Here is a 115,343-nt window from a genome sequence, read left to right on the forward strand (position 1 = left end):
GAGAATATAGGGGTAAGCCTGACCACCGCTTCCAACGCAGCACTGATTGTCGCCTCCTATCCCGCGATTACATCGCTGCTTGAACTCATGATATATAAAGTGAAACTGTCCAAATATAAAATTATCGGCATTGCACTGGCTATGATCGGGGTATATTTTTTGACTTCGGTAGGCGGAAGCTCGAATGGAAAGAATGAACTGATCGGAAATTTAATATTGATTGGAACTGGTTTTGCGTGGGCATTTTATACTTTCATGACGCGCAAGGTCGTGGACAAATACCCGCCCGTGACTTTATCTTTTTATCAAACTATTGCAGGCAGCATCTTCTTTATACCTCTGGCACTCATTGAAAAAGATAGCTGGCAAGCTCCGACAACGGGATCGTTTATGTTGTTAATATATCTGGGCGTGTTCTGTTCCGTTATCGCATTTTTGCTTTACAATTACGGATTAATCAAGCTGTCACCGAGCAGCTCCGTTTCCTTAATGAACCTGGTACCCATATTCGGGGTATTATTCTCTGTTTTATTGTTGCAGGAAACCATTTCATGGCGACAAATCATTGGCGGTTTGGTCGTTATCCTAGGTGTCCTACTCAGTGCACAGCAACCAAGCAGCAAATAGCACAATAGTATTCATGCTCTTTGTTCATCTTCCGCTAGGGTTAAGAACATATATCCTTAAAACAAAAAGACGCGATTTACGCGCCTCTTATGAATATATCTTGTTGTCCTCTGACTCTTACAAGAGTCATAATATGCCCTTCCTTATGATTTTCAAGTTTCATGGTCTGTATTCAGCAGAAAACCTTTACTAAGATTACAGTAACCGATATTATCAATGAGGCGAAAATTAATCGTTCAACTTTTTACAAATATTATAAGGATAAATACGATTTGAGAGAGTTATTAGTAAAATCCACTTTAGAGGAGCTTTCTAATAACATAAAGCTAAATTTTTTCAAATTACAGTACAATAAAATTAATACCTATAGAAGTTCATTTGTCCAATATAATGGATAATATTACGAACGGTATGTATCGTGCTTTTTTGTGATTTTTGCAGGGGGGATCGTAAAGGAGGTAAAGGTAACGCTATTTCCGAATACTAAGACTTCAACTAAAATATATAACGATGTGCCACAATAAAAGGGCGAGCGACCTTACCATGTTTCTCGCCCAGGTCGGTTGCATTCATGCAGTCGGCTTTTTTCTTTCACATAGAAATGGCGGTTATATTGATTAATGAGCTTGTCCAGAATCATAGATTGTCTGAGCACGCTGGAGTGACTGAAGCCATGTTTTGCTTGCAAAACATAAAGCTTTTGTCGAGCTTTCTCCAACCGTTGTCGCAAAATGTCGTCCCTTATCATTATATAACCTCCTTTGTCGTATTCTTAGTTTAGAGGGTTATGAATAAGTTTACTAAAAGTAAAGGTTTGGGATAATTATCTATTATCAAACAAAAAGAGACCCGCTGAAAGAGCAGGTCTGCAATTAAATATGTTCATGCACATCGAACCGTTGTCTACAATACACCTATCCGGCAGGACGAACATCCCGATCCGTTGCGTTATTTGGGGCAGAGGCGTGGAAAACTCCCCTTCCCTTCACCCATAGCAACAACGCCGCAACCAGCAACATTCCACCGTTAAACACAAAGATCCAGCGGATCGGTATCCAGCTCCCAAGTAAGCCGCCAATGAGCGGCCCTGCCATCATCGCCAGTTGTGTCGCTGACTGATTCAAGCTAAAGGCTCGTCCGCGAAACTCCGGTTTGGTAACCTCCACAGTCATCGCATTAATAGCCGGAACGACAGACGCATAAAACAATCCGTAACCGAACCGAAGCGCACCAAAGCCGATAAAATTCGATACAAAAAATTGCAAAATATTGCCGATTCCCGAACCAATCAGCCCGATCAGCAGCACTTGTGCAAATCCAATCCTGCCACCAATCCGTCCCCAGCGGGGGGCCATCAGCACAGCCGCAATACCTACAGCTGAGAATACAATTCCGGAGCTTAAAGACGCTCGGCTACGGTCAATTCCCATTTCCAGAACATATACCGTAATCAGCGGCTCCAGGATCATGATGGAAAAGGTACTCAATCCAGCCAGTATGAGCAAAAAATACAACGGCCGATTAGCAATAGCTTCCTTGAGATCATCACGGACATGCGAGCGGGTACTGGTTCCCTTGAAGTTGTCCTCTCTAGCGGCAAAGGTCGCAATTAGCGCAGAGACCAGCACAAGCCCCGCAGAAAATAGAAAGGTATTTCGATTGCCGTAATAATGGCTTACCACTCCGCCAATCAACGGACCTATAATGCTGCCCGTCGCCCCGGAGGTTGCCATAATGCCGAGTGCATAACCCGTTTTATCCTCAGGCGAACCCGTTCCGACCAATGCGATGGCGGCAGGAATAAACCCGGAGAGCAGGCCCTGAAACAGCCGTACCCCTACGAACACATACGGATCAGTCACAAAGGCACATATCAAATACAATACCGCCAGACTAAAGCCTGAACGAATCAGCATCGGCTTCCGTCCATACTTATCTGCGAGCGAACCCCAAAACGGGGCAATCAGCGCACTGGCTAAAAAGGTAACCCCAAAGGCGATCCCAGCCCACAGCTCCAGATGATCGGTCACACCCATTTCCGTATTTAGAAAAATAGGTAAAAACGGAATAGATACGGAATAGGCCATGCTGCAAAAAAATACACCGATCCACAAAACGACCAGGTTTCGCTTCCAATATAGATGCATGATGCTACACGCCCCTTCTCCTCATTCCATTATTAACCTCTAAATTTGAAAAGTCCACAGCAAACCTCACTCTTCAGCCGTGGAACAACCATGCAGAAGCTGATATAATCGAATGGAATGGAGTTGATGACATGGCTAAAAAAAGAAATTCGTCTTCCCCTGCTCCTGCGGCTCAGGACAAACCTGCAACGTTAAAGGATCTGTTGAGTCAGGACGTGCTGAATAAGCTCAAGGCTCAGGCCAATGAAGCTCAGGCAGAGCAGGATAAACGTAAGGAAGACGAACGGCAGCGTGCCCTCGAAGCAAAAAAAGCAGAACAGAAGAAGCTGGACAACAACTTCGAGCATCTGCTGAATAACAGCAATCTGGACTGGCACAAATATAAATAAACCAAAACCATCCCGGTTTTGGCCTATCTCCACGCTTGATTATATTATAGCCAGTCACGGATGTGTTGTACCGAATATAGCACCCCTACCCAAACCGGCAGACTGAACGCCATACCCCATATGAGACCTTTAGCCAGCTTTTTGTCTACCTCCACCATGATTCTGCCCCTTTCCTTGGGAATAGCAGCAGTATGGGCCAAGAATACGGAATTCAAACCCGTATTTCCTTATCCCCACAAAAAAAGGTATGATAGAAAACGGAAAAGTGCTCTGCGCTGTCCCAAACTATAATTTAGGATTTTACACATCTAACCTTTCAGGAGGAATACAAATGATCCGAAAAACGATACGTCCCTGGTATATGCTGTGCCTGCTGGCTACCATGCTCGTGCTGGTTGCTGGATGCGGCACAAAAGCGACAGATGTTGAAGCCGCAAGCCGGACAAGCAGTACAACCCCTGCCGCGACTAAAGAAAAAAGCAAACCTGTTTCCCATCCTGTCGTCACGATTGTCATGAACGACGGTAAAAAGATTAAACTTGAGCTGTACCCGGAAGTAGCACCGAACACGGTTAACAATTTCATTTCCCTGGTGCAAAAGGGCGCTTACAACGGTACGATCTTCCATCGTGTCATCCCCGGCTTCATGATTCAGGGCGGTGACCCGCAGGGTAACGGTACAGGTGGCCCCGGTTACAGCATCAAAGGCGAGTTCAAGAGCAACGGTGTCAATAATACGCTCAAGCACACGCGCGGCGTACTATCCATGGCCCGCTCAGCGGATCTGGATTCAGCCGGATCGCAATTTTTCATCATGGTTGCCGATGCGGATTACCTTGACGGTCAATACGCTGCTTTCGGCAAAGTAACGTCTGGATTGGACGTGGTGGATGCCATCGTGAACTCCAAGCGTGACAGCAATGATAAACCGATCAAACCAGCTACGATGAAAAAAGTAACTGTGGACACGCTGGGTAAGAAATATCCTGCTCCAGTCAAAGTAAAGTAAGATCTTATCGGCCCTGTGCATATGCATGGGGTCGTTTTTCATGTTATACCATGTTATACAAAGATATTTATCTTGCTCCACAGTAATGTTTACTTGGTGCTGCCTCTGTGATGTAGTAAGAGTATATACACAAAAGGAAGCGTTTTCAATCATTATTTTTAAAGCTTTTTTACTGTTTCAAGGACCCGTCAACGTTCGACAAAAGAGGCACTGAAAGACATACTGTATGAACAGTACAGCCGTCTAATTGGATTTGGTCTCTACCGAACGAATACCCTCCATCTCTTGAAGCAACGACAACAGCTCCTCCGCTCCCTCTGACCGGGACAGCTTTAAAACCATATGAATAATCAACTGCTCGCCGTTATTGATGCGCTCGGCGTGAAAGCTGTGAATAGTCAGCTTCTTGTGCTCCAGCAGTTCTTTAATCCGATTCAGTACGCCCGGCTCATTTTCGACCTGGACAATCACTTGCCGCGTAGACGGAGTAGCAAGCTGATAAAAACGGCTATGGAGCAAGGACTGTGCTGTCAAAATAAAAAGGGTTACCCCTGCGCCAAGCCCGTACATACCAGCACCCACGGCAATACCAATCCCGGCGGTAGTCCAATTACCTGCGGCAGTGGTCAGACCTTTGATTCTATTTTTTTGTGTGAAAATCATCCCTGCGCCGATAAATCCGACTCCACTAATGACCTGTGCCGCTATTCTGGAAGGGTCCAGCGACAGGTTCGACCAAGCTGTTTGATCCTGAAAACCGTATTTGGATACTACCATCATGAGCGACGCGCCATACCGACAATGAAATGCGTGCGAATGCCCGCCTCCTTCATCCGACTTTTACGTTCATAGCCGATTAACGCGCCGCACAAGCCAGCGAACATAACGCGAATCAAATAATCCCAATCCCACATACTCTTGTTCACTCCACTACATTTTATTTCTTGAACAGATGTTATTACCCAAATTTTAAAGAACTTGCACTTCATGCTCCGGCAGATTGTGATGTGCCTTCCTTCCCTTGAGCAGCCATAGCTCCGGTGTATCCTGTACCCCTTCAAGTCTCAGGCTGAACGCCCTCGGCGGCAAATTACATATACGTAGCAGTAGACGGTTACCGTCTGCCGCTGCATCCACAAGCTCTAATGGCCTCAATGAATCGTTCCCGCCTGTGCGAATCAGATCACCCGTTGCACCAGTCGAACTCTCCCGGCTCCAGACACGCAGCTCATTCACAGACGGCGTGGCAATCCGCTTGCTGAAAGAAACGACCACCTCATCTGCAGTCGACCTATCCGCACGGAGCGGGATGGGCGGCTCATCGTACATATAGCCGCCCAGATGGTATTCGTAGGCGGTCCAGGTGTTATAACCGCCCTCCAGGGCGGTAGCCCCAAACCGCCGGGTCCATTCGCGGTCCCGAACCATACTCGCGAGTGAACCGATATCCGCCTGCACCCCGAGGGGCAGATTCGGATAAATGGCACGTACCGCCTGCGCTATGCGGGCGTAGCCGCCAATATAATGCGGCGGCAGGCGGCGGCGCATCCAGTCCGGCCAATGGGTCTGGAGCACATGCATATCCGGGGCTACGCACCCGATCATCGCTACCGCGTCCAGACCCTGCCATTCCCGTAGCTGGCCGGGGACATCACCGCGTCCGTTCACGGCCAGCGACCACGTCGCCACGCAGATGTCCGGCCGGACATCACGCACGCCGCCTACGCCATTCACCAGCTCGCCGATCAGCGCGTTCACGGCGTCCACGCGCAGATCGACCCACTGCGCGTACAGCTTCGGGACCTTCCGGTAGTAATTTCGCGCATGCTTGTCGCGGAATTCCGGAATGTCCTCGCCGCTGCGCTCGCGGAAGGCCCGCCGGGCATGCGGCCCGATATCCCCGTACACTCCACTGCGCAGCCCGTTCCATTCGGGGAAATAAGGCTCCGCCACCTCGAACCCGTCGAACGGAATGTCGGTGACCAGCCGGGCAGCGGCTTTCTTTTTCCACTCCACATACTCCTGTGCAAAATGCGAAAGCCGCTGAAACCCGTCATTCGGTTCGCGCAGCAGTTCCATGCGCCATCCCTTCCACTCTGGCGGCAACTGTGACACGCCAAAGGAACCATTGCCAAGCACCATCGCCCATACGGCGATTTCCCTGCGTTGAAAGGCGGCAACGAGCGCCCCATCTACTTCATTTTCACGCACAACAAAATAATGAACGGTCCGGTAGCCTGCAAGGGCGATTTCATCGGCTATACTGTCCCGCGAACGGTTCGCGTAATAGGAAAACAACGGATCTATTTGAATACTGGGGCCGCTCAACGCCCACGGCTTTATTTTTCCAGTCAGTGCTATAGATTCTGTTGGTTGTGTCCCGTCATTTCTGTTATAGCTCAATTGAATCCACCTCCGCACCCATCTTCTTCGCTATATACTCCTGCTGGTTCGCCTATGTTACCATACTTCGCAAATTCCGTGAAATGCAGACTTACAGACGGAAATGCAGCACATACTGTTTCACCATCATCAATCAGAGGTATTGGAATAACGAGTCAGGTTAGCTTATGAGCGGAGGAGGAGAATAGTCAATGGCAGAGCAGATGCAAGGAAAGATAGCGGTGGTCAGTGGTGGAGGTTCAGGCATCGGCAAGGCAGCCGCGATTCGGTTTGCAGAGCAAGGTGCCAAAGTGGTTATGCTGGATCGCACGCCCAAGCACGCAGAGGAAACGAAAGCAGCCATTGAACAGGCTGGCGGTGAAGCCCTTGTGCTGGAATGTGATATTCCCAAGCCGGAAATGATTCGGCAAGGCTTCGCTAAAGTCGTGGAAACATACGGAAAGCTGGATGTCGTGTTCGCCAACGCAGGGATTAACGGCACTATGGCTCCCATCGAAACGCTGGAGCCGGAGGATTGGGACCGCACGATGAACATCAATTTACGGGGCACCTTTGCCACTGTTAAATATGCCGTTCCTTACCTGAAAGAACGCGGCGGCAGCATTATCATTACCAGCTCTATCAACGGTAACCGGACCTTCTCGGGTATTGGGTTCTCCGCCTACGCCTCGTCCAAGGCGGCTCAGGTTGCTTTTATGAAAATGGCGGCGCTGGAGCTGGCACGTTACAAAATTCGGGTCAACGCCATCTGTCCGGGTGCCATCGACACTGAAATTGATGACAATACGTATCCATCAGAAGACTTGAAGAAGGTACAAATTCCAGTCGAATTTCCGAAGGGTGGAGAGCATCCGCTGGAGGGTGCTCCTGGTGAGCCAGACCTGGTCGCCAATCTGGTACTGTTTCTCGCTTCGGACGAATCGTCTCATGTATCAGGTACGGAAATTTATGTAGACGGGGCAGAATCTCTGCTGCGTTAAATATTTACACACTCGAAGCGGCCTTATCCCTGGTTATCATACTTGCGGAAAAGGCTGCTTTGGCTTTTTGATGCCTTCTCAGCGCGGTGTTTTCTCCGTGCTATGATCTTCCCCAAGACGTTCAGCTCTGTGCACAGCTCCTCTGCGTAAGCGGGCATACAGCCTGCCTCCAGGCAGCACCTCGAACAGCAACATCATAAGAGAAAAGAATAACAGCGCAATGACCTCTTCTGCCAAAATATACAGCGGATATGGTCCCAAAACATCCAATATCGACGGTGTTGACGGCTTTCCGGCAAGAAACATATAGTTTGCTCCGAGTACATCATCTACGGGCCAAACGATCAGCGCCAAGCCATTGAGGAAAAGCATTGCTCCCCCAACGCCCTTCCACGTCGGTTTCAGCCCTTCGATCCATGTCATGTACAAGGCAGCCAATATAATGGCACTATGAGCCACAAAAAAATGAATAAAACGATAGTGCGGAAAAGCGTATGCCAAATTAGGCGTGAGTACCGCTTGAAGCGCTCCTCCAATTCCGGCAAAAAGTATGATCGGATACAGCCAGCGGCTACGGAAAATCAGCAGCAGAATCGACAGCAGCAGCGTCACACTGCACAGCTCCAGCGGCAATGATGTCTGAGCATCCCAAATGTGCTGGGTCACATACCATATATTCAGAGTTACCTCGGACAGTATGAGTATGGTAACCAGGAGCCAGCGAATCCCCTCACTTAACAGCTTATGCGACTGAATCAGGCCCCGAGTCAGCCAAAGCAGTAAAGCACATAAAATAAGCCCTAGTACAGCCACCCAATGTGACGAAGTAAAAGCCTCGAATCCTTCCGGTGCAGCAGCATCGAACCAGAACCATGACCATGACCACGGCTTGTCCATCAAAAGCCTCCTTCAATCTTTTTTCTCTTTCTTGCTTGTTCGACACCTTAGCCTTTATGATAAAAGATATCATATTCAAAGGAGACCCCTCATGCCCATTAATCGCCGTTTGATCACAGATCAGGACTTCACCGAGGCGTTGGAACGACATCTTCGTGTCCGCATTTTTCAGGATGACCAGTTGATTGGTTCGGGCGGAGTCATTATCCGTTTTGACGATCAAACTATAGTCGTGCAATCCAGTGTCAGTGATCTGGCCTACCATCCCAGGAAACAATGTGAGTTTTTCGAGATTAAAAAATAACCGTAAACACACCGGAGAACCAATTTGCTTCGTTTTCCGGTATATAGCGGCTACATTTGCTTTTTCTGACACGTTACGTTCTACAACTGCATTCCACGAGTTTTCATCATGAGCTTGTTCGTAAGCACTTTCAAGTCCTCGGAAGAAGACGAAATTTCCTGCATAATAGCCGTTTCCTCATGAGCGGCTGTATAAATCTTGTGCGCACCTTCCGAGAAGGCCCCTGACATTTGCTGAATACGATTGATCTGCTCGAAGGTTTGATCTACTCGATTCGTCTGCTCTGTCACAGCTTCTTCCATTAAGCGAATACCTTCAACAAATTCACGCACAATCGAGTTCAAACGACTCAGCGTCTGATCCACCGAGCTTGTCCGTTCCGCCTCAGCGCTGACCAGTGATGTTTGCTGGTGCATTAATTGTACCGTTTCCACAATTTGCGACTGCACACGGCTAACGATGGCATTGATTTGCTGCACCGATTCCGTGCTTTGTGAAGCCAATGCGCGAATCTGGTGAGCGACTACGGCAAATCCGTTACCTTCTTCTCCGGCACGTGCGGCTTCAATGGAGGCGTTCAGCGCCAGCAAATGAGTTTGTTCGGCGATATCCTTGACGGTGCTTGTAATCGCTTCAATTTGGGAAGCTTCTTTTTCCAGTCGTGCAATGACCTGCTGCGAACGACTATGCGAAGCCGTCAGCTCCCCCATTCCCTCCATCAGGGATGAAAATACCGTCTGCGTCGATTCGACCGAATGCTCCATGTGGCCTGACAGTTCCAGCATATGGCCCGATTTGCTGCGCATCATTTTAAAATCGCCCAACATTCGATCCGCTGTTTCAATAGATTGGACAGACGCATCCCTTTGCTGCTCTACGCCTTCCAAAATATCCTCCACCACCGAAGTCATGGACTCAATCTGTGTCGTAGCCTGTACAATAGCCGAACTAAGGTTTTCCGCGTTTTGCGAAGTCGCTCTTGAGCTATACGATATCTCGTTAAACATATCCTTGATGTTTAGCATCATACTCCGGAATGCATCATACAGCACCTTGATTTCGTCATCTGAACGACGATCAGGAATGACTACGGACAGATTCCCTGCCGAGGCTTCCTCTGCCGCCTTTGCCAGTCTAACAATCGGACGTGTGAGAAATTTGGAGATCAACCACCCCAAAATGCCACTCCACAGAACGCCCATTAGCAGAATGATTGAGATATATAGCCATTCCTGTGTACCTTGAGCAAGCCAATCCTTGAGTACAAAAATAAAAAAAGCGCTTGTTCCATAGGTTATTGCAGAAATAGCGACAAATGCAGCAACCATTTTCGTACCTAGTGACATTTTCATGTAATGTAGCCCACCCCAAAAAACTCAAATTTGATTCCATTTTACCATATAATTGCTACAATTCTAGTAGTACTTTTCACAGACAACCTTATTTATGAGTATAAAGATAGAGAGACTTTAGGCCCTCTACCTTAACAGCCAAAATAACATGTATTGGGCATCAGCGTACATCAAAAAGATGGACGAACCGCACTGCTGCTTGCTTTACAGGCCATTCGTCACATATTAAACCATTGATTTGCAGTCACTCAACCATTCCATCATTCGGAATTATTGTCATTTTCCTGTTCACTAGCTGTTTTTTTGACTGCTTCAATTGTGTCTATTTGGTGACTGTTTTTTTCCAGTACGGTAAACTCCCATAAACCTACAGTCATACTCTCTCCCTGTCGGATATCAAAATGCTCTGAAAGCATCCAGCCGCCAATCGTATATACGTCCCCGGCCTCAATATCCGTCTCCAAACGCCGATTGACTTCATGAATGAGCGCTTGCGATTTGAGTATGTAACGATGATCATCTGTTTTTGTAATGAGAGGGGTTAGCGCCGCAGGAGTTTCGGTATCGGTATAGGAAGGAATGTCCCCTACAATCTCCTCCATAATATCCTCCAGTGTGACCAGTCCGGATGTGCCGCCATATTCGTCCACCAGCACTGCCACGGGAATACGCCGCTTTTGCATCTGAATCAGCAGGTCCCGGGCCTGAATGGTTTCAATCACCTGAAGCACCGGATGAATATAGGAAGCCATCGTGGTATTCCCTGTGCTGTGCCCTCGGGCCAAATCATGCAGCGCTTCCTTCACACGGATCATCCCGATGATCCGATCCCGATCCCCGTTTTCCGCTATAGGCAGAAAATTATAGACCTTGTCCTCGATCAGCTCCATAAACTCTGCCACCGTTGCCAGATGAGAAATAGAGCGGATATGGATACGCGGTACCATAATCTCTTGCGCCGCACGGTCGTCAAAATCAAATACATTGTTCAGGTAGCGATATTCTGTCGGTGTAATTTCACCACTGCGGTATCCTTCGGATAATGCCAAACGCAGCTCCGCCTCACTGAGAGCGGCATCTTCCTCGGAAACCTTTTTCAGTCCGAAAAGTCCCGTAATGACACGCGAGGAACGGCTGAGTACCCAGTTCAGCGGATACGTCATTTTATAGAAGACCGTAATGGGACGCGCAAAAAACAAAGCCATCGGCTCCGCAATCTGTATAGCGAATGTTTTGGGAACCAGCTCCCCGATAACCACCTCGAAATACGTCAAAATTAGAAAAGCCAGCAAAAAGGATAATACTCCCGTGAGTCCGGCCGGAATATGCGCCAGCACAAACAGCGGATGCAGCAGCTTTTCAACCGTAGACTCCCCGAGCCAGCCTAACGCCATCGAGGTTAACGTGGTCCCTAGCTGACAAGCGGATAAATACTCATCCAGGCGGGACAAAATATTTTTGACAGCTTTGGCATTTTTATTCCCTTCGGATGCAAGCTGATTGATACGGGATATCCGCACGCGAATAATGGAATACTCGGATGCAACGAAAAACGCAGTTAACGCAATCAGTAAAATGACCAGTATGATATTCACAGTTTCCACAGCCCTCTCTTGCCCCGCCATACGAAGCAAGAAGCACCCCCTTATGACGTTCATTTTTGGATGGACAGATCCTATAAGTAATTATGTCCATAATCGTGTATTACCCAAAAATGACAAGGAGTAGACTATGGTTGACCCTATTAGCGAATCGCCAGCGGACTCTTTTGCACGATATCTATCCATTGATCCGCTATCAACTGGTGCCCAACCGCTGTGGGATGTACCCCGTCATGCAGCCAATAGGAGGCGTCCGCCTTGGTAGCAGCCTCGTTCAGCAGGCTTTGGAGCGGCACAAATACGGCCCCAAATTCGTCTGCAAGCTGACGCACCAGACGCTGATAGCCCGTTATTTTTTCCTGCCAAATGTCCCATCGTGCCTCGGTAGCTCCCGTTTTCAAAATAAACGGCTCACACAGCACCAGCCCGGTATCGGGCAGCACTTCACACGTTTCCTCCAAAATGTGGCGATAGGCTCGTTCAAATCGGTCTGTCACCCCGGACGGCTCCTGCTCCACGATCCGCCAGGCATCGTTCACTCCGATCAGAATACTGAGCAGGTTCGGCTTCAGGCTAAACGTGTCCTCATTCCAGCGCGCATACAAATCCGAAACCCGATCCCCCGAAATCCCCCGGTTCACAAATTCTGGCTGCGTAGCAGTCAAACGGCTCCCCAGTGCACCTGCGATCAGATACACATAGCTCTGACCCAGCCAATGGTTCGCGTCCTCATTCCGTCCTCTTCCTCCATCTGTTATGGAATCCCCCTGAAAAAGAATACGTGCGTGCTCTGTACTCGTCATATTCCTAAACTTCCTCCTTCGACTTTTCCAATAATACCCTTATCATACCTTGTATTCTCCAAATTAGAAAGCGATTTCAATAAATAGAAGAATGTCAGATTTGCATTATGATATGAAATTCTGTTCACCTTGTTATCTGTAGTCGCAAGTAAAAAGCCCGTTGTCAGACGGGCTAATCACTAAGCATCCTAAGGATTCACTCCTACTGCGAATGGACGAGCGCCCACCGGAACGGTAGCAATTGTAGTTTGGGTTACTCCATCAATTATGGAAACATTATTATCATCCTGATTTGTTACGTAGATACAATTAGTTATTGGATTAACACCTACTCCATTCGGATTATTCCCGACGGGGATCGTTGCAATCACTGTATTCGTTAACCCACTAATAATGGAAACATTATCAGTGTCACGATTGGGTACATAAATAGTATTCGTAGAAGTATTGACACCCACTTCCCCTGGAGTAGTCCCGACTAGAACGGTAGCAATCACCGTATTCGTTATTCCATCAATGACAGAAACACTGTTACTCGTGAAATTTGACACATAAATTCGATTAGTTAATGGATTGACACCTATTCTAAATGGATTAACCCCCACTGGAATCTGGGTAATCACAGTATTTGTTGCTCCATCAATGACCGTAACGACATCAAAATTAAAATTCGCTACATAAATTCGGTTGGTTAATGAATTGACACCTATTCCTGTTGGAAGAGACAAACCTCCGACAGGAATAATGGTGGCGATCACCGTATTGGTCAAACCGTTAATTACGGAAACTGTACTATCATTAAAATTTGCTATATATATGGCATTGGTTGCGGTATTAACCCCAACTGAACTTGCTCCATCTCCAGCAGGAATAGTAGTAATCACCGTATCGGTTATTCCATCAATGACGGAAACGTCGTCACTGTTCAAATTCCCCACATAAATTCGGTTGGTGAATGGATTAACTCCTACTCCGGCTGGATTAACACCAACAGGAATGGTCGCGATCACTGTATTGGTCGCCCCATCAATCACAGAAACATCATTACTATTAAAATTAGCTACAAAAATGCGATTGATTGATAGGGGTACAGACTCTGAAACAGCTCCTAAGAGCTCAGAGGATACAAGCCGATGGGCTGTAACTAACTGTCCGGCTGCATTTTTTCCCCAAACGGAAATTTCAGTCTGACTTAGGGCAACACCTCCCGTTGTAAAAACAAATTCAAATGCATCAAAATTGGCAAAATAATTTTTTGTAACTACTTGATTCGGAGCGACAGAGAAAGATTCAAGTACATATAACGTTCTCGATCCGTTTAGTAGATAGCCTTCTATTAATACAGTCGAAAAATTGACCGAATCCCGGTTATCGATTTTAACCGTCACCTGTTGAGTGGGCCTAACACCACTGACAGCACTATTATCAATAGGTCCAGTTGACAAAATGGCCATTTAAATGAAACCTCCTAAATTCAGATATTATGGCTAAATTCCAGTTAAACCTTAAAGTACTTCACGAACTCTATTTGTAATATATGCAGAATTTTTAATAAGAATTGGACATTTACTTTAATAGGGCAAAAGAAAGACACTCCTTTTAATTAATGGAGTGTCTTTCTTTTGTTCTATTCCACCTTACACCGCGCGGTACTTGCATACCTCCCGAAAATTACAGCCGCCGCACGCTCTGCGTGAAGGCATGGGCGTGAAGAAGGACTCGGGTTTCGGCCGATTATAATAATCATCATCGAGACAGGATTTCATTTCCTCGATATATCGCCCGACATTGGCAACGACCTTGTCGATATCCTCCTGCGTGGGACGGTACACCTCATGTTCTCCCGTCATTAGATACTCCACACGCACCTCGATCTTATCCAGCGGAAGCTGATAATGCTCCTGCACATAGGAAGCGTACAAAAATAGTTGGTCGGAGAAGTCGCCTTCCTTGCCTGTTTTCCAATCTACGATAACCATGTCTCCGTTACCTCTGCGGTAGAGCAAATCCATTTTGACATAGACCTTCGTCTCATGAAGCAGCATCGTATCCCACTTCTCGACCTCGACAATTCGGGCCTCAGCCTGCTGTAGCTCACGCCAAACCGCAGTACGGTACAGATTATGTACAACTGCATGCTGTCGCTCTTTAATCCGGGTAATTCGTTCCGGCAGCACTTCGTCATCATAATAAATTTCAGCGAGCATGATGCGATTTTTGGGGTCTTGCTGCCATAGCTCACGTTGTTGCAGCGATTCCTTGTAGCTGTCATTCAGCATGTTCTTCATCGCTGTCTCCAGGTACGCCGGACGTGGAACAGCGCCTTTTTCCATCCAACCACGTATGACCGATTCACACATTTGATGCGTAATATTCCCAAATAAAATATATAAGTTGCTCAACTGCTTGAGCCGATACAACGTAACCTGCTCTTCACTGCCCTGTGTAGGGTTCCAGCCGTTATGCGAGCCGTAATAATGATAATAGTATTTGCGTAGGCATTCATCGAACGTTTGGGCCCTAGATTGTGAATAGGACCAGGACGGGTACATAGCCATGAATAGGCCCTCCTTCGTTAGAACTTCCATGCTCTATTATACCGCAAGCCTGGACTGCAGCGTCCAAAAAGAACGAAGACTTTAACCCAGAGGTTAAAGCCTTCAACGGTCTAGTATAGTCTATTCGCAATAACTCCTAAGATCCGTCCAACTCTGGCTTCATTTTCAATCCTTCGTTGTCGCATGAATCAAATCACTTACATTAACAGCACCCTGCTCACGGACGTTGACAACGAGTACCGGAGTTCCCAGCATTCCGCTGATCCACGTCTTATAATCGTCAACACGATCATTGGGAAGAATCGTCAAGATAACTCCAGCAAAGCCACCACCATGTACCCTGCATGCGCTGTCATCTATTGATTTCAAATACATTTCCGTTAATGCAAGCGCGACAGATACGTCCTGTTCCCGGTCAACTCCACTTCTATATACGTTTTGAAGCCATTTCCATGAAGAATTACCGGATTCGGTGACGAGCCTCAAGAAATCAGAAAAACGTCCCTCCTCCAGCGACTTCACCTGTTCATCTACACGCCTATTTTCTTCAAAAAAATGCAACGCACGCAGCACTGCACGATCTCCTGCTTTTTCCCTGACCATTTTGAGGTTGGCATACAGATCCTCCGGCGATAAGTCATGGCAAACAGAAGCACCTAAGGACTGAGCCACTGCACGCATTTCGTTGGGCACCGCCGCGTAATCGTCCGTTAAATCAGCATGATCTCCACCTGTATTGACGATAACCAGGGAATATCCGTTTTCTTGAAAATCCCAGTGAACTGGATTAATGATCGGTTCCTTGGGGTTTACAAAATCAATGGCAACCAATCCCCCATATGCACAAGCCATTTGGTCAAGCAGACCCGACGGCTTGTTCCAGTAGCCATTTTCGGCGTACTGGCCGATTTTGGATTTGGCGACAGCATCCAACGCTCCCTCATTATAAAAATGACTGATGATAGTACAAATCAACATTTCAAATGAAGCAGAAGAGCTTAATCCTGAAGCAGAGAACACATTGCTTGATATATAAGCCTGGAATCCTCCGATGCGATAGCCGTGTTCAAGCAAGCCAGCCGCAATACCGCGAACCAGAAGCATCGTACCGTCATCCTCCGGTCGTGATGACAAGTCATTTAAATCAATGACGTATTTCGTTTTGTAGCCTTCGGAAAAGAACGTAATTACAGGCTCCTCCACTTTAGCAGCTACAGCGATGGTATCCAGTGTAATACTGCCTGCCAGCACCTTCCCGTGATTGTGGTCTGTATGATTCCCCCCAATTTCGCATCTTCCCGGAGCACTAAACCATTCAATATCCCCGACGCCGAAGTGCTCCCGGTACGCCTGTAGAAGTGATTGATATCGCGTCGTTTGCTCTGCAACCTGCTGTTGACCGTACATTCGAGCAAGTACAATTTGTCCCTCACTAGAGTTCAACAATTCCATATCTTTCATCGTTATATCCCCCTGTTGTAGGTAATTTCCACCGTGGCGCCTGGCCGCAAATATATATATAGCGCAACAACAATATAATTATCTCAATTTTCCCTGTGCAAAAATAGGGTACTATTTTAATCTGTAATCGCTTATTTAAATCGTTTCTGTGAGAATGCTTCCTTATTTTACGATAGATTAGATTCATAAGGATATGCAAAAAAAGAACCGACCCTTGAACGGGCCGGTTCCTGTGTCTATACCTGCATGTTCCATGCACCAGCGGTGCAGTTGGACACAGATATGTGGAATGTCTTTTTAGTCACGTTTCAATACGTACTCACCATTACTGTTACGGGTTACTGTGGCACCAAGCGCTTCGGCAACCGATTTGAAAGGAACATACAACGTACCATATTCATCCGTATATGGAGCTTGTGGCAGCGTTAATGTGCTTCCTTCCAGTACAGCCTGTTTGGAACCGCTTTTCAGCTTGATGGTCTTACCTGTAATATCATCCACAACTGTAATTTGCTTGGCTGCTGCATCCCATTTTAATTCGGAACCCAGTTCATACGTCAGCTCACGCAGTGGAATGAAGGCCGTACCTTTACGATTCACCAGCACATAATAATCGTCTTTAGGATCGAAAGTGGTTTCTACTTTTGTAATTTTCAAATCATTTTTTAAAATATTGTAGATCGGAGAGTTTGCTTCAAAATTGCGAAGTGTCGCTCCTGGCGTAAGTTCCGCTTGTTTATTCAGGTCGATAACACCATTGGAGATATCTACCTTGTCGGCTGTTACACTACCGTTTACGTTCCAGGATTGAACTTCCGTAACAATCGAGAAGGACTTCACTGGAAGACTATCTACTTCTGGCAAAGCAACCGTCAGGTCTGACACTGATTTGCGAACATTTCCTTTTTCATCAAAATACATATCGGTTTTCAGAACCGTATTGGAACTCAGAACCGTTTTGATTTCAGGAGATTGTGCATATAAAGTGCTTACGCCTGTATCATATTGAGCAACGGCCAGATCCAAATACTTTTTAACTTCGGTATAAGCCTCATTGACCAGTTTTTCCTTGTTCGTGTTCAGTTCGCTTGTGACTTGATCAGCACCATCAACATTCATGCTGGAAGCGATATTTTTAGTGAAATCAATCGCTTGCCCGATCAGTTCCTTCAAGCCAGCCTCGTCCTTCGCCAGATTGGTCAGGAACGGTTTCACCAATGTGACCAGCTCATCGCCACGAAGTTCAGCATGCAAACGAGTCAGCTTCACTTTGTCCTTCTCACCATAAACTTCCTCGGTTACAGACGTTGCAGAGATGGTCGAAGGGTTAGGAGCATGCTTGAGTACAAGTGCTGCGGCTGTTTTCGTCAGATCTCTTACATCCTTGGAGTATACATAAGGATCAAATCCGGCAGGCAGACCACTCAAACTCTCCTGCGAGTTCAAAGATATGTAATAAGGTTTTTTGGCACCTTCCAGTTGAATAGCCACACCTTGGCGGTCCAAAGCAATTTCAAACGGCAAATTATACTTGTCGATGTGTAATGTACCCTTGGCGGAAGCGAGTTCCTCCGATTGTACCTTGGCCTCATCCACTGTTACGGAAATAGAATTGATTAGATCAACAATTTCCTGATCTCCTTGCGTAATGCCTTCTTTTGGAGTCAATTTAAGAGATATCTTCTCCGTTGACTGCTGGGATTTCACATCAAGTGTGCCCAAAAGATTTTTACTTACATCAAATCCGCCTACTGCCTCGCAACCCGTCAAAGCTACCATTAGCAGAATAAGAGGGACGGCAATCCATTTTTTTATATTCATATTAATCCCCTTTCAAAGATATTACCGTTATCTCTTCTATTATCTCAGTGTTAGCACGCATTGTAAATGAGTAGATTGGAAAATAGAAGTAGTCATTTAGGATCATTTTTCGGCCTGTAGCATCCGGTGAGCCAGCAATGCCATCTCCAGACAACGACGTTTATCCGGGTCTGCCAGATTTCCTCCTATGATCTCGTTAATTTTGTCCAGCCGATTGTAGAGAGTTTGCCTGTGAATGTACAGGATTCCAGCAGTGTCGCGTTTGGAGCCATGGCATCGAAAATAAGCATCCAGCGTATCCAGAAGCTGCATATGGTGCTCACGATCATGCGCAAGCAGCCCGCCCAAATGGTCCTGTACAAACTCTTGTAAAAAGGGAGTGAGGGGTACGGCTTTCAACAACTGATAGATTCCGATACTGTCGTAAAAAAGTCGATCTCTCATGGCCGAAACGCTTCGCGCCACTTCAATAACCTGATAAGCCTCTTCAAAACTACGGCCTGCTCCGGTCATCCGGTATCTCACTTTGCCGAAACCTGCATGAATGCGCACCTTGTCAAGCTGCCCTGCGGCATAGTTCTGAATATATTGTACGGTATGGGCAAGCACTTTCTTCATTTGCGCCGCGGAACGCAGGGTCAATTCCTCCTTGGCACAAAGAATGTAGCACTGGTTCCCCTTCATCATGAGCAGGTTGTGCAGCGTCTCCTTTTTCAGCAAAGAACGGAGTAGTACCAATATATCCTGGTTAATGGACTCCTTGCGCACCTGACTGGCTTCCTTATCCTGATGCTCCACCTCAATAACCCCGGCCCAAAATAAATACTGTCCCTTGGACAGCAGACGTAGCCCCATCCGGGTCTGAGCCTGTTCTTCGCTGGGAAGCTGTCCGTTCAGCATATCCTGAATCAGTTCATTCTGGTTGCGTAACAACCGGTCTTCGAGGAACTGAGTTCTCAGCACCAGCGTAGCGGCTGCCTTGGCTGTGTAGTCAAGCAGCAGTGACAGTTCTTCCGTCGGGGTTTCGCCATGCAGCACCAGACCTACTGCGGAAAACACCTGCCCGAAGCAGACAACCGGTTGAAACAAGACGGCGGTGGATTCATTAAGATGGAACAGCAAGTGACCCTCCCGATCAGACGTCATGCTGGATTCCACCTCATTGGCATAGAAATTCGCAATGCGGTCAGCCACATCAGGCTGGATGGAAGGCACGAACCGATTGGTATCAATGGAAGACATGTAGATGACCTGTCGGGCGGTATAATCATGAAGTGCCCGTAAAAGGGCACTCATATCCGTGCTGCGCAGCGTCTCCTGCTGAAGCTGGCGCGAGAAACGCTCCAGATCTTTCAGTAGTTCGTGGTGGCGGTTAATAAGCAGGGAATGAATATCTTGCGTGATTTCAACAAAGCGTACCGGCTTTTCAAATACGATGACCGGAAAATGATGAGATTCCGCCAGCTCCAGAATTTCCGGCGGAATCTCATGGATGCTCGTACCTAGCTCCACGCATAGTCCTGCGGCTTCGGAACGGATCAACTGCTCCATATACTCAGCGCGTTCCTCCCCCTCTCGGGTTAGCCACAGGCCGGTCGTCAAAATCAGGTCATGACGACTCACAAAGGGGGTTACGTTTGTGATTTCCAGCACATGGACCCAGCCGACCCGGTGACTCGTGCCCTGCTCCCCGGCCGCCAGCTTAGCCCGCCGGAATACCGGACGTTCCAGCACATCGGCAATGGTAAAGGTTTTTTTACCGTTCATCGGAATTCTCCTTATGTATATGTCTTAATGTCATTTTATATGACACCTATTCATCAAAAAGTCGAGCCTTGAAGGCAGATAATCCGACAAAATGTATGATGTCAAGGAGCTTTTCCACTTGTAAACTGTACCTAATCTAACATGAATTGCATTTGTCGGCTTGAGTCCATTTAACTAATTGGCAGGCTGCACAAAAATGATAATGCAATTTTTGAATCCGTTTGGTGCAGCAACATTGCAACACAGAAACACAGAAACACAGCAGCGTAGCTGCCCTGAAGAACAATTATTTGCCGGTGGATAACAATTATTTTCAGGAGAGGTGAACAGAATGAAAATTGGAATTCCGAAAGAGATTAAAAACAATGAGAATCGCGTCTCCTTGACCCCTGCCGGTGCAGCTCAGGTGATCCAGCACGGACATCACGTATTTGTGGAAAGTCATGCAGGGGTTGAAAGTGGCTTCACGGATGGAGATTATGCCACGGCGGGTGCAACGATTGTGCAGCATGCAGCGGATGTGTGGTCTCAGGCGGATCTGATTATCAAGGTGAAGGAGCCGTTATCCGCAGAATACGGATATTTTCGGCAAGGATTGATTTTGTTCACCTATCTCCATCTGGCTGCCGAGCCGGTACTGGCACGAGCGCTGATGGACAACGGCGTAACTGCCATCTCCTATGAAACCATAGATGTCGGGGGAAGCCTTCCGTTGCTTACCCCGATGAGCGAGGTCGCAGGTCGAATGGCTGTGCAAATCGGGGCACAGCTGCTGGAAAAACCGAAGGGCGGTAAAGGCATTCTGCTGGCAGGCGTGCCGGGAGTCAAGCGCGGCAAAGTGACCATTATTGGCGGCGGGGTCGTCGGCACGAACGCTGCGAAGGTCGCCATCGGCCTCGGCGCGGACGTGACGCTGATCGACCTGAGCCTGCATCGGCTGCGCCAGCTGGACGATATTTTCGGCAATCAGCTCCATACGCTGGTGTCTACACCGTCCAACATTGCCGAAGCCGTAGCGCAGAGCGATTTGCTGATCGGTGCTGTCCTGATCACTGGAGCCAAAGCCCCTCGTCTCGTAACGGAGGCTATGGTGCAGACGATGCAGCCCGGTTCTGTGATTGTGGATGTCGCTATCGACCAGGGAGGTATTGTCGAGACGATTGACCACATCACGACACATGATCAGCCAACCTATGTGAAGCATGGCGTCATTCACTATGCCGTAGCGAACATGCCGGGCGCAGTGCCGCAAACCTCGACGCTTGCTTTGACAAATGCGACGCTTCCCTTTGCCCTCCAGCTTGCGGATCAGGGCGTGCAGGAAGCCCTTCGCAAAAGCAAGCCGCTAAGTAGCGGCACAAATGTCCTGAACGGTCATATCACCTACGAGGCGGTAGCCCGTGATCTGGGATATCCTTACGTTCCGGTAGATCAGGCGTGGCAGGCAAAAACCTTAAAATAGAGTCTGCGTTAGTTCAAAGAACCACACGTTCTTCCCCTCAGGGCATGAACTGTGTGGTTCTTTTTCTTCTAGCTGAATCCATTGTTCTCGCTGCATATCAGACGATTTCTGCCGTCAGAAACGTCTGGAGACGGCGGTAAATGTCTGTGATCTCGTCCAGCGACATGCGAACCAATCCGCTGGACGAAGGGGCTACAAATTCATGCATCTCGGGGATCAGCGATTCGGGCTGGAATCCCCAATCTACTTTGGATTTTTTACTGTATTCGGTATATACACCTTTGCCTACAAAGCAGGCTACCTTGGGTCGGTATTCCTTTAGCTTGGCATGTAGCTCCAGACGTCCTTCGGCGTATTCCTCGCGGGCAATGTCCTCCACTCCCCTCGTGGGCCGGGAAACAATGTTCGTAAAACCATAGCCAAGCTTGAGCAGTTCCCCATCCTCCGATGGATCGTATAAGCGAGGGGTCAAACCCGCTCCCTCCAGTATGCGCCAAAAGCGGTTGCGCGGGTTCGCATAATGATGCCCCACTTCGCCTGATTTCAAGCTGGGATTGAAGCCAATAAATACGACAGATAATCCGTAATCCAGATGATCATCTACCTTATGCAGCTCTGCCTTGGTTCCTGTTCCTTTTTCTCTCTCTGCCATGGCACGCCCCTCCCTCAAACGATATCCAGCGGCTGCTTCCACGTAGGCGGCGGAAAAGCTTCCTGCACCGCCCTCAGCATACATTTCAGCCGTATCGACCAACGTCATGCCCAGATCCAAGCCAAGTTGAAGCGCGCGCACTTCCTCTTGCCGAAGCGAACCTTTTTCCCCCATATGCCATGTGCCCTGTCCGATCAGAGGCACTTCACGGCCGTCAGCCCATGTGATTGCACTTTTCTTCTGTTGGCTCATTTGTTCTCCCTCCTTACTATATCTGCTCAGGACTTATCTTCTAAGGACTACATCTGCTCAGGAACCTGATGCCGCAGGCTTGTCAAAGACATGGCTCTGCGTCCAATGCTGTCCACCATCCGAGGTGGTATACATTACCGGAGCCTTCTCTGAATCGGAGAAAATAGCCCAGCCTTCCTTGGCATTGGCCATCCCGATTTGCTGGCTGCCATAGCCGTCAAAGCTTTGCTTGCCGTTGTTCCACGTCTTGCCTCCATCATTCGTCCAGCCAATGGTATTAGGCTTGTCGCACGGTGCGCAATAGCCGCCCATCAACGCGGTACTGCTGTTTACTGCATAGAGCATACCCGGTGCCGTCCCTTCATTCTTGGGAACCTGATGGTCTTGCTGGCTAATGCCGGGAGCCGGACCTGCGCCAGCGGTGGCATTGGCCAACACAGCACGCCAGCTTTGGCCGCTATCGGCGGTATGCCAGAGCGAATATGAGGTCTGATTCATGCCCGTATCCCCGACCAGCTCAATCCATGCGTTTCCGCGTTCTACCGAGCGAATGATTACACCGTTCAGAGGGGCTTGGGTTTTCCGGGACAAAGCGGTGGTCCACTTCTGGCCGCCATTCGTTGTGTGTAAGATACCGAACGAGCCCTCTTTGCTTTGCGTTACCGCCCAACCGTTGTGCTGATCATGATAGTAAGGTTGTCCAACGGTGTGATCAGGTACGGGAAGCGCGGACCAGGTTTGACCGCCGTCCTTCGTATATTGGTTTCCGGTGAATCCTTCCTTGGACGATACAAAGTGTAGAAAGCCCGCTTGTCCTTGCTTCGGTACTGTCCCGATACTTTCCCAGCGCTTGCCTCCATCCTGAGTCGCCAGCAGCGAGCCGCTGTCTGCCATGACGGCCCATGCCTGCTGCCCATTCAAGGCAAAAATTTGCTGCACTGTTCCTTGACCCTGATATTGCACATCCCATGCCGCTCCGGCTGAACCGGATGTGCCTGCGTCTGTCCGGGCAATCCATCCCTTCCCGCCGATCCATCCGGATTTGCCGTCGATCAGGCGCAGCGCGGTAACATCGTCCATGCGAACCTTCGCCGCATTCGCATCTGTGGATGCTTGTCCACCAGCCCCTGATGCAACGCCTGTACCGCCAGTTGTGCCATTTTTCCCGTCAGAAGCGGTCTGCTGTCCAGGTGTATTTACAGCGGCTCCCGAAGCACCCGGTTGCGCGGAAGCAGAACCCTTTTGTCCATCCTGAACGGTTTGTCCGTTCTGCTCTTTCTGTCCGGTCTGTCCTGCTTGTGTTGTATCTGCTCCACAACCTGCTGTCATGATGGATACGGCGAGCAAAAGCGCCCATGCCGATAATTTTTTCTTCATTTTCGTTCATCCCCTTACTGTGTTAGTACAATGCTGCGCGGGTATGTAACCGCAGCAAGGTATATCCTATGTATTACCCTGCTGTCTTCGTTTCACTCTTGACGGATGGAAACCCAAAATCGACTGTATGGAAAACCTCGTCTACGGATTTACAGGAACAAAGCCGCCTTTTTCAATGATCCGTTTTCCTTCTTCGCTTTGCAGCCACTGGAGTAGCCGCTGAACCGAAGGGCTGTACTTCTCTCCTTCCCGTGTGACCACGAACAATTGAGCGGTGAACGGATACTGTTGCGAACGGATATGTTCCTTGTTCGGCACCACTCCGTCAATGGACAAGAATTTAACTTCTTGCCGCTTATGCATCACATTGGCAAAATAATAAAACGAATACCCGAGCGCATTGTGATCCTTGTTAAAATCAGCGACTGCATTAATCATACCACCCATGATGCCAATTGTGCGCTCCCGGGGCGGCTCGGCCATCTCATGGTTTGCCATCACTTTCTTTTGCATATACGTCTGACTTCCCGAATTTTCTTCCCGCTGATAGGCTACAATCGGCTGATCCTTGCCTCCCACTTCACTCCAATTATGAATGGAGCCTTCATAAATACGACGAATCTGCTGTGAAGACAGATTATGAACCGGATTATCACTGTGAACAAGGAAAATAAACGCATCCCGCCCAATTGGAGTCAGCTTCAATTTCACTCCCCGATCTTTCGCAAGTTGCAGCTCCCCGTCGGATGGTCCGGCCACCAGAATGAGATCCGCCTTCTTGTCGATCAGATTTACATACGCCAGATGCGTTGTGTTGAATTTCAATTCGTGCGCCGCACGTGCTTTGCTCATTCCGGTCAGCTCATGCAGCATATCCTGTGCGAACGGAATCGCCGCTGTAGCCCCATCGACCACTGGAAAATCCCTTTCTGCAATCAACGGGCGATGAGGCAGCATCAGCGTAATGGTCAGCACAATGACGAGTGCGGCAGACATAGCGGCCACGATCCATTGCCATCTACGATCCACCTTTCCGTTCTTTCCTATCACCGCCGGATAACGATCCACCCCAACTCCTATTACCATTCCGGCGATCGGTAGCAGTACAGTCAGCAGAAACCAGATTTCACCATGCTGTGTGTACGGCTCCAATACCTCCAGCACAGGCTCCGCCCACGCGTGATAGATTGAAAACAATTGCCACGAACTCCCGCCCACCTCGGACGGTTGGCCGCCAGAGCCTTGTAACCCCACAATCCATAAACCCAGGCCGCTTAATAATGATAGCAGCCCGGTCAGCATGAGCGGAAGCTTGCGCAGACTGGAAATACGCGCACTCCAGGCACCGTAAGCTGCAAAAATCAGGCCCACGATCCAGGCGTACAAAATCATCATCACAATGACCGCAGTATCCGTCACACCCTCACGCCTCAACAGAAGCTGTACATTAGATGCCACAGCCATACTCCAAAATACATTAAACATGACTGAAAACAATCCAAACATAAATGTACCGCCCAACCACGACCAAAACCATGCTGACCGCATGGAAGGGCCTTTTTCCGGCTCAGTTATAACTCCCTTTGGATCTGACATGTACATCCCCCTATATCATTTAAATGAAATGAGCCTTTAAGCCACTGCTTTTTCATTGTACAATTATGGTAAAGATTAGTATACGAGGAGATGGTAAAAATGTCCTTATCCGATCACCGGGATAACACATCCGATATGGCCTTGCTCCGAAAAACGCATGATGACCTCTGGAAATCCTTACAACATATTCCGACCGAGGACACTCTCAAGCTGCTTCACAGTTTTTCAACACAAATCGAGATTTATCATGAAAAAAAGCATAAGGCTGCGGATTGGAAAAGCAACTTGAAAAGCTACCTGAAAACTCCCTTGCCCTATATTGCCATCGCCGTCGGTATTTCACTGCCAACCGCCGTATGGCTTTTGATTTTGTTTTTACCATAAAGAAGTATGCTAAAAAAAGGCCTTCCCTAGAGGAAGACCTTCTTGGTATTGAATTCAACAATTCTATATCGCTCTTGCTTGGATCAAAAAACGGTGCTGTTTCACGTCCCAATACCCATCACGTTGAATGTCCAGATGTAGACCATACAGCTGTTCTATATATCTCTCTGGCTGAAAATCAGCAATCTGCCATTCAATCGCCTTTAAGTAGTAGACAAGCGCTCCGATATCGTAAAACCGCTGTATCGGAAACTGTTCCCGCTGCTCCACGATTTCGAAGCCGTTGCTTTTCAGACCGGTAATCGCTTGAGAAAGGGACCAGTCCGCATACTCGCTATAAGGCGCTTCCAAACGGTCGTTATGCCCACACAATCCAGCCCCCCACCTGTTGGGTCAAAAACATCCCGCCCGTATGCAAAATACGCCGCACTTCCGCTGGAGAAAATGCCTCATGCTTGTTCAGCACGAGATCGAACCCATTATCATCAAATGGAAGTGAATGTGCTCCAACAACTGTATAAACTCACGATCTTCTGTATATTTCATATCGTGCTGCTCCTTCCTGAATTGGGCTGACATCATTTACCGAACGCTATACTCTTTATGTTCTACCGTTCTATCTCTATACGCCTCTACATCTGCCCAAACCAGGAGGAATTTCTTATCTGCCGTTCGGTGCCGTTTTAAGGAGTGGCGGGTAGAGCCTTTACAAGCTCAGGTGTCATGTCTTTTGGAGTTAATAAATAATAGCCTGTGTGAGCATTTAAGCCATATAAAGGTTTGATTTTGATCTGTATCAGGTAAGTGCCTTTCTCCATATCTGGAGTATAGTTATAGGATCTGCGGTTTTCCAAAATAGCTTTCCAGAGCTTCATATCTTCAATGACGATTGCTTTATGCTTCTGCTGTATATCTCTGAATAAATTGACGTCTTCGATATACTGACCAGATTGATAAGGTTTCATCTCCTGAGAAATAATTGGAACAGCACGCACAGAAAGTATATCCTTCGAGGTGACCATTACCTTGTCGGCATATTCCTTCTGTTTCAGCCAACCTTCCAGTTTGTGAAAGGATAAACGCCAGTTAAATGCAACATTACGAGCCCATTCCGGCTCATATTTGGAGATAGAGGAAGCTTTATTCAGAATCTCGATATTCCCCAGCTGATAACTTCCAGACTGCATTTCGCTATAGCTCATATCCAAAATTTCTTCTTTCAGCACAGCTTCAAATTCGCGAATTTCTTTCGGATCGGTCAGTATCACCCTCCGTTCCTCATCATCCCCTGATTTAATGCTGATCGTTTCGGCTGCACCATATAGCTTATCCAACGAGTATGCTACTTTTTTGTACGGCTCAGACACCATGACCTTTGCCAGCTCTGCCCGGAAAGGCTGCTCGGGAAATGTATAGCTTCGGGTCATAATTGAACCATCGTCAAGGTGATAGGCAATGGCTATCATTTGAAGAGGTTCACCTTTGGTCATGGACGTCTGTCCTGATGAATGGGTCCGCACGAGTTCACGCTGTAAATTTAGCACAGAAGCGATATAAGCTTTATCTTGCGAAAAATAAAGATCTTTTCGTGTAATGCCCCCATCCAAATACAAACTTGGTCCGGCATAAACTTGCTCCACGGAATGCGCAGTTGGAATTCGATCTTCGTAACCTACCCAACTTGAAGTCGGAATGTACATTGCCAGACCTAACACTGCGGTGTAAGCGACCAATTCCAGCAAAGCACGTACACGTACAATTTGCCACGTCTTGCGAACCACCATCTCCACAGCGATATAGCCCAAAATAGCTCCAAGTATATAGCCGAAGATAGACCAGTCTTTACCTTGTCCGCCTACGCCATTAAAATAGTCCCCTACTAGCAGCATAGCGCACAGCATCACACCTGCTTTGAATAAGGGCTGGAAGAAGGTAAATGCCATTGCTTGCGTTGCTTTCTCTACCAGCCGTTTGCGATACAACACATAGCTCAAGATCACAAACAGCAGAGAAACACCAATATAAACAAGCAGTTCAATATATGAAAATGGAGTTCTTAGCAATTCCGTAAAGCGAATAAACGGCGATAAAGAATGCCAAATATTATTGTTACTACGTAACTCCATGCCATCACTATAACGAACTATTGTTCCACTGACCTGATAGTAACCGTACAAATGATGCCCCAGAAAGCGACTAATCATGGATGACAGAAAGAAGGGGAGCACCATCAAAACGTACACTACAGCAATTTGCAGCAGCGATTGCCCTACGCAAATACCTACAAACACAGTAAAGGCGAAAAGAAAAATGCTAATGACCGAGACGACCAATGCCCATGATCCAACATCATTCATGTGAAAAATATAAGGCAGATCATTCGTCGCGTTAACCCAAGCCGTCACTCCCGCCGTGAGCCACACGGGTACGAGCAAGAGGATAAGACCACTGATCAAATGTGCCGTTAGCAGATGTTCCCTGCGTAATGGCAGACTGTGATACAAATCAGATGGCCCCTGCCGCTGAATAAAACGAAGCATCATCACACCTGCCAGCACCGGTACGGTCAATAAAATCATATTTTGCAAATCATTACCTGAGTTTGCACTATCGAACAAGCTTCTCAAAACCTCGTGCACCCGTTCGTCTCCGATGCTCATAATTAACGGCAGCGGCACTGTAAACAATAATCCCGCCAAGTACAACAGACCGATCCAGCCATGCTGTCTCAGGCTTTGGCGAATCACGCCGCCGCTACAGAAGAATCGGTTGGATGTCATAACCTGCGTCCTCCATTTCATAAATGAAAATTTCCTCCAGCGTCAACGGCAGCAAATCGAATACATGCGGCTCATACGCCTGAATCGTTTCTGTAATCTGCTCTCGTTCACCCCGGATAATAAGCAGCAGAACACTGCCTCTGCGCTCCTTATGTACAACCGGAAGTTGTCCACAGACGGCTTCCTCATGCGTGCTGTCACGAAAGGCAACCTGCACCTTATGCGTATCGGACTTGAGGTCGTCAACCTCTTTCTCCAATAGCATACGTCCCTGATGCATAATGCCGACATGATCACACATGTCTTCAATTTCACGCAAATTATGGGATGAAATCACGACAGTCATCTCACGTGCGGCGATTTCCTGGAACAGCAAATTTTTGATCATTCGTCGCATTACCGGGTCCAGTCCGTCAATCGGTTCATCCAAAATCAGCAGCTCAGGCATGCAGCTCAAGGCAAGCAAAAAAGCGGCCTGACGCTTCATCCCCTTGGAAAAACGGTGAAGTTTACGCTTCGGGTCAAGCTTGAAAATGTCGGTAAGCTGTATGTAGCGTTCCTCACTCCAGCTCGGATAAATGGAGCGGTAAAACCGGGCCATCTGGCGAATCGTCGCTTGCGGGAAAAAATAAGGGGTATCCGGCATAAACAGAATGCGCTGCTTGACTTCTGGCTGCTCATACACCGGCTGTCCACCGATTAGCACCTTGCCAGTATCCGGTCTGTAAATCCCGGCGATGATTTTGAGCAGCGTCGTTTTACCTGCTCCGTTGGAGCCCAAAAGTCCAAAAATAGAGCCTTTCTTCACCTTAAGGGCGAGCTGATCGACAGCCTTTTCTTCTGTAAATGTTTTTGTGACTTCCCTTAATTCAATCAAGGGACATCCCCCTTTCCTTCAATTGCGTAGCTTCCACGTATAAGGCGTCCACTTCCTGCTGCGTAAAACCGAAATGGACAGCTTCGATCATCTGCTTCAACAGCGCCGCCCGAATCTCATCCCGCTTCATTTGCTGCGGCTGATGCTCGGCAGGGGTGACAAAGCTGCCCTTGCCCTGGACGGAATAGATGTATCCTTCGCGTTCCAGCTCTCGATACGCCTTCTGAATCGTATTGGGATTCACCGTAAGCTGAGCGGATAAAACCCGTACAGAAGGCAATTGCTCATCCGGCTGAAGCGATCCGTATACGATCATTTCCTTTACCTTCTCTATTAACTGTTCGTAGATCGGCTTACGACTGCGGATATCCAGCTCGAACATGGACTTCCTCCTTTCAAGACTTGATCAGATTCATCTGCATCCTTTCAACTGTTCTAACTGTACTATTATTAATAATACAGTTAGAACAGTTTGTCAATCATTTCTTTAGTTATTTATTACAGAAAAAAAGACCAACTCAGAAAGCTGGTCTTGAAATCAACGTTAACCTGTAATGATTTCGGCAAAAGTTTGTTACATATTTTTTGACTTCGTATGTATCCCAAAAAACATAGATTTCACGATAATACATACAAGAGACAATACAACAAAAAGTAGGCCACTCCAAACAACATCTCCTGTTCCTAATTGAGAAATAAACCAGCCTCCCATCGCTGTCCCTATGGTGACACCCAAATTTGAAAAAGAAACATACAGACTATTCGCAAATTCCGGGGCTTCTGGAGCCTCCGAGGTAAGCCAAATTTGACTTACAATCAATCCACTCGTATGAACAGCTCCCCAGACAATAATAATCCCACTTGTGAGAAGAAGAGTTGCACCCACATATTGAAGCAGTAAATAACAAACCCCTAAAGCAACAGGATAAAGCAACACCGTTTTCAACATATGATGGTTTAACATTTTTCCCGAGTACCAGTTACCAGCCACACCACTAATCCCGAAAAGCACAAGCATCGTACTAATCCATTCTCCACTCATATGCGTTTTCTCTCCTAGATACTCCGCAAAATAACTATATACAGAAAACATCGCAGCAAATATGAAGCATGCACTACCGATATTCAACCACAATGTGGGTTTCCTCAATATTTTAAGCTGGTTCCTGACAGGTACTTCCTTCTGCTCCAATCTGGAAGGAACCATGAGCCCTATTCCAACACACGCAATAATATTCACAACAGCAGAGAACAGAAATGAAGTGCCAAGAGAGAATTGATCAGCAATATAAGAAGTAAGCGGAACTCCCAATACCATCCCCACACTAACTCCAAGAAATACCTTTGCACTTGCTTTAGCAGCCTCTTCTTTCTTCGATAGCGCAACAGCTAGTACGAAGGCAATGGAGAAGTACACTGGGTGAAAAAAGGCGGGGAATATTCGGAATACGACAAGTGTATAAAAGTTCGGTGCAAAAGCTGATATCACATTCGAGATGGAAAAAATAATCATGATGCTCATCAGTAACCATTTACGATTCCATTTTGAAAATAGCAGAGTTACCCATGGCCCAAAAATGGCAATAGTGAGTGCAAAAAGACTGACCAGTATTCCAGCTTGTGGTGCAGTAACGTTATACTTATCCATCACCATTGGCAAAATCCCAACGACTCCAAGCTCCGTATTTATAATGCCAAATATACCTAATGCAATAAAAAATAATGGACTGTTTTTGTTCACGATTTCCATCTCCTTGACCTCATAATTCATATATTCGAAAATCTATATTTATAGATATAATATACACAAAAAAGTAGGTAACCTTGTTCATTATTTTGTGGCTACCTACATTTCATTCTTGATATATTCAGCGAATTTGCAAATATTCTCTTCATTTCTTCGGTAATAGGTCCACTGTCCAAATCGCCTGGATTCCAAAAGCCCAGCCTTCTTCATGAGCGTTAAGTAACTGGAAATAACAGATTGTGCTAATCCTGTTTTTTCCTGAATGCTACCTACACAAATCCCTCCTTTAAAGTTAGCATCCGTTGGTAAAAACAATTGCGGTCCGAAATTTTCATCTGAATTTTTAACCAATCCAAAATTTGCAGGCGTGTATCATTCGACAAAGCTTTAAAAATCATTAGAGTATCCATAAACCTCATTATATCTCTTGTTTTAGATATGTAAATATCTATTTCAATAATATAGCATCGACTGTTGTGTGTTGTGCCATTCTTTCATACACTTCACTTGAACATAAAAATAGCCGTGATGCGTTAAGCACCACGGCTGGCTATTTCTTTTAGCATTCCGTCGATTCGTGAGGCTCGTCACGACTTATATTCGCAAGTGCTTCCCCTTCCGGTAGCATAAGATCTAGCTGAAACCGGAACGTGGCTCCTCTGGCCTCGTCACTATCCACACCAATGGAGCCGCCCATCAGACTGACCAGGTTTTTGCAGATGGAAAGCCCCAGACCTGTGCCTCCATATTTTCGATTCAGTGCCGGATGGAGCTGGGAAAAAGGCTGAAACAATAAATGCTGGCGATCTGCGGGAATACCGATGCCGGTATCGGTTACACTGAACTCAATCAAGCATTTCTTTTTACGGCTGCTGTAAGCCTTGCTCTCGGCAAAGATGTTTACACGCCCTCGCTCTGTAAATTTGATTGCATTGCTCACCAAATTCACCAGCACCTGCCGGATACGCACATGGTCACCGGCAAGGACCCCCGGCAATTCCTGATCCACGTGCCACTCCAGCTCAATGTCTTTTTCCATAGCCTGCTTGAGAAATAGGTCCGCCACATTGCCCATCATATCCTCAAGTTCAAAAGGCTCGTGTAGCAACGCCATTTTTCCAGCCTCAATTTTGCTTAAATCCAGTATTTCATTCAATATCTGCATTAAAGCACTGCTGCTATTGGTAATAATATCGATATAACTCCGCTGTTCCTCATCCAATTCAGTGTCCGCGAGCAGCCCGGCCATTCCGATAATTCCGTTCATCGGTGTACGAAGCTCATGACTCATCACAGAAAGAAATTCTGACTTGGCCTTGTCGGCCCGCTCGGCGGATTCCTTGGCCCGGATGATTTCCTTCTCATTCGTCATATCCACAAAAACCATTACGGCCCCTTTACGCTCCCCATTATCCATCAGGGGACTGATCCGGTAAGAGACGAGGAAGCTGGACCCGTCTTTTTTCCAAAATACGGCTTCCTCAGCCTGATAAGAAGCACCACTGCGGATCGCCTGAAGAATGGATGGCTGCTCATCCGGGTAATGGCTGCTTATCTCATCGACATGGCGGATCATGTCCGTACGTGTCCCGCTCAGCGGATTTTCCGATCCCACTCCAAACATTTCGACCGCCGCCGGATTCATAAAACGGACATGCCCCTCGGTGCTCAAGCCCACAATGCCTTCAGATACCGCGTTCAGAATGAGTGAATGCTCGTTGCTGAGCTTTTCGATTTGGGCGATGTAGCTTTTGAGCGGGGTGACATTTTCGACGATGCCATAGCAGCCGACAATTTGCTCATGCACAAAAATCGGGATATTGGTTACCTTGATAAACAGGCGCTCCCCATCCTTATGTATGAACTCTGATTCATAGGTTTGCGTTTCTCCCTGTTTGGCCAGCTCCATATGATGCCTAATCTTGTCCTGTTCCTCGGAAGAAGCCATCGCAATAACTCCAGCCCCGAGCAGTTCCTTCCTCGTATAACCGGTAAGCTCCTCCAGACTGGGATTTACACTCAGGATTTGACCTTCCATATTCATGGCGCATATGCCGAGCGGGTTATGCTGGAACAGGGATTTATAACGGTTCTCGCTTTCACGAAGACGCTGCTCCATCTTTTGGTGTTCCGTGACATCCTGTATCATACCGACAATTTGAATCGGCTGTCCTCGCTCGTCCATTTCCGCTTCCCAGGTCGAACGCAGCACTTTCTGTTCACCATTAGGCAGTACAATCCGATAAAAGGTTTCTTGATGAATCCCTTTTAAAATGACGTTCGTAATGATTTCGATCATTCGCTCTTTATCCTCTGGATGAATAGCATCCAGAAAAGAATCAATACTTGTCTCGACCGGCTTTACGCTAAAGCCGAAAATGCTGCGGAATTCCTTGGAAAAATGCAAAACGTCGTTAACCAAATCCCAGTCCCATGAGCCAAACATCGCCAGTCGCTGGGCTTTTGCAAGATTATCCTCACTCTTCTGGCGCTCCGTGATGTTGCGACCAATAGACAGAACCCGCTTGATCTGACCTTCCTCATCCCGAATAATGCGGTATGACACTTCCAGCCACAAATAATGTCCGTCCTTGTGACGCACACGCCGCTTCATAATACCTGTTTCCTGGAAGATTCCATGTACGCGCATATAATCGACATCTTCTGCATGATAAAATTCGAGCCGTTTTTTGCCGAGCATTTCCTGCCTGGTGTAACCAAGAAGCTTCTCTACCGAAGGAGAAACATATTGAAGGTTGCCGTCCGGCGTGCTGAACGAGATCACATCTGGCGTATTTTCTGTAATCAGCATGTACAAGTCCTCATTGTCCGAGAGTACCTGCTGCATGTCTTTTTTCTCTGTGATGTCCATCGCGTAGGCAATCAGATACGTTTGACCCGTAGCCGGGTCATCAAATATCGTTAATTCCAGCGATAACCAGACGGATGTCCCCCGCTGATGTCTTAAACGAAGCTCTGCCTTGTACACTTGATCCGTAGCTTTCAGCCAGCCCGTATAGGCGTCCCGCAACGCTTGTCGATCTTTGTCTCCTTTATACAACAAATGATAATATCGGGTTTTCAGCAGTTCCTCCTGCTTGTATCCGACCATGAGGCAAAGGGCGGGATTGACGTACAGACATTTTCCGTCCCTCGAAAAAATGGCTATCCCTGTCGGGGCATGATTGTACATGTGTTCCAGCAAAGGCAGTCGTTGAGCAGCAGAAAACACAATAAATCTCCTCCTTTGTGGTTTATGAGGGCGCAGTCTAACATGCACAAAAGATTGCCGATGCAGATCCATCGGCAATCTTTAGAATTATTTTTTATACCACCCGACTCAGAAAATGACGCAAAAACCGCTCCGCATCCACCTCAAGTGCCACGTCAATACTAGTCTGTGAATGAGCTTGATCCTTGTCCGTTACTTCACGGGTACGACCAACCTCGACGGAATTCCCCACCTCGACGGCAATGTGCATCGGGCGCGTCTCCACAAAGCTGGAATCAATCGCTAGCCCTACGGCCAACGGATCATGCAAAGCACAGCCCGCGATACCGGGTCTGAAATTACGATAGGCTTCCATATAGAAGTCCGTCATATCTGCCATAAACCTCCCCAGTTCGGTCCCTTGCTCACGCCATTTGTCCACCTCATGCTGAGGAAGCAGCGTCTGCATAGTCACGTCCAGCCCAACCAGCGTAAGCGGGAAACCCGCTCCCAACACATTAGCTGCGGCTTCAGGATCGGCATATATATTCGCTTCAGCGGTCGGGGTTACGTTGCCTTTTACCGTGACTGCGCCGCCCATAATGATCAGACGGTCAAGTAATTGCGGCAGTTCGGGACAGCGATCCAGTGCAATCGCAAGGTTCGTCAGTGGTCCCACCGCAACAAGGGTAAGCTTGCCTTCATAGTGACGAGCCTGTTCGATGATAAAATCAGCAGCATCACCAGATGCAGCCTGTCGGGAAGGCGAGCCCTGCAACTGGTTGCCAATCCCGTCCTCGCCGTGGATATGCCGGGAATACGGTTTGAACAGTTCACGGGCATACGGCTTTTGTGCGCCGGATACGACCGGAGCTTCTGCACCGAGCTTTTCCAACAAGATCAGCGAGTTGCGTGTCGCTTCTTCAACCGCGATGTTGCCAAAGGTAGTTGTGATGCCAAGTAGCTCCAATTCCGGCGAATGGACCGCGTACGCAATGGCAAGCGCATCGTCAATGCCAGTATCTACATCTAAAATTAACTTTTTGCTCATGATGATCCTCCACAGTAGAACAGCATTCTTTTTTTTCATTATACTCAATTTAAATGAATATTCCCTCCCTTTTCTCAGTAGAGGGAAACATAGAGCTTCTGTAATCTTCCATAAAATGAAGAAAGCTACGGCAGATTTTGCCGTAGCTTATCATTCAACGTTGCTAAATTATTCAAGCGCATTCTATCCTGTTTAAGGCTCGATTCCCCACACCAGCTTATCGTTATGGAACAACGTTACTTTATTCCATTCTGTATAAGAGGTTTTGGTAGGATCAAAGGAGTAATCATTGGATTCGTCCAGGTTAGACCAGTCGCTGTTGTTGATGCGGATCTGAATATCACCTGTTTGCGCTCCAGCAGCAAGCGTGCCGGCAGCAGCATTGAAACCAATTTCAATATACTTATCTGTGAATGTACGCGACACGTTATCATTGCCTACTTGCGCATAGTCTACTGCGGATTGCAGCTCCTGGCTGCCATCTTTCGTGAAATAATACCGGACTTTCAGCTCACTCAGCTTCACGGGTGTTGTACCTTTATTTTTCAGATTTAAGAAAGGCTTGACTGCGTTATTAGCTGGATCGGTGTCCCCGGCCCGATACATTACAACCAGATCACCCGCTGGATCTGTAGGGTCCGTTGGATCTGTCGGTGTACCTTTTGGCTCAGCGCTTACCGCAGTGGAATCCTTGCTTGTTCCTTTCGTATTCGTAGCACTTACAACATAGAAATAAGTGGTTCCGTTGGCCAGCCCCTTATCTGTGTACTCTTTCTCAGTAACAAGAGGCGCAACGGCTGTAAAAGGACCTGCTTCGCTGGTTGCACGTTTTACCGTGTAGCTGTCGGCCCCAGTGGACGCATTCCAGGTCAGCTTCACTTCCGCATTACCCGCTGTCGCCTTTAAGCCCGCTGGTACTGCTGGAGCGGCTGGTGTAGGAGTTGTTCCGCCACCAGATGAAGGGACAATCGCTGGATATGCATTTTGCACAAGCATAACAAACTGATCATGGAACCAAGCTCCTGAAATAGGTGCATTCGGTAAAGCATCTGTTAATGTGCCATCCTTGGTTGTATAGGTAGGATCACAGTATCGGTCAAAGCCTTTACCCTCATCGTTCGGAATGAGCGAGCTGGAACCATCGGAATCACCCGGAGGTTTCGCCCATACATAAGCATCGACATGGGAAGCTGGAGCTGTTTGCGGCGGCGTACCCATACCTGCTCCGCTGTTATTACACCAGTTGCCGCGATGCGAGCGTTTGTCTACACGGCCTGAGTTCACATAGGAGTTAATATCACTGCCGACAGCGGCAGTCGGACGGTTAGGTCCTCCCCATCCGTTACGACCCGTATCAATTAACATACCGAGTGAGCTCGGCCAGCCTGCACTCACAAAGTCTCTATGCAATGCCTCTGCGAAATCAGATTCATCGAAATTAGGATTCCATTCGTAGTATTTGGAAGATTTGATCGGCTGTCCGCCGATATTCAGGTTTGGATCAGGCAGATTAGGTTCTGTCAGCGGTGAAGTATTGGCTGTATTCGTGATAAAGCCATCCACACTGGACAGTCCTTTGCTCGTGTCTCTGAAAACATTCGTGAACAACGATACGGTTGCTGAGCGGTTGTTATCCCAACCCAGCCAGCCGGAGTGACCGATATCTACATATTTGTAGACATTAGGAATCTCGTTCAGCTTATTAATTGTATACTTGATGCCGGCTTCATAAATTCCTGTAGATTTAGCTTCCGCGCATTTGGGGTCATTCAGATTGGTCACGAGGTTTGGCAAACTATCTGGTTCAATGATCGCTACGATGCGAATATCCTTATATTTGGGATTGGCAAAAATAGCAGCAATTTTATCGACATAATCCTTTTTGTACGTTTCCAGACCCGCTTGGGTCAGCGGCAGCTCACCGTTGGAGGCCAAGGCATGGCAATCCCGTCCGGGCAGATCATAAACAATGAACTCAGCAGTAATCGGTGTGCTGCCTTTCTTTTGCGCCAATACTTGATCCAAATGCGCCTCCAGGCCAAGCTTGCCTCCACCGCCGTTAATGGCAGCGATGCGATCAAGCCATACGGCTGTCGGGAATGTTTTGACAGTTTGCATTTTAGCTTTCAGATTGGCATCAGTAATCTTGGCAATCGATGTGTCGACACTAGCCGCATAATCAGGACTAACGTATTTTGTCGCCCCTTGATAAGGATTGTCCACATGGGACTCTGCATGTATTTTATCCGTAAATCCTGCACCTGGTAGAAAGCTGCTTGCGACGAGTGATAGCGCAAAAGCATACTTCATGCCTTTACGAAGCACTTGCTTGGTTTTCAATTGCTTCACCTATCTTTCCGTAAATTTTGTTGAATCTTCCTATGTCGGCACCTGATCGTTACATCATTAAATGTGTGATACGCTCTTTTTTTCCAAAAATCGGCGTTCATAGATGCAAAAAAGGTAAGCGCTTTCTATTTTATCCTGCGCTTCTATCTTGCTCTTTAATTCACCTCCTATGTTAGATTATAGAGAGCTGGAAATCCGCTGTAAATTGAATAAATCAAGAATTAAATTATTAGTTAGGCTATAAATTGCCACTCTGCCGGTCTTTTTTACTGCTATATTTCCCAGGAACCGGTTCCCTTGTTTAAAGGAATATCCGCCCTGTGGCAAGCCCTTTGGGCGAATTGGGGCATCGACATGGGAGAAGAGATTTGTAATAACAAGGCTGTATTCTTTAATTTCCGTCGACCCGAATCGACAACCATAAACCTGAAGGTATGAAATGTGAGGGGCGGCTATGCCTAGCGCTCATATCAAAAAAGGGCATTTCCAGGCCATCACGGCACTGAAAATACCCTTTCTACCACTACGACTATTGAAAAATGCTCTGGGCGTTTAGGCTTCGCTAGTTTGCACCTTTTCACGGTCCTTGCCTTTGTCCGACTCACCAGCATTTTTGTTCGCGGCATCCCGGTCCAACTGCATTTCCTCGACCGTCTTGACCTTGATCCGCGCCGCTCCCTCGTAATCGCGAGTCGGGATCAGGTTGCCAGCAGACAGACGTTCGCGCGCCTCGACAATCGCTGCTCCATATTGCGGCAACCATGCCTCCTGCGCTACCAGCATTTCATCGACCATTTGCCAGATTTCCTTCGGATTACATACTGCACCCACCAGCGGATCCATCATGAACGCCTGCCGCAACAGCTTGTCGTCCCCATGCACGGCAGCTTCAACTGCCAAACGCTGCACGGAAATGCTGACATTGCAGACAGCCGCAGGGCCGAGCGGCAGTTCACCCACATGAGGCATGGAAATACCGTTACGATCTACATATCCGGGCGCCTCAATAATCGCGTCATCCGGCAGATTGGAAATCACTCCGTTGTTGACGACATTAAAATGCCCCCGGTATACACGTCCTGTTTCCAGTCCTTCAATAATGTAAGAGCCATGCTCTTCACCGCGTTTCTCTGCCTTGTACTCCAGTGGATCTTCCTTCATCCAGTTTGGAAAATCTGTTTCAAACCAGTTACGTCCTTCCGTACATACACGCAGATAGCCTCCCGTTTCTCCATTGATCCAGCTTCCCAGATCAATCCAGTCGAGAATTTCATCCGGACGCTTCCGATACCAGGGAACATACTCGCTTAGATGGCCGTTCGATTCAGTGCTGTAATAGCCAAAACGGCGAAGCATGTCGATGCGTACCTTTTCGGTGCGGCTAAATTCAGGGTGTTTTTCAAAAGCCTCCAGCAGTCCGGCTGTCAGATCCTTGCCTTCATGTGAAGCCTGAATGTACCACGTCTGGTGATTGATTCCGGCACACACAATGTCCACATCCTGCTTCTCCAAGCCGTATACTTCGGCAATTTGGTGATGTCCATGCTGTACACCGTGACACAGCCCAATCGTACGTACGCCGCTGTACTTGTTGCAAGCCCAAGTGATCATCGCCATCGGATTCGAGTAGTTCAGCAGCAGCACATCCGGTGCGCTTAGCTCGCGGATATCCTTGCAGATGTCCAGCATTTCAGCAATACCACGCTGCCCATACATAATACCTCCTGCACACAGTGTATCGCCCACGCATTGATCCACGCCATATTTCAGCGGAATGTCTACATCGGTCGCAAACCCTTCCAGCCCACCAACCCGGATCGTACAAATCACATATTTGGCATCCTTTAGAGCTTTCTTTCGATCCGTAGAGGACTGTATTTGTATGGATAAACTATTCTCACGAATATCCCGCTGGCACAGCTCAGTAACCATATCCAGATTGTGCTGACTGATATCCGTAAAAGCCACTTCAATATCATTAAATTCCGGCACCGATAACAGATCACGCAAAATTCCACGGGTAAAACCGATGCTTCCTGCTCCAATAAAAGCTACTTTAAATGACACGGCATTCAACCTCCGGTAATTAGAATTGGTATATACCGTCATTGTAGCAATAGGCCTGTGGAAAGCGTTATCAAAATCATGACCAGTTTCGTATTTAGGTGTCAAAAATCCTAACTTTCGTGTTAATAGAGGGTTGCTCATTTCCATTTCGCTCCATCCCGTTTCTCTCTTTCTATCTAGTGTTTTTTCAGCTCAATATGTACTTTAAGTGCGGTAAATGTAGTAACATAAAAGAAAACATTGGAGAGCAAGGAGCAGCCTAAGATGAACAAAAAGATTATCTTTTTAGATATAGATGGAACGCTAGTGGATGATGATGGTATGATTCCCGAATCTGCAAAAACAGCATGTATCGAAGCGAGAAAGAACGGACATCTGATTTATTTATGCACTGGCCGATCCAAAGCGGAGATTTATGATTTTATCATGGAGGTCGGTTTTGACGGGATCATTGGAGCTGGCGGGGGCTTTGTAGAAATCGAAGGCGAGATGTTATATCACCACAAAGTATCGGATGAAGATGTTAGACATATGGTCGATTACTTTGATGAACATGATTTGGACTTTTATTTGGAGTCGAACGGGGGACTGTTTGCGAGTAAAAACTTTTTGCCCCATGTGGAACGGCTTATCTATGGAGATGTGGACAATGATCCCGTAGCCAGAGAAAAAAAAGAACAACGCCCGCATCCTTTTATCACTGGCCTAACTATAGGAGAGGACAACCTGTACCGTAGTGACGTGAACAAAGCATGCTTTTTGGAAAACAAAAATGTTCCTTTCGAACAGATCAAAAAGGAATTCGCAGGGAAATTTGAGGTTATTCAATGTACTGTATCTGCTTTCGGGCAAGACAGTGGTGAGCTAATGGTTCCCGGTATTCACAAAGCCGTAGCTATTGAAAAGCTTATTGAGCATTTGGGAAGATCCCAAGAAGACACCATTGCTATCGGAGACGGGATGAACGATGCTGAAATGATTGATTATTGTGCGCTAGGAATTGCCATGGGAAATGCCAAACCGGGCCTCAAAGCCATTGCAGATGACATTACGGATGCTGTGGATGAAGATGGACTGTTTCACAGCTTTAAAAAGCATGGTCTGATTTAGTGAGGTTATTTTTTTTATACTTAAGCCCCTGCAGCAGTTTCTGGACTTAAAAATGTCCTAATCCTACTGGTAGGGGCCTATCTCCAATGCTATCTTTCCACGGAATTCACTTAGTGCTTGCCCAGCTTCCATCTCCTCACTACTTGTAAGATGGGCAAACCATTCTTCAAATGTCTGTTGTTGCTTACCCTTCAAGACTTCTACTTTGGCATGTACCTTGATTACAATATGGAATTCCTCCTCAATAACCGCGCTTACGCTGACGATAGCTGCCTACACTTCTTTTGTTGCTGTATAATGAGTTAAGTCTCTAAATATTCCCAAAGGAGCAAGACATGTCAAACCGTAAATGGACATTTATCCTTATCCCCGTCTTCCTGCTATTTGCCTGGCTGCTCCTTCAATTCACTCTGTCTTCTTTTCAAATTCACCAATTTGCAGAGTTATTGAAGACGGTTTCTCCAAAAGACGGGGTTTCCGATACAAAAGTCGTACTGATATCACAGGAGTTGGATAATTATTACTGGCGGTCAATCGAACAAGGAGCCCGAAAGGAAGCGGAACAGTACGGTATGCGGCTCGATTATATCGGGCCGGACCGCATTAATCCGTCCGAGCAGGTCAAACTGCTGGATAAAGCGATCGCCAGTAAGGCGGATGCAATTCTGGTTCAAGGGATAAATGATCCAGAGTATCGCCGATTAATCGATAAAGCAGCCGGACTTGGCATACCCGTCATCACGATCGATACGGATGAACCAGACTCCCGTAGACTAGCTTACGTGGGAACGGATAACGAAGGAGCAGGAAAACGGATGGGCGCGCTGTTAGCGAAAGCCTCTGGAGAGCGTGGCGACATTGGAGTTATGATCAGTAGCGAGCGCGTCGAGAATCAGCGACTCAGGCTTGCTGGATTTCGTTCCGTGATCGGTCGCTATCCCAAGCTCCGCATTGTGGAGATTCGCTCCTCAAATATTTCACGGCTTCAGGCAGCACAGCAAGCTCAGAACATGCTCGCCCGGTATCCGCAGATCCGCTACATGGTCGGATTCAGTGCGCTGGACGGCCTTGGCATTCTGGAAGCCTCGGAGCGGCGCGGCGCGCGGAGTTTGCAGGTTTTCGCTTTTGACGATATGGCCGAGACGTTGGAAGCCATTAGAGATTGCAAAATCGAACTGACCCTTGTTCAACAGCCAGAGGAAATGGGGGCTAAGGCCATAAAACTGCTGAATGATTATTTAAAGGGGAATGATCCCCAGAAATTAACATACACCAGGGTATATGAAGTGCATGCGGACACTCCCAACAACATGCCCGGAGTTGACGGACGATGACGATCAGAACGAAGCTGCTTCTGTTCATCCCCCTCCTAGTTGTGTTCGCCAATATCATCGCTTATTTTGTATTCCAAAGCGGAAAGGTCGTACAACAGAGCTACGATGAAATGCTTGGCCGAATTCTGCTCATCGAGCAAACCTCCGAATCGGCGGAGAGCAACTTAAAGCTCCTATACGCCTATCTGCTTAATCCGAGAGACGATAAGGCTGTGCAGGGCCCGACAGAACGCCAATTGAAGCTGTTGAAAGGCAGAATTCAGGAAGTTTCCGACTCGACCGACCCTTCTTTCGCCGAGGAGGACTACGTGAATCTGTTGTCCACATTTCTTGAACAGAAACAAGCCGCAGTTCTGGACGCAAATGCACAAGATCCTCAATCGGCTTTTGAACATTATATTGAAGCTGAGAAAACCGTCAGCTATATCCACGAGGAGGGACAGCGACTGATCGATGCAGAACTGGTTTATTACCGGCCGATCATCGAGAACATCCGGAACAAGAATGAGCAAATGAACGGATGGGGAGTGGCGTTGTTCAGCATGAACGCGCTGATGGGGGTTTTGCTTGCAGTCTGGGTCTCGCGCAGCATTACTGGCCCTGTCGGCAGACTTGTCGGACTGGCGAAGCGAATCGCCACAGGCGATCTGAATATCGAGCCCCAACCGCGACGGGATGACGAGCTAGGCGTACTGTCGGACGCCATTTCGCAAATGTCCGCCGATTTGAGCATCCTCATCGAGAAGGATAAACAGAGTCTGGAAATGCGGCGGCTTGTGAAGGAACTGGAGCTTCTGGCTCTGCAAAATCAAATTAACCCGCACTTTTTATTCAATACCTTAAATGTGCTCTCCAAGCTGGCGATCCTGGAAGGGGCGGAGAAAACCAGCGACCTGATCGTTTCGCTGTCCAATCTGCTACGGTACAGCCTGCAGAAGCTGGACAAACCCGTAACTCTCCAGGAGGAACTGGATCATATCCGCGAATACGTAACCATCCAGCAGGCGCGCTTCAGGGACAGAATTCGCTTTGAGCTTCACATTGACGCTTCCGTTCTTCAGCAGCAAATTCCGGCCCTGACGATCCAGCCATTTATTGAAAACGCTTTTCTTCATGGTGTGGCAGATATGGAAGACGGAGCCATTATCGCGTTGACACTGTCGCGAGCGAACGAGGATGTGCAAATTGAAATCTCGGACAACGGAAAGGGTATGACGGAGGAAACCCGACTGTCCGTGCTCCGTCTTGAAGGCGAAGTCGAAAGCGGCAGTTCAACAGGACTTGGAATGCAAAACGTGTTTAGGCGGCTGCAGTTGTTCTACGGAAAAGAAGGAATGGTTGAAATCAGTAGCAGTACCGGACGAGGTACTACTATAACAATACGAATTCCAGTCAAGAAGGAGAGTGAGCAGACTGATGTATCGGTTGTTGATCGCGGATGACGAGGCTTTGGAGAGGGAAGGACTGGAATTGACAGTGGAACGGGCGATGCCGGGGATATTTCGGTTTATTCATGCCGGCAACGGCCGCATGGCAATTGAATGTGCGGAAGAGCACCGTCCCCATATTGCCATTCTGGATATCAATATGCCCGGAATCGACGGGCTTGCAGCGCTTCGTGAATTAAAGGAGCGGCTTCCCGATACCCGATTCGTGCTCGTCACTGCCTATGATTATTTTGCCTATGCCCGAGAGGCGCTCTCTTTAGGCGTAAAAGAATATATTTTGAAACCGGCGAAGCGAGAACTGATCATCGGTACACTGAAACGACTGATTGAAGAAATTGAGTGCGAAAAGCGAGCACGTACAGAAGAATTGGAGCTTAGGCACAAAATCTCACAGCTGATGCCGCTCGCAGAAAATGAGCTGGCTTTAATGCTTATGGTCGACCAGACCGTGGATTCGAGCGCTTCTCAGCTATCAGAATGGCTGGACTTTCCTCTTGATCAGGGAAGCGCCATCATTGCCGCTTTTGACGGATATACGGACGAGCAGGATAAAAAGAAAATTTACGACCATTTCCGAAGCTATATAAAAACGCATGGCCCGAATTCGATTGTAAGCTCCTTAATCGACCATCATGTAGCCACTTTTTTATGCAAGCCGCCTGCCACCGGCGAAAACGATTGGCGGCAGCTGGTTAAACACCTTGTTCAGCAGCTCTCCGATCTTGTCCAGCAGCAACTTGGCATTAAGACGGCTATTGGAATCGGCTCGCTGCATAGCGGCGAGGAAGGACTTCGCAAGTCCTATTTCGAAGCCGTTTTTGCCTCCACCCTACGCAAGCGGGATGGAGGTTACTGCCACTTTGACGAACTGAAGTCGTCAGAGGCTGGAAACGCCTCTGTGCTTGCCGTCAAAGCGGAGAATGGAATGCTTCAGCAGACGTACGTCATGTCAGCACTGCAACGGATACGAGAACAGCGGGAGGTCCAAACACTGACTATGCTGGGTAGGGCGAAAATGTATATCGAGGAACGATTCAACGATGAGCTTTCGTTGGAAGAAGTGGCTGATTTCGTCCATTTGAATCCCCACTACTTCAGTAAAATTTTCAAACAGGAATACGGAGAGACGTTCATCGACTTCGTAACCCGGCTACGGATTGATAAAGCTATTTCTCTGATCAAGGAGGGCAACCTTGCTCTTAAGGAAATCAGCTTTGAAGTGGGTTATAAGGACCCGAACTATTTTAGCCGCGTCTTTAAGAAGATAACGGGCGTTCCTCCCACTGAGTTCAAAGGCCAAAAATAGTAGAGATTCATCCATGCCGACCATCGGCATGGATTTTTTTAAGCTTGAATGACAAGGTAATGCTAGGTTCAGCCCCTCCATCTCCGATTCGGGAATGGAAGCCAAAATCGTGCATGAAAAGGTCCGTTTATTGAAGACGATAACCGACCTTTCTTTTATAAGCGCATGTTATACTTCTCCTCGAAGAACGGAATGAGGTTCCAGAGATCTGGAGGGGAGATGATCATATGGCAGTAATCATCAATAATGAAAGCGCTCAACAGAAAGCGCTTCAATCAGAAAAACCTAATATGCTTTTTGTGACATTGGTATCCATCGTAGCTGCGCTCGGAGGCATCCTGTTCGGTTTTGATATCGCGGTTGTTTCGGGAGCAGTCGAATTCCTGCAGCAGCGTTTTTCGCTGAACGAATTTCAGGTTGGTTGGGCGGTGTCAAGTCTGATTGTCGGGAGTGTCACTGGAGCGGCTCTTTCCGGCTACATGAGTGAAAAGATCGGCAGAAAAAAGGTATTACTGGCCGCCGGATTCTTATTCGTCGTCGGCTCGATCTGCTCTGCGCTTCAAGACACGTTCACCGGGTATGTTATCTTTCGCATGATCGGCGGCATTGGCATAGGAATCACTTCCACCGTTTGTCCGGTGTACAACGCGGAGATCGCTCCCGCCAAATACCGAGGTCGTTTGGTTGCTTTAAATCAGTTGGCGATCGTAACAGGGATTTTCCTGGTTTATTTTCAGAATTCGTGGATCGTCAGCATGGGGGATGAAGCCTGGGGTGTCTCAACAGCCTGGCGCTGGATGTTCGGAGTGGGAGCCGTTCCGGGACTGATCTTTATGCTCTTGATGCTCTTCATACCCGAAAGTCCGCGATGGCTTATAAAACAGAATCGGCCTTATGAAGCGCTGCCGATTTTGCTGAAAATTCACGGTGAAGAAGCCGCTAAGCAGGAAGTGCTTGATATCAAGGAATCATTCAAAAATGAGAACAACTCATTGAAACAATTGTTCGCTCCCGGTATTCGGGTCGCTCTCTTTATCGGTGTCATGCTCGCCATTATGCAGCATATTACCGGCATCAATGCCATTTTGTATTACGCGCCGGTTATCTTTAAAGGAATGGGACTCGGTACGGACGCCTCTTTGACCCAGACCATTTGGATCGGGTTGATCAATGTGTTGTTCACCATCGTATCCGTATGGCTGATCGACAAAGCGGGACGAAAAGTCCTGCTGATAATCGGCACCTCGTTGATGACCCTCTCTTTGGTCATTATCGGAGCCGCATTCAAAATGGGTTTGACCACCGGACCGCTCGTGCTCATCATGATTTTGATCTACGTGGCCTCCTACGCTATATCGCTTGGGCCGATCGTATGGGTTATGATCTCGGAGATCTTTCCGAACCGCATTCGCGGCAAAGCGGTCGCCATCGCTTCGATGGCATTGTGGGCCGGCGATTATCTGGTATCGCAGGCATTCCCTCCTCTGCTGAGTTCAGCCGGTCCGTCCAATACCTTCTGGTTATTCGGAGCCATCTCGTTGTTCGTCGTAGTCTTTATATGGCGCAAGGTTCCCGAAACCAAGGGGAGATCACTTGAACAGATGGAAAATATGTGGCTCGGGAAATGACCTGACTTTAGCTCTCAAGAAGCCCGGACACATGTTATAATGCTTCAAAACACACGCCCTCTGAGTCATACCGACCTAAATCGGCAATGGTTCAGAGGCTTCTTATTATCAGTTCCCATCCTCCTCCGCATAGTTCCACACATGGCGCTCCACAGCAGAGCGGTATTCAACAGGCGTCTTGCCTGTGTGCTTTTTGAACAACATATGAAAATACTGCCTGCTGGCCACGCCTACATAATCGGCAATTTCTTGAATGGGAATGTCCGTTTGCTGAAGAAGCATACGGGCCTTGTCCATTCGCAGCATCGTTAAATACGCGGTAAGCGTTAGTCCAGTATGTTTTTTGAAAATACGGTGCAAATAACCTGGGTGCAGATTCACGGCTGCTGCCATGTCCTTGACCACAATATCTCGGTCATAGTTCAGATGGAGAAATTCAATGCATCGTTTAATGTACATATCCGTTTGCTGCGTGTTGCTGCGCTCTGCCTCTTCCCGTAGACGTGCAATTCGTACTAGCAATTGCATAAAAAGCATCTCTGCCATTGCACCCGGCTGTTCTTTTCGTTGATCCAGTTCCAGCACGAGACTTTTCAGCGCATAATATACTTCTTCCGGGTCCGATAGTACCAGATACGGGAATGGACGCGACATGAGAGTCGTGACCTCCTGCTCCTCCGCTGCCATTTGTCGGATAGACGGCCCTACCCTCACCCCCTCCGTAAAACCAAACTCTACATTTAGCATCCGGCAGGGTTGTTCTCCTTCCACCACCAGTCGATGCGGTACGCCTGCGTCCAGCATAATAAACTCGCCTTTACGCAGCGTGATGCTTTCTCCCGCATTCCCTCCCGTTTGTACATCCACTCTGCACAAGCCTGAGATCATATACATGATTTCGGTGGAATGATGTTCGTGGTAAGACATGGTATAGTCATGCCATTGCTTGTAATAGTAAGCAAAAAAACGGGGAATATAATCCCCGTCACGTAGCCGTGGCTCAAACAGACTTCCGTTCATCCCCGCAGCACCTCCACTATTTTCACAGTTTAACAGACTGAGCCGTGTTATTCTATTTCACTCCATCGGACGATCTGAAATCCTTTGGACGGCAGCGACTCCTACCTAAAAGGTAGGGGATTCATCACTTTCTGGACTTAAATACTGAATCAACATTCCCACAAATCGGTTAGCAATTTCTATATCATCAAGTTCGTTATTCCAATCGTCCTTGGACGTCAGACTCATTTTCTGGAGTATACCCATCATAGACGTGAAGATAAAATGAGCGGTCTTTAAGGGTTCCGTGTCGGACTTTAATGATCCATCTTGAAATCCAACTTCCAGAGCATCCATCAGGAAATGTCGTTCCTTTTCCCGGCTAACAAAATTTTTGTACTGTTCTTTGAGTTCTTGATTTGAATCATAAGCTTCGTAATGCAGATCGAATAAAAGAATAAACTTGATGTATTCCGGATGTTGCCAAGCGTAATCAATCCACGCATCAAGCATCGAAGTAAGCATCTTCTTACCACTCATTTCGGCTGAAGGTGCCCTTCTAACAAATTCGGTCATGCTCTCAAGGATTTCCATCTGGACCTCAAAGATCAGTTCGTTCATGGACTGAAAGTGCTTATAGAATGTGACTCGACTTACACCAGCCACGTTGCATACATCCTTAATATTAACTTTGAGAAAGCTTTGCTTCATAAAAAGTTCCCTGGCAGCCGCAATGAGTTCTTCCCTATTTTTGTTTTTCAAATTCTGGTGCCAGTTCTCAGTCATTAACAACCATCCGTTTCTCATTTTTCGATTTTTGTAAGGTTAAGAAAAGGGCAGATGCAAGGATAAGTGCACCAAAAATATAAGGAATATGAATGTGTTTGTCAAACAACAAACCTGCTAGAATGGGTCCTAATATATTGCCTAGGCTGGTATACGTCGTATTCAATCCGGCGGCATATCCTTGGCGATCACCAGCTGAGTTCGCGATCATTGTACTTACGGTTGGCCTTAGGAAGGCATTAAAAGCAAAAAACAGAGCCGATACCGCCAGCAGATAACCTAAATTGATCTTAATTATCATTAACAGTAAAGCGATGGCTGTCATGATCAAAGAGAGACGTATAAGCTTCATTTCACCAAGTCTCTTGATGAGATAATCAAGTAGCCATATCTGCACAACGATGCCTATAATTGCACCAACCGTAATGATCATTGAGATTTTAGTGGCATCAAAACCATATTTTCGTTCCACAAAAAGAGCATACACTGTTTCGTAATTCATCAAACCTAATGTCATTATCAGAATGAGGAGAAGATAACGAAAATAGGATGTCCGAAATGAATTTAGGATTTGGTTGCGAATTGGCTCTCGGCGAACCCATTGGCTAGCGGATTTTCGTTTTTCCTTGGGTAGTGTCTCTGGCATATATAAGCTAAGCAGCGTAGCTACAAGTCCAAGTCCACCAGCAAAAAAATAGGGCACCCTTATGCCAAACTCAGCAATCATACCACCTAACCCCGGACCAAGCACCATACCCAAATTCATGGAGGCACCCAAGTATCCCATTCCTTTAGCTCGGGTTTCAGAAGTGGTAATATCAGCGACGTAGGCCATATTGGAAGGAACCATTAATCCAATACCTATCCCCCCGATAAATCGGGCAATATATAGAAGAGGCAGTGTCGTAGATACAGCAAACATTAGATCCGAGATAACGGTTAAAAACAGACCGGTGATGATCATGGATTTTCGACCCCATCTATCCGAAAGCTGCCCACCTAGGGGCGAAAAAATAAACTGTGCTGCTCCAAAAGCGGCAATAAGATACCCCGCAGCAGCTCCTGCCGCATTAAATTGTTTCAGATATTCAGGCAGAATGGGAATCACCATACCTTGACCCAATAAAGCAATAAACAAATTCAGCATCAGAATGAAAAGTGGAAATGTAGCAGACTTAGGTAAGCTGCTCATGTTTGTAACCCCCTCCAACCATTTACACTATGTAATCCTTTACTATGTGTAAACTATATTAGTTGAAATAGGGACCCTTGTAAATAAAATTACAAACCTATTTAGCCAAGCTAATACCGGAAAGAGATCTTGTTATTCTTGAGTTACACATTGGGCTCTTGTTTTGCAAACTCTTGTAACATCCCTCTTATTTGTTCTACCAATATAGCAGGTGCTTTCTTTGGTGAACCCGTGTCAAACGGAGGCTGAGGATCGTATTCCAAAATCAGTTGGACTCCTTTACTCATATCTTCTCCCAATTCCCATGCCATTAGCTGGAGTGCCATATCAATACCAGAGGAGACACCGGCTGCTGTAACGATTTTGCCCTGACGAACCACTCTCTCATCTGTTGGAATGGCTCCAAGAGATTGGAGCAGGTCTAAGGAACCCCAATGACTGGTGGCTACGGTTCCATTTAACAAGCCTGCGGCGCTCAAAATCAGAGAGCCGTTGCAAACCGACGTGGTCCATTTCGTAGTTTCATGTATTTGGCGAATCCAATTTAACGTTTCTTCGTCATTCATTGGAGTTTTATAATTTGGCGGACTGCAACCTGGAACAACAAGAATATCAGCTGAAGTAACTTCAGAAAAACTGTAATCGGCATGCAAATAACCCATATTTGAGTCCAGCTTGATTAACCCTTTTTCTTAGCGACAAACTTCACTTCACATTTCAGTGTAGCAGCAAATACATCGTATGGACCAATTGCATCTAATGCTGTGATTCCATCGAAAAGCATGATTGCGATTTTCATGATGATCTCTCCTTTGATGTGGGATTTTTTTCTTACACACCAATACTAACATACCCATAGGGGGTATGGGTATATAAAATATTGCGAAAACTTACCAGTGTAAAATCCTCTGTCCTCGACCGAGGTATCTTAATTTCAAACATCTGCCCCTGTAAACCTTTAATAGTACGTACCTGTAAAAAAGGCTTACTTAAAAAGGACTGCCCCAGGGTAGTCCTTTTTAGCATCATAAAGCTTCTACATCATGCCTACAAATCTGCTTATCCAGAGCCGGCTTAAGAGCTTTGCTTTCTCAACTGACCATAATATAAATCACTGTAAAATCCTTTGTGGGCCAGCAGTTCATCATGTGAGCCTTGCTCATCCAGACGTCCATCCTTTAAAACGAGAATCCGGTCAGCCTGACGAATGGTATTCAGTCGATGCGCAATGACGAAGCTTGTTCGCCCCTGCATAAGCCGCTCCAGTCCTTCTTGTATTTTTATCTCAGTAATCGTGTCGATGCTGCTGGTTGCCTCGTCGAGTACGAGGATTGAAGGGTTGGCCAAAATAGCGCGTGCAATAGCCAGCAGCTGTTTTTGCCCTTGGCTGATGCCGCTGCCGTTAGCCTCCAGCACCTTGTCGTATCCGTCCTTCATCCGCATGATAAAGGAGTGGGCATTCGCCAGCTTCGATGCTTCCTCTATCTCTTCATCGGTGGCATCCAGTCTGCCGAAGCGGATATTTTCGCGGATTGTCCCTTGGAACAGAAAAGAATCCTGTAGCACAAACGCCATGCGGGAGCGCAAGCTTTCACGCTGTATGGTGGTAATGTCTCGTCCATCTAACGTGATCATTCCCTTGTCGGGACTGTAAAAACGGGATATCAACTGGATCAGCGTCGTTTTTCCGGCCCCGGTCGGACCGACCAGCGCGATCATCTCACCCGGCTTGGCTTCAAAAGAGATACCTTTCAGCGTAGCGCTTCCCTCATCATAACCGAAGGAAACATCCGTAAACCGCACAGCCCCCTCTACATGCTCTACCTCCACTGCGCCGCGTTCATCCTTGGACTCTTCATCCTCATCCAATATTTCAAATACACGCTCAGCGCCGGCAATGGCGGACAGCAGGGTGTTCCACTGGTTAGCCAGATCGTTCAGCGGTCTGGTGAACTGACGAGCATACTCCACAAAGATGATGATTGTCCCGATGGTAATAGAGCCGTGAATGGCCAAAATCCCGCCGATCCCCGCTACAATGGCAAAACTGAGATTATTCAGCCCGTTCATCAGCTTCGGAATAAAACCGGAAATCGTTTGTGCCCAGAAGCCCGACAGACGGATACGATCATTACGTTCGCCAAAGCCGCGAATAACTCTCTTTTCCTGCGAAAATGCTTTGATAATCTGCTGCCCGGACAGCGTTTCTTCAATATAACCGTTCAGTTCCCCCAGGTTCTTCTGGCGTTCCTTGTATAAAGGCCCGGTACGGCGTGTAATCCAGCGCATCCCGGCTGCCATTAACGGCACCACAATAAAGGTGAGCAGGGTCATCAGCGGGCTTAACCACAGCATCACCGTGAGTGTACCAATTAGCGTCAATATGCTCGAAAAAATCTGAATGGCCGAGCTGTTCAGCGTAGAGCTGACATTTTCGATATCATTGGTCAGACGGCTCATGATCTCTCCCTGCTGACGTTTGCCGTAGAAAGGAATCGGTAGCCGATGCAAATGTGAAAACAGATCGAAACGCATACGATACACCGTCTCTTGGGCGATTTCGATCATCCAGATATTTTGCAGCCAGGAGGTCAGCGAATTAAGCAAATACACAGCCCCCAGCCCAATGAGAAAATAAATCCACGTGCGTCCGCCCGGACCTTCCAGAAAATCGTCCACTGCGACGCCGACCAAATACGGACCCAGCAGAGCCAGCCCGGAGCTGAGCAGTACCATGAACAGTACCAGCATCAGTTTGGCCTTACGGCGGGCCAGATAAGCCCATATCCGTCCTAACGTGCCAGACCAGTTCTTCGCTTTGGCCTTGCGGCGTCCTTCAGCTCCCGCCGGATTTCGCAGCACACCGGACGGCGGTGTAGGCTGACGGAACGGTTCAATGAGTTCCTTGAACATGCGACTCCTCCTTTCCGTATTGTGACTCATAGATACGCCGATACAGATCCGAGCTATCCATGAGATGCTCATGACTTCCACTTGCCATCAGGCGACCCTCATCCAGCAGTAAAATCTGATCTGCTGAGGCCGTCGAGCTGATTTTTTGCGTAATGAGAAATGTCGTGCATGACAGGCCATCGAGTGCATTCAGTAGTGCTGCTTCTGTCCCTACATCCAATGCACTTGTGCTGTCGTCCAAAATCAGCACTGTCGGCTGGCGCACCAGTGCGCGGGCAATAGATAGCCGCTGCTTCTGTCCACCGGACAGATTGACGCCACGCTGCCCGAGCATCGTGTCATAGCCTTGCGGCAAGCGTTCAATCATATTATGGATTTGCGCCATACGTGCGGCTTCCTTAATTTGCTCCAGGCTGGCATTCTCCAGCCCCCAAGCAATATTATCCCGAATTGAGCCGGTGAATAGCAGTACCTCCTGAGGGACATAGCCAATAGCCTCTCGTAATATGGACGCATCCAGTTCACGAGCGTCCTTTCCGTTAAAACGCACATGACCTTCATCTTCTTCATACAGACGCGTAATCAGCTGCACAAGTGAGGATTTGCCCGAGCCAGTGGCCCCCATAATAGCTATTCGCTCACCCGGTCGAGCCATAAAGGAAATATCCTTTAGCACCGCGAGATCGCTGCCCGGATAATGAAAGCTCACCCGATCCAGTTCCACCTGTCCCTCTATTCGCGTGTTATGTGTTGGAATAGGCTCCCGTTCCCCATAGTCTTCATGATGTGTCTCCAGTACCTCAAGAATCCGTCCGGTAGATGCAGTAGCCCGGGAAAATACAACAACAATCCCCGACAAGGCAGATAAGGCTCCAATCGTCCGCAATGAATAATTGACGACAGCGACCACCTGTCCTACACTGGCATCCCCAGTGGAAATTTGGCCGCGTCCGAACCAAAGTACGGCAATAATTCCAACATTCATCGTAAACAAAATGAACGGCATCGTCGTTTCTGTCCAGCGCAGAGCGGAAACCGTCCCTTTCATCAGTTCACCCCCGTAGTGGGCAAAACGCTCGATTTCATGCCGCATCCGCACAAAAACCCGAATGAGCCGGATACCTGTCAGGTTCTCCTGAATCACCCCGTTAACATCATCCAGACGACGCTGGACACCCTTAAACAAAGTGACCGTCCGTCGCATCATCACCAGCACAAACACGAACAGCACCGGGGCCATGACCGCCAGCAACAGTCCAAGTCTGAAATGCACGACCAGCGCCATCACGATGCTGCCAATCACCACTAGCGGCACCCGTGTCATAAACCGCAGGCTCATAAACACCGTATCCTGTACTTGCGTGACATCCCCGGTCAGGCGCGTAATCAGCGACGAAGTGGCAAAACGTTTAAACACAGGATACGAAAAGGATTGCACTTTACGATACAGCTTTTCACGCAAATCATAGCCGAAGCCCTGACTGGCATGGGAAGCAAAAAAGGAACTGGATATACCCGCTATAAAAGCGATAACTGCACTCCCTACCAGTACACTGCCCCATAACCAGACGACGGACAAATCCTGCTGCCGGATGCCCTCATCAATGATTTTAGAGATCAAATATGGCTGCGATAGCTCTACCGTCAATTCCAGCAGCATCATCACGAGCGCTGCGATGGCTGGAACCCGATATTTTTTTAGAAAAGAAAACATCATTACCACAAGCATTCCTCCAATTGCCCATAGCCGTCCTTCCAGATCAGCGTGTAATGGTTATATGAATCAAGCCTGCTGTAAAACCATATATACGCACTTTATACAGCACTATATTTTATTATACCCTTCTGAACGACTTCGTTTAACCAGCAAATTGGAGACTCCGGTTGCAGGAATTAAAATTATGCAAAAAAGAGAGCACGTAAATACGGCTCTCCTTGCGATTTCATTGTAATCAACTTACTTGTCGTCCCCAAAGTTCATTATTCCTCTGCTGATACTGCTGACTCTACCTCATCCACCTCATCGCCGCTCTCTTCCTGAATTACGGCTCTTGGCGTGTAGAGCTTGGGAATCGGCACGTTCGCCCAATCCATATCAGATGCGAAGTAATAGCTGGTATAAGATGGCTGGTTATAGCCCGTATTTTGACGCGCCACGTCCGCCCGGTACTGTGGATCATGCATCAGTGTGTACAATTTATGCGTCGTAGGCTCAGTGCTCAAATAGATACGGATCGCCGAGCTATCCGCTGTGCGGACGAGCATTTCCTCCCGCCAGTCTCCGAAAATGTCGGCTACCAGCGATGGCGTTCCTTTGGTATAGTTGTTCGTTTTAGTGCCTGTTGCGGTCAGCAATGTGCCTCGTTTCCAGTCCTCAATAGTTGGGGTCACGTCAATCGCCCCATTTACGATTTGAGTGGTCATGTCCGCCGCCCATTTGATACTCATATTGGTGCCTGGCATCTTGGTATCGAGTTGCTTGCCCGCAGCGGTCCATAAGCCCATAGCCCAGGTTTCCAGTCCTCGCTGTTCAGGGTCTACGTCACCGATCATCCCCCGGCCCGTATCCTTGCCAGAGTATCCGCCGTAAATGACCTTGCCCGTTTTGGCATCCCGAAGCGAATAACCATAAGGGGCATAGGTGCCGCCCTCATGCACCATAAAGATTTCTTTTCCCGGCCGATCAGGGTCAATATCCGTCACATGCAGCGCATCGCCGTGTCCCAGTCTGGCTGTTTGGCCCGGAATCGCGCTTTCTGGAGGCATGACATCAAACGAGCTGTACAGCAGGCTGCCATCATGGTCGATGGTGGCAGAGCCGTATACGATTTCGTCCTTGCCGTCACCATCCACATCCGCCACGCTCAGCGAATGGGCTCCCTGTGTGGTCAAGGTGCCGAAATTCGGGTCTGTTCCACCGCGCCCGTGCGGACTATCGTTAAACGGATTCGTCATCGGCGCCCAGCCGCTGTCCACCATCCAATGCTTTTCGAGATGGCGACCGTTCCATGTGTAGGTGACCAGCGTGGAACGCGTATAATAGCCGCGTGCAAACACGGCGTACGGTTTGCGGCCGTCCAAGTAAGCCACGCCTGCCAGGAAACGATCCACCCGGTTGGCGGGTTCAATCCGGGCCATGGCGTAATCGCCCCACATGAGGCCATCGTCATGACGCTCCGGCTCATAGCGGACGGTGTCCAGCTCGGCACCCGTTTTTCCTTTGAAAATGGTCAAATATTCCGGCCCATCCACAATGAAGCCTTCGAACTCTCTCAGCTTGTTTTTGTCACTCCGCGCAGGGGCGTATACATCCATAAAGTAGTCCGTCAAACTTTCCGCATCCTTACGGGATAACGGATAGCTATACTTTGGAGCGATGCCGAAGCATTCCTCCAGCGTAGCAGGCCATTGCCCTTTGACCACTTCTTCATACTTCGTCCAGTTCATGAACATGTTCACCACATGCTCGTAATAATCCGTGCGGCTTAAACGATAATCGTCCTTATGCGTAATTCCTGCTTTGCGATCCTCACGGGGCAGGGTAATATAGGTTTCTTTTTTCGGCTTGCCCTTCTTGTCAAAAGAAATCGTTTTGGTACCTGGAGCCGTTTTGAACATCAGCTCGGCTTGGCCGTCACCATCAAAATCGTACACCATCATCTGTGTATAATGCGCACCTGACCGAATATTCACACCCAGGTCGATCCGGTATAACAGCCTGCCCTCAACCGTATATGCATCAACATACGTATTTCCGGTATAGCCCTTCTGAGAAACGTCCTTGGAGTTCGACGGGTCCCATTTTACAAAAAATTCATATTGTCCATCTCCATCCACATCCCCCACACTCATATCATTGGCCGAATACGTATAGGATTCTCCTGCGGGCGTTACTCCATCGGCGGGCTTTTGAAGAGGCAGTTCATAGTAACCCTGCTGCCACGGCGTCACTTTGGCGCTGCGATCCTTTTCCCGTCCATTCACAACCGAAGCTACTCTGTACACCGCTTTTCCGCTTCCTTCTTTATCCACATAGTTGGTGCTGTCGGTCACCGTCGAGATCTTTTTACCGTCACGGTATACATTAAAATTCGCGCCTGTCAGCCCCGTTGGGCTGTAACCATTCACTTCCTGCGCCAGCAGTCGCCAGCTTAAAAATACACCCTCCTGTGTCACCGCAGCCACCAGTCCCCGATCCAGCTTTTCCAGTTGGATGCTGCCACTCCGGTTCTGGTCGACAGCAACAGCCGATGCTGCCTGAAGCTCCGGTTCAGATGGAGCTTCTGCCGCCATCCCCACAGTTGTACCCGTCATCGCCAGCATCGTTGCCAACGCGGCGGTCAAGGTTCCCTTTCGCCATGCGCCTTTCCTTTGAGCCATCCAAGTCGTCCTCCTCAATTGTGTTGTGATGACAAGCAAATACCCAAAATGATTGCGCTTACATAATTTAAATTCCTTATTATTATAGTTTTGCCGTTCTCCCAAAAGCGTTTAAATATCCGGGGATTTCTCTTCACAAATCCGTGTTGTTTGCCGTTTCACATAAAACAGCCCCCACCAAGCCTGTACGAACACGGCAAGATGAGGGCTGAAAAATATTGCTGATGAATTAGCCATGAAACTTTAAACCATATAAAGACCGATCATACTTTATAGTTTAGTGATATCCGATAATTTGAGCGACAACCACGAATACTGCACCCAGTACGAACCACACAGCCAGTAGCGGCCAAAAGAAACGAACCCATTTCTGATACGGAATACCCGATACGGCCAAGCTCCCCATTAAGGCTGAGGAAGTAGGCAAAATCATGTTCGAAAATCCATCTCCAAGCTGGAAGGCAAGCACCGTCGTTTGGCGAGTAATGCCGAGCAGATCGGACAGTGGCACCATAATCGGCATCGTCGTTGCGGCCATTCCCGAACCGGAGGTGATGAATACGTTCATAATGTTTTGGAACACATACATGCCCAGCACTTGTACCGATTCAGGCAAATGTCCCACCATGATAGCAAGGCTGTTAACGATGGAATCAATCACATTGCCGTGATCCAGTACAACCACGATGGAACGTGCAAAACCGATAATCAGCGCACCATAGGTGATATCTTTGGCCCCTTTGGCAAACTCTGTCGCAATGCGACTTGGCCCGTAGCCTGCACAAAAGCCGGAAATGACTCCCATCGAAAGAAACAGGGCAGCCAGTTCCTCCATCCACCAATCCTTTTTGGACACTCCCCAGATCAACATCGCGAAGCTTACTACAACGGTCAAAATGATCAGGATATGCTTAAGCTGTATGGAAGGCAGATTGGATAGATCCACCGGCTTGTCTTCAGCGCTCTTTTCCAATTCGTAAACGAGGCTGCTTTCCGGGCTTTTCTTCACTTTACTGGCATAACGCATAATATATAAGCTCGTAATGACGATCAAGATAACCAACAGGATGGCACGAAGCCACAGCCCTGAAAAAATAGGGATTTGTGCAATCGCCTGTGCCAAGCCGACATTAAACGGATTCAGCAGCCCGGCAGTAAATCCGCAGGAAGCCCCCAGTGAAATCATGGCCGTACCCGTCATCGCATCAAATTTCAACGCCCGGGCGATAGCAATACCAATCGGCACGAATACCATAACCTCGGTGGACATGCCCATCGTAAAACCGCCCACGGAAAACAGGGTAATAAATACCGGAATCACCCATATGCCTTTGTTGGAAAAAGACCTCGCGACTCTTCCCGTGACCGCCTCAATCGTTCCCGAGGACGTAATAATCTGAAAAACACCGCCGATGATCAGAATGAAAAAGACCACATCAGCAGAATCGACCAGACCGGATACGATGGATTTTGGAATATCCCACAGCGTAACCGGATTCGGATCGACATGAGCGTACGAACCGGGAACGAGCAGCGTTTTGCCGGTTGTTTCATTTTTAACCCGTTCAAACTCTCCAGCGGGCACGACATAGGTCAATATCCCGGCCACTAAGGTCAGAAAAATAAGAATGACAAAGGTATGCGGCATTTTCAGCCATTTTTTGGGGCCGCTCGGTACGGTCGTGTTGCTACTCATTCGGATGCTCCCCCGTTTCTCTGCGCTTGCCACTGTTCAAATTCAGTCCGTACCTCACTCAAAGCCATCGGATCGGTCACTAGATCATAAGCCGTCAAGGCCAGCGCTTTGGCGGCATAGTTCATTTCAATCATGCCTTCCTCCGCTCCCGCAAGCTGAGCAAATTCCGGTGTATGCGTGGACGCGTCACCCAGTCGGATATAAGGATGAATTGCTGCGGTAATCTGGCTGACATTGCCAATATCCGACGAACCGATCCCCCCCTGTGCAGGTGGCTCGTGTACCTCCAGACCGAGCTGCTCCAGATTGCTCTGGAATAAAGCGGCTAATCTCTTGTTCGTATTGCGCTCCGCATAAATAAGTCCCTCGGCAATATCCACGGTGGCGCCCATGCCTTCTGCCGCTGCACGAACAGAGCGGTACACCTTGTTCCGCACCTCAGCCAAGCCGACGACGGTTTGCGCCCTCAAAATAAACACAGCCTCGCACAGCTCCGGCACAACATTCGGGGCGTCTCCGCCCTTTGTAATGATGCCGTGGATACGCACGTCACTGGTGACGAACTGGCGAACCGAATTAATCGCCACAAAGGCATTAATCATGGCATCCAGTGCGCTAATGCCCTTCTCCGGGGAGGAAGCGGCATGGGCCTGCTTGCCATGAAACGTAAACGTGGCATCCACGCAGGCCAATCCCCCTCGCAAAACCATCGTTTTGCTCTGCGGATGCACCATCATTACGGCGTCAATGCCGTCGAACACTCCATGCTCGCACATGATGATTTTGCCACCACCCTCTTCCTCGGCTGGTGTGCCTAGCACCACGATGCGTCCGGGCAGATCCGGCATCGCTTCCTTCAGGGCTATAGCGGCCCCCACTGATGCGGTACAAATCAGGTTGTGTCCGCAGGCATGTCCAATCGCTGGGAGTGCATCATATTCAGCCAGCAGAGCGATTGTGGGTCCGCCGGACTTCCCTTCCCATTCCGCACGGAAGGAGGTTTCCAGGCCGGCAATACCTTTTTCCACAGCAAAACCTGCCTGTTCCAGTGTATTTGTGAGCCAGCCTTGTGCCTGATATTCATGAAAGCTTAGCTCAGGATGTTTATGTATTGTTCGGGCAAGCTCCCGTAATTCGTGGTCCTTTGCATCTACAGCCTTCATAATCTCTTCATGGGATGGCGTTCTGCCATTATGTCCGTTCGCTGTTGAGTTCATCAATGGAATGCCGCCTTTCATTCGTCATAACGAATAAATATACAATCAATATTCAACATTGTATAAGCGAATGCCAGTGAAGTAAATTTAATATTTTTTGGCTTTATACTTAAAATTATTTTATATATAACATGACTTTTTTTGAAATACGCCATTATTCGCCAATAATTACGTATATTCGCTGCCTTCATCAGGTTAAGACTGGAGCATCCATTCTACAAATCTTTCCACTGCCATAAGGTGGCTGGATTTATTTTTATACAACATCCATGTTCGACGCAGCACAGGCTCCCCATTCTTGCGAATCAAATTAAATGCATACAATTCATCCTTTGGAGAGACAAAAATTTCGGGTACGATGGAATATCCCAGTCCGTGTCGGACCATTTCCTTACAGGTTTCGTAGCTGTCCACCTCCATGGAAACCCGCGGCGGCCTGCCCAACATCTCACTCCACCACGCCTGCACCGATTCGTTAAACGAGGAGTACATGTGACCGGAAAGCTGCGGTTTGCCCGGGTCCTTATAACGAATCAGCGGAAGCTCCGGCAATTGTTCAAGCTCTACAGCTTCTTTGGAGATTACGCAGATATGCTCCTCGGAAAGACGATGCTTCCCCTCAGACCAAGGGTAGTCATTGCGAATGACACCCAAATGAATTTCATCCCCGCGAAGCATTTCATAGATTTCTGCACTGAGTCCGCAGGTAACCGAAAATTGCACGTCAGGATAAATATCCTTGAAGCTCTTTAAGATCGGCGGAAGCCGATAATGCCCGTAGTAGCTTGAAATCCCCAAACGAAGCGTTCCTTTTACCTCACCTCTCAGATGAATAACGGCTTCTTTTAATTCGGTCAATTCTCTCAAATTTCGTTTGGCATACTCAGCCAATCTTTCCCCTTCCATGGTCAGCTTCGTTCCCCTGTTCCCGCGTACGATAATCGGCACCCCGAACTCCTTTTCCAATTGGTTCAGACGGTAGGTCAAGGCGGGCTGTGTAATATACAAACGCTCGGCGGCACGTTTCAGACTATGTTCTTCTGCAATGTAGCACAACATCAGGCAATCCTTTTCATCCATCATCGCCACTCCTTTCGTTATATTGTTCCCTTATTCATCCGTTCTCGTGTTCTCCGCAGGAAAAAAGCCCACAGACGTATCGGTCTATTATACCGCATGAAGGGCATGGGCAAAGACCCGGTTAAATCCGGCAAAATGATCCCCGTCCCATCTCCAATCCACTTTTGCAAAAGAAACTCGCTTTTAAAGCGACCGCTTCGCTTGTACAGCACCATTCGCCTACTTCGTTTACATGTACATTTTTTCAGTTCAGCTTGCATAGAAGAAGCTCACCGAAGGATGAAAAGCATCTCCCATCAAGTGAGCTTCTTTTGGGTTCTTAATGTGGAACAAAGGAACTAAAATCATCCCGGCTCGACTGATCCGCATGATAAAACACTACATCCCCATCCTGTAAACGAAAGGTATGCTGGTACGGGTCTTTTACTTCTCTCCGGTAGCCTTCCAGTTGCCACTGGTTCAGCAGCGGGCCGTTAATATACTGCAAATGTGGATGCTCGGTATCCCCCTGACGGAGCGACTCCAAATTGAAGTTAACAATGATGTAGCCCGTTTTCTTAAATATGCTCGCATGCTCGTTTAGCTCCCGGCGACGGCTTTCTTCACGTAAATCAGTCCCTTTAGGAACCACGTATACATCAGCAGGCAGGCTATATTCGCCATACCAGCGCTGAATCGACGCATTGGCACGGTCGACATCGACTCCATCCGGCAGGTCCGTCTTCGGACCGATCAAGGTACGGACCGCCGCAGGCAGCACCAGCCAATCGTAACGGCCGATCCACGTCTTGCTGCGCGTGATACGCTGGGCATAGAGGGAAACATAGCGTTCCAGCGTCGACTGGCTTCGCTGTGTTTCACTCAGCTCTTGCTTGTATTGATAGGCTGCTGTATCCTGCATTTCCTCCGTCGGTACATTGCGTAGCCGCTCATTTAAAATGACATATCGCTTCTCCTGATCCTCCGCCGATCCCAAGCGGATGAACTTGCGGCTTCCCGCATGTGTATACAGCTCCACCTCTTCTCGCTGACGACCATCTTTGCTTACCCAATAGAATGATGGCGTGATGCGGATACCATCCTTGGCGCTGAACATATTCCCTTTGGTTTTGAGGTCAAACTTGAAGTGGTAGCCTGTCTTGATCGCCACATTTTGGTAGCCTTCATGCGGATGACTGCCAGGGCGGACAGGCAAGGTAAACGGCTCCTGATTCCCCCTTGGCAGTCCGTCGATGTTCCCTAGTCCCGTCCAATAGGACAGTCCGCTATGTACCGGACTTCCTTTGCGCTGTCGGAACACCCGCTCCCAATGGTAGTCGGCAATATCCGTGATATGAAAATCATACATCCGTCCGATGACCTCGATCTCTACCACATCATTGGCGACATGATCGGCAAGGTCCGTATTGGCATGACGCTGCTCAGTGAACCCGTCCGGTGCGTTTTCCGCAATAGTCCGAAACTCGACGGTATAATTCCCTTCATCCACCCATACGGGCAAATAGAAGTCTGTGTCCAGTTGCCTTACCGGAATGTCGATCCAGGTTCCATGCGGATAGAATTGAGTTTTCCCCTTGTCGTACACATCGAACGGAAATCGCACCTGCTTGGTTCGCACATATTTGGCATACTCCCGATCACCATAGCCGGGAATATTCAGATGCGGGCCCGCCGTTGAAATCGTCACGCGGAAAGGACGTTCCAGAATGAGCGCTGATCGACCTTTCGTCGGTTGGGTTTTCTGGTTGTGGGCCGCATCGTCTGACACACTTGAAAGATTCACCACGGGCGTATGGACGGTCACGGTGTTGATCCCTTGGATCGGCAAAGTCTTATCTGCACCGCCATTGATATTTCCTTTTAAAATCGCATAGGTAATGTCACCGCTACTTGACGTATTGGGTTTATTGATCTTGTGCTTTTCAATCACATGGCCCGGGCTGTACAGGGTATCCGACCCGATTTTTACGGGTTCAGGGATTTTGCCAGGAGTCGGGCCCTTTTCCTTGACACGCTGGTGGTCCATGATCGTTTGACCGTTGAATTTCACAGTATCGTTTTCCACTTCCACGTCTGGTGTAGCCTTCTGGGCCACAGGCTCCAGTGACCTTTGTTCATTGGGCACCTTAGGCATACTCTTGCCGCCATAAATATAAAGTGAACCCCCGTCGATGATGCCCGGATCTGGCCCCGGATAATAATTACCGTTGTTCGCTGATTCTAAAGCAGGAGGGGCATAATCCTTCGGCGGAATCGTAATACTACCTCCCGGCAGTGCATAGTTTCGTAGCTGCGCGTTCTTGATACCGTACACCTCAAGGTTGTCGATCGTCCAGTAAGAGTACGGTTTTACAATTTCGTATTTGTAATACTCCACGATTCTCATACGCAAGGTATCCGTAGGTCCTTCCCATTCCAGATCATAGGCACGCTTCAGCTTGACGTTGTAGGTGCACTCGCCTTTGAGCTGTTGGAAAGTGTTTTGAAACAGGTAATTTCGGGCCAGCACGTTTCCGTACAGGCTTTCAGAAGTTGGAATACCCTTGGCTACATCAAAACGTGACGCACCTCGTTGATCGGCTTTAATAACACCTGAAGCCATTGGGTCGAGGTATTTGTCCGACTGGCTACCGCTAGGCGTAGGTCGGGTGCATTTCGTGTCAGGAGGCGGCCCCTTCTCTTTGTAGTAAAGATTGACCGTGTACTGCTCAAACTTGCCGTCATACGTCAATGGCTTGAGCTGGCCGGGCGTAATGTTGCCACTTGGAGGCGCTCCGGTGGAGCTTTTCTTGTAGCCCACGTACTCGTAATTTTCATCACTTCCTGGAGTGAAGTCATACGTTTGACCAACTTTCAGGTCTTCGTGGCGTGGTGGAAACACCTTATCTAGCGGCTTGTCTGTTACAGTATAATGCTTCACGGTTAGGCCGCCTTCCAGTTCGATCTTGAACAGGATCGGCTGGAAAATACGGTAGGCTTCTACTTCCTTCGCACAGTTAGAGCAGCTCTCCAGCTTTATATCTCTAGGTCTATCAGCGTTTAGCCGTATATTTACTGTGATTGGGATTATCGTTGTATCAGTTCCTATTCCCTTTTTTCCAAAAGGTCGAACATCCGAATCCTTAGTACCCCCTTTGGGGCCGCCACTTATTGAAGTCAGATAGTCTCCATAGGTATCTGACCGAGATTTTGTAAAATACTTTATATAATCAGGATTGTCTTGGTTAGCTTTTGCTGCTGGATCATACAATTTTGCTTCGACATTCTTAATCTTACGACCTGGAAAATTAAACTTGTAGGTAAATGTGGCTTCACCCTGCATATCCTTATTGGGTTGCTTACCACCATCTGTGACCCAAGTCCCTGCGGTATTCTTCCACATATCGAAGTACATCATGCCGACAAAGTAGCGATCATTCTTGTCTGGATAGTAGGACAGTGGCGTAATTTCCGTATCGGCTGCTGCCTTGTTGGTAGGAAAAGAAAAAGGTGGGAGCTGCAAGAATAGCAGTACCCCCACCAACAATACGGCCAGAATGCGTTGTGCGGTCTTCATGTGCTTTAGTTACCTTTCCAAGGGCTGATCATTAGCGGTATATAATCTGTCGATGCGCCATAAAAACCAATGTATTGAATGTCTTGGAGTTTAAATGATTTGTAATCTTTGATGCCATAGTACATTTCGTCAGCCGAAGAATAAATTTTATAGAAAATCATTTTTGTCCCATCCCCGTTATCTTGGGTAAGTTCATCCATAGGATAACGGTATCTCGTATCATTACTCTTAGTGACATAGAACAATGGGCTTGCTGTAGATATAGTTTTAATTCTGACTTTCAAGTAAGGAACCCCTTTTAAGGTGTATGGTTCAACTGAATACACATCACGCAATAATTTGATCGGAAGATCCGAATACTTAAAAATTATAGTTTTTGTGTATTCTTGACCATTTAGATTTTTAAGCAAAAACGGGTCTTTAGCAAATAGTTTCTTGTACGGTTCAATGCTGACTTTTTGGAGTCCTTTATCCTCCAGCGCGGCAATCCCCTTCTTCCCAATCCAAACCCAGCGGCTAACCTTATCCCACTCTACCGTCTGACCCAAGCCTTCACTTACTAGCCGCAGCGGTACAAAAGTACGATTCTGCTTCAAAATAATCTTCGTTTCATACGTCTTGGTCTGTCCATCCACGGTAGCCGTGTTCTGTCCCACCGTCATGTTGACCACATGCGCGTCATTCTTAATCGACACGGCCAACTGACCGCCATTTTTCTCCCAGCCTACCTTAGCCCCCAACGCTTCGGATACAAAACGAATCGGAACCATCACATAATCGTTATCATCCTGAAATGGTTTAGCGTCCGGAAACTGTATTTTTTTCGCATTCAATAATACTTCAATCGGTTTGGAGCTACTTGCTGCTTCCGTCGTTGGAATTGTACTGGTTGCTCCCCATAGCAACGTGACTGCGGTCAAACTCAACATCCATTTTTTCATACTCATCTCTCTATCCCCTTTGTCTGCTTAAACTATGTATATCAGCCCAGATCCCATGAACTTATCGCATCCCCCACTTTCGGAAAATACTGGATACAACTTATATATTATATGGTTTCCCTATCACAAAATCTATAAGAAAAACTTCTAATATAAAGCATTCTAAAAAAAACAGACTACGTTGACCAAAGTTTTATTCCCCTAATATCAGGAGACTAATTCCTTCAAGTAGTTACATTTCCCAAAAATCTCAACAAAAAAGGGCTGCCTCTCCCCTGTAAGGAAGAAACAGCCCGTGTGCTTCACGCGCAAAAAACGATGAATATCTCAGTTCATACCCTAATGATTGTTCCAGCATCATCCAATATTTCTTACATCATAAATCATAACTGACTAAAAATCAAACGTTACTTTTTTCTCACGAAACATCTCAAATATCATTCATGCACACCTGAACTGCCATCCTGATATAGCCGCTCATACACGTCCTGGTTAACCATTCTCAGTCCAAACAATCTGCGAATACGCTGTCCCGGCTTGGCTTTGAAGGTCACTGTCGCTTTATCCTTGCCCTCCAGATATGCAGCCGGAATGGCGGCATTTACGTTGTAAAACTTGTCGGCCTCATCGAAGCCTTCACTAAAATGCTCCAGCGGATGACCGTTAATCAAAATATCAAAACCGCAGTTTGGCATTTCCAGCGTAGCTGTGTAGGTAATGACCAGCAGCATCGGAGCAGCCGGATCTGTATTCAGATCAAAAGAAAACCAGCCGTCAATGCCCGCATTCCGGTAAGGTCGGTTGTTTACATATCCGGTGCGAGCCGAAGCATCTCCCTGGAAGTTATGATCCCGCTCCGGTTGCATTTCTCCGGGTTGGGCGAAGTCGATCGTGCACTGCTCCAGAATAGCCAGCTTTTCGCGTGCCGCCGTGTATTCCTTTTCTGCCTCCTGCCACGCTTCCGATGTAAAGATGTCCCAATATACGGAATAGGTGCGGTCATGCATTTTATACAAAGGAGACAATTCCACATCCCGGGGGTGGCCTGCATCCAAAGTGCGAAATGTGTTCGTTTTGCCCTCCACGGGTTGTATCCAGGCATCCAGCTCATCCGTTTTGGGAATGAATACCGGTGTGTACAGGAAATCCTTGGCCTTGGGATCAGCTATGGGACCGAGGTCCCCTGCCAGCACCAGCGGTCCATACATAACAGCCGCCCGGTCAGGGTTATCCGGCATCTGCTCCAGTCTCAGCGACATCGGAATCGTCACCTCTACAACATCGCCGTCAATCCACGTTCTGGCGATAGAGACGAAGCTGCCCGGCTCCGATACGACCGCTTGTTCCTTGCCATTTACGCGGATGGTGATCCCTTTTTCAGCCCAATAAGGATAGCGGACGAGCAGCATAAATTTGGCAGGTTGATCACATTGAATTTCCAGCGTCGTATGATCGGTATCCGGATAGGACGTGCTTTGTTTTAGCGTAACGCCTGTGTCTTTCCATTCCAGCGTGGAAGCAATGAACTGATTGACATACAGCTTATCGTGATCGTGAAAATAAATGCCGCTGCCGTAGCTCGCATGGTTTTCCATCCCTGTGCCAACGCAGCATGTAAAATCATCAAACTTGCTTTCAAAATGCTTGTGTCCACCCATCGCCAGCGACAGAAAATACGTTACACCCCCCTGAACCGGGTCCTGAGAGGCCAAAATATGATTAAACAAACCCCGCTCATAAAAATCTGCCTCCTTGGCGGATACATTCCACTGAAACAGATGGCTGGTCAGCTTAAGCATATTATAGGTGTTGCACGTCTCTGTCGTATGCGGCCCGATGCGATCATTTAAACCACCCGGCGCTCCAAAATATTCTCCAAAGCTATTGCCGCCAATGACATACGAATGATGATCCACCACCCGATCCCAAAAAAACTCCACCGTCACCCGGCGCTTCGTATCATTCGTCAGCTCATATTCCTTGGCAAGCCCGATCAGCTTCGGAATTTGCGTATTGGCGTGAATCCCCTGTAAACAATCCTCCTGCGAGCTAAGCGGGTCCAGCACCAGCTTGTGCCAGAAACACTCAGCCAGCCGCAAGTAGCTCTCTTCCCCTGTATCCGCGTACAAATCCGCCAATACCTCGTTCATGCCTCCATATTCACAAAACATCATCTGCTGCATCTGCTCATCACTCATCGGCTTCAAAATACCCCCGAGCCAGTTCGCCAGCTTGCGTTCTACTGCCAATGCCTTGTCACAGCCTGTCAAATGGTACACATCACGCAGACCAGCGAACAACTTATGCAATGTATACAGGGGAGCCCAGGCACCATTCAGGTCAAAGCCCTTCGAACGAATATTTCCGGCAGACACCTCATCAAAAAGTTCCTTTCCCCCCGGAATGCCGGATACATACCCGTCACCATGCGCTTCTTGGCAAACGTCCAGCTCATCCGTAATATAATGTGCGATTTCTTTAAAACGGCCGTCGCCCGTCGAAGCATACATCATAGAGCAAGCGGACAAATAGTGTCCCAGTGTATGACCGGAAATAGACATGGCTTCCCAGCCTTCATATTGAGGCGCTTTGGGTGTAAGTCCGGCATATTCCCGAAAACGCGCCAACAAACGGTCGGGTTGAAGCTCCAGTAGATAGGATCGGTTCAGCTCCATCGCCTGTTTGAAGGGACCTTCAGCCAACACCACCTCGTTCAGTGCGAACGGTCTTGCTTTCATATGGGCCTTTGCTTTGAGCGTCATTTTCCGTTCCTCCTTTAAGGCGAATTAAGGATGTAAAAAAAGAAAGCGCGTATTTAGTACAGCCAGCCGTTAAGCCCCGCTGCCAGTGGTTTGCCTCCACTGCTGGTACAACTGCGTTCTCGCCTCTGTAATGCCGGGATGAAACTGGATCAGAGCGTTTTTTCGTGTAAAATGGACCTCACGGATCGCCTCCTGTATCCGTTGTTCCCCGTCGGCTCCGCTAAGGCCAGCGGCATGGATCATAGAGGCGGCGGCTAATCGCCCTTGAGCCATGGCGACCAGCCCGCTTTCGATGCCGGTAATATTTCCGGCAACGTACAGCCCCTTGAGCGAGGTTTCCATTCGCTCACCATGCCGTGGAACATGCCCGCCCAGCTCGGGGCTGTACACGAATTTGCACCCGGCTACCGCCGCCAGCTCGGCGAGCGGATACAATCCGCCGCTCAGCGCCACGAAGTCGGCGGGTTCGACGCGCTCGCTGCCGGGAATAGGCGAGCCGTCCGGTTTAACGTGGACCAGGGTCACAGATTCGACCCGATCCTGCCCGTTGACGGACAGCACTGCCGTCCGCAAACGGATCGGGATATCCCACAGACGGAAACCTCTGTGGGGATAGCAGCGCGCGATGAGGCCCTCCATCCGCATCGCTGCTGCCAGCCTGCCGCCTGCACGCATCCAGGCAGCGGGAGCCAGCCCCGACAACTGTAGCAGCAACTTGGCGGAGGCTGTCGGATCTGCCGCCGTACCAGCCAGCGGATTGGCGCACGGCAGTGTAATCGCCGCCACCTTCACCCCGGCGACGGATAACTCCCGGGCAATCGCCATGGACAGTACATTCATGCCTACAATGATGCCGCGTTCTCCCGGCTTGACGTAATGAACGTTGGTCATTACCTGCGCAGCCCCGATGGACATCACGCCCGGCAGCGTCCAGCCGTCCAGCGGAACGGGAATTTCAGCGGCTCCAGTTGCCAGCAATACATAATCGGCAGTGAACAATCCACAGGAGGTGGAAATTTCCCACGTTGTCGTATACTCCATGCCATGCACAGATACGCCGCAGCGGATGCCCACCCCAAGCTCCACGCAACGGGTAACCAGTTCATCCGAAACGTGTTTTCCGACCCACCAGCCTTTGCTGCCTTCCTCATGATATTGTCCAGGCATACGTCCACCCGGCTCCGTAAACTCATCCAGTACCGTGACTGGCAATCCTTGTTCAGCAGCCGATGCCGCTGCGGACAATCCGGCGGGACCCGCGCCAATGACGATGAGATGCGCCATTTTATTCATGTCACAATTCTCCCTGTGATTTCATTGGAAAGCTGCCGTCCGGTTTCCACCACCATACCTTCCTCCAGCTTGGTCAGACAGGAACGGACGGTACCGAGCGGATGAACCGTCAGGCGGCATTCGTTACAATGCCCAATGGCGCAATATATGCCTCTGGCTGTACCGGATTCCTCATGCCTTCTCAGCAAACGGACATCGCTTGCCAGCAGCGCAGCCGCGAGTGGCTCTCCGGCCAAGCCCTGCATGGGGCGGCCGTCGAAAACGAAAGACACCTGTCGCCGCTCCGGCTTCGGCCCCAAAATAGGATGGTTCAAAATACGTGCACGATTCATAGGGAACCTCCCTCTGCCAACTGACCGAACGTCACGGGACGCACCGGGGGTCTTTGCGATAACAGCTCCGCCTCGCGGCGAGCGGCAGGACACTGGCTATAAAACCACGACTCGACCAATTGTCTGCATACCCTGCCCTGACATGCCCCCATCGTCACTCGCGTAGCCATTTTAAGCTGGCGCACCGTATCCACTCCCATACGGCAAGCCTGCTCCAACTGCGCCATACTCACTTCTTCGCAGCGACATACGAGCAAATGACCTGACGCATCAACCGTCTCACTCTGGCCCGCCACCCGCTTATTCATAGCTGATCGCGCAGGTTTTAATGGCTGAATAAAAATCCAGTGCCGCCTGCCCCTGTTCCCGGGTATGTGAGCTGGATCGCTTCAAACCGCCGAACGGGGCCTGATATTCGACACCAGCCGTTTCCTGGTTAACCCGTACCATTCCGGCGTCCGCTTCATCCAGAAATCGATGGGCGAGCCGCAAATCGCGGGTGAATAGCGAGGCGCTCAATCCGTAAATAGAATCATTGCACAGTCGAATCGCATCCTCGAAGTCGTCCGCCTGCACGACACCGATCAGGGGGCCAAAAATCTCCTCCTGAATCAGCGGATGTGACGAATCCAGCCCGGCTGCCACCAGCGGACGCACATAATACCCGTTATCCGTCCCAGCGGCGGCTCCGCCCTCGGCTAAAATATCTGCTTCCCGGCGGGCTAGCGCGACATAGGACATGACCTTCTCGTACTGACCTGCGGATGCCACAGGTCCGAGATACGCGCCGGGGTCCAGCGCCGGGGCGATCTGAATTTTTTCCACCGCTTGGCGCAAGGCTTCCGTAAACGTTTCATAGACAGACCGTTCTACGATCACCCGGCTGGTTGCTGTACATTTTTGCCCGGCTGATCGGAAAGCTCCGCTGGCAATCATCCCCACCGCCTGCGCTATATCTGCATCCTTTAGCACAATAGCGGCATTTTTACCGCCCATCTCGGTCTGGTACTTGATGTTACGGCGCGCGCATCGCTCGGCAATGCCCAAACCTGTAGCGGTAGAACCCGTGAAGCTGACCGCATCCAATGCCGGATGCTCCAGCAGGACATCACCTATGCGGCTGCCCTGCCCGACGACAAGGTTCAATACCCCCGGTGGAAGCTGTACAGCCTCGAACAGTTCTGCCACCCGTACCGCAGTTAATGACGCATGTTCGGCAGGCTTCCAGATGACCGTGTTTCCACACAGCAGTGCAGGAGCGATTTTCCAGAGCGGAATGGCTACCGGGAAATTCCACGGCGTAATGACAGCCGTTACGCCCAGCGGAATGCGCTTCGTGTACTGGAGCACTCCCGGCTCATTCGAAGGGATAACCGTACCGATGGAACGAACGCCCTCTGCCGCATAGTATCGGAGCAGATGGACACCTCGCATGACCTCTCCGCGCATCTCGGTAATCGGCTTTCCCATTTCACGGCTGGCCAGCTCAGCCAATTCGGGCAGACTCGCTTCCAGCAACCCGGCTGCTTTGAACAGATAAGCTCCCCGAGCTGCCGGACTTAATGCCGACCATCCCGCCTGTGCAAGCCGTGCAGCCTCCCCAGCCTGTGTAATATCGCCCGTATCTGAAAAATGGACGACACCCACCTCCTCTTTCAGCACGGAAGGATTGCGAATGACCATTTCTTCGCCTGAAGGACTCAGCCACTCACCGCCGATCCAATTTCGGCTCTCCATCGTCTTCACCTCCATTCAGGATGAAACCCCGCTCGGATGAACCGCCACCTCAAAAGCTTCGCGAATGCGGTCATAATCCGCCTGCGGCAGCGCAAGTCTGGGCGGACGTGTCGGGCCGACCGGAAAACCAGCCAGCTCCATCATGTATTTAATGGACTGTACGAGTTGCGGGCTGGCATCATAGCGGAACAACGGTAGCAGCCTGCGATACAAAGCGGAAGCTTCCGCTATATTTCCCGCTTGTGCAAGCTGGAACAGCTCTACCCCTTCCTTGGGTAACGCATTAGGTACCCCCGAAATCCAGCCTGTCGCGCCGAATAACGCCCCCTCCATAGCCAGATTATCTACCCCACCATGACCTCCAGCTCTGTATTTTCCAAAATAGCGTGAATACGTCGTACATCACCTGAGAATTCCTTAACCGCTACGATATTTTCAATGCGTGACAAGTCCGCAAGGATATCCGGGGTCATATCGACCTTGTAATCATGGGGATTATTGTATGCGATGATGGGCAAGCCTACCTCCGACAATGCTTCATAGTGAGCCGTTACCTCATGAGGCAGCGGATTGTAATTAATGGGCGGCAGCGCCATGACACCGGCTGCTCCGGCATCCTTTGCATGCTGTACCCATTGCACCGCCTGCTTGGTGGAGGGAGCCGCCGAGCCGACAACGACCGGGACTCGCCCCGCCGCAGCGTCAATTACCGTATGCACAACCTGCGACCGTTCCTCCGCGGACAAAGCTGCATATTCTCCCAGTGATCCCGTAGGAACCAGTCCGCTAATGCCGTTCGCAATCAGATGCTCGCACAGCTCGGTCAGACGCTTGTGATCGACCTCCAGCTCTGCCGTGAACGGTGTAACCAACGCCACATATACACCTTCAAAACGTGCCATATGCTCACCAACCCTTTCCCATCTTTATTTTGATATTCAGCATTTTGCATCATTCGATTCCAGTCGCTCGCGGGTACAATATATAGACGGATAGAATCATTCCGATCTATTTATTGCTGATGGAAAGCCGCTCTTTGGATTGATGCAAAATGCTCACATAAGTAAAAATCCTTCTCTCAGCGGGTCTTCCGGATCAAGCACAAATTGATGATGCCCCGTCACCCAAGCCGATCCGGTAATTTGCGGAATCACTGCCGGATAAGAGCCTACCTGTGTTTCCCCCACAATTTCAGCCCGGAACATGGAGCCGGTGATGCTTTCGTGCACAAACGACTCATGCAAACCCAGCTTTCCCTTGGCGTGCAGCACCGCTACCTTGGCCGAGGTTCCTGTGCCACAAGGTGAACGGTCGATACCTCCCGGCGGAATGACGACGACATTGCGACAATCTGCCTGTAGAGCCACGGGTTCCCCGTAAAATTCAATATGCGTCAGTCCCCGGATGACCGGATTTTCAGGATGCACCACCTCAACCACAGCATTCACCGCCTCCCGAATCCGCACCGCCGTTCGTACAATCTCTGCCCCATTGCTTTGCTCCAGCCCAAGGCCGATGGAAGCAGCCTCGATCATGCCGTAAAAGTTACCTCCATACGCAATATCCAGCGTGACTTGACCGATCCCCTCTACATCCACCTCTACCTCCCGACGGTAAACAAAAGAAGGAATGTTCGTGAACGTCACCTGGCGTACTTTCCCCTCGGCTACATCTAATAGCACCTGAACCGGGCCTGCCGGGGTATCCAGCAAAATCTTTTTTTTGTCCGCAGCAATCAATCCGCCTTCCACCAACGCTGTGCATACGCCAATCGTATCGTGGCCGCACATCGGTAAGTAGCCGCCTGTCTCCACGAAGACCACACCGATATCGGCACCCGGATGGCAGGGTTCTGTTAAAATACAACCCGACATAACCTCATGCCCACGCGGTTCGAACATGAGCAGACGACGAAAATCATCATGATGCTCTGCCATATACGTCATCTTTTCCAGCATCGTATGACCCACCAGCTTGGGTGCACCGTGAATGACTGTCCGCGTCGGATTTCCTCCCGTGTGGGTATCAATCGTAGTGATTTTGCCTAGCACACTCATCCGGTTACCTCCCCGTGAAGCTGATTGCTGCTAAAAGCCTCTCCAAACCGGTCATACCGCAAGGGCTCCACCGGAATGCAAGTCGATTCGCCGCGCACCATTTCGGTCACCAGCTTCCCCGTAACCGCTGCGAGGCTAATACCGTCTCCTTCGTGGCCCGAGGCGATAAACAGCCCCGGTATTTCGTCCACCGCCGATACAATCGGCAAGTGATCAGGCGTCCACGGACGCAATCCAGTATACGCCCTCATCAGTGGCACATTTGCCAAGTCTGGAAAAAAGCGAATCGCTCTGCGGGCGATTAGCCTGATTACCTGTTGATCCACACCTGTATCCATACCGACAAACTGGCGGCTACTGCCGATCAGGATATTTTGCGATGCGGTCGGCTCGAATACCAGTGCTACACCGTATTTTTCATACACCTCATCCACACTCCGTTGCCCGCCAAACTTGCTCATCAGATAGCCGAACTCCATCACCTTGCGGTTCCCGATCGAGGGCATCCGGGCAGACACCAGAATATGTCCTTTACGCGGCTTAATCGGAAGGTGAAGACCGAGTGATTGACCGATGCTGCGTGTCCACACGCCTGCCGCCAGCACCACCGCTCCAGCATGGATAACGCCATGGGGCGTCTCCACACCCCGAACGTTTCCCCTTCGTCCTTGAGGACGGACTGTATCGGCGTACGCGGCAGTAGTCTGGCTCCCATTCGGCGTGCGGCCCCGGCCAGTGCATACGTCATCAGTACCGGATTCACGGTTGAATCTGTCGCACATTCCAGTCCGCCCGGCAAGTCTTTAGCCAAATGCGGCCATTCCTCCTGCAGATCACGCTGATCCAGCATGCGAAACGGAAGGCCCTCTTGCTGCTGGCGGGCCACCCACTGCTCTGCCGCCTGCATCTCCTGATCATTTTCACAGACCAAAATACTGCCCGGCGCACGATACTCAAATTCATCCTCCAGTTCTCTAGCCAGCTCTGCTACCAGTTCCTGCGATACCAACGACATTCGGCTGTCAAATCCCGGCTCCTTGTCAATGGCTAAAATATTTCCATCACAACGGGACGAAGTGCCTCCAGCAATCTCCCCTCGCTCAGCCAGCACAACCTTCAAACCGGATTTTGCTGCATAATAAGCGATGGCAGCACCGATGATCCCGCCGCCTACAACGGCAAGATCCGCTGCACCGTGTTTCATTCATTTCCCCTCCCTCCGACCACTCAAGCCCGAGTACATCATAATAAAATCCAAAATCATGAAGTTGCTACTGGATTATTTTCAGTTACAGCTTGAGCGTAAAGCTTTGGGTCACAGGCTTGCTCAGCTCGTCATAATCCCGTAACTGTACAGTGAACGTATATGTCTTCTTCTCTGCTCCGCTGTCTGTTGTCCCGCTGATCGTTCCTGTGAAGCGATCCAGCTTAAAGCCTGCGGGCAGTTCGCCGCCTGTCACAGTCCAGTCATAAAACGGTACGCCCCCTTGGCCTCCAGCTTGACCGTGTACGCCTTTCCTTTGGCGGGTTCAGGCAGTTCCTTCGTAATGATTTCCGGCGCAAGGAACGGCGTCAGATTCTTACGCAGCGGCCAGCCTGCCTTTTCCGCTACCAGCAGCGAAAGCTTCGTGTTCATCCAGCGCCGGGTCGGGAACATATGCCGCCAGCCACCGTTTTGTCCGCTCAGTCTGTCAACCTCCGCAAGCTCCCCAGAGAGATGATAGCTGTCGTCCAACGAGGCCGCTCTGTGTTGATAGGCCATAATGTCCGGGTCAATTCCTGCCGCTTCCTTCAGTGCTTTGACGCCCGGGAACGTGTCGCTGAACACAATCGCATGACCAAATTCATGCATGATCAACCCATGCACATCAGTTACCTTGGAGAGATCGGATTGATACCATTCTTCATCGTCCACCGATGTGAATGGAATTGCATCATCATAGAAATCCAGAATCAGACTGTAGGAACGGTTTAAGTTCCCCGGCACAGTCACACCATTGCGTGTATGATAATTGCCGTTGTCTGCCGGAAAGCCTGTAGAATAAGGCCCGTTCAGACCTCTCATAAACACCCACATGCCCTTGTAAGGCTTGTCATTCGTCACCTGTATTTCATTTTTCCAGTCGTCTCCCGGCAGATGGTTTACCTCTGCATTGGCAGGAACCTCGTCGAAGGAATCCAGATCAAAGTAATAGAACCAGTCCTTCACCGCCAGCTCTGCGGCTTTTCTGGTAGAAGCATCATTGAAATAGGGCATAATCGTATCGAAGCGGTAGTCAAAATGTATGGGTACTTTCGGCTCTTCATTGTCGTCCTGATCCAACACCCGGATTGGAATGAACTGGACCTTCGTCTGCCCATCATGTCCGGCAATAGACATAGAGAGCGTATAATGCTCTATTTCGCCGTTTCCTCCGATCCGGTCGGGATGGATGGCTAGTCGGAATTCTTTTTCCTCCTGCGCGTTGTTAAAGGTTAAGGTCTTGCTTGCGCCTTGGGCCGACAACGTACTTGGCAAATCCATCATCAGCCGGGACGTGCCCTGCGCATTCAGCGTAACCGTCACTGGAAAAGCGGCGTCCGCAGGCGGCTTTACTTTTAGCTTCACATACGGGTTCGCAAGATATCCTTGCCAATCGACCAGGTCTATACCGTAATCGTTCACCATCCGGCTAAAGATGTCGATGACTTTTGCATCCGATTCCGCCTCGGCATAAGCCTGTTGACCCGGAATGGCTGGGGTCAAAGCAACGATGAGAGAAGCCGCTAGCGCGGTCAGCCATATTTTCGTGCGTCTTTTTGCATGTTCATGCGATCCCTCCATATCGTTTTTGGATGACTGGCAGACAGACATGTTCTTACAGCATTTTGCATCATTTGATTCCCAACGCTCGAAAGTACAATATATAGACGAACTAAACCGTTTCGATCAATATAATATTGCTGATTTGAAAACGCTCTTGGGATGTATGCAAAATGCTCACAATAAAAGCAGCTCTTTTGGCGAAGAGGTCAGTACCTTTACACCATCTTCTGTGATCAGCACATCATCCTCAATACGAACCCCGCCGAAGCCGGGGATATAAATGCCTGGTTCCACGGTAATGACATGGCCCGGTACGAGCACCGACTTACTTTCGCGGGACAGGCGTACCTGCTCATGAATTTCCAGACCAAAACCGTGGCCCAATCCGTGACCAAAATGTTCCCCATAGCCGTATGAGGCAATCACATCCCGCCCCAGACTGTCCCCCTCACTGCCGCTTATTCCGGGGCGAAGTCCTGCAATCGTCTTCATGTTCGCTTCCAGCACAATGGCATACAGTTCCTCATGACGTTCTGACGGTTTGCCGACGAAAACCGTACGCGTGATATCGGACAGATAGCCGCGCACATTTGCGCCAAAATCCATCGTGACGAACTCGTTCTGACCAATTTCCTTGTCACTGGCCAGTCCGTGCGGCAGCGCTGAACGCTCACCCGAAGCGACAATAAATGCAAAACCGCCCGATTCCGCGCCAGCCAGCCGCAGCCGATATTCCAGCTCCGCCGCAATCCGCCGCTCTGTAACCCCTGGCTGAATGTAATTCAACACCTCCGCAAAAGCGGCATCGGTGATACGCGCCGCTTCGCTGATCGTGCGAATTTCCTCATCGTCCTTTACATCACGCAGTCGTTCAATCATATCCTCCGTTTGCACATATTCCAGCGAACCCAGTACGGCTTGAAGCTGACTCGATTGCTGGAGTGAGACATGGCGGCTCTCCAATCCCAGTCTGTGAACGCCCAGTTTGTCTGTCAGATCAGCCACCGTCTGGAAAATTTGTGCCTCATGCCGAATGACCGAATATTCCGGTGCCTGATCCGTTGCCTGCATCATATAGCGGAAATCCGTCACCAGAAAAGCATCTTCCTCCGTAATAAGCACGATCCCTGCCGAGCCTGTAAACCCCGACATATAGCGCCGATTGGGTCCGTGTGTAATGAGCAGGGCATCTATACCCAGCGCCGAAAACTCCGACCGCAATCGGGCCAATCTGCCCGGAACACCCTGTACCCGCTTTGCCGAACCGATTTGCTTTTCCAAAGCTACAGCCGCCTCCTGAATTGTAGTTTCAATTCCTTCTAGCCTTTGATACCTGTCAATGTGATGCCCTCAATAAAATAGCGTTGTCCGATAAAGAAAATCAGGACAATGGGAGCCAAAATCGTGCTGGAAGCCGCCATCAGATAAGGCCAATTTGTGTTGTTCAGCCCCCGGAAAGTCGCCAAGCCCAGCGCCAGCGTAAAATGCTTTTCATCGCTCAAATAAATAATCGGGCCTAAAAAGTCATTCCACACATCAATAAAAGTAAATATCCCGATCACAATCAACGCGGGCGAAGACAATGGAATAATGACGCGCCATAGTACGGTCAGAGGTGTGCCCCCGTCCATATATGCCGCTTCGTCCAGATCACGTGGAATGGTCAGCATGAATTGTCGCATCAAAAAGATGTTAAACGCCCCTCCACCGAACCATGCGGGAACAATCAGCGGCAGGAATGTATTCAGCCCACCCAGCTCACGCCACATAACGAAGGTTGGAATCAGCGTCACCGCGTAAGGCAGCATCATCGACCCGATCAGCAGTGAAAAAATCAGATTACGTCCGGGCCAGCGCAGGCGGGCAAAGGTAAACGCCGATACAATTGAGGTCATCATCACTCCTGCCAGCACACATACCTCAATCATGAACGTATTCATAAAATACCTGCCGAACGGTACAGAAGTCAGTGCTTCCGGGTAATTGCTCCATTGAAAAGGAGACGGTATCCACTCTGGCGGGAACACGAAAATTTGTGATGTGCCCATCAGAGAACTGCGAATGAGCCATACAAATGGCAACAGCATTAAGATACTGCCCATGATTAAAACGACATATAGCAGAACACGACTGATTTTGAGCGGCTTGGCTCGGGTGGTGGTGGCGGGACTACGGGAGCGTTCAGGCTGTGGATGCGGCTGTTTCGGTGTTGGTGAATCGTTGACAGAAGAAGCGACTTGATTCATGAACGTTCCCCCCTTCATAGTGAACCCACTTTTTGGACGTGGAGAAAATCAGGACAGTCAGCACCATAATGACGAAAAATAAGATCCAGGCCAGCGCCGACGCATAGCCGATTTTGGTCTCCGTAAAGGCCGTGCGCCACAAGTAGAATACATAGAACAGGGTCGAATTGTTAGGCCCCCGTTCGTCATGACATACGCCTGATTAAATGCCTGAAAGGTACTGATCAAAGACATGACCAAATTGAAGAAAATGGTCGGTGTCATCGAAGGAATCGTAATATGAAAAAATTTGTGCCACCTATTCCCACCGTCCACCTCAGCTGCTTCATACAGATGGGTGGGAACCGACTGAAGCCCTGCCAAAAAGATAATGACCGTGTTCCCGATCCCCCAGGTGCTCATCATGATCAGTGAGGGTATCGCCGTGCTCTCGTCATAAATCCATTTGCTCCCCGGCAGTCCAACACTCTCCAGCAGCGAATTCAACAGACCAAAATCCGGGTTGAACATCCACAGCCACAGCATCGTGTTGGCAATACTCGGCACAATGGTAGGTAAATAATAAATCGTGCGGAACACCGATAAACCCTTCACCTTTTGATTTAATAGCAGCGCAATGATAAATGCCGCCACCAACCCGAGAGGCACGCTGCCCAGCGCGTAATATGTGGTCACGAACATGGATTGGGAAAAGGTAGTGTCCTCCGTCAGAATCGTCCGGTAATTATCCAGGCCAATAAAGGTCATCTGCCCACCAATCGTCCAGTCGGTTAAGCTGAATACGAACGAGGCCGCGATCGGTCCAATCGTAAATATCATTAATCCCAAGATAGCAGGAAGCGCGAATAGCAGACCCCAGTTTCGCTCCATGCGCATCATTCCTGATTTTGGTCGCTTCATGGGCCGTTCTCCTTTCGCAGCTGTCCCGCCGCATTATTCATCAGGGTATACTCCTTGAAGCAATGGCTGAATGATGGGCTCCAGCTCATCCAGCGCCTGCTGCGGCGTCTTTTTATTCGTCCAGATCAGGTCCAGCCCCGGGGTCAGCTTGGAACCGATATCAGGCCAATTGCGAAGGGTAGAAGTTGACGGCTTGATTGCATAATCTCTGGCATACTCGATGCCTGCCTGCTGAAATTCCGGCGGATGTGCAGCATTATTTGTCCATGATTGGATGGCTTGCTTATCGGTATAATATTTTTCCTCGATAGGCATCCACAGACCGGACTTGAACAAATCCACCTTTTCGGGATTGTTATGGTACAAATAGAATTCGAGTGCTTCCTTCGGATGCTTGGTGCTCTGGAAAATAACCGTGGTTCCCGCAACAATCATCGTTTTGGGCTCTTTTAGCTTCGGCAGAACGCCGATACTCCATTGGAGCTGCTTGTTGTTCGAAAAATCGAGCAGGGACCATGTCCCGTCCACCACCATGGCGACCTTTCTTGTCTGAAGCCGAATCGTATTGGACGGCATGTCCTGCTGCTGGATCAAATCAGGAGAAACATGCTCCTTGAAAACCAAATCCTGCAGCTTCTGAAAAACCTCCACCGACTCAGGACTGTTCAGGGTGTACTTCTTACCCGTTTTGTCAGTCAAACCTCCGCCGTTGCTCGCTAAAAGCGGTCCCCAGGAGCTGCGGTCATTGCCGAAGGCAAAGCCGTATTGCACAATATATTTCGGATCAAATCCACTGTCTCCCGGATGCTTGCCGTTCTGATCCTTGGTCAGCTTTTTGGCAATTTCCAGAAATTCATCCCATGTCCACGCTTTTTCAGGATCAGCCGGAGGGATGGGCACCCCTGCTTCTGTAAACAACTCCTTGTTGTAAAATAACTGCATCACTTCCATGGCGGTGTAATTGCCGATAGACTTGCCGGGCTCGCTGTAGAGATAAGAGGATTTAAGCTTGTTTTTTAATTCGGGATATTCATCATAATAGGAGGATAAATCCAGGAGTCTGCCTTCACTTGCCCATTTCATAGTAAGCGAATCGCCGAGGTAGGCGATATCGGGAAGCTGATTGGCGGCCATTAACGTGTTAATCTTCGTCGTGTAATCACCCGGGACATGCTCGCCCTTCACTCGGATATCCGGGTGGGATGCATTAAAGCTTTGGATCATTTTTTCCATTGCCTGCTTCTCGTCATTGCTCCCCCAGTACATGAACTTGAGTTCGACCGCATTAGGGTTGACCGGTTCGCCACCGTTGCCGCTGCAAGCCGTCAGCCCTGTCAAAACCGCCGTCATCACGAGAGCCATCCATGTCCGTAACCTTCGTTTCAGCAAATCAATCGGCCCCTTCCTGAACTGGATTCTCCTTACAAGCCTATTATGCGCCGAGAGCCCGGAGCCGACTACCCAACGACTCCAGACTCTCTTTGTTTTGGTATGATTTTTTTAACAGCGCGTTTACAAAAATGTTTTACGAAACTCCGTCGGGGTCAGTCCGGTATGCCTTTTAAAGGCAATGCTAAAATAGTTCGTATCTGCAAAGCCCACAAGCTCCGCCACCTCAGCAACCTTTCGATTCGGGTCCAGCAGCAGCTCGCGGGCACGTTCGAAGCGGACACGCGTCTGATAGTCGGCAAAGCTTTCTCCCGTAACCTGCTTGAAACGGGCACTCAAATATTTGGGGCTCATATTCATGTACTCTGCAAGACGGTTCAGCCCGCCATCCTCCTGAAGATGCTCCCGAATCCACTCCTTGGCCCGTTGAAATTTGCGCGGAATACCCTTCTCGCGTGATTCTCGGACATGGCGACCCACCCGCACAAAATAGCGGGATACATAGTCGATCATCTCGGGACCGTGCCGCAATCGGGACAGCTCCAGCAACGGGTCCTGCTCCTGCATGGACGTTTGGCCTACGGATGCGTCGCTTTGGACGATCCGCATGACGAACAGAACGAGCTGGGTGACGATCATTTTTACCTGCTTGACGGGCAGACCTGCCAATTGTCCTGACCATTCCTGTAAAATCGCATGTACAGCGGCATCATTACCGGCCCGAATTTCCGTAATCATGAGCAGCTCCTTCTCCAGCAAATGACTGCTGTTCAGCTCAGCCGTCTGAATGCTCTCATAGGGGATGATCTGGCTATAGCCGACCCAGCCCCGGTGCTCCGCCGCCCGGACAGCCTCCTCATACGCTTCGGGTAGCTGCTCCATCCGCCCTACAGGCCGGCTAATCCCGATGGAAACGGTCCGGTTCAACCGTTCCTGCACCGCCTGCCGGATAAGCTGTGCTGTCCGCTCCGCCGCCCTGCAAGATGCTGCTGCCAGCAGCACGACACGCCGATCCCGGGAAACCGCCGCTCCGTGTGCCTTCGCCCCGGCTGCTGCCGCAGCTTCCCAAGCCAGTCCGGCGAATACATTGCTGCTTCCCTCCTTGCAGCCGTGCAGCTCGCTCGTGGCGGCCGCTTCCTGCTGCTGCGGCTCTTCCAGCTCGCAACACAGCACGGTATAGGGAGGCCCGGATGTCTCGCCGGAAAACTCCAGCCCGTCCATCTCCCGGATGACCTCGGCCGCGGTACGCCGCTGCTGTAGCAGATCCAGCAGCAGATGCTCCCTGTACAACGGCTCCGATGAACGATGACGGTGAATGACTTCTTCCTCGCTCCTTTTCAACTGCACAATAAGGTCTTCGGCCCGTCGCAGGGCTGCTTCAAAATCCCCGCTGGTCACAGGCTTGAGCAAATAATCGACCGCTTGAAGCGAAACCGCCTGACGAATGTACGTCACAGATTCGTACCCTGTCAGGAATAGCAAAGGTGTACGCTGATCCTTTTCCCGAATGATTTTTGCAATGTCCAGTCCGCTCATATCCGGCAAATTAATATCCAATAAAATCATGTCCGGTCGCCGCTCCGCATACAAACGTAATGCCGTTTCGCCGTCACCCGCCACATCACTGACTTCCACAGGCAGGCCGCTTTCCGCCACCATCAGCTTCAGTCCTTCCCGAATATGATATTCGTCGTCCACAATCAGCAGCCGGTACATGCCATCCTCTCCCTTCCTTATTCGGTTCGAATGGGTGCCAGCAAGGTAACCGAGGTGTACAGGCCCGGCTCACTGGTCACGGACAGTCCATATTGTGGGCCATAATGACGAAGACGCTCATGTACATTACGCAGCCCAAAGCCAATGGCACTTTCCCGCCCGGCATCCAGCGACTTCCGAATATCGTCCAGCCGCTCGGCTCCGATACCGCCTCCATCGTCACTGACCGTTAAACGCAACGCATCGCCTTCCCTTGTACCGGACAGCATGATGTAGCCACGGTCGGTACGCCCTTTTAAGCCGTGATAAATGGCATTTTCAACGAGCGGCTGGAGTATAAGCTTGGGGACGTAAAACCCGCAAATATCTTCCTCCACCTCGCAAATCCACTCGAACGAATCCCGAAATCTGAACTGCTGCACCTTCACATAGGCGCTCACATGCTCGACTTCCTGCCCCAAGCTAATCTGCTCCCGGCCATAGCTTAGCGAGATGCGAAAGCATTTACCAAAAGCCCCGATCACCTCTGCCATATCCCGTTGCCCATTTGCCAGCGCCATTCCCTTGAGCGACTCCAGCGTGTTGTACAGAAAATGAGGATTAATCTGCGCCTGAAGCGCACGAAACTCTGCCTGCTTGCGCGACAGTAATGCTTCATAGACTTGTCCGTACAGCTCATGATTTTTTGCATCATATGAAGAAAACGCTCCCCGATCTGCCCCACTTCATCCTTGGGATTAAAAAAAACAGGGACGTGGCCCTCGGAATCTTTGGCTGAGCCTGTGGCGCTCGTACTGCCGTCCACCGCCATTAATCGGCTCAACTGAAGCAGCGGACGACGAATGGTGTCACTCAGCCGATAAGACAGCACCCAGCCCGACAACAGTGCAATTAAAAAAGTCCAGATCGTCCAGGCCCCAATCTGCCGCGCATCCTCGAACAGCACGGATTGATCGACCTTTTGCAGCAGCGTCCATTGTCCTTCATTCAACGGTCCGTAAGAGATCATCGTCTGGCGGCCGTTCCATGTTCTCCAGTCCTTCGTAAGCACAGGCCTATCTACAGCCGATTTGGCAATCTGCCGCAATAGCGCTTGATCCGCAACACCCTGCTCCGGCAAACGGTATACAGGCTCGCCCTCCTGATCCAGCACCCACATCTGGGTATTGCCGTCTGTTTCATGAAAAGCAAGCCCCCGAAACAGACTAGCCTTGTCGATTTCCAGCAGCAAAAATCCAAGCGGTGCATAGTCTCCGGTCGTTTTTCGAAGCAGTTTCCCGACGTATAGACGATCATCCTCCATCCCTCGTCCCGATTCGAACGGTGAATGGGCCATCCACAACATGGGCTGATCCGCGAGCAAGCGACGATAGTAAACACGTGCTTCCTCTAATGTAGGAAGGCCGCCAAAGCGGACCGAAACATTCCCTTGATACAGTGAATGCTTGGGCCCGCCATTGGCGGCATATATGAGAGAGGACGTGATATACGGCTTGGTCTGGGTTTGCGCCCGGACAACCATGCTGAGTGTTTCATCGTTCCGTAAGTATTCATAATCGTCTTCCGGCTTGGTCTCCAGTGTGGCCTGCACATCGGGATTGCCGAGAATGGCATTGGTCAGATCGTTCAAATCAGAGAGCGTCGCATTGACGTAATTTTCACTCATTTGTCGGGACTGCATAGCCAGCGCTTCCGACTTCTCACCAAGTGAATGGGCCGCGATCCGGTAAAAGGTAAAGGTCAGCACCACCATCGGAATGACGGTAAGCACCAGCGTAAGTACAATGAATTTCCCACGGATCGTAGGAATCCCGGTAAACTTTTGACGACCACGGCCTCCCATTCATCTGCCTCCCTTACACATAGGCTGGAAGCCACTCTCCGTGCGCCGCAATCAGTTCATCACACAGAGAAACAATCTCATCCATAGATAGCTCGGCTGACGTGTGCGGGTCCAGCAGTGCGGCATGATAAATATGCTCTTTTTTCCCGGTGATCGCAGCTTCAATCGTCAATAGCTGTGTATTAATATTCGTCCGGTTGAGCGCAGCACATTGGGGCGGCAAATCTCCGACATAAGTCGGCGTAACCCCGTTACGATTCACCAGACAAGGCACCTCCACACATGCTTCCTTCGGCAGATTGGTAATTAAACCTGTATTCATTACGTTGCCGCCAATGGTAAAAGGCCGATCCGTTTCGATCGCCTCCAAAATATACGAAGCATATTCATTCGACCTTTCATGGCGAAGATCCTGATTGCCCAAAAGCTCCTCGCGCATCGTTTCCCATCGTTCAATCTGGCTCACACAGCGACGCGGGTACTCATCCAAAGGAATATTGAACCGTTCGATCAGTTCAGGGTATGCCCGCTTGATAAAATATGGATGATACTCCGCATTATGCTCGGATGATTCTGTAATGTAATAGCCGAATTTCAGCATCATCTCAAAACGCACCATGTCGTTATGCTTTTCCCGCTGCCTGGCGGCGGCCCGCTTTTTAATCTCGGGATACAAATCCACACCGTCCTTGCTCACTTCGAGCAACCACGCCATATGATTGATGCCTACGATTTTCGCCTTTACGCCTTCCTGATCCAGTCCCAAGCTTTTGAACAGCTCCGGTATACACGCCTGCACGCTATGACACAGCCCCACCGTACGGACACCGCCGTGTACGTTCATCACATTCGTCAGCACAGCCATCGGGTTAGTGTAGTTGAAAAACCATGCATCCGGACATACCTCGCGCACATCTGCCGCAAAATCGAGCATCACCGGAATCGTCCGTAAGTTGCGGAAAATACCGCCAATCCCGACCGTATCGGCAATCGTTTGGCGCAGACCGTATGTTTTGGGGATTTTAAAATCCGTAATCGTACACGGATCATAGCCGCCAACCTGAATGGCATTTACCACATAGGCTGCTCCGCGCAGCGCTTCCTTACGGTCGGTGTAGGAGCGGATCACACAGGTGCTCCCTGTCGTTTTTTTCAAATTGGATAAAATATTTTCCGAATCCTTCAGCCTTCCGGGGTCAATATCGAACAACGCCAGCTCAAAGCCCTGCAAAGCAGGTGTCAGCATACAATCGCCAAGCACATTTTTAGCAAATACCGTACTACCTGCACCCAGAAATGTAATCTTGCTCATGCCTTTTCCCCCATTCACATTCGTATTCGCAGCTTTGTACTCCAAATGTAAGGATACCCACCGCCACTCTCCCCTTTGCAGGAAGAAAGTGACGGTGGGAAAGGTTATTTAACAAGAGCTATTCAATGTTTCCTCCAGATCGTAATACCCCTGCTGATTTAGCAGAGCTGACAGGAGCAGGTGTTTCGGGTGTTACCGGGTTAACCGGATTTGTCGGCGTTTCCGGAGTTCCAGAGTTGAGGGGGCTCCCGCCTCGATCACAGTCACCTTGGCAATCGCCTTCAATTCTGTTCCTTCTACATTGCCCTTTAATTCAAATGAACCCGGAGTAGCATATTGTGCAGGATCAATATTTTCCCACTCTACAGCTACCCATTTAGTGGAGTTTTCTCCATACGTTGCTTCCACTACGCTTGGCAATTCGGGTTTTTCACCCGCGCGAGTGATCACGTTTACTTCTTTTAAAGCCGTGATTTTCTCGGCTCCCGTCAGGCTCTGTGCTGTACCGGAGGCGAGACCTGCCACCTCGGAAGCACTCAGAGCGCGGCTGTAGATGCGGAATTCATCCACCAGACCGTCGAAGTATGGGTCAGGGTACTGAGACTTACCGATAAAATTGTTTTTGGTTTGACCCAGGCTGGTAGGATTCAACGTCAGGCTGGTATTGCGTCCCACTTCTTTTCCATCCACGTATAAAATACCTGTGGAGCCTGAGAGCGTGACCGCAATGTGTTTCCACACCCCTGTCGGCAGCACAGGAGCCTCAATCGTCTGTTCCTGTCCCTGCCCGTTGCCTTGGTTAGTAATCGCAAACAGCATCGTATTTCCGGCTTTGGGCGTCAGGAACATATATTCATTCGTCCCGGAGCCGAAGTCAAAAATCCGTACATAATCGCTCAGGCTGTTCGCTTTGACCCAACCGGATACGGTCAATTGCTGTGCCCGGCTTACGATGCCCGCCGGGAGCTGCACGTAGCTGTCCTTACCATTCAGGCTGACAGCATTGCCTTTTTTTCCCGCAGCCCATGCAGCCGTGCCCTTCACGACAGCATCATTGCGACTGTCCGACGAATCCGTAGCGACTGAACCGCTGGTTTCGTCAAACTTATACAATGCAAGCTGTTCAAGTAACGGAGCCGCCGGTTCTACGATCACGCTTACTCTGGCCTCAGCCGATAACAGCGAGTCGCTGGATGTCAGCTTGAACACATACGTACCCGGCTCGGAAGCGTCCACCTTCGTACGCAGCGATGTTTTGCTGCTGAACGTAACCTTCGCACCTTGTGGCCCTTCGACCAGACTCCACTCGCTCGTAATCTTGCCTTGTGGAAGTCCATCATCCGTCGCCGTGCCTTTCAGAATGATCTGATCCGGCAGCTTCACCTTGGAAGCTTTACCTGCATCTACGACAGGCGCCTTGTTCGGATCAGGCGTCGTTGATGTCAGCTCCACCGTGTAGGAAGAGGCTGTGCCAATGTCCAATTTTAGCTTGTTGGTAGGTGCATACGCATTAAATTTACCTTGCGATTGACCACCTACTTTAACCAAATACGTTCCTTTCTTCAAACCATCGAACGTAACGTACGTGGAATGTGCTTGACCAGGTGTCTGATTTTTCAGTTGGAGCCATACATAATCCTTGGATGTTGCCAGCTTGGCTTCTGTGTATTGATCCCTGTCCAGCTCGATATACAGCTTTTCCGTGATCAGGTTGACCCGCTTAAACAGGCCATCCAGCGGCTTGATCGTATACACGTTGCCGCTTTTGCTTACCTCTGCACCGTAGCCTGTCAATCCGAAGATCGGGTCCACTGCAATGTCGGCACTTAGCGTTTTGAGTGCACCGAACAGTCCAAGATCCGCCTCGCCGCTCATGCCCCGCCAGCCGTTAAAGAGCGGAACATTTTTACCGCCGCCGGTGCCGTTCGTTCCCTGGTTGCCTTTTTCCGCCTGATACGTCCATGCGACTGCCCCGATGTTGTCAGGGTCGGAGCTGATTTGCCCGGAGTTAATCGCCCCCACATTGGCGATTTTAGCTGCATAGGACAGACGCTGTTGTCCCTCGCGGTGATTGTCCTCATGGTGCCGTATCCAGTCGTCCATCGCATAGCCTGCAAGCGAAGTCGTGTACTGGAAGTTAAACCAGTTCTCCCCGGTAATCGTCACCGGATCAGTATAGTAGTACCATACTGGCATATGTCCGCGTGCTGCACGGGTTTTGGCATTGATTTTACTCATCATTTCCAGCGCTTTGCTTTGCTCGCCTTCTGTATCTATATTCTGCTTGGCTAACGTATATACGGCCTCTTCCCCAGTGTTATCGTAGCTGTATTCGGAGCCGTAAGGATATTTTGTATTTTTAAAATTGTTATATTTGCGATCCATTTTTTCCTTGAGATCGTTCGCCTCATCATCATAGCCTTCATCATGAAGTGCCTGAATAATATCCGGTGTGGTCAGTTCGCCCATCAAGCCCGTTTCCCAGTTGTAAGCGACTGGCCCTTCATACAATGCTTTGAAAATGTTATACGCCCGCAGCAAATACGTTTCCTTCGGCTGCTTGTAAGTGACAAGATCCGGGTATTCCTTGGCAATCTTGTACATGCTGAAATACGTGTTATACACATGCGGGTAAGCGTACCCCCGATAGGTTGGTGTATCGTTCGGCTCCGGCATCAGGAAATCATGAATCAAATAATCCTCATGATGCCCGTTCATCAGATTCGTCCAGATCGCCGTCTCCAAATAATCGTCTACCGCTCGCACCTCTTTGGCAACTGGAGAAAGTGTGTTTTTCTCAGCTAAGAACTGTCCGTGGGTTAGACCCCAATCATCCCCCCAGCCCCAGTATCCGTTGAAAATGTTACGCTTGGATTTGGTATGCATCATCCAATCGTCAAAGACTTTGTCGCGCAGATCACCCGGTACATTCCACTGGGTTTTATCTACCATAAATGTAGCGTGCCGTTGCAATGCTAAATCAATCGGCTCAATAGCATAGAACTGTAAAACCGTCTTGTTGCCGTTTCCATACTCCACTGTGATGAAGTTTGGACCCAGTTTGGTGAATTTCAGTTCATAGATGTGGTGCCCTCCAGTCTTGCTGTCCGTCTGCGGAATGACGGTTCCGTCTGGATAAGTCACCTTGCTGATCGCCTGCTTGGTACGCAGATCCACTTTCGCCTTTTGATTCGTAGGCACGATCATCCCCGGTACAACCGTTGTATCCACCAAGTTTTCTTGATACAACGTATCTTTCACATCATGCTCGTCCTTCACCGCCAGAAACTTGAAGCCATAGTTGCGGCTTTGACCGGGATTCAGGATCAGGCTTGTGTTGGGCAAATATCCACGGTTTGTGGACTTAATCACATTGGAGTGAATATAAAATACATTCAGTCCCTCCAGCCATTTGCCTTCATTTGCCGGATTCCAGGCCCATTTGCTGCCCGGATGCTCCTCATCCCGCCAGTGATCCTGATACTCAAAACCCGCACCTGTCGTGGAATCAGGAATCAGCAGCAGTGAAGAACCAATGCCGCTGGGACGTCCAGCCGTAATATAGGAGCTGTTGTTGCCGACAAAAGAATGCGTTACGACTCTGGTCTCGTAAATCGCATCACCGTTCGTCCACTGCTCATTGAATGGCAAAGGCAGGCCAAAATCGCCAATCTCCAACTTTTTTCCACTTGTGTTCTGTACCTGTATATTCCACAACACCGAACCGTTCGACTCCGCTGAATACGTTTCGATGACTTTAAAATTGCGAATGCCTTCTGCATTGCTTGAGTTTTCATACGTGACGGTGACGCGGTTGCCACTGGTCGTGATTTTACGCGCGTCTGCCGACTTGTTCGTCCATGCCTTCGTCCAGCTACCATCGTCGAGTCGGTACGTGAACATCAGTTCACCCAGCCATTGATGATCTGCGGTATTCTGTTCGGGTGTTACCGTTGCATTCATCACGTACTCCGTTGGGAAAGCATCTCCCTTGATACGGATGGATGAAATTTCGCCATGCTCACCTGTCTGAATCGTCAGCTTGTCATTGGATAGTTCATGGGCCTCCGCCGTATGCGTCCCAAATAGCACAGACGCCGCGGTTAAAAACAAAAATACCGACAATATTCCTTTAAATTTCATCAACACGGCCTCCTTTTGGATCTTGGGGTCCTGATTTGCTTGCCAATCGCCTGAATTCTTTTCATTTCATCGCAACCTCCTCGGCAATGTAAGCGTTACAACTCCATTGTACAAATCCTTGTCCATTGGTAAAATCAACATTTTCAACCGATTTATATAGGATTTCAACCTAATAGGGGGAGGAGTTACAGCAGTGAGTAGCGAGCGCTACGCGTGCAGATGGTTCTTCCGATTGCTGTTATCCCCAGATTTCTTCATTGGAATAGGAATTAAAGGGGAAAATCCGGGGATAGCTTATGCTTACGATGCGAGCTTTCCTTTGGAAAGCTTTTAGCCGAACGCTCCGCTTCTCCAAACAATTCTGCCCGCTCCGCTGACCAACCACCGTAAAGTCATCGCCCTTTTTAGGGAATTGGGGTGACAGGGAGCTGCAAGTGCGGAGCGGCAAGAAGGCTTACAGCTTCTTGGTTTGTACAGAAAAAGTCGAACACATCAACTCAAAAGGAATGGAGTAAATCATGGTCATAAACTAGTGAGAATTTTATGTGAATGGGCTGCATTATACTGTTAGATCGGCAATCAACAAAGCTACGACAGATTTATCTGAATTAAGATTACAGATGATGGAGAGACAGGAAATTTAGATAGAGAGCAAGGGAGGCATTTTTAGATATACCGGGGTTTGATCAGATTATACAAACGGACACCGTGAAACCGAGAATTTTTTTTTTAGTTGCTGTAGTGGGTGATCGAATCATGGGGTTTTCAAGATGCGAAGGTATTTATTTAAATAGATTGGCTCATAAAGTAGAATTTGGAGTCTGCGTATAAAAACCAAAAGGAAGGTTTGTAAACTCCATGACGTGGCACGGATGCATTAGAGTCGCGTATGAAAACTAATGACGGAATACAGTAGCGTGAACACCATCGGTTTCTGCATAACGTTTAATCATTTTGGCAAGTTCATTTTGCTGCTTAGTGATTATTTCAGATATTTGGTCCTCCCCATGCCGTCATTCTTTATAGTTCGATTATAGTCCATATTTATCTGTTAAATAAGTGGTAGTGAGAGGATTAGGCAAACATTTGACACGAACGGGATAACGATCGCTTTGTCATCTGGTGCATAATAAGGATGTGAAGTAGGTGTCTGTTTTGAATATGGATTGAGTTGATTTACACATAATAATTAAAAATACTGGAGGATTTTATATGCAAAAAGTAACTTTGAACAATGGGGTTGAGATGCCTATACTCGGTTTTGGTGTTTATCAGATCCAAGATGCAAATGAATGTCAACAAAGCGTTTATGACGCTATTATGGCAGGCTATCGGCTGATTGATACCGCTGCCTCTTATTTAAATGAAGAAGCAGTTGGCAGAGCAATCAAACGTAGTGGCGTGACAAGAGAGGAGTTATTTATCACTACGAAACTTTGGGTTCAGGATACTGGTTATGAGCGTACAAAAAAGGCATTTGAAAAATCACTGGAAAGATTGCAGTTGGATTATTTGGATTTGTATTTAATTCACCAGCCATATGGAGATGTGTTTGGTTCTTGGCGCGCTACGGAGGAATTGTATCGTGAAGGAAAGGTCCGTGCAATCGGCGTTAGTAACTTCCATGAGGATCGCCTGATCGATTTGATTATTCATAATGAAGTAGTTCCTGCCGTAAACCAGGTTGAAACGCACCCATTCAACCAGCAAATCGAAAATGCAAAATTCATGAAAGAGAATAATGTTCAGATCGAATCCTGGGCACCTTTCGCTGAAGGGAAAAATAACTTGTTCCAGAATGAAATATTGGTATCCATAGCTGAAAAGTATAATAAATCCGTTGCTCAGGTGGTTTTACGTTGGTTGACACAAAGAGAAGTTGTTGTGATTCCAAAGTCTGTTCGTAAAGAGAGAATTATCGAAAACTTCGATATCTTTGACTTTGAGTTAAGCCAAGAGGATATGGAGTCGATTACTACGTTAGATACGAAACAAAGCCTGTTCTTTTCACATCGCGATCCTGACATGGTGAAATGGATCGGTACCCGTAAACTCGATATCTAACCATCTTTCAAAAGATCACCCGTAGGTTTTGATTACGCCAAAAGAACCAACAATTTAACAATAACGTTAAAAGCATGGAGTAGATGCCCTAAGGAAATCTACTCTCTTTTTCGTTTGCGGTATCAATGTATTTATTAAGCTAATCTGCCCGTTAGCGTAACAAGGCTGCCATTCAATCCACGGCAGCCTCATGGTTTAGTTTATTGAGTTGCCTCAACAAAGACCTCTTCTTTTGCTTCCCGTTTTACGGCTTCAATCAGTGTTTAGACAATCATTTTACATATTTGAAATTTGCAACTTTCCCCTCTAAGCCTTCCTCATCCTGGTCCGTTCCTCTTCCACCATGAGCTCCCTTCTAAAGGAAGTCTTTATGCATAGGTATACTCCGGTCCCAATCGTTCGATAACTCGATCCAACTGTCTGGTTAGATAAGGCGAAACGTCACCAATGCCAGCCACTGCTTCTAACAAGGGAAAGGGTTGCCCACCCCACGGGCCTTGTGGATCAAAGACTTGTCTACCGATTCGCAAGCCTCCTGTTTCCTTGAAGATGTTCAATCGTTCCAATCCTTCAATAAGCAGCCCGACCGGCAGCGTTTTGTTCCTACGTCGGGACCATTCTGCCAAGAAGGACATGCCGCGTAATATATCATATTCAAAAAACCTCGGAAAGCAAGGCTTCAGCCATTCCATATCGATGACGCTTCTATTTTGTTTAGAACATACAAGACGATGCTCAATTAAATAACGTGCGCCTTCATCTAAGAAAACGGCTTCCTGTTCAGTAAATTCACGGTCTGTATGCCATAAGATAGCTTCAAGCGGAGGAAGTGTTGAAACAATAGAGCTCTTTTTAGAATGAGTATAAGCTTCAGGGTCGCAGTTCAGCCCGCCATCAGGTAACTGATGCTTTAAGAGCCATTCGCGAATCCAAGGCAGTTCCTTGTCCAAATCACAGCCATACGCCATTAGAATCTTATAGTATACGGCAAGTTCACAATGGCAGCAATCCATCTTCATCTTATCACTTTCACTTGTTGGATGGTCATCGGCGGATATGATGAAGGTCGGCCAGACCTGAGTTTCGAGTAAATATTTTGCTCCGACAATAGCAGACTCGGGAATTAGTTTCACCTCTCCCATTTCATAAAGAGCACCCATATGCCACCAAGCTCCATCCCATTTTCGACGGCTGCACTCGCCGTGAGTCATCCCCAAATGCGGAGTAGATTCAAGGAACTGTATAGATTCTTCGATTGCTAAACGAATATTTTGATTTGTTTCCATCTGGGTATCTCCTTTTTGATTACCTCTACTTCACGCTTCAGTTAAGCAACGCCTCACCTCGTATACCCTTCCACTCTTAAAAAATTCGATATGTTATTAAACTATCCTGCCCGTTAGTTTAATAAAAAGAGCAGATTGTAACGCCTGCTCAACAATGCGTGATATTCAACTACCGTGTCCCGTTAGCTCAAATATATCTTGCTTAGAGAGACTCGATTCCCCATTCTTTATATAAGTCGTTAAGCTCATGTGATGTCTTTGTAACAAAACTCTTAACCACATCTTCTTTTAAATAAATTGGGGTAATCTGGGGTTCATTGTCCTTATTGCGTAGCCACTGTAGTTGTATATCTCGGTATTGGCTTACTTCAATTTGAGTTAACAATGGTTCAATACTATACGCATTTCCTACATAGAGCTTGTTGAGAACGGCTTCAGCCCATTCTTTTCTCCTAATTAAATTAAATTCCACCTGATTTGACTCAATATTATAAACTTTTCTTATTTCATCTTTTTTTCCTCGGTACTCACGTTCAAAATTCGAATAAACTGTTTCCGTCCATCTTATGTCCGCATAGATATGAGCAAAATACCCCAGCTATCGCAAAATGGACCATCGGATAAGGCATTCTTGATAACCTCCTAAGTTAAGAAAATCAATAAATGTAGCTATACACCAGCATACTACAACATATTGAAACTAACCCGCCCGTTAGCTGAATAGACTGCCGAATCATGCCTGCAGTCGAGTATACCATCTACCATAATGATTAAGAAAGAAAAGAGAGAGTTGACTGACTTCTTTTCGTCTGAATATACCTTGATTACTTTAAAGTGCTTATGTCACTTTAAAAGTGTGTACTTCCTATGTATGGTTAGTTGATGCAAAATAATGTTGTACAAAGAATAGTACAGAAGGAGCTGAAACACTATGAATAATGAATCTACAACAACACGTAAAGTCGCCTTGGTCGTAGGTGCGAATGGTGTTATCGGTCGCAACCTCATTGATCACCTCATCTCTCTTCCTGATTGGGACGTGATCGGTGTATCGCGTCGCGGTGGAGAATCTAGCAACCATGTTCAATATGTGGCTGCGGATCTACTCAATATAGACGATCTTCACGAGAAGTTAAGCGATTTAACTGGGGTAACACACATTTTTTATGCTGCTTACCAAGACCGTCCAACTTGGGCTGAACTTGTTCCACCGAATCTTGCCATGTTAGTGAACATCGTAGAAGTGATCGAACCAATCGCGTCGGGCTTGAAACATGTCAGTCTGATGCAGGGATACAAGGTATACGGCGCACATCTCGGCCCGTTCAAAACTCCTGCTCGTGAGACAGACGCCAACCACATGCCTCCTGAGTTCAATATTGATCAGCAAGATTTCTTAGAACAACGGCAAAAAGGTAAGGCTTGGACTTGGTCGGCACTCCGTCCTTCAGTAGTCTGCGGCTTCTCGCTTGGAAATCCGATGAACCTCGCAATGGTCATAGCGATTTACGCTTCAATTTCGAAGGAACTTGGAATCCCTTTGCGATTTCCAGGTAAGTCGGGAGCTTACAACAGCCTCTTGGAGATGACAGACGCGGGGCTTCTCGCAAAGGCAACAGTATGGGCGGCGACCGACGAGCGCTGTGCGAATCAGGCATTCAACATTACGAACGGCGATCTGTTTCGTTGGAATGAGTTATGGCCGAAGATCGCTCAATACTTTGGCATGGAAACAGCGCCTCCGTTGCAGATGTCTCTGGACGTTGTCATGGCGGACAAGGAACAGCTTTGGAACAAAATGGTTGAGAAACATGGGCTTGCTCGGAATTCCTATAAAGATGTATCCTCTTGGCCATTCGGCGATTTCGTGTTTGCATGGGATTACGATTTTTTTGCCGACGGAACGAAGGCTCGTCGTTTAGGCTTTCACGAATTCGTCGATACCGAAGCAATGTTTATGAACATCTTCAACGACTTCCGCAAGCGTAAAGTCATCCCGTAAACTACCGTATAAAATAAGAAAGCCGACCTTGTATTGGGTCGGTTTCTTAACTGTTATATACGTCTGTAAGCATTGGATTAGCCAGAACAGTAGCCTTTCCCTCGTACTTTCTCTCTATATGCGAATCCCCCAACGGCACATCAGATGTAGGAGTTCCTTTAGACTCCAGCCGTAGTCTGTCAACTCATACTCAACTCTAGGTGGTACCTGATTATAGGAAATACGTAAGATGACGCCCTCTTCTTCAAGCTCCCGAAGGTGCTGCGTTAACATCTTTTGAGTAATTGCGGGAATCAAGCTCTTAAATTCATTATTACGTTTCTTACCGAATGTCAAATGAAAGAGAATAACAGGTTTCCATTTCCCACCAATTACCTCTAAAGTCGCCTCAACTGCAGTGTTGTAAATTTTTTCAGTCTTTTTCACACAACTTGCCCCTTTACGAATATTTCGACACAGGTCATTGGTAACTCCTGATGAATTGGAGCCATTAAATGTCCCTATTAAACATTATAACTACAACCAAAATATTACGCTATCCTGCCCGTTAGTTGAGAAAACGACAGCCACTTTACGTCTACCGTCTACTCATGCTTATTGAACTATCGTTACCCGTTAGAATTCCTGTAGAATGAATAATTTGGCCTTTGCACAAAAACGAGCGCCTCGGTACGATGGGGTTGCACACGAGGTCATTGCCTCAAAAAGCCCATCATCCAGGAGGTCGCTCTACCATGAAGTTTAAGGCTCAGGAGAAGCAAAATCAACTCATTGAAAACATTTCCTCATTACATTTGGTAGTCGGCGTAGATATTGCTCAGGAGTCTCACGTCGCTCGTGCGGTCAGCTTTCGAGGAATTGCTTTGGGATCGCCGTTAGAGTTTGGTAGTTATGACGAGGGCTTTCAACTATTCGGTCGTTGGATTCAAGATCTGCTCAAGTCTTACAAGCTGAGCAAAATCATTGTTGGTATGGAACCGACCGGCCACTACTGGCTGAGCCTGGCTCGCTGGCTCTCTTCTCGTGGAATTGAAGCCGTCCTCGTAAATCCCCACCTTGTCAAAAAGAATAAGGAAAACCGAGACAATACCCCGTCAAAGAGCGACCGCAAAGACGCGCTCGTCATCGCGGATATGGTCAAGAACGGCTACTATTCCCCCGTAAGATTCAACCCGGAAGCCTACGAGGAGCTGCGGATTCTCATGGCCAATCGTGACACGGTTACTAAACGGCTTAACAGCGCTGTTAACCAGATTCATCGCTGGGTAGATATTGTTTTCCCAGAACTTCGGCATGTCTTTAAAATCCTCACTTGTACCAGTGCCATTGCCACGTTAAGGCTGTTTCCTCTCCCCAAGGAAATTAGCCGATTAACGACAGAGCAAGTCATTGCCGGCTGGAAGCAATATGTGAAGCGTCATGCGGGTTTGCAGCGGGCTGAGCAGCTTATTACATTTGCTAAACGCAGCGTAGGTGCAACAAAGGCGCTACACGCCTACAAGATTCACTTGGATCAACTTCTCGAAGAATATGATTTGGCTCAGCGCCAGCTTGAGCAGATTGCACATGAAGCACATCTCGTATTAGAACGCATTCCCTATGCCCAAAAGTTACTTACCATTCGGGGTGTAAATGTAACCAGTCTAGCCGGTGTGTTAGTAGAAGCTGGTGATCTTAGTGGTTATGCACACGGAAATGCCTTGCTTCGTCATGCGGGTCTAAATCTGGCTGAGGCTAGTTCCGGGAAATGGCGTGGGAAAATGGTGCTGAGTAAGCGCGGTCGACCGCGACTAAGGCGCTTTATCTACCTCATGACAATGTGTATGGTCATGACCAATCCGGATGTTAGAGCCCTGCACCACTACAATGTAGACGTGAAAAAGCTCAAGAAAATGAAATCCATTATGAAATTATGTGGTAAAGTGGCTCGAATGCTTGTTGGCCTGGCTAAGAGCAGCGAAGCTTACAGTTCGGCTAAAGTATTTCCGCAATCCGCTTAAACAGGTTATTTTTCGCCAGTTGATGCATTCGCAGGATGGACAAGAAGCACGGAGTATCGGGAGGCATTATGCAAAAGGGCTCGGACCCGTTCCGTTAGAAAAACCGACCTCCACCCCTTAGTTAGATGTGACGAAGGAATGAAAGGGCATGAGACCCGTTGAGACATGGGAGTGAAAATCGCTAGGGGCGACATGGAGACGTGCAGGATATGGAACAAATTGGGTGATATACTCTCACCTTTATTCTTGCATGCCCATACAGTTGTTCCAAGCCACCGCCTTCTCTGTTTCCTTCTTACCTCACACTTAGCTAAGGGTGAAATCCTGCGAATTCATGAGCCTGAGTGAGAAAACTAAATCATATTGAGGGAGTTTAATAAATACAGCTTACCGTAGTGATAGGCTGCTTTTTAATCAAATTAAGATATTTACTAAAGAAAAAGATACATATTTCCTATCTTGATGATTAATACAAGTAAATCACGTTTACAAAGGACAAAAAGACAGGCAGAAGATTATAAATTCACTAACAATTTAGGGTAAACGTAAACCTAATTGAAACCGCCCATCCAATAACCCGATGGGCGGTTTTTACATACTACTTTCCTGCTCCTTTATCACCTGCTCAACCCCCAACAGAATCAGCTTCAATCCGAACTCAAACGCTCCGTCGGTCCCCATCAGCTCGAACAGCCCGTTCGTGAACATCCTCCGAAACAGTCCCGCATCCGTCTCGCTCATGGAGTCCAGAAGGCGAATCATCTCCTCACCCGGATGCGCTTCCTGGTCCTTAAGGATAGCGGAGACATTGCGCTCATGCTGATAATCGTCTAGAACGAAATAGAAGACATAGTTCACAAGCGTAGTAACCACTTGCATTTTCTGCTCTTGCTCAAGCGGCGTCGATTCCACGCAGAGCAGCATACGGTTGGTGAACCGGATGATGTCCGGTTCGTGGGGCAGCGTCATCATCATGAGCTGCGTGGAGCAGGGATATCGGCTGAGCACGCTCCGTACCGTTACCGCAAGCCCCGTCAGCTGCTCCTTCCAGTCCCCCTCGGAGTGGAACTCCTCCAGAATCATTTTCGATACCTGGTTGGCCAGACGCTGGTAGAGATGCTGTTTGCTCTTGAAGTACCAGTACAGAGAGGGAGCCTGAATCCCTAACCTGTCGGCCAATCGTCTCATGCTGAATTTCTCGATGCCCTCCTCTCCAAGAAGCTCCCACGAGGTTTCCAAAATCTTATCCTCCGAAATTTGAGGCTGTTTTTTTTTCATCGGTATCCGCCCTTTTATCTAACAGTGTAAGTTTGTGCTTTACAGGTTCATTGGTTCATGATACCATCTAACACTGTAAGGCACAACCTAACAGTGTTAGACTGAAGGGCAAAATAAATAAAGAAAGTAGTGATTCGCATGGATGCAGAAAACCTCCATTACTTTGAAAAAGCACCGGTCGCAAAAGCCGTAGCTCACTTTGCTATACCAATGATGCTAGGCACGTCAATGAGTGTCATTTATTCCATCTTGAATGCCTATTTCCTTGGTACACTTCACAATACTGCTATGTTAACCGCACTCGCACTAACCCTGCCGTTATTCGCAATCATTATGGCGCTAGGCAATTTGATTGGCATGGGCAGCGGTACATTCATCTCCCGTTTGCTAGGAGAGAAAAAATATGATGATGTAAAGCATGTGTCTTCATTCGCCTTTTACAGCAGTTTAGTTCTCGGTCTTATTGTGATGGTCGTTGGCCTCCCGTTGATCGATCCAATCGTTCATGGCCTGGGGGCAACGCCTGAATCCTTCGGATTTACAAAGGACTATGTGACGATTATGCTTATTGGTTCACCTTTCGTCATATTATTCTTCACGCTGGAGAATATCGTGCGCTCGGAAGGTGCAGCAATCACGTCGATGATCGGTATGATTCTCAGTGTTGTTGTAAATATTATTCTCGATGCGCTAGTCATCTTTGTCTTCCATTGGGACGTGATCGGCGTTGCGTCTGCTACGGTCATCTCTAACTTGGTTGCGAGTGCATTTTACGCCTTCCATATGGGATATAAGAGCCAATTCTTAACCGTCTCGATAAAATGGTTTAAGGCTACCAAGGACATTCTGAGCAATGTATTCAAAATCGGAGTTCCCGTCTTTGTTATGAGTGTCTTCTTGGGTGCAATGTCGCTCATCCTTAACCTTTTTCTTGTCGAATATGGGGATCAGGCCATAGCTGGGTATGGAATTTCATCACGTTTATTGCAATTTCCTGAGTTTATTCTGATGGGCTTATGCGAGGGAGTCGTGCCGTTGATTGCCTTCTCTTTTACAGCGAATAAATTACGCATGAAGCAAACCATTGGATTTACGATCAAAGTGATTGTGGCGTTAGCAGTCGTATTCGGCATCATCGTCTATTTGATTTCCGACCACTTAATTGGTTTATTTACAAATGACTCGCAATTAATTGAAATGGGCAGCTACATTCTACATGTGACGTTCCTATCCTTGTTCATTACAGGAATGACCACATTGTTTACCGGAATCTTCCAAGCAACAGCGCAAGGAACCGCCGCGTTTATTATGTCAATTATTCAAGGAATTACTCTGATTCCTGTGTTGTTTATCGCCAATCAAATGAACGGCTTTCACGGGGTGGTATGGTCCCTTGTCATTTCGGATGCCGTCGCGTTCCTTGTTGGTGCCATCATACTGTATGTTCTGCGGACCAAATTGCAGCCTGATTTGGATAATTTAGTACAGTAGAAAACATATAATACGCAAGAAGGCAGGATAAGGACACTCCCCGACCCTCTCTTTTTTAGGTACATGGACGGGGAATAGGGCTATTGTCATTTAAAAAAGGAAAATGCCCCCTACCTGCAGGATCTTGCTTATCCAGCGCCCCATCGCCACACTCATCGGAAAGTTCTTACCTCCGAAGATCATCGTTCCCACCGCAAACTTCGAGACGAGCAAACCCGTGCCTCCTAGTCCCTTATATTTCACTTTTCAACGCTCCATTCCCAAAGAAATTATTTGTCTGTCTAGGAGTGTTAATAAGACCTAGAGTGAACTCTAGGTAAATTAGCGACTTTATTCTTTTTTCAACTCGGTGGGGTAGAACTGTATTAACCTAAACTGCCCGTTAGTTTAACCTTCGTTTGTTGTCCTTGTTTAGACTATTCTCTACGAGCTATACGAAACCCTTGATCGGGACCAAAGCCATTCGCATCGAACTTGCCTCGGAAAGATATCTCGTTGTTGCTGACGTTACCGATCCAACCGCCGCCCTTCACAACCCGGAAGGAACCGCTTTGACTATCCAAGTCTCCGTACCAGTCCCAGCACCATTCCCTTACGTTGCCAGACATATCGTAAATTCCTAACTCGTTGGGTTTTCGGGTACCGATCGATTTTGTTTTATTATTGTTGCTCTCTATGATAGGCCAGTTCCAGTCTCCAGATAAGTATTTGTCTCCGGCATTTTTCCAATACCATGCAACCTCGTCGGCATTATTGCTTCCGCTGTATGTGTACCCCTTGCTCGCCTGACCTCCAGCTGCAGCATATTCCCACTCCACTTCTGTAGGCAATCGGTAACCGTTAGCTCCCTCATTAATCGTTGCTGTCCATTTTATATTATCGTTATCATTCTTATTATTCGGGTCTTTCTTTTCCTTGTCTATGTTGTAATACGGTTTTAAACCCTCTCGTATACTTCTTTGATTACAGTACTCCACAACGTCATACCAACTCACCATTTCTACCGGCATATTGTCGCCTTTGAATGCTGAGGGATTACTTCCCATGACTTCAACCCACTCTTTTTGAGTTACCTCATATTTGCCGATATAAAAGTTCGATAGAGTCACGCTTTTTCCAGAGTTGTTGGACTTGTTATTCTGAAAAGTCCCACCTTCCACGTATACAAGGTCATCCTTTTTTTCAGGCTTATCTTGTGAACAAGCGCTGATCACAACCATTGTTGCTATTACAAGGAACATGAATAGCTTTCTCATTGATATATCTCCTTTAAGCTGATAGGAAAAATGATAGGCCATAACGGCCTGCAACTCGCCTCCAGCAGCGTCGAAGGCCGTTCGCCTGGCAGGAAACGGCCCACAACGCATCCGCACTGACGGATAGACTGGAGGGGAACGGTCATCGGCCTGTCTACAATGCTTAGGGCTCGGTGAGTCCTCCATGATCGATTCATTTAAACCCTATCTATCAGACAACTCTCAAAACCCGCTTATCCCGTGAGACGTCCCAACCGCGCCTGTTCGTTGAACAGCTTGCAGTTGATTGGTTACCACACCGTTACGTTAGAGCTCCCGCTACTCTGATACCCCTCTGTCGCCAACACCTGGTAAGACCAGCTACTTCCCAGATTCATTCCTTTGCTCGCCCATGCGTTCACGTGGTTGCTGAAAGTGATCGTGGAGTTGCCCCCGGTCGCTCTCTTCGACTGTCGAACACTCCAGTACTGAGCAAACGTTTGTGTGCCGTCAATGGAAGGTGCGTTGTATCGCATTGTCGTATAGATGTCATATGTGCCCCCATCACTGGTCACCGTACCTTTATACGTTCCGGTAGGTCGATAAGTCCCCCAGCTATCAACGACGTAATATTCGATGAGTGCGTTTCTCGTCCACCCGTAGAGAGTCAAATACCCATTGCCAGACGGCGCCCAGACGCCAGCATTGTAGTTAATCGTTCTGTTTGGTGATCCGGTAGTCCAGCCTTTGCCGACAACAAAATTCCCGGTATTTTGCCATGTCACGCTGTAATTACCGCCTGATCCATTAACAGCATTGACCGTCCCGCCGCCATCGGTCCAATTTTGCCAATAGTCTGTCGCTGCACTTGAGGTTGTTGCAAATAACCCAAAACTCATGGAAGCTGCAAGAACTACTGTCATCATTTTCGTACTAAACTTAAACATACTTTACCTCCTAAAATTTTTGTGTTTGTCCCATACACCTGCTTGTTGGTTGATTCTCTTTGCAGTACATCACTTATCCGTGCCATATCCCGTTTTTTTTACTTTTACCTCCTTTCTGAGTAAATTATAGAATGATAGCGCTTACATAAAAACCTAGCAAATTAAAGCTTTAACTCTATTATGTTTAGCTTTCTTTGAAATTTATAGAAGCCGTTGAAGGGTAATCGGGTTTCGTAACGTTGGAAGAAGGTCTTCGCTGCTTTTAATTAATTCGAGCAATATGCGAATCTATTTTTATGTCGGATTTTTTAGATATTCATTTAATCGTAAAACTAAAGAAGTTGCCATTGGCAACTGGGGGGAATCCCATCGGTTTCCCATACGGGCTTTTCCAATGTCTATTTTAAGGAGTGCAATTCAGTATAAAAAAATGGGGTTTGAGAACGAAGGCATATTAAAAAAGGACAAAATTTTGGCCGACGGTAAGTACCACAACACAGTTATGATGGGACGACTTAATGAATAATTCCAGCAAAAAACCTCCTGTGAATCATCACGGGAGCTTTTTTGCTGTGCATGTTATGCCTTTTTACCTGTAACGTTTAGGATTATCTGTCTGATCAAGAATAAAGTCGATACTCACCTTGTGGAAATCCGCCAATTTGATCAAGACAACACTTGGGACGTCCAGGTTCCCATTTTCATATCGGGAATAGGTTGTTTGTGAGATTTGTAAGAAGTCAGCACCAAGTTGAACAAGAACGAAGTGGGCGGAATGGTTCTGTACAAGCGATAGCGTTCGCCTTTGTGCCCGGATTTCAACCTTCTTGCTTGATTAAGAAATCCGGGCATAACAGCGATGGGAAGCACCATCCGACCGCGTAGTGGCGCCTCATGTACATTTGCAACTCAGCTTATACACTAAAAAAACTTTATGCGAATAACGCATAAATATCAATATGCATCCATCGTATGCTGTAAACTGTGCTTAAGGGATGAACAGCGCATAAGGGAATTCTCGATTCACGTGAGGACAAAACACTTAACTTTTCATAGAGAGGCATGATGAAAATGATTTTGGAGGATATGTATTATGGGAATTGGCGTCCCAATGAACAAATAAAGTCAACCGATCCTGAGTCTCAAAAAGTGAATCAAAAAATTAGTGAACATATGGAGATGCTGAAAAATAAATTATCAGAAGTCGATTTTGAGCAAATGGAAGTCATATTTGATTTATTAAACGAGTCAACCTCCCTGCACTCCGCAGCAGCATTCATCCACGGGTATCAAACGGGAGCCTTAACGATGATTGAAGTATTTAGCAGGGATAAGGAATTTGGGGATGGTAATAAACCGTGAAGATTGACAATGTCCTCAGTTATAAACGTACCATTTAATGGATGGTTTCATTAAAAACACATAAAGAGGAAAACGTACAATTACCTTGAATTCTTATGTCGCCCCTTCATATGCAAAAACTCTCATGAGGACAGACGGCTTCTACTAAATTCGTTTAGTTAAACGAGGAAGCGTATAACAGAATAGTTGCACTTGCTGCCACATAAAAATACACCCTCACGAACATAAAGTGCGTGAGGGTATTTTTATGATTAAGCCGATCTTTATTCCATTGTAATTCTGTTTATGAGTTTATTTAAAATAGATATCTCTCCAGACAGATTCTTTAAATTAAATGTTTTTCTGGCGTAAAACTCCCCCGCGAGCAGTGCAGTTTTGCGCCAGCGTATGGTGCTGGATTTCAGTATCCGACGCCCCTTCTGCTTCTAACCAATAGCGGTCGCGCCTTCTCGAAGCCCACCGCCCGGCGCTGCGCCGACCGCAGTGGCCGAATTAGTCAGTGTGTGCGACGGCGCGGATTTCAACCAGTTGGTGAGGGAACGCCAGACCCGACACACCGATGAGGGTGGCGGCTGGTCGATGGTCTCCCACATACTCCTTCAACAGAACGACGCACTGCTCGAAATGCTCTTGCGGGTTTGTCAGATAGATCTCGACCTCAGCGATGTTCGATCTCGTGACACCAAATTCCGCCAGCACGAGATCGAGATTCTCCAGTGTCTGCCGGGTCTGTGCCTCGATATCGCCCTCGCCAACGAACGCGCCCTGCATATCGTGGGAAAATTGTCCCGAAATGTAGATGGTGCCGTTGACGCTGTAGCCTTGGGTGACGCCGAAAGCTTCTTCCCATGCAACACCGTGATTGTAGGTTATGGCATTAGTCATTTTTTTCTCTCCTTTATTTCAAAGTAATGTTAGTATAAAATGAACGCAAATAAAAAAGTAGTACGCACTATTTTGATAGATACTACCGGAAAGGATAGTATAAATATGAGTATGGCTGAATATAAAGGTAAAGTTAAAAATATTCAAGACACCCCTTTTGGTTATACATTGTCAGTTATTGGTGGGAAATGGAAGATGGTTATTATTTACCTCCTAGCAGAAAACCAACCGGTTCGCTTTAATGATCTGAAAAGACAGATAGGAGCTATTACTTATAAAACATTGAGTTCACAGCTTAAAGAATTGGAAGCAGATGGTATGGTGAATCGGAAAGAGTATCCCCAAGTTCCCCCTAAAGTCGAGTACCGTCTCACAGATAAAGCGGAAACACTATTACCTACTTTGGAAGGGTTATGTGAGTGGGGAGTAAAAAACCAAAATAATTAAATCCAGTTTTCTAATTGCTCCCGGTATATGAGTTCAGAAAAAAGCACCTCAAACGGCAGAAGTCATCTTTTGCCTTGAAGTGCTTTACTTTGTACGAATCCTTTTATTTCGCTTCTGCCGCTCGATATTGGGCCAGTCGTTCCTTGACCACGGCGGGGTCGACTTAACGACCTGATACGTGCCTATACTACCTGCTTAAAAATATGTTACTTGCACAGGTGGTCGGTGAGCGGAGCGGGCAGAATTGTTCTGAAGAAGCGGAGCGTTCGCCTTTATCCCCGGATTTTCACCTTTAAATTTCTATTCCAATGAAAAAAATCCGGGGATAACAGCGATCGGAAGAACAATCTGCACGCGCAGCGCCTCTCCTGAGAACAACTATATTTTTAATCCCCCACCCGATTCAAAAATACCTTTGTCCGCTCTAGCTGCGGATTGCCGAATATCTGCTCCGGTGTACCGGATTCCGCAATTTCTCCATTGTCCATAAAAATGACACGATCCGCCACATCTCTCGCAAAGTTCATTTCGTGGGTCACAATGACCATTGTCATATGCTCCTCAGCCAGCTTTTTAATAACCCGCAGTACCTCGCCCGTCAGCTCGGGATCTAGGGCCGAGGTCGGCTCGTCGAACAGTAAAATATCGGGGTTCATCATCATTGCCCGGGCAATCGCCACACGCTGCTTCTGTCCGCCCGACAGTCGGGACGGATACGCATCCGCTTTATCCGCCAAGCCGACTTTAGCCAGCAGTTCCGCGCTTTGGCGACGCAGCTCAGACTTGCTCGTTTTTTTCACCAGCTTTGGAGCCAGCTCCAGATTATCCTGCACCGTCAAGTGAGGGAACAGATTAAAATGCTGGAATACCATGCCCATCCCGGTGGTAATGCCCTTAATGTCGCCTGCCGGGGCGTACTGACCATTTTCCACCAATGCTTTATCATGGATGCGGATCGTCCCGCCCGTCACATCTTCCAGATGAACCAGACTGCGAAGCATGGTGCTTTTCCCCGAGCCAGAAGGGCCGATGACCGCAACGACCTCACCCGCCTTGACGTTAAAGCTCACTCTTTTCAGAACGTTGAGCTTGCCGAACGATTTTTTCAAATCGATTACTTCTATTGCGTTAGTATTCATATCCCGACATTCCTTTTACTCGAATTTAAAACGTTTTTCCAGCGCTCTAAAGAATAGCGTCAGCACCAAAGCCAACAACAAATAGATCATAGCCGCTACAAAATAAGGCACAATCGTAAAATCACGGTTCACAGCCGTATTCGCAAAATGTAGCAGCTCCGGTACAGCTACCGCATATAGCAACGCCGTATCTTTCACCAGTGTTGTCGCCTCATTCGTGACCGCAGGCAAAGCAATCCGTACCATTTGCGGCACAATAACTCGAATCAGCGTCTGCGACTTGCTCAGGCCCAGCACTTGTGAAGCTTCGTATTGTCCCTTATCAATCGACAACATCCCGCCTCTGAAAATCTCAGCAAAATAAGCCGCATAATTCAGCACAAATGCCAGCAACGCAGCCGTTGTCCGGTCCAGAACCAGATACTCCCCGATCACAGGCAACATCGGCAGACCAAAGCAAAAGAACAGCAGTTGCAGCAAAAGCGGTGTGCCGCGTATAACATAAATGTACGTATGCATCAGCCAGGCAATAGGCTTAATTCGGCTTTTCGCCAGCAACGTAACGATAAATCCCAGCGGAATGGACAAGATGAGCGTGATGAAAAATAAAATAACCGTCATCTGCGCCCCTTCGAGCATAGGCTTCATAATTCGTAAAATATAATCCATACTCATAACCTTCGACTCCTAAACCCTTAGTTCAATACGCTACATATTAATTCAAAACTTTATCTTCACCAAACCACTTTTTCGAAATTTCAGCGGCTTTGCCGTTCTTGTGCAGCTCATCCAAAGCGGATTGTAACTGCGTTAGCAGCTCGTCGTTCCCTTTTTTCACGCCGATACCATACTCCTCAGGGGCCAGCGATTCGCCAAGCAGTTTATACGTTCCTGGCTCTTTGGACATGTAGTATTTGGCTACCACTTCATCAATGACAACCGCATCCAGACGTCCGGTTTTCAGGTCGGTCAAAGCGAGCACATTATCGGGATACTCAGACACCTTCACCTTGCTCTTGATCGGATTCGCATCCAGTGCATCGGCTGCCGAGGACAATGTTTGAAGACCCACGTTTTTGCCCGCCAGATCGTCCAGCTTCGTGAGATTGGACTTGACCGGAATCGCGATTACTTGACTATTTTTCAGATACGGCTTCGTAAACAGCACCTTTTCCTTGCGCTCATCCGTAATCGTATATCCGTTCCAAATCAGATCAATACGGCCGCTGTTCAGCTCGGATTCTTTGGCAGACCAGTCAATGGGCTGGAATTCCACTTGCTTGCCCATTTGCTCCGCAGCCGCTTTGGCATAATCAATATCAAAGCCAGTCAGCTCGTTATTTTCATCTCTAAAACCCATCGGTGCAAATTTATCATCAATTCCGATAATCAGCTTGCTGTTATCCTTGCCGCCGGAGCATCCGGCCAAAACGATCATAATCAATCCAATCATCATTGTGAACATGGCTGTTTTTTTCATTTTATTCCCTCCAGCAATGGTAACCTCCCTATCCAAAGGACAGGCGGCAAACGCTTTAGTTCGTTAACACGTTATCAGAGTATCATCATAACATACCGCAAGATACTCGTCGAGAGGAAGGAGTGGATTCTTAGCCTTATAATAATGGAAAACCTGTGACGGAAATTTGACCAATGTTCTATAATGTAAAACCTTACCTTGACACGTTGCCAAAACCGTTTTATCATTTCCTAGTATTCTTATATACTTTTATTTATTTCATAAATTTAGCAGCAATAGTATGTAAATCAGCTTGATAGACAGGAGAAATAAAGCCCCATGTACATTTTAAAACGTCTTTTTACGATGCTCGTTACCTTGTGGATTATCGTCACTTTAACGTTTATCATCATGCACATCATTCCGGGGGACCCGTTCTCGAACGATTCTAAAACGATTCCGGAAGCGGTGCTGCAAAACATGCGCGCCAGATATAATCTGGACAAGCCGCTTGCCGTGCAGTATGTATTGTATCTGAAAAATTTGCTGGTGCTGGATATGGGCCCATCTATTCAATCGAAAACGACGGACGTGAACATGCTCATTGCCAGGGGTTTTCCACCTTCCGCATTGCTCGGCATTCAATCCATCGTTGTTGCGATTATTGCGGGTATTGCGCTCGGAACGCTGGCAGCTTTACATCATAATCGACCATTGGATTATATTTCGATGTTTATTGCCATTGTCGGTATTTCCGTACCCAGCTTCATTTTGGCACCGCTTTTAATCAAATATGTGGCCGTCAAATGGCATCTGCTCCCGGTCGCCTCTTGGGGAACCTGGCAGCACACGGTGCTTCCATCGCTGGCTCTCGCCGTTTCCCCTCTCGCCGTCATTGCCCGCTTCATGCGGACAAGCATGCTTGAAGTGATGCATCAGGAGTACATACGCACCGCCAAGGCGAAAGGGCTATCCTCTTGGGCCATAGTCATCCGTCACGGGTTGCGCAACGCACTGATTCCCGTGCTGTCCTTCATCGGACCCCTGTTCGCTTCCGTCATTACAGGTACCTTTGTTGTGGAAAAGATATTCGCCATTCCCGGCATCGGTAAATACTTTGTAGACAGTATATTTAACCGGGATTATCCGGTCATTATGGGCACAACCATTTTTTACAGTGCCATTCTGGTCGTTACCTTATTTTTAATTGATATTTCCTATCGTCTTGTCGATCCGCGAATTAAATTAGTCAGCAAAGGAGATTAACATGAAAGCAGCACCCACTGTCGAAAGGGACAGCCTGTTCAGTCCCGTTGACCGCAGCCAGTTACCCGCCCCCACATTGTCCAGACCCAAAGAATCACTATGGCGGGATCGGCTTCGCAGACTTTTTAACAATAAGCTCTCTCTACTGGGGCTTACCTTACTTATCATTATTATCGCGCTGGCAATTGCCGGACCTTCCATGGTACCTTATGCCCCTAGCGACCAATCCCTATTAAAGACGAACCTTCCTCCTTCGGGAGAGCATTGGTTTGGTACGGATGATCTGGGAAGAGACGTATGGGCACGGACCTGGGCCGGGGCGAGAATCTCGCTGATGATCGGCTTTGCCGCTGCCGCCATTGATTTGGTGCTTGGCATTCTCGTCGGCTGTATAGCCGGATATTGTGCGGGACGCGGCAAAACGGGCGACCGGATTGACAGCAGCCTGATGCGTATCATTGAGATTTTGTACAGCATCCCTTATTTGCTGGTCATCATTTTGTTGCTGGTCATTATGAAGCCGGGGCTGCTCACGATGATTATTGCCCTATCCATCACCGGATGGGTGGGTATGGCCCGTGTCGTTCGGGGGCAAATTTTACAGCTCAAGCAGCAGGAATATGTGTTAGCCGCCCGTAGTTTGGGAACCTCCCATTCGCGCATTATTTTCAGGCATTTGCTGCCGAATGCAGCAGCGATCATTATCGTGAATCTGACGTTCACCATCCCCTCGGCTATTTTTGCTGAATCGTTCCTGAGCTTTCTCGGTCTGGGGATTCAATCTCCTTCCGCCAGTTGGGGGACGATGGCTAACGATTCACTCGGGGTCATTTTAAGCGGACAATGGTGGCGCCTGTTCTTCCCCGGACTGATGATCTCGCTCACCATGCTGGCGTTCAACACGCTCGGAGACGGGCTTCAGGATGCGCTTGATCCACGTTCACAGCATTAAAAACAGGGATTTACAAATGGAACAAGGAGGGGTGTCTACTATGATCCGCAATTTCTCGCCCAACAGCAGAACCAACGGCAGTTCCTTTATGGAACTTCGCACACGCGGCATACCTGTCGGAAAGGAGGATGAATAAATCCCGGTACGGTGCACCTTATCTTTTGGACAACTAACAAACTTAATGGAGGAATTATACGATGAAAAAAATGCATTGGATGACTGTCATTTTACTTTTGGCAGTAACGGCTTTGGCCGGATGCTCTGGCAATACAGACAAAACAGCAAGCAATGATCCAACCGCTGCTCCGCAAGCAGATGTTCCACAGGAAATTACAGCTAACTTGGCAGGTGGCGAGCCGTATACACTGGACCCTGCTTTTGCATCAGATACAACGTCCTACTTTGTTATTGATAACCTGTACGAAGGACTGTATACATACGACAAAGCCGGTAAAATCGTTGAGGGTGCTGCCAGCAAAGTAGACGTAACTCCTGACGGCAAAACATACACCTTCACCATCCGCGACGGCGCGAAATGGTCGAATGGCGATCCGCTTACTGCAAAGGATTTTGAATACTCATGGAAACGGGTCCTGAATCCGAAAACGGCTGCCTACGATCCTTCCGCTCTGTACTACATCAAGGGAGCCGAAGCCTACAACACAGGCAAAGGTAAAGTAGAAGACGTGGGTGTTACAGCCAAGGATGATAAAACCCTTGTAGTTGAGCTGAAATCACCGCTGAGCTTCTTCCCAACGATCGCAGTGGGTCATGCGTATCTGCCCGTAAACCAATCCGTGGTTGAGAAAAGCGACAAATGGGCGGCAGAAGCCAACACCATTGTCGTCAACGGCGCGTATGTAGCCAAGGAATGGAAGCATAATGAGCAAATTACACTGACAAAAAACGATCAATATTGGAACAAGGATGCCATTACGATGGCAACGATTAATTTTAAAATGGTTCAAGACTCCACAACTTATTATCAAATGTATAAAACGGGCGATCTGGATCTGATTTTGAGCCTTCCCGTAGATACACTGGATCAGGAAAAGAGCAACAAGGAATTCCTGTCGCATCCATCTTTCAGTGTGTACACGTATTCTTTTAACGTAAAACAAAAGCCGTTTGACAATAAAAAAATCAGACAGGCCATTGCCTACGCGATTGACCGCGAAGCACTGGCTACCAGCGTAACCAAAGGTGGCGAAACTCCGGCTTACGGTTATGTTCCATACGGAACAACAACGCCATCCGGCAAGGACTTCCGTGATGAAGCACCGAAAAAATACTATGAGTTTGACGCTGCGAAAGCGAAACAATTGCTGGCCGAAGGTCTGAAAGAAGAAGGTTTGACCCAACTGCCACCGATCACCTTCAAATACAACACTTCGGACAAGCATAAAAAAGTAGCTGAAGCGATTCAGGAAATGCTGAAAACGAACCTGGGCGTTGAAGTGACGCTGGAGAATCAGGAATGGAAAACGTATATTGATACCTTTAAACAGAAGAACTTCCAGATCGCCCGTATGGGCTGGGAAGGAAACTTCCTTGATCCGCTCGGCGTATTGGGACACTATACTGCCAAAAACTCGAACAACTTTACCAACTGGAGCAACCCGGAGTATGACAAGCTGATCGAATCTTCTACCTTCGAGCTTGATCCGGCAAAACGCTTCGAGCAGCTTCATCAGGCTGAGGACGTATTGATGGAGGACCTGCCAATTATTCCGATCCAGTTCTCTGCGGATACGGCATTGATCAGCCCTAAAGTTCAAGGCATCGTATTTGACGCCCGTTCGAACCCGGATCTTCGTTTTGCCAAACGGGTCGAAAAATAATGTTTTTACGTTTCGGGATAACGGCCCTGATCGTCGGTACCTTTGGTTATCTGTATGCCTCACCTCATCTGTTGGATGGTCATGAAAATGTGGCAACAGCGAATCTGCTATTTCTGTTAGGCTTGCTGGGCTTGGTGATCGGCGCAATCTTCCACGTCCTGCAAAGCGGGTTTCTCACCCTCTTCCTGCGGGGATTCGCCGACATCAGACATCTGTTCATCCGACAATCCAAGGCATTACAGGAAGAAAACGAACGCTTGCGTTCGGATGAGTCTCTAACTGCCTGGAAAACATCCGTGTTCCGTCATCTCAAGGTGTACACCTCGGGATGCGGTACGGGGCTTGTGCTTTGTTCGATGGTTTTAATGGGAATAAGTTAGTTAGGGCGTATGAAAGCCTTCTTGCGGTTGGTGGGCGCTGCGCGTGCAGCCGCCGTAGAGCTTCTATACGTTTTAGTGGTATGTAAGGTGGAGAGAGGGGTAGGCCAAGTGGTTTAACTTGGCCTACCTTGTTTTGACTGAGGTACACAAAAAAGAGAGAGTTCCGCGGAGTTAATTCGTGGGACTCTCTCTTTTTTGTCTCAATAAATCTACCATCTGCGGCGTTCGTCGCCTCTCAGGGGAAAGTCGCTCAAATCTCCGAGTTGGTCATGCGCATCTTTGTAAATTCGGATCATAGCTTGTACCTTGTTAAAGTCGCTGTCTTCCGGGCCGAATCCTTCCATATACATTTTTTGAATAATGTTTTGGAAAAAATCCATACGTTCGCGGACGGAATCCTGCTCGATTTGCAGCACATCTTCAAAGCTGTGTTTCTCAGCAAATTCAGACAGCTCATCAAATTCCTGTTCCTGATATCGCTCTCCCCGGGTTTCGGGATTGAGATCAATAGAGGTACGCAAGGCTGACAACAAAATATTTTCCCGTACCAGCATGACATGAAAATCCTTGTTCTTAAACAGATCCGCCACGATCAGACGGCACATTTCCTTGTTTTGCAACAGAATTCCGTCAAAAGGATGCAGTGTCCATACACCGTAATTAAAAAACAAATTGAAATTAAAGCTGCTGCTCCCATACTGATACACAATGTTGATTTTCGATTCGTCGATGATTTCAAATGAAAATTCCAGCATGCATTCTCCTTTGGGATTCCAATATTTAACTCTATCCTATCAGAAAATGCATGATTTTCAATAAAAAATTTTATTTCACAGTCTCATTTAATTCCACGATAGAATCTGCTTTTTCACTACTGGCAGCTACAAGCAGATAGACAATCACACACCCCAAAATAAAGGACATCATACGCTCGTTCTCTCCTTTGTTATTTCACTTTTTAAGAGTTTATGCACGAGATTGCTATGTATGATTATCATGTCCTTTATTAGCTGCCCCCAAACCAAAAAAAGACGCCTTTCAGGATCGCCCTGGCGTCTTTTCAATAGGTTAGGTCCATTATTTCACATTTGTAAAATCAGTTCAGAAACGAGCTTAGTCCTTCGGAAGAATCGTTATCCTTCAAACTCTTCGGCTGTTCCTTCCCTTCTATCCCCAAACGTTGGCTGAGGTTGGCGTTGATTGCTGTCATTTTGCTCGTATAATCATGACAGCTTTCAATAATTTGACGGTTGGATTTTTCGGACAAATCCAAAGCAGATACCAAATCCCCAATCGCCTGATTCACAGCTTCCAGTGACATAGAAGGCTTGCTAAGTAGATCCGTCGTTCTCTCCGTCGTCGTTTTGAGAAGCTTGGCATTTTCCTTGAATTGATTCTCAATCGTACGATTCGTGGCATCCACGGCTGAAATGATTTTGTCCTGATCCGCCAGCGCCATCGCAATCATAGCCGATACAGTGATCAGATTCGATGTTTTATCAATCGCATTATTTACGGAATCAATCAGTTTATCATTATTATCATTAATGATATCCGTTGCTGCAATCGCTTGATTGTAGAGCAAAATCATTTCGGTCATCGACTGCGTGCGAGTAACCACCTTGCGCAGTCCCCGTTCCAGATGAGGCTTCCGCGTTTCATTCTCCGGCTTGGCAATCTCAGTCTCGAACAGCTCCTTCAACCGATTGCCAAAGGCGATCTTCGTTTGCAAATTGTAGATTTCCTCAATGGAAGCCTTTTTCAACTGTCTCATACCGACGATGTTTTCTTCCAGATTGTCCTTACCGTCTCTCAAGGCTGTAATGATTTGCTCAATGTTTGTTTTGACCGACTGATATTTGTAAATGTAGTTCTTCAGCGGGCTTTTCCGCAGAAGCTTACCGAAAAAGCTCACATTTTTGCTCTGCTGGAGCGTTTCGCATTCATCCCGCAGCTTTAAGATGATGTTCGATACCTCGGCCCGGTCGCCGGACATAAGGTCATTCACTGGACGATCCAGCATTTTAAGAGTCTGTCCCGCACGCTCCTGCGTTTTAACCCCCAGCTTTCCGATGTCGTCCATTAAGGTATCCAGGCTCATGACATCGCTCTGTGACACCTTCTGAATCAGCTGTGAAGCCTCCTCGGTCACCTTTTGTTCGTCTTCTTTTTTCAATTCAGCCCATGGGGTCGCCATAACGCTACCTCCTATCCTAAACAATAACTGTTATCCAAAGGCTAATAGTTATTGTTTAGGGCAGCTATGCTGCTTTTTTTAATTTTAAAATCCAACGGCTAATAGTTATTGTTCAGAGCAGCTATACTGCTGATTTTTTATTTTTATAAAAATAGCCTACAATTCGGAACTGCTGTACCGCTGGTGAATCAGCTCGGCTTTGCTTTGTAATTCCATCAGATCCTTATGCTCCACCGTGGATACAATCACCGATATTTTGCTATCCACATCCCGCAAACCGTTTAATAACGTTCTCCGGTTGGTTCGCTTGGCATCACCGCTGAGCCGGAGAAATGGATTAATCAGTCCATTCAGGTCCTTCAAAATCAGCCTCCGAACAGTGTGGTTTACTTCGCTGTTATTTAATTCATGCAAAAGCGGAATCACCCGCTGTAAACGTGCGAACAGAGCCAATGCCTTCTCGACGATCTCGTTATCGAGCGCATCCTTTTGCCCCTCGGAGATTACCATATCCTCCAATACCTCCAGATACTCCATGACCTGAGCAAATTCGCTGCTCACCTGTTCCGATAAGCGTGGTTTCTCAGTTACAGGCTCTGTTGGTGCCGAGGATTCCTTTTCAATCTTTTGTGTCTCAACAGCTTGTGCCTGCTCTACCGGTATAACAGAACCCGTCAGATTGGGTCGGGGATGGCGGATAGCCATAACGACGTTGTATCCCCCTAAACCAATGATCGGAATCGCCAAACACACAAAAAATGGCAACCAAAAACTCAGCAAAAGCGCAATCAGATAGCTGCCCACGGCAATCGTGGTTCCCCACATTTTTGACGTCATAGCTTGTACCTCCTGACGTAAACCCTTACCATATTGTAGAAAATATACTCTACATGTGTCAATGTAAGGATTTACGTATGGTGATTGGCTGCTCGATATGACTGGCTAAAATGTCGTATTGCGGATAAAGCGGACCCACCTCGTGACCCAAAGCCGATTTAACCGCCAAATAAGGAAAATTGATGCCGGACAAGCATGACACATGTAGTCCACCAGACATCCGCGGATT

Annotated in this window: 88 protein-coding genes and 10 pseudogenes (2 of these 98 cut by a window edge); 25 read left to right on the plus strand and 73 right to left on the minus strand. The window is 48.1% G+C overall.

The features are described 5' to 3' along the window. On the plus strand, positions 1-627 hold the 3' portion of the coding sequence (locus ASL14_RS06530; RefSeq protein WP_134910950.1) for a DMT family transporter. Its footprint begins 276 nt before the window's first position; the window shows 627 of its 903 coding nt (coding positions 277-903); its start codon lies beyond the left edge, outside the window; the stop codon is at positions 625-627. A gap of 161 nt (positions 628-788) precedes the next feature. Then, on the plus strand, positions 789-1,025 hold the full coding sequence (locus ASL14_RS29495) for a TetR/AcrR family transcriptional regulator (protein ID WP_134910951.1): 237 nt from the start codon (positions 789-791) through the stop codon (positions 1,023-1,025). 140 nt (positions 1,026-1,165) lie between these two features. Here ASL14_RS29495 and ASL14_RS06540 read toward each other — a convergent pair whose 3' ends face one another. Both ASL14_RS06540 and ASL14_RS06545 read right to left on the minus strand, forming a co-directional pair. Further along, positions 1,166-1,375, minus strand: coding sequence for an aspartyl-phosphate phosphatase Spo0E family protein (locus ASL14_RS06540; RefSeq protein WP_134910952.1), 210 nt, complete (start codon positions 1,373-1,375; stop codon positions 1,166-1,168). A 166-nt stretch (positions 1,376-1,541) separates the two neighbouring features. Next, on the minus strand, positions 1,542-2,774 hold the full coding sequence (locus tag ASL14_RS06545; protein ID WP_134910953.1) for an MFS transporter: 1,233 nt from the start codon (positions 2,772-2,774) through the stop codon (positions 1,542-1,544). 131 nt (positions 2,775-2,905) lie between these two features. Here ASL14_RS06545 and ASL14_RS06550 point away from each other — a divergent pair, with 131 nt between their 5' ends. After that, positions 2,906-3,163 carry a YqkE family protein gene (locus ASL14_RS06550; protein WP_025685196.1) on the plus strand — a complete coding sequence of 86 codons (258 nt, stop codon included), beginning with the start codon at positions 2,906-2,908 and terminating at the stop codon, positions 3,161-3,163. 44 nt (positions 3,164-3,207) lie between these two features. Here the strand turns inward: ASL14_RS06550 and ASL14_RS27275 are convergent, their stop codons facing one another. Beyond that, positions 3,208-3,378, minus strand: a complete 171-nt coding sequence (locus ASL14_RS27275; RefSeq protein ID WP_170970780.1) for a hypothetical protein — start codon at positions 3,376-3,378, stop codon at positions 3,208-3,210. A 116-nt stretch (positions 3,379-3,494) separates the two neighbouring features. On the opposite strand from ASL14_RS27275, the gene ASL14_RS06555 reads away from it, so the two are divergent. After that, positions 3,495-4,172 carry a peptidylprolyl isomerase gene (locus ASL14_RS06555; protein ID WP_134910954.1) on the plus strand — a complete coding sequence of 226 codons (678 nt, stop codon included), beginning with the start codon at positions 3,495-3,497 and terminating at the stop codon, positions 4,170-4,172. Between the two features lie 243 nt (positions 4,173-4,415). On the opposite strand, the pseudogene ASL14_RS28790 reads toward ASL14_RS06555, so the two are convergent. After that, positions 4,416-5,086, minus strand: a pseudogene (locus ASL14_RS28790) (MgtC/SapB family protein). A gap of 55 nt (positions 5,087-5,141) precedes the next feature. Next, positions 5,142-6,575 (minus strand): N-acyl-D-glucosamine 2-epimerase, encoded by a 1,434-nt coding sequence (locus tag ASL14_RS06565; protein ID WP_134910955.1) that lies wholly within the window; start codon positions 6,573-6,575, stop codon positions 5,142-5,144. Between the two features lie 191 nt (positions 6,576-6,766). Here ASL14_RS06565 and ASL14_RS06570 point away from each other — a divergent pair, with 191 nt between their 5' ends. Then, positions 6,767-7,555 carry an SDR family oxidoreductase gene (locus ASL14_RS06570; RefSeq protein WP_134910956.1) on the plus strand — a complete coding sequence of 263 codons (789 nt, stop codon included), beginning with the start codon at positions 6,767-6,769 and terminating at the stop codon, positions 7,553-7,555. Positions 7,556-7,633: 78 nt separating this feature from the next. Here the strand turns inward: ASL14_RS06570 and ASL14_RS06575 are convergent, their stop codons facing one another. Then, positions 7,634-8,452: a YwaF family protein gene (locus ASL14_RS06575; protein ID WP_134910957.1), complete on the minus strand. Its 819-nt coding sequence runs from the start codon at positions 8,450-8,452 to the stop codon at positions 7,634-7,636. Positions 8,453-8,543: 91 nt separating this feature from the next. Here ASL14_RS06575 and ASL14_RS06580 point away from each other — a divergent pair, with 91 nt between their 5' ends. Next, positions 8,544-8,756, plus strand: a complete 213-nt coding sequence (locus tag ASL14_RS06580) for a hypothetical protein (RefSeq protein ID WP_025686491.1) — start codon at positions 8,544-8,546, stop codon at positions 8,754-8,756. 80 nt (positions 8,757-8,836) lie between these two features. Here ASL14_RS06580 and ASL14_RS06585 read toward each other — a convergent pair whose 3' ends face one another. The 8 genes from ASL14_RS06585 to ASL14_RS06620 form a co-directional block, all read right to left on the minus strand. Further along, the gene (locus ASL14_RS06585) at positions 8,837-10,108 is read right to left on the minus strand and encodes a methyl-accepting chemotaxis protein (protein WP_134910958.1); all 1,272 of its coding nucleotides are present in this window, start codon (positions 10,106-10,108) and stop codon (positions 8,837-8,839) included. A 260-nt stretch (positions 10,109-10,368) separates the two neighbouring features. Beyond that, on the minus strand, positions 10,369-11,712 hold the full coding sequence (locus ASL14_RS06590) for a hemolysin family protein (protein WP_134914423.1): 1,344 nt from the start codon (positions 11,710-11,712) through the stop codon (positions 10,369-10,371). A 140-nt stretch (positions 11,713-11,852) separates the two neighbouring features. After that, positions 11,853-12,512, minus strand: a complete 660-nt coding sequence (locus tag ASL14_RS06595; protein ID WP_134910959.1) for an SGNH/GDSL hydrolase family protein — start codon at positions 12,510-12,512, stop codon at positions 11,853-11,855. A 188-nt stretch (positions 12,513-12,700) separates the two neighbouring features. Further along, on the minus strand, positions 12,701-13,966 hold the full coding sequence (locus ASL14_RS06600; RefSeq protein ID WP_134910960.1) for a beta-propeller fold lactonase family protein: 1,266 nt from the start codon (positions 13,964-13,966) through the stop codon (positions 12,701-12,703). A 183-nt stretch (positions 13,967-14,149) separates the two neighbouring features. Next, entirely contained in the window at positions 14,150-15,070 is a 921-nt protein-coding gene (locus ASL14_RS06605) for a PD-(D/E)XK nuclease family protein (RefSeq protein WP_134910961.1), read from the minus strand. A gap of 165 nt (positions 15,071-15,235) precedes the next feature. Then, entirely contained in the window at positions 15,236-16,531 is a 1,296-nt protein-coding gene (locus tag ASL14_RS06610; protein WP_134910962.1) for a galactokinase, read from the minus strand. Between the two features lie 297 nt (positions 16,532-16,828). Next, positions 16,829-18,352, minus strand: a complete 1,524-nt coding sequence (locus tag ASL14_RS06615; RefSeq protein WP_134910963.1) for a copper amine oxidase N-terminal domain-containing protein — start codon at positions 18,350-18,352, stop codon at positions 16,829-16,831. 102 nt (positions 18,353-18,454) lie between these two features. Further along, on the minus strand, positions 18,455-20,119 hold the full coding sequence (locus tag ASL14_RS06620) for a PucR family transcriptional regulator (protein WP_134910964.1): 1,665 nt from the start codon (positions 20,117-20,119) through the stop codon (positions 18,455-18,457). A 331-nt stretch (positions 20,120-20,450) separates the two neighbouring features. On the opposite strand from ASL14_RS06620, the gene ald reads away from it, so the two are divergent. Next, on the plus strand, positions 20,451-21,581 hold the full coding sequence (gene ald / locus ASL14_RS06625; protein WP_134910965.1) for an alanine dehydrogenase: 1,131 nt from the start codon (positions 20,451-20,453) through the stop codon (positions 21,579-21,581). 97 nt (positions 21,582-21,678) lie between these two features. Here ald and ASL14_RS06630 read toward each other — a convergent pair whose 3' ends face one another. The 3 genes from ASL14_RS06630 to ASL14_RS06645 form a co-directional block, all read right to left on the minus strand. Continuing rightward, a complete protein-coding gene (locus tag ASL14_RS06630; protein WP_134914425.1) occupies positions 21,679-22,233 on the minus strand; it encodes a mismatch-specific DNA-glycosylase in 555 nt (184 codons plus the stop codon). 309 nt (positions 22,234-22,542) lie between these two features. Further along, positions 22,543-23,862, minus strand: coding sequence for a beta propeller repeat protein (locus ASL14_RS06640; protein ID WP_134910966.1), 1,320 nt, complete (start codon positions 23,860-23,862; stop codon positions 22,543-22,545). A 141-nt stretch (positions 23,863-24,003) separates the two neighbouring features. Beyond that, on the minus strand, positions 24,004-25,458 hold the full coding sequence (locus tag ASL14_RS06645) for a PstS family phosphate ABC transporter substrate-binding protein (protein ID WP_134910967.1): 1,455 nt from the start codon (positions 25,456-25,458) through the stop codon (positions 24,004-24,006). A gap of 99 nt (positions 25,459-25,557) precedes the next feature. Here ASL14_RS06645 and ASL14_RS06650 point away from each other — a divergent pair, with 99 nt between their 5' ends. Beyond that, positions 25,558-25,842, plus strand: coding sequence for a hypothetical protein (locus ASL14_RS06650; protein ID WP_134910968.1), 285 nt, complete (start codon positions 25,558-25,560; stop codon positions 25,840-25,842). A 63-nt stretch (positions 25,843-25,905) separates the two neighbouring features. On the opposite strand, the gene ASL14_RS06655 is transcribed toward ASL14_RS06650, so the two are convergent. The 10 genes and pseudogenes from ASL14_RS06655 to ASL14_RS06700 all read right to left on the minus strand — a co-directional run bounded on the left by ASL14_RS06655 (position 25,906) and on the right by ASL14_RS06700 (position 39,924). After that, on the minus strand, positions 25,906-26,214 hold the full coding sequence (locus ASL14_RS06655) for a hypothetical protein (protein ID WP_223264223.1): 309 nt from the start codon (positions 26,212-26,214) through the stop codon (positions 25,906-25,908). Between the two features lie 311 nt (positions 26,215-26,525). Next, positions 26,526-28,622 carry a multidrug ABC transporter permease gene (locus ASL14_RS06660; RefSeq protein ID WP_134910969.1) on the minus strand — a complete coding sequence of 699 codons (2,097 nt, stop codon included), beginning with the start codon at positions 28,620-28,622 and terminating at the stop codon, positions 26,526-26,528. Further along, on the minus strand, positions 28,597-29,499 hold the full coding sequence (locus ASL14_RS06665; protein ID WP_134910970.1) for an ABC transporter ATP-binding protein: 903 nt from the start codon (positions 29,497-29,499) through the stop codon (positions 28,597-28,599). The genes ASL14_RS06660 and ASL14_RS06665 overlap by 26 nt, the downstream gene beginning before the upstream one ends. After that, positions 29,492-29,881, minus strand: a complete 390-nt coding sequence (locus ASL14_RS06670) for a GntR family transcriptional regulator (protein ID WP_103049011.1) — start codon at positions 29,879-29,881, stop codon at positions 29,492-29,494. Before ASL14_RS06670 ends, ASL14_RS06665 begins: the two co-directional genes overlap by 8 nt. 192 nt (positions 29,882-30,073) lie before the next feature. Then, positions 30,074-31,249 carry an MFS transporter gene (locus tag ASL14_RS06675; RefSeq protein WP_189338238.1) on the minus strand — a complete coding sequence of 392 codons (1,176 nt, stop codon included), beginning with the start codon at positions 31,247-31,249 and terminating at the stop codon, positions 30,074-30,076. Between the two features lie 96 nt (positions 31,250-31,345). Beyond that, positions 31,346-31,656: pseudogene (locus tag ASL14_RS06680) on the minus strand (ArsR/SmtB family transcription factor). A 149-nt stretch (positions 31,657-31,805) separates the two neighbouring features. Next, positions 31,806-34,478, minus strand: a complete 2,673-nt coding sequence (locus tag ASL14_RS06685; RefSeq protein ID WP_134910972.1) for a PAS domain S-box protein — start codon at positions 34,476-34,478, stop codon at positions 31,806-31,808. A gap of 94 nt (positions 34,479-34,572) precedes the next feature. Further along, positions 34,573-35,508: a nucleoside hydrolase gene (locus ASL14_RS06690; RefSeq protein WP_134910973.1), complete on the minus strand. Its 936-nt coding sequence runs from the start codon at positions 35,506-35,508 to the stop codon at positions 34,573-34,575. 192 nt (positions 35,509-35,700) lie between these two features. After that, the gene (locus tag ASL14_RS06695) at positions 35,701-37,857 is read right to left on the minus strand and encodes a glycoside hydrolase family 6 protein (protein WP_134910974.1); all 2,157 of its coding nucleotides are present in this window, start codon (positions 37,855-37,857) and stop codon (positions 35,701-35,703) included. Positions 37,858-38,409: 552 nt separating this feature from the next. Next, complete coding sequence (locus tag ASL14_RS06700; protein ID WP_134910975.1) at positions 38,410-39,924, minus strand: alpha-glucosidase/alpha-galactosidase; 1,515 nt, start codon at positions 39,922-39,924, stop codon at positions 38,410-38,412. Positions 39,925-40,188: 264 nt separating this feature from the next. Between ASL14_RS06700 and ASL14_RS06705 the strand changes: the two genes are divergently transcribed. The 5 genes from ASL14_RS06705 to ASL14_RS06725 all read left to right on the plus strand — a co-directional run bounded on the left by ASL14_RS06705 (position 40,189) and on the right by ASL14_RS06725 (position 46,750). Further along, the gene (locus ASL14_RS06705; protein WP_134910976.1) at positions 40,189-41,034 is read left to right on the plus strand and encodes a Cof-type HAD-IIB family hydrolase; all 846 of its coding nucleotides are present in this window, start codon (positions 40,189-40,191) and stop codon (positions 41,032-41,034) included. A gap of 335 nt (positions 41,035-41,369) precedes the next feature. After that, entirely contained in the window at positions 41,370-42,368 is a 999-nt protein-coding gene (locus tag ASL14_RS06710) for a sugar-binding protein (protein WP_134910977.1), read from the plus strand. Further along, the gene (locus ASL14_RS06715; protein ID WP_134910978.1) at positions 42,365-43,810 is read left to right on the plus strand and encodes a sensor histidine kinase; all 1,446 of its coding nucleotides are present in this window, start codon (positions 42,365-42,367) and stop codon (positions 43,808-43,810) included. Before ASL14_RS06710 ends, ASL14_RS06715 begins: the two co-directional genes overlap by 4 nt. Beyond that, complete coding sequence (locus ASL14_RS06720) at positions 43,785-45,122, plus strand: response regulator transcription factor (RefSeq protein WP_134910979.1); 1,338 nt, start codon at positions 43,785-43,787, stop codon at positions 45,120-45,122. The genes ASL14_RS06715 and ASL14_RS06720 overlap by 26 nt, the downstream gene beginning before the upstream one ends. A gap of 227 nt (positions 45,123-45,349) precedes the next feature. Continuing rightward, positions 45,350-46,750: a sugar porter family MFS transporter gene (locus ASL14_RS06725; RefSeq protein ID WP_134910980.1), complete on the plus strand. Its 1,401-nt coding sequence runs from the start codon at positions 45,350-45,352 to the stop codon at positions 46,748-46,750. Between the two features lie 108 nt (positions 46,751-46,858). Here the strand turns inward: ASL14_RS06725 and ASL14_RS06730 are convergent, their stop codons facing one another. The 31 genes and pseudogenes from ASL14_RS06730 to ASL14_RS06870 form a co-directional block, all read right to left on the minus strand. After that, positions 46,859-47,770, minus strand: a complete 912-nt coding sequence (locus ASL14_RS06730; protein ID WP_134910981.1) for an AraC family transcriptional regulator — start codon at positions 47,768-47,770, stop codon at positions 46,859-46,861. Between the two features lie 105 nt (positions 47,771-47,875). Next, entirely contained in the window at positions 47,876-48,535 is a 660-nt protein-coding gene (locus ASL14_RS06735; protein ID WP_134910982.1) for a TetR/AcrR family transcriptional regulator, read from the minus strand. Beyond that, the gene (locus ASL14_RS06740) at positions 48,528-49,727 is read right to left on the minus strand and encodes an MFS transporter (protein WP_134910983.1); all 1,200 of its coding nucleotides are present in this window, start codon (positions 49,725-49,727) and stop codon (positions 48,528-48,530) included. The genes ASL14_RS06735 and ASL14_RS06740 overlap by 8 nt, the downstream gene beginning before the upstream one ends. A 143-nt stretch (positions 49,728-49,870) precedes the next feature. Next, positions 49,871-50,526 (minus strand): annotated as a pseudogene (locus ASL14_RS06745) (DJ-1/PfpI family protein). Between the two features lie 275 nt (positions 50,527-50,801). Next, positions 50,802-52,640 carry an ABC transporter ATP-binding protein gene (locus ASL14_RS06750; RefSeq protein ID WP_134910984.1) on the minus strand — a complete coding sequence of 613 codons (1,839 nt, stop codon included), beginning with the start codon at positions 52,638-52,640 and terminating at the stop codon, positions 50,802-50,804. Then, on the minus strand, positions 52,621-54,357 hold the full coding sequence (locus tag ASL14_RS06755) for an ABC transporter ATP-binding protein (protein ID WP_134914427.1): 1,737 nt from the start codon (positions 54,355-54,357) through the stop codon (positions 52,621-52,623). The genes ASL14_RS06750 and ASL14_RS06755 overlap by 20 nt, the downstream gene beginning before the upstream one ends. A 263-nt stretch (positions 54,358-54,620) precedes the next feature. After that, positions 54,621-57,020, minus strand: coding sequence for a rhamnogalacturonan lyase (locus tag ASL14_RS06760; protein WP_134910985.1), 2,400 nt, complete (start codon positions 57,018-57,020; stop codon positions 54,621-54,623). Between the two features lie 277 nt (positions 57,021-57,297). After that, positions 57,298-58,716: a YfcC family protein gene (locus tag ASL14_RS06765; RefSeq protein WP_134910986.1), complete on the minus strand. Its 1,419-nt coding sequence runs from the start codon at positions 58,714-58,716 to the stop codon at positions 57,298-57,300. Continuing rightward, positions 58,713-59,933, minus strand: a complete 1,221-nt coding sequence (locus ASL14_RS06770; RefSeq protein ID WP_134910987.1) for a M20 family metallopeptidase — start codon at positions 59,931-59,933, stop codon at positions 58,713-58,715. The genes ASL14_RS06765 and ASL14_RS06770 overlap by 4 nt, the downstream gene beginning before the upstream one ends. Before the next feature lie 195 nt (positions 59,934-60,128). Further along, complete coding sequence (locus ASL14_RS06775; RefSeq protein WP_134910988.1) at positions 60,129-61,016, minus strand: LysR family transcriptional regulator; 888 nt, start codon at positions 61,014-61,016, stop codon at positions 60,129-60,131. A gap of 316 nt (positions 61,017-61,332) precedes the next feature. Next, a complete protein-coding gene (locus tag ASL14_RS06780; protein WP_134910989.1) occupies positions 61,333-64,569 on the minus strand; it encodes a DUF5704 domain-containing protein in 3,237 nt (1,078 codons plus the stop codon). A gap of 5 nt (positions 64,570-64,574) precedes the next feature. Beyond that, positions 64,575-65,516 (minus strand): copper amine oxidase N-terminal domain-containing protein, encoded by a 942-nt coding sequence (locus ASL14_RS06785; RefSeq protein WP_134910990.1) that lies wholly within the window; start codon positions 65,514-65,516, stop codon positions 64,575-64,577. Positions 65,517-65,947: 431 nt separating this feature from the next. Continuing rightward, entirely contained in the window at positions 65,948-68,272 is a 2,325-nt protein-coding gene (locus ASL14_RS06790; protein WP_134910991.1) for a glycoside hydrolase family 127 protein, read from the minus strand. A gap of 69 nt (positions 68,273-68,341) precedes the next feature. After that, on the minus strand, positions 68,342-69,565 hold the full coding sequence (locus ASL14_RS06795) for an NAD(P)/FAD-dependent oxidoreductase (protein WP_134910992.1): 1,224 nt from the start codon (positions 69,563-69,565) through the stop codon (positions 68,342-68,344). Next, positions 69,562-69,897, minus strand: a complete 336-nt coding sequence (locus ASL14_RS06800; protein ID WP_134910993.1) for a (2Fe-2S)-binding protein — start codon at positions 69,895-69,897, stop codon at positions 69,562-69,564. Before ASL14_RS06800 ends, ASL14_RS06795 begins: the two co-directional genes overlap by 4 nt. Next, positions 69,894-70,205 (minus strand): (2Fe-2S)-binding protein, encoded by a 312-nt coding sequence (locus ASL14_RS06805; RefSeq protein WP_223264224.1) that lies wholly within the window; start codon positions 70,203-70,205, stop codon positions 69,894-69,896. Before ASL14_RS06805 ends, ASL14_RS06800 begins: the two co-directional genes overlap by 4 nt. Next, complete coding sequence (locus tag ASL14_RS06810) at positions 70,198-71,634, minus strand: aldehyde dehydrogenase family protein (protein ID WP_134910994.1); 1,437 nt, start codon at positions 71,632-71,634, stop codon at positions 70,198-70,200. The genes ASL14_RS06805 and ASL14_RS06810 overlap by 8 nt, the downstream gene beginning before the upstream one ends. Before the next feature lie 15 nt (positions 71,635-71,649). After that, a pseudogene (locus ASL14_RS06815) lies at positions 71,650-72,536 on the minus strand (dihydrodipicolinate synthase family protein). A 153-nt stretch (positions 72,537-72,689) separates the two neighbouring features. Further along, on the minus strand, positions 72,690-73,691 hold the full coding sequence (locus ASL14_RS06820; protein WP_134910995.1) for a proline racemase family protein: 1,002 nt from the start codon (positions 73,689-73,691) through the stop codon (positions 72,690-72,692). Then, positions 73,688-74,895 (minus strand): annotated as a pseudogene (locus ASL14_RS06825) (NAD(P)/FAD-dependent oxidoreductase). The gene ASL14_RS06820 and the pseudogene ASL14_RS06825 overlap by 4 nt, the downstream one beginning before the upstream one ends. A gap of 85 nt (positions 74,896-74,980) precedes the next feature. Then, positions 74,981-75,151, minus strand: a complete 171-nt coding sequence (locus ASL14_RS27865) for an Ig domain-containing protein (protein ID WP_223264225.1) — start codon at positions 75,149-75,151, stop codon at positions 74,981-74,983. Beyond that, entirely contained in the window at positions 75,148-76,545 is a 1,398-nt protein-coding gene (locus ASL14_RS06830; protein ID WP_223264226.1) for a peptidase S8, read from the minus strand. The genes ASL14_RS27865 and ASL14_RS06830 overlap by 4 nt, the downstream gene beginning before the upstream one ends. A 126-nt stretch (positions 76,546-76,671) precedes the next feature. Further along, positions 76,672-77,778, minus strand: a complete 1,107-nt coding sequence (locus tag ASL14_RS06835; protein WP_134910996.1) for a M24 family metallopeptidase — start codon at positions 77,776-77,778, stop codon at positions 76,672-76,674. A gap of 38 nt (positions 77,779-77,816) precedes the next feature. Next, positions 77,817-78,743 (minus strand): carbohydrate ABC transporter permease, encoded by a 927-nt coding sequence (locus tag ASL14_RS06840; RefSeq protein WP_134910997.1) that lies wholly within the window; start codon positions 78,741-78,743, stop codon positions 77,817-77,819. A 7-nt stretch (positions 78,744-78,750) separates the two neighbouring features. Next, positions 78,751-79,643 (minus strand): annotated as a pseudogene (locus ASL14_RS06845) (carbohydrate ABC transporter permease); the annotation flags it as partial. A gap of 33 nt (positions 79,644-79,676) precedes the next feature. Next, the gene (locus tag ASL14_RS06850) at positions 79,677-81,032 is read right to left on the minus strand and encodes an ABC transporter substrate-binding protein (RefSeq protein ID WP_223264228.1); all 1,356 of its coding nucleotides are present in this window, start codon (positions 81,030-81,032) and stop codon (positions 79,677-79,679) included. A 123-nt stretch (positions 81,033-81,155) separates the two neighbouring features. Next, complete coding sequence (locus ASL14_RS06855; RefSeq protein WP_134910998.1) at positions 81,156-82,748, minus strand: helix-turn-helix domain-containing protein; 1,593 nt, start codon at positions 82,746-82,748, stop codon at positions 81,156-81,158. Positions 82,749-82,765: 17 nt separating this feature from the next. Beyond that, positions 82,766-83,353 carry a sensor histidine kinase gene (locus ASL14_RS27870; RefSeq protein ID WP_223264332.1) on the minus strand — a complete coding sequence of 196 codons (588 nt, stop codon included), beginning with the start codon at positions 83,351-83,353 and terminating at the stop codon, positions 82,766-82,768. Beyond that, positions 83,269-84,591, minus strand: coding sequence for a cache domain-containing sensor histidine kinase (locus ASL14_RS06860; RefSeq protein ID WP_223264229.1), 1,323 nt, complete (start codon positions 84,589-84,591; stop codon positions 83,269-83,271). Before ASL14_RS06860 ends, ASL14_RS27870 begins: the two co-directional genes overlap by 85 nt. Before the next feature lie 13 nt (positions 84,592-84,604). Continuing rightward, entirely contained in the window at positions 84,605-85,903 is a 1,299-nt protein-coding gene (locus ASL14_RS06865) for an alpha-glucosidase/alpha-galactosidase (protein ID WP_134910999.1), read from the minus strand. Between the two features lie 192 nt (positions 85,904-86,095). After that, positions 86,096-90,046, minus strand: a complete 3,951-nt coding sequence (locus ASL14_RS06870; RefSeq protein ID WP_223264230.1) for a DUF5695 domain-containing protein — start codon at positions 90,044-90,046, stop codon at positions 86,096-86,098. A gap of 545 nt (positions 90,047-90,591) precedes the next feature. On the opposite strand from ASL14_RS06870, the pseudogene ASL14_RS27875 reads away from it, so the two are divergent. Beyond that, positions 90,592-90,874: pseudogene (locus tag ASL14_RS27875) on the plus strand (GNAT family N-acetyltransferase); the annotation flags it as partial. A gap of 384 nt (positions 90,875-91,258) precedes the next feature. Further along, the gene (locus ASL14_RS06880; protein WP_134911000.1) at positions 91,259-92,110 is read left to right on the plus strand and encodes an aldo/keto reductase; all 852 of its coding nucleotides are present in this window, start codon (positions 91,259-91,261) and stop codon (positions 92,108-92,110) included. Between the two features lie 368 nt (positions 92,111-92,478). On the opposite strand, the gene ASL14_RS06885 is transcribed toward ASL14_RS06880, so the two are convergent. Continuing rightward, complete coding sequence (locus ASL14_RS06885; RefSeq protein WP_134911001.1) at positions 92,479-93,396, minus strand: prenyltransferase/squalene oxidase repeat-containing protein; 918 nt, start codon at positions 93,394-93,396, stop codon at positions 92,479-92,481. A 202-nt stretch (positions 93,397-93,598) separates the two neighbouring features. Continuing rightward, positions 93,599-93,868: a hypothetical protein gene (locus ASL14_RS06890; RefSeq protein WP_223264231.1), complete on the minus strand. Its 270-nt coding sequence runs from the start codon at positions 93,866-93,868 to the stop codon at positions 93,599-93,601. Positions 93,869-94,327: 459 nt separating this feature from the next. Between ASL14_RS06890 and ASL14_RS06895 the strand changes: the two genes are divergently transcribed. Continuing rightward, on the plus strand, positions 94,328-95,398 hold the full coding sequence (locus ASL14_RS06895; RefSeq protein WP_134911002.1) for an SDR family oxidoreductase: 1,071 nt from the start codon (positions 94,328-94,330) through the stop codon (positions 95,396-95,398). Between the two features lie 46 nt (positions 95,399-95,444). On the opposite strand, the pseudogene ASL14_RS06900 reads toward ASL14_RS06895, so the two are convergent. After that, positions 95,445-95,824: pseudogene (locus ASL14_RS06900) on the minus strand (winged helix-turn-helix transcriptional regulator). Between the two features lie 308 nt (positions 95,825-96,132). On the opposite strand from ASL14_RS06900, the gene ASL14_RS06905 reads away from it, so the two are divergent. Next, positions 96,133-97,398 carry an IS110 family RNA-guided transposase gene (locus ASL14_RS06905; RefSeq protein ID WP_134911003.1) on the plus strand — a complete coding sequence of 422 codons (1,266 nt, stop codon included), beginning with the start codon at positions 96,133-96,135 and terminating at the stop codon, positions 97,396-97,398. 591 nt (positions 97,399-97,989) lie between these two features. On the opposite strand, the gene ASL14_RS06910 is transcribed toward ASL14_RS06905, so the two are convergent. Continuing rightward, positions 97,990-98,676, minus strand: a complete 687-nt coding sequence (locus ASL14_RS06910) for a TetR/AcrR family transcriptional regulator (RefSeq protein WP_134911004.1) — start codon at positions 98,674-98,676, stop codon at positions 97,990-97,992. 138 nt (positions 98,677-98,814) lie between these two features. Here ASL14_RS06910 and ASL14_RS06915 point away from each other — a divergent pair, with 138 nt between their 5' ends. Continuing rightward, positions 98,815-100,167 (plus strand): MATE family efflux transporter, encoded by a 1,353-nt coding sequence (locus ASL14_RS06915; RefSeq protein ID WP_134911005.1) that lies wholly within the window; start codon positions 98,815-98,817, stop codon positions 100,165-100,167. Positions 100,168-100,583: 416 nt separating this feature from the next. On the opposite strand, the gene ASL14_RS06920 is transcribed toward ASL14_RS06915, so the two are convergent. Together ASL14_RS06920 and ASL14_RS06925 are read right to left on the minus strand one after the other, a co-directional pair. Further along, the gene (locus ASL14_RS06920; protein WP_134911006.1) at positions 100,584-101,423 is read right to left on the minus strand and encodes a formylglycine-generating enzyme family protein; all 840 of its coding nucleotides are present in this window, start codon (positions 101,421-101,423) and stop codon (positions 100,584-100,586) included. Positions 101,424-101,713: 290 nt separating this feature from the next. Next, positions 101,714-102,349: a glycoside hydrolase family 11 protein gene (locus ASL14_RS06925; RefSeq protein WP_134911007.1), complete on the minus strand. Its 636-nt coding sequence runs from the start codon at positions 102,347-102,349 to the stop codon at positions 101,714-101,716. Positions 102,350-102,761: 412 nt separating this feature from the next. Between ASL14_RS06925 and ASL14_RS06930 the strand changes: the two are divergent. Beyond that, positions 102,762-102,875 (plus strand): annotated as a pseudogene (locus ASL14_RS06930) (GNAT family N-acetyltransferase); the annotation flags it as partial. Between the two features lie 63 nt (positions 102,876-102,938). On the opposite strand, the pseudogene ASL14_RS06935 reads toward ASL14_RS06930, so the two are convergent. Further along, positions 102,939-103,094, minus strand: a pseudogene (locus ASL14_RS06935) (helix-turn-helix domain-containing protein); the annotation flags it as partial. 326 nt (positions 103,095-103,420) lie between these two features. Here ASL14_RS06935 and ASL14_RS06940 point away from each other — a divergent pair. Beyond that, positions 103,421-103,711, plus strand: a complete 291-nt coding sequence (locus ASL14_RS06940) for a DUF6809 family protein (RefSeq protein ID WP_134914431.1) — start codon at positions 103,421-103,423, stop codon at positions 103,709-103,711. A gap of 492 nt (positions 103,712-104,203) precedes the next feature. Here ASL14_RS06940 and ASL14_RS06945 read toward each other — a convergent pair whose 3' ends face one another. Further along, positions 104,204-104,596 (minus strand): RidA family protein, encoded by a 393-nt coding sequence (locus ASL14_RS06945; RefSeq protein WP_134911008.1) that lies wholly within the window; start codon positions 104,594-104,596, stop codon positions 104,204-104,206. 105 nt (positions 104,597-104,701) lie between these two features. On the opposite strand from ASL14_RS06945, the gene ASL14_RS06950 reads away from it, so the two are divergent. Further along, positions 104,702-105,043 (plus strand): winged helix-turn-helix transcriptional regulator, encoded by a 342-nt coding sequence (locus tag ASL14_RS06950; protein ID WP_134911009.1) that lies wholly within the window; start codon positions 104,702-104,704, stop codon positions 105,041-105,043. A gap of 386 nt (positions 105,044-105,429) precedes the next feature. On the opposite strand, the gene ASL14_RS06955 is transcribed toward ASL14_RS06950, so the two are convergent. Genes ASL14_RS06955 through ASL14_RS06965 form a run of 3 tightly spaced genes read right to left on the minus strand, consistent with a single transcriptional unit; the run spans position 105,430 to position 107,662 of the window. After that, positions 105,430-106,182: an amino acid ABC transporter ATP-binding protein gene (locus tag ASL14_RS06955; RefSeq protein WP_134911010.1), complete on the minus strand. Its 753-nt coding sequence runs from the start codon at positions 106,180-106,182 to the stop codon at positions 105,430-105,432. 15 nt (positions 106,183-106,197) lie between these two features. Next, entirely contained in the window at positions 106,198-106,857 is a 660-nt protein-coding gene (locus ASL14_RS06960; RefSeq protein ID WP_025683112.1) for an amino acid ABC transporter permease, read from the minus strand. A gap of 40 nt (positions 106,858-106,897) precedes the next feature. Then, entirely contained in the window at positions 106,898-107,662 is a 765-nt protein-coding gene (locus ASL14_RS06965; RefSeq protein ID WP_134911011.1) for an amino acid ABC transporter substrate-binding protein, read from the minus strand. A 318-nt stretch (positions 107,663-107,980) separates the two neighbouring features. On the opposite strand from ASL14_RS06965, the gene ASL14_RS06970 reads away from it, so the two are divergent. The 4 genes from ASL14_RS06970 (at position 107,981) to ASL14_RS06985 (ending at position 112,080) form a co-directional block, all read left to right on the plus strand. Next, positions 107,981-108,907, plus strand: coding sequence for an ABC transporter permease (locus ASL14_RS06970; RefSeq protein WP_134911012.1), 927 nt, complete (start codon positions 107,981-107,983; stop codon positions 108,905-108,907). A 1-nt stretch (position 108,908) separates the two neighbouring features. Continuing rightward, a complete protein-coding gene (locus ASL14_RS06975; protein WP_134911013.1) occupies positions 108,909-109,859 on the plus strand; it encodes an ABC transporter permease in 951 nt (316 codons plus the stop codon). Positions 109,860-110,056: 197 nt separating this feature from the next. Continuing rightward, positions 110,057-111,700 carry a peptide ABC transporter substrate-binding protein gene (locus ASL14_RS06980; protein WP_134911014.1) on the plus strand — a complete coding sequence of 548 codons (1,644 nt, stop codon included), beginning with the start codon at positions 110,057-110,059 and terminating at the stop codon, positions 111,698-111,700. Next, positions 111,700-112,080, plus strand: a complete 381-nt coding sequence (locus tag ASL14_RS06985) for a DUF3899 domain-containing protein (RefSeq protein WP_134911015.1) — start codon at positions 111,700-111,702, stop codon at positions 112,078-112,080. The genes ASL14_RS06980 and ASL14_RS06985 overlap by 1 nt, the downstream gene beginning before the upstream one ends. Positions 112,081-112,289: 209 nt before the next feature. Here the strand turns inward: ASL14_RS06985 and ASL14_RS06990 are convergent, their stop codons facing one another. The 4 genes from ASL14_RS06990 to ASL14_RS07005 form a co-directional block, all read right to left on the minus strand. Next, positions 112,290-112,835 (minus strand): hypothetical protein, encoded by a 546-nt coding sequence (locus ASL14_RS06990; RefSeq protein ID WP_134911016.1) that lies wholly within the window; start codon positions 112,833-112,835, stop codon positions 112,290-112,292. Between the two features lie 341 nt (positions 112,836-113,176). After that, on the minus strand, positions 113,177-114,277 hold the full coding sequence (locus ASL14_RS06995; RefSeq protein WP_134911017.1) for a toxic anion resistance protein: 1,101 nt from the start codon (positions 114,275-114,277) through the stop codon (positions 113,177-113,179). 156 nt (positions 114,278-114,433) lie between these two features. Next, the gene (locus tag ASL14_RS07000) at positions 114,434-115,114 is read right to left on the minus strand and encodes a hypothetical protein (RefSeq protein ID WP_134911018.1); all 681 of its coding nucleotides are present in this window, start codon (positions 115,112-115,114) and stop codon (positions 114,434-114,436) included. Between the two features lie 58 nt (positions 115,115-115,172). Beyond that, positions 115,173-115,343: the final stretch of an ATP-grasp domain-containing protein gene (locus ASL14_RS07005; protein WP_134911019.1), read on the minus strand. 861 nt of this gene lie beyond the right edge of the window; 171 of the gene's 1,032 nt are visible here — the last part of the coding sequence; the start codon falls outside the window, past its right edge — the gene reads right to left on this strand; the stop codon is at positions 115,173-115,175.

It is taken from the genome of Paenibacillus sp. IHB B 3084, from assembly GCF_001447315.1.
GTDB lineage: Bacteria > Bacillota > Bacilli > Paenibacillales > Paenibacillaceae > Paenibacillus.

Coding starts and splice junctions, on each gene's coding strand:
- ASL14_RS29495 (WP_134910951.1), top strand. CDS start 789: ATGGTCTGTATTCAGCAGAAAACCTTTACTAAGATTACAGTAACCGAT.
- ASL14_RS06540 (WP_134910952.1), bottom strand. CDS start 1,375: ATGATAAGGGACGACATTTTGCGACAACGGTTGGAGAAAGCTCGACAA.
- ASL14_RS06545 (WP_134910953.1), bottom strand. CDS start 2,774: ATGCATCTATATTGGAAGCGAAACCTGGTCGTTTTGTGGATCGGTGTA.
- ASL14_RS06550 (WP_025685196.1), top strand. CDS start 2,906: ATGGCTAAAAAAAGAAATTCGTCTTCCCCTGCTCCTGCGGCTCAGGAC.
- ASL14_RS06555 (WP_134910954.1), top strand. CDS start 3,495: ATGATCCGAAAAACGATACGTCCCTGGTATATGCTGTGCCTGCTGGCT.
- ASL14_RS06570 (WP_134910956.1), top strand. CDS start 6,767: ATGGCAGAGCAGATGCAAGGAAAGATAGCGGTGGTCAGTGGTGGAGGT.
- ASL14_RS06575 (WP_134910957.1), bottom strand. CDS start 8,452: ATGGACAAGCCGTGGTCATGGTCATGGTTCTGGTTCGATGCTGCTGCA.
- ASL14_RS06580 (WP_025686491.1), top strand. CDS start 8,544: ATGCCCATTAATCGCCGTTTGATCACAGATCAGGACTTCACCGAGGCG.
- ASL14_RS06585 (WP_134910958.1), bottom strand. CDS start 10,108: ATGAAAATGTCACTAGGTACGAAAATGGTTGCTGCATTTGTCGCTATT.
- ASL14_RS06595 (WP_134910959.1), bottom strand. CDS start 12,512: ATGACGAGTACAGAGCACGCACGTATTCTTTTTCAGGGGGATTCCATA.
- ASL14_RS06600 (WP_134910960.1), bottom strand. CDS start 13,966: ATGGCCATTTTGTCAACTGGACCTATTGATAATAGTGCTGTCAGTGGT.
- ASL14_RS06605 (WP_134910961.1), bottom strand. CDS start 15,070: ATGGCTATGTACCCGTCCTGGTCCTATTCACAATCTAGGGCCCAAACG.
- ASL14_RS06610 (WP_134910962.1), bottom strand. CDS start 16,531: ATGAAAGATATGGAATTGTTGAACTCTAGTGAGGGACAAATTGTACTT.
- ASL14_RS06615 (WP_134910963.1), bottom strand. CDS start 18,352: ATGAATATAAAAAAATGGATTGCCGTCCCTCTTATTCTGCTAATGGTA.
- ASL14_RS06620 (WP_134910964.1), bottom strand. CDS start 20,119: ATGAACGGTAAAAAAACCTTTACCATTGCCGATGTGCTGGAACGTCCG.
- ald (WP_134910965.1), top strand. CDS start 20,451: ATGAAAATTGGAATTCCGAAAGAGATTAAAAACAATGAGAATCGCGTC.
- ASL14_RS06630 (WP_134914425.1), bottom strand. CDS start 22,233: ATGGCAGAGAGAGAAAAAGGAACAGGAACCAAGGCAGAGCTGCATAAG.
- ASL14_RS06640 (WP_134910966.1), bottom strand. CDS start 23,862: ATGAAGAAAAAATTATCGGCATGGGCGCTTTTGCTCGCCGTATCCATC.
- ASL14_RS06645 (WP_134910967.1), bottom strand. CDS start 25,458: ATGTCAGATCCAAAGGGAGTTATAACTGAGCCGGAAAAAGGCCCTTCC.
- ASL14_RS06650 (WP_134910968.1), top strand. CDS start 25,558: ATGTCCTTATCCGATCACCGGGATAACACATCCGATATGGCCTTGCTC.
- ASL14_RS06660 (WP_134910969.1), bottom strand. CDS start 28,622: ATGACATCCAACCGATTCTTCTGTAGCGGCGGCGTGATTCGCCAAAGC.
- ASL14_RS06670 (WP_103049011.1), bottom strand. CDS start 29,881: ATGTTCGAGCTGGATATCCGCAGTCGTAAGCCGATCTACGAACAGTTA.
- ASL14_RS06675 (WP_189338238.1), bottom strand. CDS start 31,249: ATGGAAATCGTGAACAAAAACAGTCCATTATTTTTTATTGCATTAGGT.
- ASL14_RS06690 (WP_134910973.1), bottom strand. CDS start 35,508: ATGAGCAAAAAGTTAATTTTAGATGTAGATACTGGCATTGACGATGCG.
- ASL14_RS06705 (WP_134910976.1), top strand. CDS start 40,189: ATGAACAAAAAGATTATCTTTTTAGATATAGATGGAACGCTAGTGGAT.
- ASL14_RS06710 (WP_134910977.1), top strand. CDS start 41,370: ATGTCAAACCGTAAATGGACATTTATCCTTATCCCCGTCTTCCTGCTA.
- ASL14_RS06715 (WP_134910978.1), top strand. CDS start 42,365: ATGACGATCAGAACGAAGCTGCTTCTGTTCATCCCCCTCCTAGTTGTG.
- ASL14_RS06720 (WP_134910979.1), top strand. CDS start 43,785: ATGTATCGGTTGTTGATCGCGGATGACGAGGCTTTGGAGAGGGAAGGA.
- ASL14_RS06725 (WP_134910980.1), top strand. CDS start 45,350: ATGGCAGTAATCATCAATAATGAAAGCGCTCAACAGAAAGCGCTTCAA.
- ASL14_RS06730 (WP_134910981.1), bottom strand. CDS start 47,770: ATGAACGGAAGTCTGTTTGAGCCACGGCTACGTGACGGGGATTATATT.
- ASL14_RS06735 (WP_134910982.1), bottom strand. CDS start 48,535: ATGACTGAGAACTGGCACCAGAATTTGAAAAACAAAAATAGGGAAGAA.
- ASL14_RS06740 (WP_134910983.1), bottom strand. CDS start 49,727: ATGAGCAGCTTACCTAAGTCTGCTACATTTCCACTTTTCATTCTGATG.
- ASL14_RS06750 (WP_134910984.1), bottom strand. CDS start 52,640: ATGTTCAAGGAACTCATTGAACCGTTCCGTCAGCCTACACCGCCGTCC.
- ASL14_RS06755 (WP_134914427.1), bottom strand. CDS start 54,357: ATGATGTTTTCTTTTCTAAAAAAATATCGGGTTCCAGCCATCGCAGCG.
- ASL14_RS06760 (WP_134910985.1), bottom strand. CDS start 57,020: ATGGCTCAAAGGAAAGGCGCATGGCGAAAGGGAACCTTGACCGCCGCG.
- ASL14_RS06765 (WP_134910986.1), bottom strand. CDS start 58,716: ATGAGTAGCAACACGACCGTACCGAGCGGCCCCAAAAAATGGCTGAAA.
- ASL14_RS06770 (WP_134910987.1), bottom strand. CDS start 59,933: ATGAACTCAACAGCGAACGGACATAATGGCAGAACGCCATCCCATGAA.
- ASL14_RS06775 (WP_134910988.1), bottom strand. CDS start 61,016: ATGATGGATGAAAAGGATTGCCTGATGTTGTGCTACATTGCAGAAGAA.
- ASL14_RS06780 (WP_134910989.1), bottom strand. CDS start 64,569: ATGAAGACCGCACAACGCATTCTGGCCGTATTGTTGGTGGGGGTACTG.
- ASL14_RS06785 (WP_134910990.1), bottom strand. CDS start 65,516: ATGAGTATGAAAAAATGGATGTTGAGTTTGACCGCAGTCACGTTGCTA.
- ASL14_RS06790 (WP_134910991.1), bottom strand. CDS start 68,272: ATGACGCTCAAAGCAAAGGCCCATATGAAAGCAAGACCGTTCGCACTG.
- ASL14_RS06795 (WP_134910992.1), bottom strand. CDS start 69,565: ATGAATAAAATGGCGCATCTCATCGTCATTGGCGCGGGTCCCGCCGGA.
- ASL14_RS06800 (WP_134910993.1), bottom strand. CDS start 69,897: ATGAATCGTGCACGTATTTTGAACCATCCTATTTTGGGGCCGAAGCCG.
- ASL14_RS06805 (WP_223264224.1), bottom strand. CDS start 70,205: ATGAATAAGCGGGTGGCGGGCCAGAGTGAGACGGTTGATGCGTCAGGT.
- ASL14_RS06810 (WP_134910994.1), bottom strand. CDS start 71,634: ATGGAGAGCCGAAATTGGATCGGCGGTGAGTGGCTGAGTCCTTCAGGC.
- ASL14_RS06820 (WP_134910995.1), bottom strand. CDS start 73,691: ATGAGTGTGCTAGGCAAAATCACTACGATTGATACCCACACGGGAGGA.
- ASL14_RS06830 (WP_223264226.1), bottom strand. CDS start 76,545: ATGTCTGTCTGCCAGTCATCCAAAAACGATATGGAGGGATCGCATGAA.
- ASL14_RS06840 (WP_134910997.1), bottom strand. CDS start 78,743: ATGAATCAAGTCGCTTCTTCTGTCAACGATTCACCAACACCGAAACAG.
- ASL14_RS06855 (WP_134910998.1), bottom strand. CDS start 82,748: ATGTACCGGCTGCTGATTGTGGACGACGAATATCATATTCGGGAAGGA.
- ASL14_RS06860 (WP_223264229.1), bottom strand. CDS start 84,591: ATGGGAGGCCGTGGTCGTCAAAAGTTTACCGGGATTCCTACGATCCGT.
- ASL14_RS06865 (WP_134910999.1), bottom strand. CDS start 85,903: ATGAGCAAGATTACATTTCTGGGTGCAGGTAGTACGGTATTTGCTAAA.
- ASL14_RS06870 (WP_223264230.1), bottom strand. CDS start 90,046: ATGAAATTTAAAGGAATATTGTCGGTATTTTTGTTTTTAACCGCGGCG.
- ASL14_RS06880 (WP_134911000.1), top strand. CDS start 91,259: ATGCAAAAAGTAACTTTGAACAATGGGGTTGAGATGCCTATACTCGGT.
- ASL14_RS06885 (WP_134911001.1), bottom strand. CDS start 93,396: ATGGAAACAAATCAAAATATTCGTTTAGCAATCGAAGAATCTATACAG.
- ASL14_RS06895 (WP_134911002.1), top strand. CDS start 94,328: ATGAATAATGAATCTACAACAACACGTAAAGTCGCCTTGGTCGTAGGT.
- ASL14_RS06905 (WP_134911003.1), top strand. CDS start 96,133: ATGAAGTTTAAGGCTCAGGAGAAGCAAAATCAACTCATTGAAAACATT.
- ASL14_RS06910 (WP_134911004.1), bottom strand. CDS start 98,676: ATGAAAAAAAAACAGCCTCAAATTTCGGAGGATAAGATTTTGGAAACC.
- ASL14_RS06915 (WP_134911005.1), top strand. CDS start 98,815: ATGGATGCAGAAAACCTCCATTACTTTGAAAAAGCACCGGTCGCAAAA.
- ASL14_RS06920 (WP_134911006.1), bottom strand. CDS start 101,423: ATGAGAAAGCTATTCATGTTCCTTGTAATAGCAACAATGGTTGTGATC.
- ASL14_RS06925 (WP_134911007.1), bottom strand. CDS start 102,349: ATGTTTAAGTTTAGTACGAAAATGATGACAGTAGTTCTTGCAGCTTCC.
- ASL14_RS06940 (WP_134914431.1), top strand. CDS start 103,421: ATGATTTTGGAGGATATGTATTATGGGAATTGGCGTCCCAATGAACAA.
- ASL14_RS06945 (WP_134911008.1), bottom strand. CDS start 104,596: ATGACTAATGCCATAACCTACAATCACGGTGTTGCATGGGAAGAAGCT.
- ASL14_RS06950 (WP_134911009.1), top strand. CDS start 104,702: ATGAGTATGGCTGAATATAAAGGTAAAGTTAAAAATATTCAAGACACC.
- ASL14_RS06955 (WP_134911010.1), bottom strand. CDS start 106,182: ATGAATACTAACGCAATAGAAGTAATCGATTTGAAAAAATCGTTCGGC.
- ASL14_RS06960 (WP_025683112.1), bottom strand. CDS start 106,857: ATGAGTATGGATTATATTTTACGAATTATGAAGCCTATGCTCGAAGGG.
- ASL14_RS06965 (WP_134911011.1), bottom strand. CDS start 107,662: ATGAAAAAAACAGCCATGTTCACAATGATGATTGGATTGATTATGATC.
- ASL14_RS06970 (WP_134911012.1), top strand. CDS start 107,981: ATGTACATTTTAAAACGTCTTTTTACGATGCTCGTTACCTTGTGGATT.
- ASL14_RS06975 (WP_134911013.1), top strand. CDS start 108,909: ATGAAAGCAGCACCCACTGTCGAAAGGGACAGCCTGTTCAGTCCCGTT.
- ASL14_RS06980 (WP_134911014.1), top strand. CDS start 110,057: ATGAAAAAAATGCATTGGATGACTGTCATTTTACTTTTGGCAGTAACG.
- ASL14_RS06985 (WP_134911015.1), top strand. CDS start 111,700: ATGTTTTTACGTTTCGGGATAACGGCCCTGATCGTCGGTACCTTTGGT.
- ASL14_RS06990 (WP_134911016.1), bottom strand. CDS start 112,835: ATGCTGGAATTTTCATTTGAAATCATCGACGAATCGAAAATCAACATT.
- ASL14_RS06995 (WP_134911017.1), bottom strand. CDS start 114,277: ATGGCGACCCCATGGGCTGAATTGAAAAAAGAAGACGAACAAAAGGTG.
- ASL14_RS07000 (WP_134911018.1), bottom strand. CDS start 115,114: ATGACGTCAAAAATGTGGGGAACCACGATTGCCGTGGGCAGCTATCTG.